Source organism: Ruegeria sp., from assembly GCF_040830605.1.
Taxonomy (GTDB): domain Bacteria; phylum Pseudomonadota; class Alphaproteobacteria; order Rhodobacterales; family Rhodobacteraceae; genus Ruegeria.
Genome location: NZ_JBFOMD010000002.1, coordinates 1 through 100,507, shown reverse-complemented (window position 1 = coordinate 100,507; position 100,507 = coordinate 1). Strand labels below are relative to the sequence as shown.

Below are 100,507 nucleotides of genomic sequence, written 5' to 3'. Positions count from 1 at the left end.
ATTAGGACTTGTTCACAGACAAGGAGAACATGGACGTGGCCGCGGAGGATGACCCGGATCCGGAAGCCGACGCCGAAGCCGAGGCCGATGCCGAGGAGGAAGAGCAGGATGAGGCCGAAGCCGAAGCGGAGGCCGATGCCGAAGCCGAAGCCGAAGCCGAAGCCGAAGCCGAAGCCGAAGCCGAAGCCGAAGCCGACCCTGCGCCCGTGGTAGAAGAGAAAATCATCGAGCGCACGGTCGAAAAGCGCGGTGGTTTTGCCCCGGCGCTGATCGGCGGCGTGATCGCGGCGGTGCTGGGTTTCATCGCCGGGCGCACCGAGGTGATTGATCCCATTCTGCCACCCAGCCTGAGAACCGGTGACGCCGCTGCCGTTGCCGAGCTTGAGGCCACACTGGCCCAACAGTCTGACACGCTTTCGAAACTCAGTGACACGGTGTCCGGGATCGAAGTTCCCGATGTTTCGGCCCTGAATACCCAGATGTCAGAACTCAGTGGCCAAATCGCACCGGTTGCGGATGACCTTGAAATGGTCAGATCCAGCGTCAGCACGCTTGCGGCGATCGTCGAACCGCTGGAAGGACGGCTGACCGAGCTGGAAAAACGCCCCGTCACAGAAGGGGCCTCACCCGAAGCAGTCGCCGCGTATGAGCAAGAACTGGACCGGCTGCGCGAGTCGCTGGTCACCCAGCGGGCCGAGGTCGAGAAGATGATCGCGGATGCCCGTGAGCTTGAGGCCAAGGCCGCAGCCAATGCTCGGGCTGCAGCCAACCGGGCCACCGCCGCACGGCTGCGCGGTCAACTCGATGCTGGCGCGCCTTATGCAGCGCTGGTGGACGAACTCAAGGCCGGTGGTGTTGAAGTGCCGGACATGCTGACCGCCCCGGCGGCCGAAGGGGTGGTGACCATGGCCGCGTTGCGCGACGGTTATGCGCCCGCCGCCCGCACCGCACTGGCCGATGCGCGCGAGGCCGACAAGGGAACCGGCCTTTTGGCCTTTGTGCAACGGCAGACCGGTGCTCGTTCGGTAACTGCGCGCGAGGGTGATGACCCCGACGCGGTTTTGTCACGCGCCGAGGCGGCCCTGACCGCTGGCGATTTGTCCAAAACCCTTGAAGAACTGAATGCGCTGCCCGAAGCGGCGCAGGCCGCGCTGGCCGATTGGGTCAGTGTTGCCCGCACCCGCCAGGCGGCCATTGCAGCCGCAGATGCGCTTGCCCAAAGCCTGAACTCGAACTGAAGGACCTGCCATGCTGTGGTCACTGCTTAAAATCCTTGTATTTGTTGCGATTATCGGCCTGCTGGCGCTGGGCGCCGGGTTCCTGATGGAGACGAGCGGCGGCGTGCAGATCACCGTCGCGGGCATCGAATACACGCTGGGGCCGCTGCAATCTGTGATCGCCTTTGTGATGCTGGTCGTTGCGGTGTGGCTGTTCTTCAAGCTGCTGACCCTGCTGATCGCGACGCTGAAATTCCTCAACGGCGACGAAACCGCGCTGTCGCGGTACTTTGACCGAGGGCGTGAGCGGCGCGGCTATCAGGCGTTGGCCGACGGGCTGATGGCGCTGGCCTCGGGCGAGGGGCGCGTGGCCATGGCCCGCGCCACCAAGGCGGAAAAGCTGCTGAACAAGCCCGAGCTGACCAACCTGCTGGTGGCGCAGGCTGCCGAGATGACTGGCGACACCGCCAAGGCCGCCGAGACCTACAAGAAGCTCGTGACCGATCAGTCCACCCGCTTTGTCGGCGTGCGTGGGATCATGAAGCAGAAACTGGCCGAAGGCGATGACGACACCGCGCGCAAGCTGGCCGAGAAGGCCCTGCAGATCAAACCGCGCCATGAAGAGACGCAGAATGTTCTGCTGAACCTGCAAACCAAGGCGCAGGACTGGGCCGGGGCACGCTCGACCCTGACTGCCAAGCTGAAATCCGGCAGTCTGCCGCGCGACGTCTATAAACGCCGCGATGCGGTTCTGGCGCTGTCCGAGGCCAAGGGCATTTTGGACGAGGATGCCAGCGTCGAACAGCAAGAGCGCGCTATTGAGGCCAACCGCCTCTCCCCCGATCTGGTGCCTGCTGCCGCCATGGCCGCGCGAGCACATATCGCCAAGGGTAAGCCGCGCAACGCCACCAAGATCCTGAAAAAGGCCTGGAATGCGCAGCCGCATCCCGATCTGGCCCATGCCTTTGCCGAGATCGTGCCGGATGAAACCCCGACCGACCGGATCAAACGGTTCACCGCACTGACGCGGATACATCCCGAGAATCCCGAAACACGCCTGATCCTGGCCGAACTCAACATTGTGGCCGAGGATTTTCCCGAAGCCCGCCGCGCGCTGGGTGATGTTGTCGAGAAACAGGCCGATGCCCGCGCCTATACGCTGATGGCGGCCATCGAGCGGGGCGAGGGGTCCTCGGACGCGGTTGTGCAGGGCTGGCTGGCCAAGGCGCTGAATGCGCCGCGCGGGCCGCAATGGGTGTGCGGCAATTGCCACGACATCCATGCGGAATGGGCGCCGGTCTGCCAGAACTGCAACAGTTTCGACACTTTGAGTTGGGAGACGCCGCAAACGCCCGAAATCGCATCCGCAACCGGTGTGCACATGCTGCCCCTGATCGTCGGCGCGCTTGAGGATCAGTCGGATGAGGACCCGGTGGCCGAGGATGTGGAAGAGATTGTCGAAGAGGCCGAAGCTATCGCCGCCGAGATAATCGAGGCCGGAGCGGAGCCGGTGGAGGCCGACGAGCGCAAATAGCGGCTCATCCGTCCGGGCGACATAGGCACCCACCAATTACTTGATGTCTTATGCGTCCTCACCTTGATACGCCCTGCTGGTCAGGAACTCCAATTCTGGTCGTGCGCGCGCTGCGTCGCGGTCAGGCCATTTTCGAAGAACGTGTCATAGTATTCGTTTTCGACGCGGTGGGTCTGCAGCCAGACGCCTGGCGCGTGAATGGCCTCGCAATGGGCCGGGAACCGCCCGTGAACCTTGTGGATATACGTGCAGATGTCGCGGGCACAGTTGATCACGTCCTGCTCGTATTCGCCGGCTTCGTCCAGGTATTTGTCTCCGAAATCGCCCTTGTAGATCCGTTCGAACAGGGCCTTGTCCTTGTAGATGCCGCCCGGCCCGAATTTGCCGGCAATGACGGCATCGACCGCGTCTGACATCGTCGGATAGTAAGGCGGGCATTTGCCCTTGATCAGGTGCTCACCGTGATGGCGCAGCCCGACCGCGTGCGCGCGTAGATGTTTCGCCGCGGCAATCGGCAAGGTGTGCCACCGCAGCAGATCCATGATGCGCCACTTCGGCGTCACATAGTCAAAGCTCAGCATCTTGCCGTACCGGTCACTGAACTTGGGATCCCCCATGATCACTGGTGGCGAAATCGCCGCGTGGATCCAACCACCCAGCCCCAGCGCCTCGGTCACCAGAAACAGGTTCTGAACCAGCAAATCCGCCTCGATCTGGGTGCGCATCTGGCCCAATGCGCCAAGCGGGATCTTTATGTCGGGGTTTAGAAAGCCGCTCTTGATCCACTTCTTCACGCCTGCCGGTTGATAGAAGTTGCGGTCATCCACAATCACCGGCCGCGCCTTGTCGGGCTGGGTCAGCAGATACATCAGCGCGTTGATGTATTGGTATGACAGGTCGACAACGGGAAAGAAGATGGTCGAGCCGGGCGTGTTCGACAGGAACCGGTTCGAATCCAGATAGGCCGGAAAATCACGCATGTCCCCGGGTACGTCGATGCGCCGATCCAGTATCCGCACCTTGGCCTGCTCGGCGCGGTCGAGCAGCACCTCGGGCGTCCAGTTGTCGGTTCCACCTTCCATCGGATCAAGTCGGCGCAGGAAATAGGTGCCGCTGTCGTTGATCATGAAGAAATGGGTGCCCTGCGCGTTGTCCGGACTGCCTGCGGTTCGCCCCTCCATGACCAGATTTGGCTTGGACATGATGGGATCGCCGCTTTCGTCGTCGAACAATGGCCGGTCCGGCATGGTCATGCCCGATGCCCCTGTGGCCGCGATCAGGATCGCCTCTTGCAACGGAGAAAGCGAAGAACGCTCGTTCTGCGATTGCCAGCTCAGCGAGCCCGCCACCACGTTCGAGCCCCGGCTGACGCGCTTGGTGCGCCGGTTCCAAAGGGTTCGGGCCAGCGGCGCGTCCAGAAAAGAGGCCAGTCCTTTCTTTGTCATCTCTTATCCCCCCGAAACCATGGACCATGGCGCAAAGGCGGTCGCGTTCTTGGGCAATACCGGGGCAAATTCGGGGAAGTGACGCAGTAACAGCGACTTCATGCCATTCCGGGCAATCCAGTCCATACCCAGCTGCGTGTAGATCTCGGGCCGGAAGTCGGTGGTCAGAAAGCGGTCCGACTGCAACCGGCGGGATGCCATCAGGATAAACACCCGAAAGGCCGTGTCCGAGAAGCCGAAACCGTCGGGCGGCGTCTCGCCCAGCAGGCCGATCACCGTATCGACCTTGTCGATGTCGCCATAGAGTTCCTTGAGGATGCGGTTGGTTTCAGGGCTCGCGGTCAGATCCTCCCACTTCGTTACCGGCGGCATGTGCAGGCCCTTGCGGAATTCGTTGTAGCGCGGCACCCGGCGGGCGCGGGTGCGCACGATATCGACAACCGAAAGGTCGATCAGCTCGCCATCGCGTTCGAGGTTTTGCAGGGATTTCGGGAAGTTGTGGAGCGTGATCGCACCTGGATGCGCAACGCCCTGTGAGTAGAGGCAATCGCGCAGGCCCAGCGTCCGCAGCTGTTCATCGGTCTGGTCGCCCTGGATCTCGAGGAACCCGCGCCGCGCCTTTTCCTTGCCGGTCTGAAAATCATAAAAGATGTAGTCATCCGGGATTAGCGGATGCATCCGGTAGACGGTGGCAAACTCCTCGGTCAGGGAGTAGCGCGCGGTGTGGTGGTCGGGCTGGGTTTCGGGAATGCCCTTGAGCGCGTGCGTGTCGGTCAGCCAGATGCCCAGCCGGGTCAGCCAGGATTTCGGCGGGCCGTACCAGTTGGTTTTCATCCCGATATCCAGCGCTTCGGTGCCCAGAACGGCGGGCGTCCACTCAACGGTGTGAATTTTGGCGATGAGGGCGGCTACAATCAGGCGCGCGGTCTGATACACGCGCTCCTCGTCCATTTTTGGGTATTCCTTCATCAGCGCATCGCAGATCACGTTATGCTCGCGCGCGAACAACGTGTGCAGAGTCGACAGGCCCAGCCACCAGCTTTCGTTGAAACCGGTCACTTCGAACCCATGGACGTTCTCGGGCAGGTAGTCCCCGTCCTTGAAGCTGTCCAGTCGGAGCTTTGGCCCTTCACGCAGTTCCATCGCCGCCTCGGAATTGACGCCGTAAACCTGCGACCCATCCCACCAGTGCGAGTTTTCGTTGGCGAACAGGAACGGATCGTTTGCGCCCTCTTTCGGAACGTTGCCCGCAATGCGCATTTCGCGTTCGGGATCGCCACCGGTTTCATTCTGCCAGTCGGGGTAGCCGTCCGGGATCGGCACAACGTCGTCCTTTTCGCCCAGCTTGCGCCGTTCATGGGCCACCCAATCGTGCACCTGAAACTGAATCCACGAGGCGGCCAGCACGTTCAGAATCTTCGCGGGAATAAACGCCTGCCGATCCATCAGCTTGCGCGCCACGGCGATTGGGTTCGGGCTACCGTCGGGCTGCACCTGTGCGGGCATGTTCCGCCCGAAAGTGGCACCCACCGCGCCCATCTGCGGGTCGGACAGGTCATTGTAGCTGCCGTCATGGGTGCGATACATCCGCTGTTCCGGCGTGGGGTCATCGGGAACCGTGCGTGCAGTGGGTACGGGTTCCTCGGGGTCCGTATCCATCAGGCTTTTCTGCCGCAGATCATGCCGCAACGCGTCCAGATTGAGCAGCTGGACCAGCAGGAACGGTATCTTGTGCCAAGGCACGCGCCGGTTGACCGCCCGCAAGATCGCACGTGCACCGGTTCCGAAAATCCGGTTCTGTATCGGCGGCGGCGGGGGCTTGAACCGCCGACCCTGCCGGTGTGCCGCCGATGCGTCATATGCCGCCTTGCGCGCGCGGTTCAGATTGCCCAGCGGCCGGAATTCCTCGGTCGTGTTCCACGGGTTGAAGCCCATGCGGTCGATCTCAAGCGCCTCGGCCAACGCCTCGGGCGTGGACAGGTCCCGTTTCGGCAGGATCAGTTCCGCGACCTTGACCGGCGGACTGACGCGTTCGTCCCACTCATGCGCGGCATCTTCGATGGGGGTCTGGCTTTCGGATACGAACCGCTGCACGAACAGGTTGAACGTCAGATCACCCGCTGCCTGCCGTGCGGCGTATTCCGCCGACAAACGGGATGGACCGGCAAACTTGCCCTGTATCCCCGGCGTGCCAAGCGCGGGTTTGAAGGTATAGCGAACCGCCTGCGGGCCCCACGCAATCGCACCTCGGCTCCAGTAGCTTTCCACCGCAACACTGTCGCATAGCCGCAGCGCAGTGCGGACGTTTTTGACCATGCGCAGGGTTTCGGAAAACCCAAGCAGAAAGCACAGCCGGACCAGGCCAAACACCCTGGAAATCCGTCCGCCTGCCAGCGCATGCGCGAACACGACGAACTGGCGGGCGTTGCGGGCGTGCGGAACCGGGAAATTTGTGGCCAGCAGGTCGTGACCGAGGCTCTCATCCTCAAAGACCCGCACCGCCAGTCCGCGCAGGTCCTTTTCCTCATCCGACTGGGTCTGCGACGATGCGTTGGAAAACCGGACCGTTGCCGGATACCGTGCGCCGGGCTGGGCGAAACCAACCTGCAAATCCACGGGCAGATCGTCGGCGAAACGCAGCTCCGCCCCTTTGAACGCGGCAATGGATTTGGTGTGAAACGCGCGATCGACGGCGCGGATACCCGCCGCGGCCTGCGATTTGAGCTGCGCGGCCATCATCATCTGGGCTAACTCTTTGGTTTCCTCAAGCTCGGCGGCCGGCGTGCCGCCCACATAGACCTCATGCCATTTCGGTAGTGTTTCAGAGCTGCCGTCCATGGTGGCCTCCATTTCACAATCCAAATCGCTCACGCACACCGGACCACACCGCCGCCAGAATCCCTTCGGGGTGCGGTGAGTAGTTGGGCAGCGCCAGACGTGTAATTCGCGCGTCAATCAATGTGGGCTTTCCGCATGCCAGCGCGGTGCGGAACGCTTCTTCAAAATCCTCCAGCCGGTCCACGGTGTGCCCCTCGGCCCCGCAGGCGCGGGCATAGGCGGCGTAATCCGGGTTGTCGAACTCGGCCAGGCCGGTCTCAAAAAATGCAGACAGCTGGTAGAGCTTGATCAGCTTGAATTCCCGGTCGTTGAAGATCACCCAGACGACCGGAATGTCGTATTGCACCGCTGTCATCAGCTCGAACCCGGTCATCAGGTAGGAACCGTCCCCGACAGCGGCCACGACCGGCCGGTGCGGTTCGGCAAGTTTCGCGCCAATCGCACCACAGACACCGATCCCCATGGGTCCATAGGTGCCGGGTTTGCGGAAATTCTGCCCTTCTTTCAGTTCTAGATAATACCCGGTCCAAGCCGCATGCGCCCCGGCATCCGTCAGAACGATCCCGCCCGGAGGCAGCATCTGAGAGATCTTCTGCACCATCTCGCCCGGATGCAGTTTCTTTTGCGGAGAGATGATGAAGCGCTCGTCGTAATCCTTGGGGCGATAGTCACGCTCCGGCACCGGGCCGACCTGCGCGTCCATACGGTCAAGAAGACCCTGCAGGGCATGTTTCGCATCGCCCAGAACCACATGATCTGCCTTGTAGAACTTGTCGAATTCACCGGCGTCGATGTTGACGTGGATCAGCGTCTTGCCGTCGAAGAGACCATCGTGAAAGTCAAACGTGGCGTGTTGGGCAAAGGAATTGCCGACGGCCAGAACCACGTCGGCATCCGAAAACAGCTCCCACGCCGCCTTGTGCCCGGAATCGCAATAAAGCCCTATGGCCAAGGAGTTCTCCTCGGCCACGATCCCTTTGCCGTCCATGGTCGTGATCAGCGGGATCTGGAACCGTTCGATGAACTCCTCGGCGATCTCGTTGGCCCCGGCCCGGATCGCGCCAAAGCCCGCCAGCATGACGATTGTCTTACCTGCTCCGATGGCCTCGGTCAGGCGTTCCGCCGCTCGGTCCAGTTCAGCCGGGTCAGGCAGCACACCGGTTTCGGGCACTTGCAAAGGCCGGAAGTTCGTCACCTCGATCTTCGGGTCGGTGATATCCTCGGCCACCGCCACATGAACCGGGCCGGGCCGCCCTTCGAAGGCGATGTTGATGGCTTTTTGCAGCGTGTCGATCAGATCATCCGGGTCGGTGACCAGAAAGTCAGCCGGTTCACCGGTGGCCGGGTCCTTTTTGGTGACCGCACGAAACATCATTCTGGAATCCGGCGTCCGCGCCAGCCCCGAGGTTTCGTTCAGCCCGCCGCGCCCCTGCCAGGCGACCGTCGAGTAGCCGCTGATCGCCAACAGAGGGTAACTGTCGGTCAACGCAACGCACATGCCCGAAATCAGGTTGAAGGCCCCAGGCCCCGCGGTGGCAAAACACACGCCCAGCTTGTCGGTAAACATGGCGTGGCCGCAGGCCATGAAAGCCGCGCCCTGTTCATTTTTCGCGATTATGGGGCTGATTTTTTCCGAGGCGTCCAGTGCCAGCATCAGCCCGGCGGCGTTTTCCCCCGCCCCGCCGTAAGCAGCGTCTACACCAATGGATTCGAGCGCGGCAACGACCGCTTCGTACACTCGCATTCAATGCACTCCAAAAAAATAAACTGAGCTTTAATTGGAGGAGCATAACAAAAAAAGGTGTTTCAGGGAACCGGGGGTCTTCCATGCCCCCGTTTCACCTTCAAATGCGGGTCCGGGATCAGGCCCGCATACGCGTGCCTTCGGGGTCGTAGACCGGCGCGCCCTGTACTTCGGCGTTGCATAGTTCACCCAAGATCTCGACCTGCACCTGCGCACCTGCCGTGGCGTGTTCGGTCGCGACATAGGCCATGGCCATCGACTTGCCCACGTAATGGGCGTAGCCGCCCGAAGTGACATAGCCGATGGCCGCGCCGTCCTTCATCACCGCCTCGTCCAGCGTCACGTCGATCTCGGTGTCGATGATCAATGTCACCAGCTTGCGGGCCGGGCCCTCGTCCTTGGCCCGTTGCGTGGCCGCCTTGCCGGTGAATTCCTTGTTCCAGTTGATGAAGGCATCCATGCCGGATTCCACCGCGTTGAAATCCGGGCGGAACTCCTGACCCCAGGCGCCCCAGGCCTTTTCCAGCCGCAGCGACATCAGCGCGCGGTTGCCGTACCAGCGGTATCCCAGATCGGCCCCGGCCTCTTCAATCGCTTCGGAAAGGCGGATCAGGTATTGCGGGCGGCAGTAGATTTCATAACCCAGTTCGCCCGAAAAGCTGATCCGGTTCAGGATCACCGGCACACCACCCACATTGGTTTGGCGGGTGTCGCGGAATTTGAACGCCTCTGCGCTGACATCGTCACGGGTGATGCGCTGCAACAGCCCGCGGGAGTTCGGGCCCGCGATGCCGATACCGTGCCAGTCACCAGTCTGGTTCTGGTGGCTGACACCCTCGGGCAGGGCCTTGGCAAAGAACCGGCTGTGGGCGTCCTGCATCGCGCCTGAGCCGAACAGCATGAAATGTTCCTCCCCCAAACAGGCGACAGTCAGATCGCCATACAGACGGCCCTTTTCCGTCAGCATCGGCGTCAGCGTGATCCGGCCCGGTTTCGGGATGTAGCCGGCCATGGTCTTGTCCAGCCACCCGCGCGCGCCGGGGCCTTTGATCTCATGCTTGGCAAAGTTGGCAAGCTCGATACCACCCACTGCCTCGCGCACCGCTTTGCATTCACGCGCCACATAATCAAACGAACGATTGCGCTCGAATGTCGGGTCCTCCCACGCATCCGATGGCTCATCGGCGAACCACAGCACGTGTTCCAGACCAAAGGATTGCCCCATCCGCGCGCCCTTGGCGGTCAGCCGGTCATAGAGCGCGGTGGTTTGTTGCTTGCGCCCCTTGGGCAGGGTCTCGTTGGGGAAGGTCATCACGAAACGGCGTTCGTAATTCTCGGTTGATTTAACCGTGCCCCAGTCGGGTGACGCCCAGTTGCCGAACCGCGCCACATCCATGGCCCAGACGTCGATCGAAGGCTCGCCGTCGATCATCCACTCGGCCATGGTCAGCCCAACACCGCCGCCCTGACAGAAACCCGCCATGACGCCCACGGCGCACCAGTAATTCGTCATCCCCGGAACCGGGCCGATCATCGGGTTGCCATCGGGGCCAAAGGTGAAGGGCCCGTTGATCGCATCCTTGATGCCCGCATTGGCCAGCGCGGGTACACGTTCAAAAGCCATTTCGAGCCGGTCCGCGATGTTGTCCAGATTGGGTTGCAGCAATTCATGGCCGAAATCCATCGGCGTGCCCTCCACTTTCCACGGTGTGCCGATCGGTTCATAGGTGCCCAGCAGCATCCCGTCGCGTTCCTGCCGGAAATAGATATTAGCCTCGTAATCGATGCCGCAGGGCAGGCGGCGGCCTGCATTGGCGATCTCGTCGATGCGCTCGGTGATCAAATAGTGATGCTCCATCGGCTGTACGGGGATGTTCAGCCCGCCCATGTGACCGACTTCCCGCGCCCAGAGGCCGCCGCAGTTCACGACGATCTCGGCATTGATCACGCCGCGTGGCGTGGTGACATCCCAGCTTCCGTCCGGGCGCTGGGTGGTCGCGGTGGCTGGTGTGTGGGTGAAATACTGAGCCCCATAATGGCGAGCAGCTTTGGCAAAGGCGTAAGTCGTGCCCGACGGGTCCAGATCGCCATCCTGATCGTCCCATAAAGCGGCGTAGTAGTGTTTCGGGTCAATCAGCGGGTGGCGCTCGGCCACCTCCTTGGGGCTGATCCATTCCTGATGTAGACCCATGTACCGCGCCTTGGAGCGTTCGCGTTTCAGATAATCGTACCAGGTCTTGTTGGACGCCAGATAGAACCCGCCGGTCATGTGCAGGCCGACGGATTGACCGGAAAGCTCCTCGATCTCCTTGTAGAGGGAGATGGTATAGCTCTGCAGGCGCGAGATGTTGGGGTCCGAGCTGATCGTGTGGATCTGCCCCGCCGCGTGCCACGAGCTGCCGGATGTCAGCTCATCACGCTCCAACAGCACCACATCGGTCCAGCCGAATTTGGCCAGATGAAACAGGATCGAACAGCCGACCACGCCGCCGCCAATGACCACGACCTTCGCATGGGAAGGCAGCGTTTTGTTGCGGGTGCTGTCGTCTTTCTGAATGTTGAGCGTCGATTGCGCGAGATTGTCGGACATGTGGCCTCCTCTTGATCTTGTTTGGACGTTCAGTACCAGGCGTCCGGAATTTCCTCTTTGCGACGGGCCACATAGGCCGCCAACTCTTCCTTTTTGGCTGGGTCGATAGGCGGCGCCTCATACTGTTCCAACATCCCGTTCCAGCGCTCATACGCGCGGCGGCGCATGTCCCTTGAGCCGCCTTCCTCCCAGCTTTCGACATTCTCGCTGTCGCTGAGTGCCGGCTCGTAAAACGCGGTCTGGTAGTTGCGCATCGTGTGCGCGCTGCCCAGGAAATGCCCGCCGGGCGCAACCTCGGCATAGGCGTCGTTGGCAAAGGCCTCATCACTGATGTCCAACCCTTGATCCAGAACCTTCTGGTAGGCGCCCAACCGGTCCGCATCCATGATCAGCTTCTCGAATCCGGCGCACAGCCCGCCCTCAAGCCAGCCTGCCGATTGCAGCACGAAATTGGCCCCGGCCAGCATGGTCGAGTGCATGGAGTCAGCGCTTTCATACGCGGCCTGCGCGTCCTCGATTTTCGAGGCCGTCAGCGATCCGCCACAGCGCAACGGCAGGCCCAAGCGGCGGGCCAGCTGTCCGACGACATAGTTCGACATCACCGGTTCCGGCATCCCGAAGGTCGGCGCGCCGGATTTCAGCGACATCGAGGACAGGAAGTTGCCCAGCACAAAAGGTGCGCCGGGGCGCACGATCTGGGCAAAGGCGCAGCACATCATCGCCTCGGCGATCGCCTGCGCGACCGAGGCCGCGGTCGAAACCGGTCCCATGGCGCCGCTCAGGATAAAGGGCGATACGATGATCCCCTGCCCACGCCCGCAATAGACCCGAATCGCCTCAGTCACCACCTTGTCCACCAACAGCGGAGAGTTGGTGTTGACGTTGCCCATGATTACGCAATTTTGCTCTAGCACCTCGCGCCCATGCAGGATCTCGGCCATGTCGACACTGTCCTGCGCGCGGCTCATCTCGGTGATGGCGCCCAGATGCGGTTTGTCGCTGAGCGTCATGTGGGCAAACACCATGTCCAGATGGCGTTTGGAAACCGGAATGTCGGTGGGTTCCGCGATCACCAACCCGGTGTGATGCAGGTTGGGATGCATATAGGCAAGTTTGACCAACTTTTCGAAGTCGTCAAAGAGCGCATAGCGCCGACCGCCCTCGAGATCGCGCACGAACGGAGCGCCATAGACCGGGGCAAAGACCTGATTGGTGCCACCGATCACGACGGACCGGTCCGGGTTGCGGGCAACCTGGGTGAATTGCGTGGGCGCCTTGGCGCAGAGGTCGCGGATCCACTGCGCATCGGCCCGGATCAGATCGCCGTTCTCGCCACCCGGAGTGATTCCCGCCTGGAGCCAGATATCCAGCGCCACCGGGTCATCGCGGAACGCAATGCCGACATCCTCAAGAAACCAGTCCACCTGCGCTTCGATCTTTTGCAGCTCTTCTTCGTTTAGCGGGTCGAAAAAGGGCAGCTTGCGCCGGACATTGGGCGACGCGGGCACAGCCGCAGAGGCGGTTTGACGAGCGCGGGATGCTCGGGCGCGTCGGGCCATGTCTCATGTCTCCAGTTGGATCGGATACCTGAAAATAGCGGCGAGAAGCGCGCTTTTGACCCGGAAAAATATCAATCGTTTGGATAGACACAGACTATGGCACGGGCATTTGCAGAGGAACTGCAAAGACTGCTGGTCAGTCAGCGAAGCGTGTGATCATCACGTAGTTGCCGGTTGCCCCACCCAACCGGGTCGGTCTGATTGAGCAACAGGGTTTTGCTGTGCGGATGGTGGGTGATGAGAGACTCGAACTCCCGACATCTTCGGTGTAAACGAAGCGCTCTACCAACTGAGCTAATCACCCCTGTTGCGGGATGTAGCCAAGCCTGCGCTGCCTTGCAAGGGGGGTAGGCGGATTCCGAGTGCGAAAATGCGCCGGACCTAATCCCTGATGTTTTTGAGCACCGCCAGCAGCTGCGCCACCTCATGCTCGGTGTTGTAATGACACAGTGAGATTCGGATGCAGTCACTCAGGCCCAAAGGGTCCAGCACGTTGCCGCTGTAGTGATCCGCCTTGCGGGTATGGGTGCGGATGCCCTGTTCGTTGAGCTGGGTTACCACGTCGGCCGAGGCCATGCCGTCGACGGTGATCGAGACCAGCCCCTCGCGCGCGGGGTTGTCGGCGCCGGACAGGATCGTCACATGCTCCATATCCCGCAGCCCGGGCAGGTTGCCGGTGCCGTTGATCATGGCATCCGTCAGATGCGTCTCGTAGGCGTGGATGGCGCGGCCCGCGGCCTCGATCCGGGCACGGCGGTCGGTGGCATCGGAGACCTCGCCCCCCAGCCAGTCAAAATAGGCGATCACGTCGGACATGGTGGCATAGGAACCGGTGTCGCGGGTACCGAATTCCCAGCCGGTGGCCGGGGCATCGATCAGCATGTCATGCGGCAGCGCCGTCAGCCGGTCCGAGATCCACGCCACACCGTATCCGTGGCGCGAGAATACCTTGTAGGGCGAGATCGCATAGCCGTCGACGCCGTAGCTGTCGAGATCGAGCTGGCCGTGGGCGGCATGTTGGATGCCGTCGACGATGATGAAACAATTGGGCGCGACCTCGCGGATCGTCTGCGCGATGGCGGCCACGTCCATGCCCATGCCGGTCACGGGCGAGGCGTGCAGGATGGTGGCGACCGTGGTGTCCGGCGTCACATAAGCGCGGTAGTCCTCGGCGCTGACGGTGCCGGTCTCGTTGCTGTGCGGCACGTTCACGTAATCAAGCCCGGCAATCCCGGCCCAACGCCGCGCGGCGCTGCGGCTGGCGGGGTGTTCGATCGAACTGCCCACCACTTTGGTCCCCTTGGGCGCGTTCACGCAGGCGGTGCGGATCATGCGGAACAGCAGCTCGGTACCGCTTTCGCCGACAAAGAACTGCCCGAATGAGGCGTTCATGAAGGTGGCCAGATCGGACTTGGCGGTGTTGATGATATCGACCAGAGCGTGGCTGGCGGTGTTGTCGCGCCCCTGATTGTCGGGGATAGCGGCGAACTTGGCCGAAGTCTCGGCCACCGATTTCAATGTCAGCGCGCCGCCTGCGTTCTCGAAAAAGATACGCGGGCCATGGAACGGGCAGGCATCCACATGGGCAAAGCGGTCGCGGATGGCCTCGATCAGGCCGGGAGTTTCGTGCAGCATATTCTTATGGTCCTGTCAGAGCGTCCGGGCTTGGGTGGCCATGGCCATCGGTTGGCAGCATTGGCCAGCACGGCGGCACATGGCAAGATCGTTTGCGACACCAAAAGACACAGTGGCGTCAATGACAAAGACCTACCCTCCGGCCAGCTTTTGCCACCAGTCCTTGGGCTTCAGCCGCTGGGCTCGGCTGCTTCGCGTATCCAACCACAGCGCCAGCTTGCGGAAGCGTGAAAGCGCCAGTCTCAGCCACCATCGGTCGCGCCAGCCCGAGAAATCGCGGTTGAACGGGCAGACCCGCATGCAGATCGCGCAATCCGATTGCAGCTTGGCCCAATAGCCAAAACAGGCTTGCGCGTCCGAGGTCCATTTTCGTACGCCCTTGATCGCCGAGACATCCGTGGGCTCGCTGACCTCCTTGGGCCCAAAAGGCAGTGCCTTGACCGGGCAGGCATCGGCGCATTGGGTGCAGATGTTGCAGAATTCCTCGATTCCCAGCCGCCGGGGCGCGTCGTGATCCAGCGGCAGGTTGGTGAAGATCTTGGAAAACCGCAGACGCGGGCCGTATTCGGGCGTGATGACCATCTGATTGCGGGCATATTCCCCCAGCCCGGCCTTGACAGCATAGGGAATGACCAGACCGGTATCGTTCATCGACGGCACCGCCTCGTATCCTAGATTGCGGATATAGGCGGCGAGCTGGATGACGATAGCGGCCTCATGCGAGTATTCCCGCCCGGTCGCCGCCCCGGCCAAAGCCGAAGGGTAGGTGGCCACCAGCTCCTGATCCATCTGGTGACCCAGCACGATGACGCTGGTCAGGCCCTCGGGCAGCGCGTTTTCAACCTCGGAAAAGTCGCGCACATCGACACGCGCCGAATAGAGCCAGCGTTCGTCCATCTCGGTAATGCCCACCAGATTGGCGCCGAAGAACTTGGCCAGCCGCTTGATCTCGGCGCTCATGCGGGCGGGGTCGTCCACCTCGATATGCGCCTCGGCCACAGGGGTGTCGTATGCGATTGGTGCCTGAAACCCTTCGCGCCGCCCCTCGTCAGCGCTGCGATTGGTGATGATGTCCGAAATCAGCCAACTGGCGTTGCGCAGGGCAAAGTCCTTTTGCTTGAACCCGTCGCCCTTGCGGTATCTGGCCTGCATCCGGTAGCTGGCAAAAAACGCATCCGTCTGCTTGTTGCGTACAGATTCGTCCCAGAAGGCGCGGGTGAACATGTCGTTGCGCTGGGAAAAGGGCTCGAACTCTTCAGTCACCTCGATCCCCGCCGCGGCATCGCTGTCACCGAAGCGGTCGCGCCAGTCCTGCCGCTGCGCATCGCTGACGCCCGTGTTGGATGGCCAGGTCATTCTGCGGTGTCCTCCCGGGTTACACTGAACAGAAATGCGGAGTGTCATTCAACCAGGTTGTCCTGCCCGGTTACTGGCTATTTCCGTTCACCGGAGGACAAGGATGAAACGGAGACCCTTCAATCCCGTTGATAAAGCACCAAAAACCACCGCACTGCTCGGGATCAGAATAAAATGGCTCGGCCCAAGTGGCGACCCCGGCAGGATTCGAACCTGCAACCTGCCCCTTAGGAGGGGGCTGCTCTATCCAGTTGAGCCACGGGGCCGCGTGCGACTTTCTCTACCCACCTTTTCCCGGCTTGTCATCGGCTTTGCTGAGCAGTTGAACCAATTGCCGTGTTCGCGCTAGCATCGGGCAAATCAAAAACGGCGCAGGTACCCAGGTGACTACAGATACAAAACGGCCCCTTACCCTTCGCGACGTCTCGGAAGCGTCCGGCGTTTCGGAAATGACCGTCAGCCGGGTGCTGCGAAACCGGGGCGACGTGTCGGATGCCACGCGCACCCGAGTTCTTGCGGCGGCGAAAGAGCTGGGATACGTGCCCAACAAGATCGCCGGCGCGCTGGCGTCGAACCGGGTCAACCTGGTGGCGGTGATCATCCCGTCGTTGTCGAACATGGTGTTCCCCGAGGTGCTGACCGGCGTCAATCAGGTGCTTGAGGATACCGAGCTGCAGCCGGTGGTCGGCGTCACCGATTACCTGCCCGAGAAAGAAGAAAAGGTGCTCTACGAGATGCTCTCGTGGCGGCCTTCGGGCGTGATCATCGCGGGGCTGGAGCATACGGACGCGGCGCGAGCGATGCTGGATTCGGCGGGTATTCCGGTGGTCGAGATCATGGACACCGATGGCAAGCCGGTCGACGCGATGGTGGGTATCTCGCACCGCCGCGCCGGGCGCGAGATGGCGCAGGCGATCTTGAAAGCCGGTTATCGCCATATCGGTTTCATGGGGACCAAGATGCCGCTGGATCACCGGGCACGGAAGCGGTTCGAGGGGTTCACCGAGGTGCTGGGCAAGAACGGGGTCGAGATCGAGGACCGGGCGTTCTATTCCGGCGGTTCGGCGCTGGCCAAGGGCCGTGAGATGACGCAAGAGATGCTGGAACGCTCCCCCGAGCTGGATTTCCTGTATTATTCCAACGACATGATCGGGGCGGGCGGATTGCTGTATCTGCTGGATCAGGGGATCGACGTGCCGGGCCAAATCGGGCTGGCGGGGTTCAACAATGTCGAACTGTTGCAGGGTCTACCTCGCAAGCTGGCCACGATGGATGCCTGCCGTCTGGAAATCGGGCGCAAGGCGGCCGAGATCATCGCCGCGCGACTTGAAAACCCCGAGGCAGAGATCGACACCCGCGTCACCCTCACCCCCAAGATCAGCTATGGCGAAACGCTGAAACGGCGCTAGGGGTGACTCTCCCACGGCTCGACAACCGCGCGGCGCGGGCGCTGTTTCTGGACCGGCATGGGTTGGCGGAGCAACCCGCAGGCCCGGCCAAGGGCGCGCACCTGTTGGGGCTGATCGAGCGGCTGGGGTTCGTTCAGCTCGACAGCATCAACACGGTCGCGCGCGCGCATGACATGATCCTCTATGCGCGGCGGCCCACCTATCGTGCCGGGAACCTCAAGCGGCTCTATGAACGCGACCAGGCGTTGTTCGAACACTGGACGCATGATGCCGCCGTCATTCCGATGGCCTTCTACCCTCACTGGCATCTGCGGTTTCAGCGCGATGCCGCGCTGTTACGCGCTCGTTGGAAGAACTGGCGCCGCGACGGGTTCGAGAAGCAGTTCGAAACCGTGTTGCAGCATATCCGCGATCACGGTGCGGTCTGTTCATCGGATGTGGGCAAGGATGAGAAAAAGGGCTCGGGCGGCTGGTGGGACTGGCACCCGTCCAAGACCGCACTGGAATACCTATGGCGGTCAGGAGCACTGGCGGTGGTTGGTCGCGAAGGGTTTCAGAAACGCTATGACCTGACCGAGCGGGTGATTGAGGCCGGGCTGTGCCCCGGTGCGTTGCCCTGTGATGCCGAGGCCACGGTGGAATGGTTGTGCAACGCGGCGCTGGATCGGTTGGGCTTTGCCACGTCCGGAGAACTGGCGGCGTTCTGGGACACGGTCAGCCCCGCCGAGGCCAAGGCGTGGTGCGCGCAGGCCGAAGCGCGGGGAGTGATTGAGCCGGTCGAGATCGAATGCGTGGGCGGCGTCCTGCGTAAGGTCTTTGCGCGGCCGGATGTCTTGGAACAGGCGGCCAGCGCGCCGCCGCCGCCGGGCCGTATCCGCGTGCTCAGCCCGTTCGACCCGGCTTTGCGCGACCGCAACCGGGCCGAGCGGCTGTTCGGGTTTCACTACCGGATTGAGGTTTTCGTGCCCGAGCCCAAGCGGGTCTATGGCTATTATGTTTTTCCATTGCTTGAAGGGGACCGGCTGGTCGGGCGGATCGACATGAAAGCTCATCGTGACTGCGGCGAGCTGCGTATCCGCGCACTCTGGCCTGAGCGGCGGATGAAATGGTCGAAGGCGCGCGCGCAGCGGCTGGAGGCAGAGTTGGACCGGGTGCGGCGGTTCACGGGTATGGAGAAGGTGGTATTTGCCCCGGATTGGCTGCGGGAGCCCAAGTAGCCTGGATTCGGGTCAAGGCCGTGAATGGCCTGCGTCCACAAACCCACGCTCTTCGACCAGCCGTTTCAGCTGCGCCAGCGAGGTTTCGACCGGCTGCCCGGACGTATCCAGTTGCGCCAACGCCTTGCCATAAAGCGCCTCTCGGCTGGTCAGGATCGACTTGAGCTGCTCCATCGCTTCGGGGTTTCCGGCCATCGGGCGTTCGTCGCCCTGCGCGCGGACCCGCTCCATATGCTCGACCGGCGTGGCGCGCAGCCAGATGGTGTGGAAATGGCTGAGCAGGGTGTTGTAGGTCTCGGGCTCAGCCACGATGCCGCCCGCGACCGCCAACACCATGGACTCGTGGGTCGCGATCACCCGGCTCACCGCCTGCGCTTCGAGCTTGCGGTAACCTTCCTGACCATAAAGCGCCATGACCTCGCTGACAGGCATTCCGGCCTGCTCCTCGATCCAGTGGTTCAACTCGACGAAGGGCAGGCCCAGCGCCCTCCCCAGCATCGCGCCCAGAGTGGACTTGCCGGCACCTCGCAGGCCCACGAGGCAGATCCGTTGCGCCCGCAGCACCTCATCCGGCTCAGGGCTGAGCGCGCGCAGTACCATCTGCTGCACATCCGCATTGGCCAGACGGTACATGTCCGCCACCCGCAGTGCGTCCGAGTTCCAAGGGTCATCCTCGCCCACCAGCCATTCGATCCGGTGGTCCAGCGCGATGGCGACACGCTGCAACAGACCGATCGAGATATTCCCCTCACCCGCCTCAAGCTGCGCTAGATAGCGTGGCGAGACACCGGACATCTCGGACAGCACCCGGCGCGGAATGCCGCGCCGCTGACGCGCCTCGCGCACCCGCTCGCCCACCCGCGCGATCAGGGTCATGACCGCGGCTTCGGCTCGGTCTGAACTATCCTGCGAGGTGCTTTCGCCGCGAAAGTTGGTGACTTCGGTCATATTGCCCGTGAGATTTGTGCAAAATAATGCTCAATTCTACGACGGCAGAGCGAAGGGCGCAATGCGTTACCGGGCGTCCGGCAGTATCGTGCACCGGATTTCGGTCGGAGTGATCGGTCAATAAGTTTCGACGTGGTAGCGCCCGTCCTCGCGCATTTTGTCGCGCAGTTCCGACCAGTTCAAACCGATCCCCCGGGCAATGTCTTTGAGCGCCTCTTCGACCCCCTGCTCCATCGCCTTGAGCCCGCAGATATAGATATGGCCATTTGGATCCTGCAGCAGGTTTTCCACGGTCTCCGCCTCCTCGCGCAGCCGATCCTGCACGTATCGCTTGGGTTCGCCTGTCTGCCGGGAAAAGGCGAAATGCTTGGTCATGAAACTGTCCGGCACTTTGCCCAGCGGTCCGAAATAGGGCAGCTCCTCGGGCCTACGCGCACCGAAAACCAGCGTCAGCGAGTCCCTCAGCGCCGGGTTTTCGCGCTGCCGGCGCATGGTGAAGGCGCGGAACGGGGCCGAGCCGGTGCCGGTGCAGATCATCAACAGATGCGCATTAGGGTCTGATGGCAGCAGAAACGTCGCGCCAAAGGGCCCGGTCAGCTGCACCGTGTCGCCGGGCTTCAGATCGCAGACATAGTTCGAGCACAGGCCTTGCGGCTCACGCTTCACTGTCAGGGACAGGTTGTTGAAATTGGGCCGCTCACCATCGCGGGGGCTGGAGACCGAATAGAGCCGGGGCAGGTGCGGGTTGCCGTCCGCATCCATGCCGGGTGGCAGGATGCCAACGCTCTGCCCCTCAAGCACCGGAAAAGGCAATGCACCGAGGTCGAGGATGATGTGGCGCACATCGCTGTCGCTGTCCTCGGCAGTCAGGCGGAAATTGCCAGTGACCTTCGCCTCGGCGGGTTTGCCCAGCGTGTAGAGGTTGACCGTCGGTTTCGACGCCGATGCGGGCGCCTTGGCCTTGCCGCCTGCGCCCTTGTGCGCCTCGGCCAGAAGTGCTGCGATGCTGTCATCCAGCGCTTCGAGCCCGGCGTCATCCCCGGGCATATCCTCTTGCTCGGGCAACTCCATCCACTCGTATTGCTCGTCCAGCGAATAGGGCTCGGCCACCACCCGCCAGTTGTCGATGGAGCCCGTCGGGCAGACCGGGATACAATCCATGCAATAATTGCACTTGGATGCGTCCACCACGACGTTCATGTCGTCATGCTCGATGGCCTCTTCGGGGCAGGTCATCTCACAGGTGTAGCAACGAATGCAGATTTCTGGGTCGATCAGGTGCTGCTTGAGCGGCTGGTTCATGAACTCTCGCGTTTCTTGGTCAGGATCACGTCGGGCAGCACCAGCGTGTCGATCAGAGCTTTATACAGCCCGACACAATCTGAACAGCCGACACAGGGGCCGTGCAATGCGGATACTTCACCGGCCAGCGCCTCAAGGCGCGGCGTTTCGGCTTTGGATCTGTCGATCTGCATTGCGGGTCATCCCCTTCTGAACAAGCCGGGCGTTAGCCAACAGGACAAAACATGAGTCGGTCAATCCACTTTGCGCTCACAAAATGTTTCCGTGCCTGTTGCCCGGCCTGCGGTTTCGTCAGGCCATGTGCAGCTTCACGTATTCGAAATCGCCCGGCTTGTTGTCGATGCCCACCTTGGGTGGCGCGATCCAACTGGCGTATTTGCCGGGCTCGAAGCAGGGCTGCATCAGCGACTGGATGAAATCCCCGTCGGCCTTGGTGGGCAGCCAGTCCTTGACCTTGGCCTCCCACTCTTCTTTCCGGAGGATATTGCCGTTCGGATCGACACTAACAGTGGCAAAAACGCCGATCTTGCGATGGAACCCCTCATGCGGCAGTTCCATCCGGTAGTCGACGCCGAGCTTTTCGATGATCTTGTTCCAGCGTCCGACACCGCCTGCCGCATCCTTAACGTAGTCATCGCGCAGCCGCATGTTGATGGCGGTCAGGGCGGGCACATCCTCGGCCACGATGCCGCCATCCTTGATGGTGCGGACGACATAGCTGTCGCCTTCAAGCTTGTGATCGTCCTTCAGCCGCAACTCCATGAACCGGCCCTTGATCCCGGCGTTGAAGGCGTTGGCCGCGTTGGTCGACACTTCTGAGCCGAACAGGTCCAGCGACAGGGTGTAATGCAGGTTCAGCTTTTTCTGGATCGTGGGCAGGTCGATCACCCCCAGATCGCGCACCTTGTCGATGTCATAAGGGTCGTCGATCCCGGCCTTGTTCATCGCTTCGCAAGTGGCCTGAATGGTGCGGCCCACGCCGGTTTCACCGACAAACATGTGGTGCGCCTCTTCGGTCAGCATGAAGCGGCAGGTGCGCGACAGCGGGTCGAACCCGGACTGCGCGAGGCTTTCAAGCTGCATCTTGCCGTCGCGGTCGGTGAAATAAGTGAACATGAAGAAGGACAGCCAATCCGGCGTTTCCTCGTTGAACGCGCCCAGCATGCGCGGCGCCTCCTCGGACCCGGATGAGCGGACCAACAGTTCATTCGCCTCTTCCCGCCCGTCGCGGCCGAAATACTTTTGCAGCAGATAGACCATGGCCCAGAGGTGCCGCCCCTCTTCGACATTCACCTGAAACAGGTTGCGCATGTCGTAAAGCGATGGCGCGGTGAGGCCCAGGAACCGCTGCTGTTCAACCGAGCCCGGTTCGGTATCGCCCTGAATAACGATCAGCCGCTTGAGCATGTTGCGGTACTCGCCCGGCACCTCCTGCCAGGCGGGTTCGCCGTAATGCTCACCACATGGGATACGCCGGTCCTCGACCTGCGGGGCCAGAAGCACGCCCCAGCGGTATTCCGGCATCTTCACATAGTCGAACTTGGCCCAGCCCTTGGGGTCGACCGAAACAGCCGTCCGCAGGTAAACCATGCTTTCCTGAAAGTTCTGCGGGATCAGGTCATTCCACCAGTTGATATAGCCCGGATGCCACTTCTCCAGCGCTTTCAGGACCTTTTTGTCCTGACTTAGACCCACATTGTTAGGGATCTGAGTGTCGTAGCTTACATTGATCAGGTCGAGCATCTCATTCCTTCCCCGCGGCTGATGGGGCGAAACCCCATCCTACCGCCTTACACACGTTCCATGTCGTATTTCCCGCGCACACCGCTGCCGTAGCGTTGCAACGCGCCCTCTTCGCCCATCGCGTTGGGGCGCTGAAAGATCCAGTTCTGCCAGGCGGTCAGGCGGCCAAAGATACGGGTTTCCATCGTCTCAGGGCCCACAAAGCGCAGGTTCGCCTCCATCCCCGTCATCGCGTCGGGCGAGAAACTGGCGCGCTCTTCGAGGAAGATGCGCACCTCATCCTCCCAGTCGATATCGTCAAAGGCATAGGTGATCAGCCCGAGCTCCTCGGCCTCATCCGCCTCGATGGCCTCGCCGATGTGGTCCCGCAGCTTGTCGGCCTCACCCGTATCCGCCCAGAACCGGGTGGCGAGGCGGCTCAGATCGTTGCTCATCGGATAGGCGCCGAAATTGGCCTCGCTCAGGGTGATGGCGGCGAGCGGGCGGTTGTCGCCCTCAAACTCCTCCAGCATCATATAGGACCGGTCCGCGGCCCAGAGCAGTTCAGCCAGAACGCCCGCGTAGCACGACCCATGCTCGACCAGCGCTACAAGACTGCGCGAGGTCATGTCGATACGTTTCAGCACCCGTTTCCAGTAGTGCAGGATCTCGTTCGCCAGCCAGTGATCGCGGTTGTCGAGCAGCAGTTTCTCATGGGCCAGCACGCGCCCGGGATCGCCCTGGGTGTGGAACACGATCAGCCCTGTTTCACGCTCGTTCAGGCGCAAATGCAGGATGGCGTCATCCAGTTCCCGCGCCAGTCGCAGCATCCAGCTGTCCGCGCCCTGTGCCTGCAAGGTTTCCGTATCCGCTGGGGCGTCTTCATCGGGGCCCTTGATAGTGACTGTCGCGCGACCGCCGTCGCGGTCGATCCCAACCTCTACGGTGGAATAGATGACGGACCCATCTTCGCCAAAGCTGCGGGTCAGGGGCGTCAATTCGATCCCTTGCAACTTCGAAGGCTTAGCCGAGGTATCGGCAAAGGCGCGGGCGCGCTCCTGCACCACCTCGTCGAATTTCGAATTGGGCGCGATCTCATCGACCAGCTTCCAGTCCACTGCGCGCTGGCCGCGTACACCTTCCTCGACCGAACAGAACACATCCGCCAGATCGCGCCGCACCTTGCGTTTGTCAGTGACCCGGGTCAGCCCACCAGTGCCGGGCAGCACGGCCAGTAAAGGCACCTCGGGCAGGGCCACCGAGGACGTACTGTCATTGGTCAGAATGATATGGTTGCAGGCGAGTGCCAGCTCATACCCGCCACCTGCGCAAGAGCCCTTGATGGCGGCGATGTATTTCTGGCCGGAATCCGCCTCGGCCGCCTCATAGGTATTGCGGGTCTCGTTGGTGAACTTGCAGAAATTCACCTTGTGCGCGTGGCTTGCGCCGCCAAGCATCCGGATATTGGCCCCGGCGCAAAACACCCGATCCTTGGCCGATTGCACCACCACCACCTTGACTTCGGGGTGCTCGAACCGCATCCGCTGGACCACATCCGCCAGCTCGATATCGACACCAAGGTCATAGGAGTTCAGCTTCAGCTCATAGCCCGGAAACAGCCCGCCCTTTTCCTCCACATCCATGAAGAGATTAGCGATCTCGCCATCATACTCGACCCGCCAGTGACGGTATTTCGAGGGGTCGGTCTGAAAGTCGATGCGTTGAGGCATTCCGGACTCCGCGGGTTGACGTTGAGAGGCATTTTAGTGCGCAACTACAGGGGCGGCAAGGCGGATTACGCAAAATAATGCACACACACTTTCGCTTTCTTTCAACATGTTGCAAACATTAATCAAAAATGTGCCATTCACATGGCGTCAAAGTATGCACTATGATGCACCATCGGCGAGTCGCCGTTCCAGAGCGCCCAACTGCGCCAACAAATCGCTCAGCGAAACGCTCATCACCTCATCCTCTGCCCCGCACGCAGCCAGACATTCCCGCGTCAGCTCGCACAGGCGCCTCGCAGCGCGTGGGCGCTGCATCCGCTCTTTGAGCCGGGCGTTGGCAAACTGGATCACCGCCCGCACAAGATGCCGCTCAGCCGAGTTCGGTGGCAGGCTCATCCAGACCGGTTCCCACGCTTCATGCGCCTCCCAGAAAAAGCCCTGATCGAAAAACACCCACCCGGCTTGCCAGGCATCGGAAGCGGCCAGTGCGCGGACGCTCATGCCGGGCTGGGCGGTGCCGCGGAGGGCATCGAAAGCATGATCGGGATGCCGGGGCGTTTGCCCGGGCGTGTAGGCGTGAGGAGGCAGAAGAACACCCATGGATTAGGCCGGGATGACCTCGGCGGCCTCGATCCGCTGCAGCCGGGCGCAATAGTCGGCCACCGCATCCAGCGTGGCCTCGGGCGCCTCAACATGCGGAGCATGCTGACAGTCGAGAATGACCGTATCGACCGGGCAATAGGTGCGGGTTTCGATCTCTTCAATCTGGGCGAGCGTGCCGTATTGATCGCCCCGCCCCTGAATGGTGAGAACCGGCACGCGCAGGTAGTCGATCACCTCGGCCACGTTCCAGTCTTTGAAACCGGGATCGAGCCAGACGTCGCTCCAGCCGCGAAAGGCGTTCTCGGGGTTACGGTGGTATCTGGCCAGCTTCTCCCGCATATCGGTGGTCTCGAAGGCGTCGCGCGCCCGTGCGATCTCGGCCAGCCCCATCTCTTCGGTGAAGAAATGCGGCGCCATCAGGATCAGGCCGCGTACCCGGTGATCCTCGACGCTACCCGCATAGATCGCCGCAATGGTGGCTCCGTCGGAATGGCCGAACAGGATGCAGCGCTCGATCCCGGCCTGAGCCAGAACATGCGGCAGCACATCCAGCGCCTCGCGGGTCTGGAAATCCAGCGGGCGGGGCAGGGTCGCGGAGTCGGACTGGCCATAGCCCTGCCGGGAATAGACCAGCACGCCCAGCCCGGTGCGGGCGGAGAGTTTTTCCGGAAAATCCCGCCAGAGCGCGACACAGCCCAGCCCCTCATGCAGCAACACGATCGTTGGGGCCTGTGAGGGCGGAGGGCCATGGCAGGCATATTCCAGTGCCACCTCGTTCACGTCGAGCGGGTGCACCGGGGTCAGACTCCAGTCGATCATTGCGCTCCCTCCCGCAGCTTGAAGCGCTGGATCTTGCCGGTGGCGGTCTTGGGCAGGTCTTCGACGAAATCGATCCAGCGCGGGTATTTCCACTTGCCGACCTTGTCCTTGACGAACTCTCTCAGTTCATCGGCCAGCCCGTCCGCCTCATCCTGTTTCAGCACGATATAGGCCCGGGGTTTTTCCAGCCCGTCGCCATCGCGGTTGGCGACCACCGCTGCCTCAAGCACCGCCGGGTGTGAGACCAGCGCCTGTTCGACCTCAAAGGGCGAGACCCAGATGCCCGAGACCTTGAACATGTCGTCCGTGCGCCCGCAATAGACATAGCGACCGTCTTCGGTCTGTTCGTATTTGTCGCCGGTACGGGTCCATTCGCCTTCGAACGTAGCGCGGCTTTTGTCGCGTTTGTTCCAATACCCATCCGCTGCCGAGGCGCCGCGCACCAGCATCTCACCCAAGCTGCCGGTATCCACATCGGCGCCGTGCTCATCGACCAGCCGCACCTCGTAACCCGGAACCGGGCGGCCCGAGGTGCCATAGGCCACATCGTCAGGCGCGTTCGAAAGGAAGATGTGCAGCATCTCGGTCGAGCCGACACCGTCCAGGATATCCACGCCCCACAATCGCTGCCACGACCGTCCGATCTCTTCCGGCAGCGCCTCGCCCGCCGAGATGCAGCGGCGCAGGGGCACATCCGGCACGCCCTGCTGTTCGAGTTGAGCAACGGTGGCGGCGTAGAGCGTCGGCACCCCGCAGAACACAGTGGGTTTTTCGGTGGCGATGATGTCGATGGCAGCGCCCGGAGTGGGCCTGCCGTTGAACAGGATCGCCTCGGCGCCGACCGACATGGGAAAGGTCATGGCGTTGCCGAGTCCATAGGCAAAGAACAGTTTGGCGGCAGAGAACACCACGTCGTCGGGCTGGATCTGCAACACCTGCGCGCCGTAGGTATCTGCGGTGGCCTTGAGACTACCGTGCACATGGCGCACGCCCTTGGGCTGCCCGGTGGAGCCCGAGGAATAGAGCCAGAAGGCCACGTCATCTTCTGAGGTGTCGACAGCCTCGGCGGGGGTCGCGTCGGTCATGAAGACGTCAAAGCTCTGCGTGCCGTCCGCGGCGCTGCCGATCACCACGATGCGGGTCAGATGCTGTGAGGCTTCGGCGGCGGGCTGCACTACCGGCCAGAGCTCTTCGGACACGAACAGGCAGGTGGCGCGGCTGTCGTTCAGGATCACCTCGTAGACCGGTGCGGCGAGCAGGGTGTTGATCGGCACCGGCACCACGCCCGCCTTGAGGCAGCCCCAGAAGATCTGCGGAAACTCGATCTGGTCCAGCACCAGCATGGCCGCGCGCGCCTCTCTTTGCACTCCGGCGCGGGTCAGGGCGTCGGCGACGCACGCAGAGGTTTCGGCAAGCTCGCGATAGGTCAGCACCCGTTTCCGCCCGGCGGCTTCGCGGAACGCACGCCGGTGGCCGCGTCCCTCGCCCACATGCCGGTCCACGAAATAATGCGCGGCGTTTCCGCTCATCCTGTCACCTCCCCGCGTGATTGGCCGGGGGCAGCGCGCAGGCGGCCCGAAGGCCATCCCGCGCGCGCCTCTCCCCTGCGGCGCACATAATGCATTTCAGGCTCATTTATGCAAGATATTGCTAATCACGAAAGCATTATCATGCAACTTACTGCATAAAACGGACCCTGAAGCGGAACCGGCAGGTCTCAGCCTGGCAGCAGGAACAGCGTAATGGCCGGAAAGGCGACAAGGATGATGACCCTGATGATGTCCGAGGCCACGAAGAACAGCACGGCCTTGTAGGTCTCGATCATGCGGGTCGAGCGGTCCATGGCGTTGATGATGAACAGGTTCATGCCAACCGGTGGTGTGATCAGCCCGACCTCGACCACAATCAGGACGAGGATGCCGAACCAGATGGCAACATGCTCGGCCTCGATGCGGTTGGCCATGCCGCGGGTGACGCGGATGCCCAGTTCCTTCATCTGCTCGCGGGTGAGTTCGGTGCCGGTGGCGATGGCCTCTTGGATCGAGGCCAGCATCTCGGCCCCCATGCCTTCGGGAACGCCGCTGTTCAGCACGTCCATCGCCGCCTCGGCCTGCATGGCGGTCAGTGAGATCAGGTTGAAATCCATCGCCGAGATCACCGGAAAGAAGATCGGGATGGTCAGCAGGATCATCGAAAGGCTGTCCATCAGGCAGCCAAAGATGAGGTAGAAACACAGGATCAGCGCCAGCACCACCCACGGCGAAAAGCCCTGGCTGACGACATAGTTCGATAGTTCCTGCGGTACCTGGGTCAGGGCGAGGAAGCCGTTGTAGAAACCGGCACCCAGCACGATGAAAAAGATCATCGCGGTTGAGCGCGCGGTGACGATGAAACTGTCCGCCAGCGTGGCGCGGGTCAGGCCGCCGTTGAAAAAGGCGATGACGCCAGTGCCGAACGCGCCCACCGCTGCGCCTTCGGTAGGGGTGAACCAGCCCAGATAGATTCCGCCCACCACAAGGCTGAAGACCAACAGCACCGGCCAGACCTGCAGCAGCGCGGCGAAGCGTTCCGCGTAAGGTACCGGGGGCCGCGTGCCGGCGCTTTCGGGATAGAGGCGGACATAGATCGAGATCGCGATGACATAACCCACCGCCGCCAGAATGCCGGGGATGAAGGCGGCGAGGAACAATTTGGCGATGTTCTGCTCGGTCAGGATCGCGTAGATCACCAGCACAACCGAGGGCGGGATCAGGATACCGAGCGTGCCGCCCGCCGCCAGTGTCGCGGTCGAAAACCCGCCTGCATATCCGTATTGCTTCAGTTCGGGCAGTGCCACACGGCCCATGGTGGCCGCAGTCGCCAGTGAGGAGCCGCATATCGCCCCGAACCCGGCGCAGGCCCCGATCGAGGCCATGGCCACGCCGCCACGTTTGTGGCCCAGCCAGCCCTCTGCGGCCTTGAACAGCGCGTTCGACATGCCGCCCAGCGTCGCGAAATGCCCCATCAAAAGGAACATCGGCACGATGGTCAGCGAATAGCTGGAAAAGGTCGTATAAGTCTCGTTCTTGAGCCGCGCAAAGGCGACCTGCGTGCCGTCCGTCACCCATACGAGGCCGACAAGCCCGACAAGGAACATCGCCAGCCCGATAGGCACCCTCAGAAAGATCAGGGCCATCAGGGCGGGAAAGGACGCAATCCCGATCTCAAGCGCGGTCAATGGCCTGCCTCCATGCCGTCCCAAACCAGGATGCGGCCAGTAAAGAACTCATAGATTCGGACCCCGGCCATGTAGAGGCCCACGACGGCCGCCGCGAGCGAGGCCACAAAGCTTAGCGCGTAGGCCCACCAGATGGGGAATTGCAGCAGAAAGGTGGTCTCGCCGTATTGCCGCTTGCTGATCATGCCATCGAACAGCTTCCATGCGATCAGGATGAGGACGGCGGCAAAGACGATCTCGATCACCATGCGCAGGAAGCGGTTCACGCCCTTGGGAAAGCTGTTGGTCAGGATATCGACCGAGGCATGCCCGGCAGTGATCTGACAGAGCGGCAGAAAGCAGAAGATGGCAAAGGCCACCCCGGCCTCGACCAGTTCAAAGTCACCGTTGACCGGCCCGACGCCCATGCTGATGGCCCAGCGGGAAAAGCCGGGGGCTATACTCTCCATGAAGTCGCTGTGAAAGACCCCGTTCAGCAGGCGGCCCAGAATGGACACGCAAGTCAGCAGGATCAGGGCGCTCAGGACGATCCCGCCGATGATGGCCAGCGTTCTGGCCAACCCCATCATCAGTTTATGCATCGGTCCTCAATCCGTTCCCCGGGGTCTTTATTGGGGTCATGGCAGAGGCCCGCCATGACCCGGTGCAGTTATTGCGAGTATTCCTCGATCAGTGCGCGTGCCTCTTCCAGAAGGGCCTGACCGTCCTTGCCCTTGGCGTTCATGTCGGCGACCCACTCGTCGTAGATCGGCTGCGCCAGCGCGCGCCATTCCTCGACACCTGCTTCGTCGATGGTGATGATGTTGTTGCCCAGATCCTCGGCCACCACGCGGGCCGGGCCGTCGGCATCGGCCTGCGTGCCACCGGCAAAGACCGAGAATTCCAGCCCCGAATTGTCATCGACCACCTTTTTCAGGTCGTCCGGCAGGCTGTCATACTTGGCCTTGTTCATCGCCAGCACGAAAGTCAGCGTGTAAAGCGCGCGGCCTTCGAACTCGGTATGGTTCTCGACCAACTCGGGTACTTTCAGCGCCGTCGTCACCTCCCACGGGATGGTGGTGCCGTCGATGACACCCTTAGACAGGCCCTCGGGCACCGCCGGCACCGGCATGCCGACCGGGGTCGCGCCTAGCTTGGTCAGCAGCGCGTTGACCGAGCGCGAGCCGCCGCGGATCTTCATGCCCTGCAGGTCCTGGGGGCTTTCCACCGGGTCGGCGGTATGGATCATGCCAGGGCCGTGCACCCAGGTGCCAAGGATGTGGACGTCCTTGAACTCATCATCCTTCATGTGTTTTTCGAACATCTCCCAATAGGCGCGGCTGACCGCGCGGGCGTCGGTCATCATGAAGGGCAGTTCGAACACCTCGGTGCTGGGAAAACGTCCCGGCGTATAGCCCACCACGGTCCAGACCACATCGGCCACGCCGTCGATGGCCTGATCGATCAGTTCCGGTGGCTTGCCGCCCAGCTGCATCGAGGGGTAGCGCTCGACCTTGATCCGCCCATCCGAGTCCTTTTCCACATTGTCCGCCCAGACATCCAGCACCAGCTTCGGCACATTGGCCTGCGCCGGCAGGAACTGGTGGAGTTTCAGCGTGACCTCCTGCGCCAGCGCCGATCCGGCGCTAAACCCCGTGGCCAGCGCGGCAACCGCCGCGCCGCCGATCACGCCCAGAAGCGTTCTGCGATAGGTCATGTCATCCTCCCTTTGACCCCTCATTTCCGGCAATATAATGCCAATTGCATGCAGCTTTGCAATATATTGCTCATATCTTCGTGTCAGGCGCCCACCCGGCCCTCCAACCCGGTGCTGCCATACAGCCATTCGACCGCATCGTACCATTGCGCGGGGGTTCTGGCGCTCATGATCGCGTTCCTGAGCGCCGCATGGGCCCCGTCGGGATGATAGATATGGTCTCCGATCTCCCGAGACTGCAACTGAACCCGTGCGGTACGCAAGCGGCGTTTTTCCTGAAAGGTCCGAAGGATAGTCTCGATGTCGCCGCTGTCGCGGAACAAATCTGACAGGCAGACCGCATCCTCCATCGCCATGCAGGCGCCTTGGGCGAAATATTGCAGCATCGGATGGGCCGCATCCCCCAGCAGCGCCACCCGCCCATCGATCCAGCGCATCACCGGGTCGCGGTCGCAGAGCACCCAGAGCTTCCAGTCCTTGCCCTTGTCGATCAACTGCCGGGCGACGGGGCTGACATGTTCGAACCCGCGACGCACCTCGTCATGGCCAACGGGCTGGCCAGCCACCGGTTCGGGCGCGTCGTTGTGATAGGTCACTACGAGGTTGAAGCTTTTCCAGCCTGACAGTGGATAGTGCACGATATGGCATTTCGGTCCGGCCCAGAGGGTGGCGGCGTTCCAGCGCAAGTCCTCGGGCATATCCTCGACCGGGATCACCGAGCGGTAGGTTGTATGGCCCGAGACGCGCGGCGGATCATCGTTCAGCATCTGCCTGCGCACCCGCGACCAGAGCCCATCCGCGCCGATCAGCGCGGCACCATCGACCCGCGAGCCATCCTGCAGGATCACGGTGACCTGTGTGCCGTCCTGCGCGTAGTTGTGAACTGCGCTGTTGGTGCGCAGGTCTATCAGCGGGTGGTCGCGGCAGGCTTTCAGAAAGATCCCATGCAGCTCGCCTCGATGCACCACCGCATAAGGGTTGCCCATGCGCGTGCGGAAGGCGTCGCCCAGCGGGATACGAGTGATTTCTTCACCGCTCAGCGCATCCATCAGACGCAGGTTGTCGATATAAACAGCCATCCCCCGCGCGGCATCGCCGACACCCAGATAGTCAAAGGCATGAAAGGCGTTGGGGCCCAGCTGGATGCCTGCTCCGATCTCTCCGAACTCAGCCGCCTTCTCCAACACCAGCACCTGCTGTCCTTGTCGGGCAAGACCAATGGCGGTGGCGAGACCTCCGATCCCGCCGCCCGCGATCAGGATGCGGTCGGCGCTCATGGGTTACTCGGGCGCCGTCAGGGTCAGCTGGATGGGGTCGAGCCCCTCGACCGCGCCGGTGATGACATCGCTCGGTTCCACCGGACCAACTCCGGCGGGCGTGCCGGTCATAATCAGATCGCCGGGGCGCAGGTGGTAGAAGCCGGACAGGTGGCTGACGATCTCGTCGATTTTCCAGATCAGCTCCGACAGCGTCGCGTCCTGTTTGACCTCACCACTCACCTCCAGATGAATGCGCTTGTCGTCTTCGGGCGACCAATCCCCGGCCTTGGTCAACGGAGCAAAGACGGCGGCGTTTTCGACGTCCTTGCCCAGGTCCCAGGGGCGCTGCTTGTTGCGCTCGCGAATCTGCAGATCGCGCCGAGTCATGTCCAGCGCGCAGCCATAAGCGTAAACGGCCCCCCACGCTTCGTCCCGGCTGGCCTTGAACACCGGCTTGCCGATGGCCAGCGCCAGTTCCATCTCATAGTGGAAGTTCTCCGTGCCGGGCGGATAAGGCACCTCGGCCCCGGTCAGTATCGCGTTGGCGGCGGATTTGGTGAAGTAGAACGGCGCCTCACGATCCACCTCGTGCCCCATCTCGGCGGCATGGGCGGCATAGTTCCGGCCCACGCAGAAGATCCGGCTGATGGGATAGGTCGCGTCCTCGCCCCTGACCGGAATGCCGGGGATCGGGGGGAGGGTGAACAGGCTGTCGCTCATCGCGGGCGCTCCTCGTAATAGCCCAGCTTGTCCTGCAGTGGGCGGTCGTGAATGCGGATCAGAAAAGCCTCTGTGCCCGCGCTGTGAGAAATGTCCGCAAAGACCGGCGCCGTGAACGTGTCCTTCGGCCCCCATTGGATCACCTTGCCGTTTACAACTGTCTCACCCTCGCCCCGCACCACGTGGAAGGCAAAAGAGGACGAACGCAATGGTGGTGCGTGGGTCTGCCCAGCTTGCAGCATCATCGCGGTAAAGCCCAGCGCGGGCAGCACATCCTCGCCGGTTTCCGGGTTGATGTAATCCAGCTCAGCCACACCCTCACCATAGATCGTCACCTGGCGCAACGCGGCTTCTGTCCGGGTCCATGGATAGCGCAACATCGGATAGCGGCGGGGGCGCTGACCGGGCCGTCGGGTGGGCGCGAGACCCGCCGCCCGGTATTCGACCTGACTTGCGTCGGGACGGTTGCGCTGCGCCTGCAGCTCACCCTCGATGGCATAAGAGCCTTCGAGATACACAAACAGCGGCAGGTCCAGCGCATCGAGCCAGATGACCGGTTCATCCCCGTCATGGCCGTGATCGTGCCACTCGCCGCACGGGGTCAGAACCAGATCGCCCTCTTCCATCGGCAGCCGCTCACCATCGACCACGGTATAGCCGCCCGTCCCTTCGACAACAATCCGCACGGCGGATGGCGTATGACGATGAGCAGGCGCGCTTTCGCCCGGCAAGAGCAACTGTATCCCCAGATAGATGGTCGAGGTCGTCTGCATCGCCCCGACCCCGCGACCCGGGTCCGACAGCACCAGAACCCGGCGTTCGGCCTTTTCCACCGGCGTCAGCTCACCTGCACGCAGCAGCAGCGGGCGGAGCGCGCCATAGGTCCAATGGCCGGGCCGCGTCACTGGCTGCGGCGCGCCGTGCGGCAGCACGTTTCGCATCATCGGCCAGAGCGGTGCCACCCCGGCGCGGTCCATTTCGTCGCGATAATCCTGCGGCAAGTCCTCCAGCGTTCCGAGTTCTTCGCTCATGCCCCCTCCCAAACACTCCCTCCGGTTTGACCATCTTAGGTGCCGAAACCGCTTAGGCAAGCAGGGGAAAACACTGCGAGACAGCGGGTTAGAGAATCGGTTCCCCGCAAGGGAAAAATTCCCTTCGGCCTCATTGCAGGCGGTACGCGCTGCTTTCCGCCGACAACCAAAGATTGTATCGGCGCGTTTTTGCGCAGTATTCGTGGCAAATGCCCCTTTCACAATTTGATACTTGCGTTAACCGGCCTGCTGCTCGCCAAATGGCATCGGGGGCGCGTCCGCATTCACGGTATTCGGGTTGCCTCGGCATTTGATGGGGCTGCACAACGTGACACGTGGGATAATCATATCTCAGTCAGAACAACGTCGTTTTTCCGGCCAGGGCGGAAAGCGCCCTTCAGTTTTGCGTGCTGCGGCAGGCACCTCATCCGGCCCTCGAGTTGGCCCGGGGCTCAATCGCACTAGAGTAATCAGGTGTGGGTGTGGCAAAAAAAGTGCTACGGATCGTCGTCACAAGCGAACCGATGCGTCACGTCCCGACAATCGCAAGTTCCCCGTCCGTGTATCCCGTTCACCGAGGTTGGGACGCGGGCAAGAAAACCTACTTGCAAAATGTATCTTTGTGACCGAATTGAACATCGCTGATCGCAATCGTATCAGCGCAAGGACGCTTCAGGGCGCACCGATCAGAGAGCCGTCCCCCTGGTTTTCTCTGGTCTGCAATCGGGTCGAATTAACGGCTCCGCACGCACTCTGAAGTTGAGGTCGGCACGCCGGAAAGTACCCCGGAAGACCGATCACAGGCCAGGCAAAATGACTTTTTCCGGCCTGGTCATCCCGCCGGAGAGAACCCCCTCCTCTCCGGCGGGGCTAACACTACCCAAAACTGAACACGATCAGATGAAATCGTCGGTCTCACGATCCGTTCGGGCCTGATCCAGTACCCATTCGCGCACGCTGACCGCGTCTTCGGACAGCACCCGGGTCTTCGACCAGACCAGGTAGAACCCCTTTCCGGTCCGCCAGGCCCATTCCTTTCGCGCCGCCAGCTGTCCCTTGGCGATCAGGCTGCACACGACGTGGTGCCAGCCGAATGAGAATCCTTCCCCATTCATTGCCGCCTGCAGCACCAGCGCATAGTCGTTCAGTTTGAGGCCGGCGGAGACTTCGGAATTGGTGATCCCGTGATGTTCGAACCACTGGCGCCAACTGGGGCGGGCGCGAATGGGTTCCTCAAGATGGATCAGGCGTTCGTGCAGCAGATTGGGAACCGAGCGTAGATTGCGCGCGCTGTGCATGACCTGCGGGCTGGCGACGGGATAAATCACCTCATTCGCGATCAGGGCCGCGTCATAGCCGGGCCAGTTGCCATCGCCCAGACGAATGGCAAGGCTGATGTTTTCTTCGTCCAGATCCGGCTCACGATCGCTGATCTGCATGCGCAGGTCGATATCGGGGTGTTTCTGACGCAGATCATGAACTCGCGGCATCATCCAGTAATAGGAGAACGCCGTCGAAGAGTTGAGCGTGACATGCCGATCCTTCGGTGTGTGCCTGATCTCGGCGGCACAATGTTCGATATCGTTGAGCGCGCGCGAAGCCGTTGCAAACAGTCTCTGCCCCGCCTCGGTCAGGGTTACGCTGCGATGACGCCGGACGAAGAGATGCACGCCGAGCGCCGACTCAAGCTGCTTGATCGCCGCGCTGACCGAGGGTTGCTGGATGCTCAATTCTTCCGCCGCGCGGGTGAAGGATTTCGACCGGGCCGCCGCCTCGAAAATGATCAGGTTGCGCGGTGAGTGCAGCAGTTTCCAGATATCTCGCATAGGCGATATCTATCCAAACCAACGATCTGGCGGCAAGAGTGTCTGGGTGGGAATCTGGACTACGCCGAGAGTGCCAAGGCAGCCTCAGCCGCCTTGGCTTCTTGCATCATTGGATCGGCACGAATTCGATGCGGCGGTTGCGGCGTTTGCCGTCAGCGGTGTCGTTGGACGTAACGGGTCGGGTCTCGCCATAGCCGACGGTTACCAGCCGCTCGCGTGCGATGCCCTGTCCAACCAGATAGTCGTTTACCGCTTGTGCCCGACGCTCGCTGAGCGCCCGGTTTGCCGCGTCCGAGCCGTCGCTGTCCGTGTGCCCGCCAATCTCGATCCGCAGGCTCGGGCAGCGCCGCACGATGTCGTGCAGATTGGTCAGCAGCGGGATCGAATCCTGACTCAGCCGGGCACTGCCAGAGCGGAAATAGATGTTGCCGGTGCGCGAAAGAATCTCCATCCGGCCTTCGCATGCTTCGCGATCCAGATCGCCCTTGGTCTCAAGCGCTGCGGCCCCCGGGGTTGCAGCCACCAGTTCCAGCTGCGGCGGCGTGCCGGGCTGGGCGCGGTCGAAGACGAGCCCAAAGCTGACGAACCCAAACGGCAGAATATCGACCGAGGCCGCCTCTTCCAGTTTGCCCCGGCCTTCTTCCAGGCCGAAGTCCGGCAAAGCGATGGCGATGGGCGCGGCGTTGGCCACGGCCACACGGTCATTGTCCACCAATGTGATCGCCACCTTGGCCGTGCGCTCCTGCGTCAGCCCGTGCAGCTCCAACCGATAGGGCAAGTCGATGATCTTGTGCCGGGACACGTGCAGATCGGTCAACTGATCCGCGGGCAATTGCGCGGTGATGACCGCCTCGGGGAACTTGAACGTCTCAAAGAACAGGAACCGCATCCGCACGTTGCGCAGGTCGATCTTGGTATCCACCGAATCCATCTGAACCCGGATCTCGGCGGCGCCGGACTCATTGATCACACCGGAGAAGGTGGCAAAACCGCTCAGTTCGGCGACCGAGTTCTTCTTGACTGATAGGAACTGCAACTCGGATGATTCGGCGTCCAGCTTCCAGCCATGCTCAAACGGGTCGGCACTCTGTGCCCAGGCACTCGCTCCCAGCAGCGCCATACCCATTGCGATGGCTGATCCCAAAAAAGTCGTCCTGAACATCTGCGTGGCCTCCCGTTATTTCGCTTAAATTCGGAGTATGTCAGGTCTTGGCCACAAGAAAGCCAAAAATGCGGTGTTTTCCTGATGACATGTACGTCATATACGCTGGCGCATCTGTTACCGTGATCACAGACATGCGTCTTGTGGTTTCGTACAAAGTGTCGCTACGAGATGCCGGCGTATGTGTCGGATCAAGGATCGGGGTTAAAGACAAGCAGTGAACCGTTTGCATCGAATTCTAACGGTGATGTTGGCACTGGTATGGGGCGAGATGGTCCTGGCGGAACCGCGGATCGCATTGGTGATCGGCAATTCGGCCTATGGGTCGGTGACGGCGCTGGACAACCCCTCGAACGATGCCCGCCTGATCTCGCGCAGGCTGAACGAACTGGGCTTTGAGGTCACGGAACTGACCGACAGCGATCAGGTCGCGATGAAACGTGCGATTGCGCAGTTCGGCCGTGATCTGAGGGCGGCGGGGTCAGAGGCGGCGGGGCTCTTCTATTATGCCGGACATGGTGTGCAGTCATTCGGCTCAAACTACCTGCTGCCCGTCGATATCTCACTGTCCGATCCGGCCGATCTGGATCTGCTGGCCGTCGAGGCACGCTCGGTGCTGCATCAGATGGCGTCCGCCAAGAACAAGACCAATATCGTCATTCTGGACGCGTGCCGGAACAACCCGTTCGAGGATCTGGCCGACATGGACGACAATGGTCTGGCCGAGATGAAGGCGCCCACCGGCACATTTTTGGCCTACGCGACCGATCCAGGCGGTGTCGCGCTGGATGGTGAGGCTGGCAACAGCCCCTTCACGCTCAGCCTGGCCGAACACATCACGGTGCCCGGCCTACCCATCGAACAGTTGTTCAAGAAGGTGCGGGTGGACGTTCTGAACACCACACGGGGCCAGCAAACGCCGTGGGACACATCCTCGCTGACGCGGGATTTCTCGTTTGCGCCGCAACAGACGCCGATTCAGGACTTCGAAACCGAGACCTCGGCGTGGCAAACCGTGTCCGAGGCCCGCGATGCGGTGCAGATCATGCTGTTCCTGCGGGCCTATCCCGACAGCGAGTTCGCTCCGGCGGCGCGTGATCTGCTGCAGGTGGTGATGGCCGAATCCTTTGGCAGTGCACCCTCCGTCAGCCCCGAGTCGCAACCCGCCGAGGTCGCGCAAAAGCCGAAGATCACCGATGAGGAACGGTTGATGTTCGATCTGGCGGCCGATGATGACACGCTGCACGCCTACCAGACCTATTTGCAGGCCTATCCGCAGGGTGCATTCTCCGACCAAGCGACCGAGCGTGTGGCTGTACTGGAACAAGCCGCCAAAACGATCACCCGCAAGGCCGAGGCGCAGCCTGCCGCCCCAGGTAGCGATGAAGTCGTAACACTGAATTCCCGCCTGACCTTCGGCAACACCCATGTGCGGGGTAAGACGATCAGCGATCTGATCAAAGGGTCGCCGCAATCCCCGCCGATCGAAGGGCTGCCTGAGGCGCTGTGGAAAGACCAACAGTGCTCAAACTGTCACCAATGGACCCCCGATACATTGTGCACGCAGGCCAATACCTATGTGGACCACCCGGCAGCGGGCAACATCGCCAAGGAACACCCCTATGGCGGCGGGCTTAAGCTGAACCTGCGGCGCTGGGCGATGGGTGGGTGCCAGTCCTGACGGGCAGTCAACGCGCGGCGGTCGAGACGAAGAAGTAGACCCATTCGCCCTTGAAATCCGGATTGGCCGCGCGCGCCGCCGTGACCTGGGCTGTCAGGTATTCCAGATACGGCGCGGCGGGCTCGATCAGGGGCCTAAGGCCGTCGTAAAGCGGTTCCGAGGCGGCAAAGGCCACCGCGATCTCCTGCCCGTAAGGCGGCCCGATGGTGATGTAGAGACCCGGATCGCCGGGCTGTTCGGCCCCCACTTTCAGTGCTGATTTCGCGGGCGTCAGGTCCAGCGCTACGCTGTCATTGGGGCTGAGATGGATCACCTGCCCATCGGCGTCGAAATAATCGACATAAACATAGGCGTCGTAATCCGGCGCGGTCAGGTCCAGGATCAGCTGTTGACCTCTGGTGTAGCGAAACTCGCGCGCATGCACGTCCTCGCCCAGAAGCAGCGGGTTGGTGATTTGGTCGGTGGATTGCGGCAGCCCGACACCCGCGATGCCGCTGAGCGCGCCGCATTGCGGGCGCGGCAGCACCAGCAGGTTGTCGGCCACGGTGATGTTCGCCCCCATCTGCGCCTGCAGCGCGGCCAGCACCGGTGCGCGCAGGCCGGTTTCCGGGATGTGGCCGACCAGTTCCAGCGTGTTGTCCTCGGGCCGGAACTGCACCTGCAGGCGCGAGCAGGGGACCTGATCCAGAAGTCCTTCAATACCATCGCGCAGCTCGGCGGCGGCCTGTCCGGCATCTTCGGGCGCCATGAAGCTTTGAAACGCGGCCAACGAGACCGGGTCGATGGGGCCGTCGCCGGTGTCAAAGGCCAGCGCCGCCTTGGCGCGGGTGACCTCCGGCTCGGCGGTGGTCAGGGCAACCGGCTGCGCCTGCGCAGGTGCGATGGCATCCGCTGGCGGCGGAGCCGGGTCGATGCGGTTGGCACGCTCGGCCGCAGCGGTGGTGTCCACGGCGGCAGCGACCGGAGCCGCGACCGTCAGGCTGACGGCCGTCACTTGAGCGGCGACGGCCAGTTGCGGGCGTTGTTCCACGGCTGCCAGCCGATCCGCAGGCTGTTCCGCAGCCACCAGGGAGACGGCGGATAACGGAGCCGCGTTGGCGGGTTCCGGCCGCTGCTCCACGGCGGCCAAAACGGCGGCGGGTTGTTTGGCAGGCGCCAGATTGACAGCGTTTAACTCAGCCTGCTCCGTCCGCTCTCCAGCTGGGTTGGCAGCCGCCAGTTCGGCCCCAGTCTCCGGCACGGCAGCCATCGCTTGTACCGCCGGGGTCAGCGGTTGCGCCTGCGACTGCGGGATCGCGCCCTGATCCAGCCGCGCCCCGCTGGCGTCAGCGCTTTGGGTCGCCTCACTTTGCGGCTCGGCCTCGGCGGCCTGTGAGCGTTCGACCTGGTAGGCCGACAGTTGCATCTGCGTCTCGGGCACCGGCTGTTCCGTAACCGGTTGCGGCTCGACCGCCCAGAGCAGGACCGCGGCCAACCCGGTATGCGCCGCGACCGAACTGGCCAGCCCCACGCCCCATATGAGAGGTGCACGGCTCACCGCACCGGACCGGGCGGGGTGACGACCAGCACCACCTCGCGCGCGCCCAAGGCCTCGAACCTGGTGACCAGCGGCAGCACCTCGCGCAGGGTGGCCTCTCGATGGGCGTTGATCCTTACCAGCAGGTCGGGCTGCGCGGTCAGCATGTCTCCGACGCGGGCGACGGCGTCTTCGACGGACAGTGCAATCCCGTCCAGCGCCAGTTCGCCAGTGGCGCCGACCGAGAGCGTCACGCCGCCTGCGGGCATGTCGGCGCCGGTGGCGGCGGTGGGTGGGGTCACGTCAAAGGGGGCGGTGGCGTCCATCCGGCCGATCAGCATGAAGAAGACCAGAAGAAAGAACACGACGTCGATCAGGGCGATGATGGTCTCGTGCCGGGTGCGTTCGGTCGGTCGGGTGATCCTCATGGCCCGGCCTCCAGCCGCACCACGCGCATTTGCTGCACGCCCGCGCCGGTGACCAGATCCATGACCGAGACCAGCGCCTGCATCTTGGCGCCGCCGGTGGGCAGGATGATCACCTGTGCGCTGGGATCACTCGCCAGCCGGTCGCGCAGCAGTGCCTGCAACGCCTCGGGCGTCTGCCCGCGCCCGCGCACCGTGGGCACGCCGTCCGCGCCCAGTCGGATCAGTAGTGCGCCGCCCGACGGGGCCGAGGCCGTCTGCGCCGGGGCAGGGCGGTCGGATTGCGACACGGCAGGGATCATGTCGAGGTTCAGATAGGTCGAGGTGACCATGAAGAAGACCAGCAGGATCAGCATCACGTCGATCATCGGCACCAGCGAGATCGGCGCGCGAGCCGGGCGGCGGCGGGTCAGGCTCAGGTCGCTGGCCATGAAGGTGCCTCCCTACTGCGCGCCGCGCTCCTCGATCAGCATCAGACGGCCCACGGCGTTCTCAATCGCCTGCGCCCCAGCTTCGGCACGGCCCGCCAGCAGCGCGGCGCCGACGGCGGCGGGGATCGCGACCAGCAGACCGGCGGCGGTTGTCAGCAGCGCCTGCCAGATCCCGCCCGCAAGAACGGATGCATTGGCCGAGCCCTGCGCCAGTTCCAGTTCCTGAAACGACTGGATCATGCCGGTGACAGTGCCCAGAAGGCCCAGCAGGGGCGAGATCATCGCGATCAGCTCCAGCACGCGGATCCAGGTGTTCATGGCGGCGAACTCTTCATTGCCGCGCCGTGTCAGCTCAGCCATCAGCGCCGGGCCTTTGAATCCGTCGATCAGCGCCTGCATGGCATAGGCGCAGACCCGGTCGGCAGGCGCCTTGCCGTTTGCCACCGCCGCCTGCGCCGGGGCACGCTCACCCTCGGCCCATTGCGCCAGCGCTCCGTCGCGCAGGGCACCGCCCGAACGCGCAGGCCACAGCTGGATGGCCTTGACCACGATCAGCGTCAGCGACAGCAGGGACAGCACGGCCAGAACCGCGATGATCGGCCCGCCAGTGCCCAGATTCTCGAACCCAGGCATGGCTTATTTGGCCAGCGTTGCGGGGGTTTTGCTGGACAGGGCCAGCACCGGGAAGCAATCCATCGGCTCGGCGTTCTGCGGTTTGCAGGCGGGCAGGTCGTGCAGCAGTATCTCCGAGATGTCGCCGCAGCCGATTTCCGGTATTTCGAACAGTTTCAGTACCGTGCGCTGGACCGGCAGGGGTGCGGCGTCGATCGAGAGCAACCGGTCGATCACCCCGTTGCCGTCCAGAATCGCCAGAGACATCTCGAACTGCTCAAAGCTGTTGTCCGTCTGGTTGCGGAACAGAAAGAAGGCGCGGCAGCCGCCCGCATCAGCGGCCTCGAACTTGTTCAACTCGATAGACAGCTTGCCGTCTTCGGCCAGCGCACCGGTTGCCAGCGCTGCCGCCAGCGCTGCACCGCTTAGAATTTTTCCGATCATCCGATCCTCCCCTGATCGCTGTCCCGTTATGCCTTGAGTGCCTCGTTGACCTGCCGCAGCGCTCTGGACACCGTGGCGCGGATGCGGGTGGGGGCAAAACCGTTCTGGTCCACCTCCATGAAGAAATTGGAGTTCATGACCGCCATATGGTCGCGGATCTGCTTGCGCGCGGCGGCGCTGAGTTTCTTGCGTTCGGAGGGGTTGTCGGTCTTGCCCAGTTGGTCCAGCAGCGTGTCGAGTTTTGTGTCGAGCTGTTTCAGCGGCTGCGCCAGCCGGGCGATGCGGGCCGGAGCCTGCGCCAGTTCCGGCGTGTCCTTGGCGGCTGCACGCATCCCTTCGATCAGGGATCGGATGTCCTGCGCGGCCGTCTTGCGGGCTGCGGCCCAATCCTTGCGCACCCGGTCCAGCGAAGGCGCGGGCGTTTCCGGTTTCGGTTCTGGCGCAGGGGGCGCATCGGCCAACGCCGCGATCTGTTGGGTCAGCGAGGTCAACGCCTGATCAGCAGCGCCCAGGTCACCCGACTTGACCTGCGCCGAGATCGCCTTGGCCGCGCCCGCGGCCAGCTTTTGCGCCTCGGGGCCAACTTTGGCGGCGCGCATCACCACTTCTTTCAACCGTTGCAGCGCCTGCGCCTTGGCCTCTTTGTCTGCACCCGGCGCAGGGGATTCCGGGGCAGGTGCGGTTTCGGTCCGGGGTTGATCCTCGTCCGGGTCGGCGTCCTCTTCCAGAACCGAACCATCGGCGCCCACGACCTGAACCTTGGCGCTGATCGAGCTGGACTTGAGATAATTCCGGATCTGCTTGGCGAGATTGGGCAGTTCGCTTTCACAGACCAGTTTGACCACATTGCCGTCGGCGCTGAGCGTGCCATAGGCCAGTTTCGGTGTCGTGCCTTGCTTTTTGGCGTCTTTGCCAAGGGCCGCAGGTGCTTTGCGGCGGTCGATCAGCAGGATGTCGTCCTTCTTGGCGCCGGGGCAAAAGGCGAAATTCAGGCTCTGCTTCTTTGCAAGGTTAATAAGCTGCCGTAATGCGGCGCCTTCGACCGGCTGTGTCGCCATTGCGGACCGTCCCGTGTCAAATCTGTATTATGGGTTTGACTTTGAACAGACTATAAGGCTGATTATTCGTCAAGGCAGGAGGTCACCGTTCCTGATCGGCTTGTGTACATGTGTGAAGTAAATCATACCGATCATGACGGACTTGGGGTAAGATACGGGTATTGAGACCAAGTTAGCCGACTAAAAATAACGATATTCCGTCGGGGAGAATATGGACCTATCTGACTATTTAGAGCCGCGGGAAGAGTCGCCCCCGAGTGGCGAGAACCTGGAGTACGATCCGGCGTTCACCGATCTTGAGCTGGCCGCCCAGCCCGGCGAGGAAAAGCAGATGGGCGATCAGGTCGTCGCTGCCGAGGAACAGGACTGGGGCGATGTCCGCGACAAGGCGCTGGCGGTGATGGAACGCAGTCACGAGCTTCGCGCAGCGGTGTTTCTGGCCGAGGCGGTTTTGCACTCCAAGGGTTTGCCTGAGTTTGCCGCAAGTACGGGATATGTGCGCGGTGTGCTGGAGCAGCATTGGGAGACCTGTCATCCCGAGCTGGATGAGGATGACGGCGACGCAACCATGCGGATCAATGCCGTGCAGGGGCTGGCCTCGACCGACCGGGTCGTACGGGCGCTGCGGCGCACGGCGCTTTCCGACAGCCGCATGTTTGGGCGGCTCACCCTGCGCCATGTGGAAGTGACCGAAGGCCGCGCGAACATGCCTGCCGATCTTGAGGATGTGCCTGACGCAAACGCGGTGGGTGCGGCGTTTCAGGACACCGACGAAGAGGTTCTGACCGCTAATCTGGATGCGGCAAGGGCCGCATTGGACGATGTGGCGGCCATTGATGCGGTGTTTTCCGAACACACCCCGGGCGAAGGCCCGGATCTGGAACCGCTGCGCGACTCGCTGAAACAAATTCAGCGTGTCCTCGCGAAACATGCCGGGGGCGAAGCGCCGGCAGATGACGATGTGGGGGATGTGACCCCTGTGGCGGCGCCGGCAGGCGGCGGCATGGCCGCGGCTGCGCCTTCCGGTGGCGGAGCGGTGAATTCACCGGCGGACGTGACCATGATGCTGGACCGCATCATGGACTATTATGCAAGGCAGGAGCCTTCCAGCCCGGTTCCGATCCTGCTGGATCGTGCCAAACGCCTTGTGAATGCCGATTTCCTGACGATTATCGAGGATATGGCAAAGGACGGTCTGGACGAGGTACGCCGCATTGGCGGCATTCAGGCCAAGGACGAATACGAATACTGACCCGTGCCGGGTAGCCCCAGCGCACAGGTTCGACAGCAACACTGATGAATGAATCAAGGAGCATCAGATGGCCGACAGTTCACAGAAATTCATTGCCCGGAACAGGGCTCCGAGGGTTCAGATTGAATACGACGTGGAACTTTACGGTGCCGAAAAGAAAGTTCAGTTGCCGTTCGTGATGGGCGTGATGAGCGATCTGGCCGGCAAATCCGAGGTGGAACAGCCTGCGGTTGCCGACCGCAAGTTCCTGGAAATCGATGTCGACAACTTTGACGACCGGATGAAATCGATGGCGCCGCGCGCCGCGTTTACCGTGCCCAACACCCTGACGGGCGAGGGCAATCTGGCGGTCGATATCACGTTCGAGAGCATGGACGATTTCAGCCCCGCTGCAATCGCCCGCAAGGTCGAGCCGCTGCGCGAACTTCTGGACGCGCGCACGCAGCTTGCCAACCTGATGACATATATGGACGGTAAAACCGGCGCTGAGGACCTGATCTCGAAGATCATTCAGGACCCGTCGCTGCTGAAGACACTGGCGGCACAGCCCAAACCGGGTGGTGAAGACGCCGCTGAGGAGGAGTAAAAGATGGCCGACGAAGAAGCCCAAGTAGAAGCCGCCGAAGGCGCGGAAGCATTTGGTTCATCCGAGTTCGAGGCGCTGCTGCAGAAAGAGTTCCGGCCCAAGTCGGATCAGGCCAAGACGGCCGTGGAAAGCGCGGTCAAGACGCTCGCCGAACAGGCGCTGGCGAACACCGCACTGATCTCTGACGACGCGCTGCGCTCGATCGAAAGCATCATCGCCGAGATCGACCAGAAGCTCACCGAACAGGTCAACCACATTCTGCACCATGCCGATTTCCAGCAGATGGAAAGCGCATGGCGTGGTCTGCACTATCTGGTGAACAACACCGAAACCGACGAGATGCTCAAGATCCGGGTTTTCAACTGTTCCAAAAAGGACATGCACAAGACCCTGCGCAAGTTCAAAGGCACCGCCTGGGATCAGTCGCCGATCTTCAAGAAACTCTACGAAGAGGAATTCGGTCAGTTTGGTGGCGAGCCCTATGGCACGCTGGTGGCAGATTACCATTTCGACCACAGCCCGCAGGATATCGAACTGCTGGGCGAGATGTCCAAGATCGCTGCCGCTGCGCATGCGCCGCTGATCACGGGCGCCAAGCCAAGCCTGTTCCAGATGGACAGCTGGGCCGAACTGGCCAACCCGCGCGATCTGACCAAGATCTTCCAGACGCCGGAATATGCCGCCTGGCGGTCGCTGCGTGAAAGCGAAGACTCCAAATATGTCGGTCTGGCGATGCCGCGCTTTCTGGGCCGTCTGCCCTACGGCGCCAAGACCGAACCGGTCGAGGAGTTCGCCTTTGAGGAGGACACCGACGGATCGGACGCCAGCAAATACGGCTGGGTCAACGCGGCCTATGGCATGGCGGTGAACATCAACCGTTCGTTCAAGGAATACGGCTGGTGCTCGCGCATTCGCGGTGTGGAAAGCGGCGGCACGGTGCAGAATCTGCCCGCGCACACTTTCCCGACTGACGATGGCGGCGTGGACATGAAGTGCCCGACCGAGATCGCAATCTCGGACCGGCGTGAGGCGGAGCTGGCCAAGAACGGCATGATGCCTCTGATTCACCGCAAGAACAGCGACTCGGCGACCTTCATCGGCGCACAATCGCTGCACAAACCTGCGGAATATGACGATCCGGACGCGACCGCCAACGCCAATCTGGCGGCGCGTCTACCGTATCTGTTCGCCACCTGCCGGTTCGCGCATTACCTGAAATGCATGGTCCGGGACAAAGTCGGTTCGTTCAAGAGCCGCCAAGACATGCAGATGTGGCTGCAGGATTGGATTAATCAGTATGTCGACTTCAATGCCGACATTTCAGCCGAGGCGGAAAAGGCGCGCAAACCGCTGGCCTCGGCAGAGGTGGTGGTAGAGGACGTCGAGGGTAACCCGGGTTATTATACCTCGAAGTTCTTCCTGCGCCCGCATTACCAGCTTGAGGGACTTTCCGTCTCGCTGCGGCTGGTATCGAAACTGCCATCTGAAAAAGGCGCGTAAACCGGGTTTGCGCAGCCCGGTAGGCGGCTGCGCAACATTTAACGAAGTATTGTGTCTCCGAAGCTAGAAGGAACGGAAAATGGAAAACGTATTTATCAAGATTGATCAGATCCCCGGTGAAGCACGGGAAAAGCAGCATAAGGACTGGATCGCGGTCAAGTCGATCGAATGGAACGTTGAGAGGACGCTCGACATGTCCGACCTGGGCACCACCCAGCGCGGCTATGCCAACGCCAATTTCGGCAAGATCTCCTGCACCACCGAACTCAGCAAGGCCTCGGCCAAGCTGATGACCTATGTTGCCTCGGGCAAGCCGACCAAGGAACTGATCATTCACATGTGCCGGGCCGGCGACGATGAGAAGAAGGGCATGGAGCCCTATCTGATCTGGACCCTGCGCCATGCGATCATCGACAGCTATTCGGTGTCGGGCGGTGAAGAGCAGATTCCTGAGGAAAGCTGGACCATCGCCTATCGCGGCATCGAGATCAAATACCGTATTGCCGATTTCAACACCGGCGCGCTGAGCGACTGCAACGCGTTCCTGTGGAACCTGGAAACCGGCGACGTCAGCTGATCGCTGCTACATCGCAGGCCCTGGCGGCAAGTGCCGCCGGGCCTTTTTTGTCCCCGTACCGGGGGCATTCATCCTGACTGCGTGAGGGTTTCATGACGCCGGAAGAACATCTCAAATCGGGCGATCTGGCGGCGACGCTCTCGGCGTTGCAGGACAAGGTCCGCGCCAATCCTGCAGACCCGAAACTAAGAATTTTCCTGTTCCAGCTGCTCTGTGTGATGGGCGACTGGAACCGTGCCATCACGCAGCTGAAACTCAGCGCCGAGATGGACGAAGAGGCCATGATGATGGCCAAAACTTATCGTGAGGCGATTATCTGCGAGGTCTACCGCGAAAAGGTGTTCGCGGGTGACAAGACGGCGTTGATCTTCGGCGAGCCGCAGGAGTGGTTGGCGCATCTGATCGAAGCGCAGAAACTGCTGGCCGGCGGCCACGCGCAAGAGGCGGCGGATCTGCGCGCCAAGGCGTTTGAGGCGGCCCCGGCGACCTCTGGCACGGTCAATGGCGAGGCGTTTGAGTGGATCGCCGACGCCGACATGCGGCTGGGTCCGGTGCTGGAGGTGATCGTGAACGGGCGCTATTTCTGGCTGCCCTTCGCTCAGATTGCCAAGCTTGACATCGAGGAACCCTCCGATCTACGCGATGCGGTCTGGACCGCCGGAACATTGACCGTGGCCAATGGCGGCGAGGTGGCGGCGCTGATCCCCACCCGTTATCCGGCCACCGTGGCGCAGGGCAACGATGCCGCCAAACTGGCGCGGGCGACCGAATGGGTCGATGGCGGGGCCGAGACCTATACCGGCATCGGTCAGCGCTTGCTCGCCACAGACAAGTCGGACATCGCCCTGATGGATATACGAGAGCTGGTGCTGGACGTGTCGGCCGAGGCCGATGAGACCGAAGGGGCCGGGGAAACGGCTGGAGATGGCTGAGAAGACACTCGCGGAACGGCTGCAACCCTCGCTTCTGGACCGGCTCACCGATAACGCGCCGGGCGAGCGGAAAGAGGGGCGCGATGCGCGGGTGATCGATGTCGGACGGCTGCGCGAGATCATCCAGCGCGATCTGTCGACGCTGCTGAACACCACCGACCATTCCGACCTGATCGACGACGAAATCTATCCGCATGCGGCGCTGTCGGTGCTGAACTATGGCGTCCGCGAGACCTCGGGCGCGTTCTCGACCCTGGATCAGGCGCGCAAGATCCAGCGTTCGATCGCGGCGGCGGTCGAGACGTTCGAACCGCGTCTGGTCGAAGGGTCGGTATCGGTGGATTTACGCTCTGAAGAGCGGGCCGGCGAGATGCATGTGGAGTTCGACATTCGCGCGGTCATGTGGGCGCAGCCGATGCCGCTGGAACTGTATCTGCGCAGCAAGGTGGACGTGACCACCGGCGAGGTTGAGATTGAACGGAGTTGAGGCTGAATGGCGAAACCGCTGAACGGAACGGGCAAAGCCGCTTGCAAGCGGCTTAAGCGGTTTTCAAACCGCTTCAAGGCGTTTGCAAACGCCTTGGTTCCGGTCTCAGACCGCGTTGCCGGACGGTAGAGGCGTGCGATGGATACACGGCTGCTGAAGCATTACGAGACCGAACTGGCCTTTCTGCGCGAGATGGGCGCCGAGTTCGCCGGTGCCTATCCCAAGATCGCCTCGCGGTTGGGCATGGAGGGGATCGAAGTTCTCGACCCCTACGTCGAGCGCCTGCTGGAAGGCAGCGCCTTTCTGGCCTCGCGCGTACAGCTCGAGCTTGAGATGCAGTTTCCGGTCTTCACTTCGAACCTGCTGGAAATCGTCTATCCCCACTACCTGGCACCGACGCCGTCGATGATGGTGGCCTCGTTCGAGCCGGATGTGACCAACGCGGCGCTGAAAGAGGGTTATCTGATCCCACGCGGCTCGCCCCTGCGCTCGCGACTGGTCGAGGGGGAGCAGACGCCGTGTGAATTCCGCACCGCCGCCGATGTGACCATGTGGCCGGTCGAGATAGCGGAGGCCGAGTATATCGACGGGCGTGGTGAACTGGTCGCTGCCGGCGTGGCCCGCGATACCGAGGCGCGGGCCGGTATCCGTCTGCGGTTGCGGCGCACCGACAATGAGCCGATGGCCGAGCTTGAGATGGACAGCCTGGTTCTGCACATGGATGCGCAAAGCGGCAAGGCCTGGTCGCTGCACGAGCTGATCTGCACCCGGTGCGAGGGGCTGACGGGCCGCTCGACCGACCGCCGCGCGGATTGGGCCGTGCGCTTGACCGAAGGCGCGGCGCGGCCAAAGGGGTTTGAGCGCGAAGAAGCGCTGCTGCCCACGCCGCGACAGTCATTCGATGGCTACCGGCTGTTGCAGGAATACTTCGCCATGCCCGAACGCTACCTGTTCGTGGAGGTGAGCGGGCTGCAACCGGCGCTGAAAAAGGCGACGGGCACCGATGTGGACATCTATATCCTGCTGCGCGAGGGCATGCGCGACATCGGTCCGGCGGTCACTCCAGCGGCCTTCACCTTGAACGCCGTACCCGCGATCAACCTGTTTCACCGACGCTGCGACCGGGTGCATGTGACACCCAAGGATACCGAGCATCACATCGTGCCCAGCCGCACGGCGGGCCTGGATTTCGAGATCTTCGCGATCGAAAGCGTCACCGGTATTCGCGGGGACGAGGGTGGCGATATCCAGTTTCGCCCCTTCTACTGCGCCACCGACCTGACGGCGGCGGGGGACAATCATCCCGCTTATTACACTATCCACCGCCGCATGCGGCAACGGAATGAGAAAGAGCGGCTGCGCGGGGTGCGGACATCGTATCTGGGTTCCGAAGTGTACCTTACATTGGTCGACCGCACCCAGGCGCCATATCCGGCGGAGCTGGATCAGTTGGCGGTTCAGGCGCTGTGTTCCAACCGTGATCTGCCACTGTTGCTGGCGACCGGCGCGGACAACGTGTTCCATCTGCCCGAAAGCGGGCCGGTCAAGACCGTGCGCACGCCGGTTTCGCCCACGCGGCCCCACGCCAATCTGGCGCAGGGCGATGCGGCGTGGAAGCTGATTAGCCATCTGAGCCTCAACTACCTGTCCATCGCGGGCAACGGCCCCGACGGTGGCGCCAGCGCGCTGCGCGAGCTGCTGGGTATTTATGCGCCGGTGGGCAACCGGGTGACCGAAAAGCAGCTTGAAGGGCTGATCTCGGTCAGCAGCCGCCCAATCGTGCGGCGGATGAGCGACGAGGTGCTGTCGACTGCGGTGCGGGGCCTCGAGATCACGCTGGGCTTTGATGAGAGCTTTTTCGAGGGCACGAGCGTCTATGTGATGGGCGCGGTGCTTGAGCGGTTCATGCGAAAATACACAACGATAAACAGTTTCACCGAAACGGTGCTGACAACGGAAAGACGGGGGGAAATTGCCAGATGGAGACCGGCGGCCGGCCTCGGCCGGATCATCTGAGTCTGCTTGCCGCGCTGGCGGCTGACCCTGAAAAACACCACGTTTTTCAGGCTTTGCGCGTGATCGAGGCGCATTATGCCGACGCGCCCCGGCTGGGCGAGTCGCGTCGTCCGCGCGAAGACAAGGTGCGCATGGGGCAGGATGTCAGCCTGGCCTTCCCGCCCAGCACTCTCACCCGGTTCGATCCCGCGACCAAGGACCGGCCTGCGCGGATGAGCAATCTGTTCTTCGGCTTTTTCGGCCCGCACGGCCCGCTACCGTTGCATCTGACCGAGTTCGCCCGCGACCGGCTGCGCAACCACCGCGACCCGACCTTTGTGGCGTTTGCAGATATGCTGACCCACCGGCTGATGAGCTTGCTCTATCGGGCATGGTCGGCCTCGCGCCCGGCACCCAGTTTCGACCGAGGCGACGATCCATTTGCGCAGAAAGTGGCCGCTCTTGCAGGCTTTAAAGGCAAGGGGATGCGCGAGCGCGACGCCATGCCCGACATGGCGCGGCACTATTTCACCGGCCATCTGGCCTCGGGCCCCAAGACGGTCGAGGGGCTGGTGGCGATCCTGTCCTCGTTCTTCCATGTGCCGGTCGAACTGCAGCAATTCGTCGGCTCCTGGCTGGAGCTGGAGCCCGAGGATACCTGGCAGCTGGGCCGCATGGCGGGCCTTGGTCGGTCGACCAATATCGGCAGCCGTGTCTGGTCACGTTCGGCCAAGTTCCGCATCCGGATCGGGCCGCTGTCGATTGAGGACTACGAACGCCTGCTGCCCGGCGGTGCGTCGCAGCAGCGGCTTGAGGACATCGTGCGCACCTATGTGGGCGACGCGCTGGATTGGGAGGTCAATCTGGTGCTTGCCGGTGACGAGGTGCCGCGCGCCAGTCTGGGCGGAACGACGCGGCTGGGGCACACGAGCTGGGTCAAGACCCGTGACGAGCCCGAGGTGGACAGGCCGGATGCCGAGGATCTGATCCTCTATCCCGGTTTTCTCCAACAGAATTTCGAGGCCGACCAACCGGCCCATAGCGAGAGGTATTGAAGATGACGGAAATCAGTCGCGTGGCGCTGTTCGGCAAGCTGAACAAGCTGGGATATCAGGCCATCGAAGGGGCCACCGTGTTCTGCAAGATGCGCGGGAACCCCTATGTCGAGGTGCAGCATTGGCTGCACCAGATCCTGAACGGGCAGGACAGTGACATCCACCGTATCATCCAGCATTACGATCTGGACCCGGGCAAGATCGCATCCGAACTGACCCGCTCGCTGGATATGCTGCCGCGCGGGGCGTCCTCGATTTCGGATCTTTCCGATCATCTGATGGACTCAATGGAGCGGGGCTGGGTCTGGGGCTCGCTTCTCTATTCCGACAGCAAGGTGCGGACCGGGTATCTGATCTTGGGCATGCTCAAGACGCCCGCCCTGCGCAACATCCTGAACTCAATGTCGCCCGAGTTGGGCACTGTCGGCGCCGATGATCTGGCCGACAAGTTTGCCGAGATCACCGATGGCTCGCCCGAGGATCGTTTGGGCGCTCAGGACGGCTCGCAAGTCGGAGGCGGCGCCGAACCGGGTGAGGCCAGCGGGGCGATGGCTCCGGGTGCCATGGGCAAGGGCGAGGCGCTGGAACAGTTCTGCACCGACCTGACCGAACAGGCCCGCAACGGTGAGATCGACCCGATTGTGGGCCGGGACGAGGAAATCCGCCAGATCGTCGATGTGCTGATGCGGCGGCGGCAGAACAACCCGATCCTGACCGGTGAGGCTGGGGTGGGTAAAACCGCTGTGGTCGAGGGGTTTGCGCTGCGGATCGCACGCGGCGACGTTCCGCCGGCGCTCAAGGACGTGCGCCTTTTGGTGCTGGATGTGGGTCTGTTGCAGGCCGGGGCGTCGATGAAGGGCGAGTTCGAGAACCGGCTGCGGCAGGTGATCGACGAGGTTCAGGCCAGCCCGACGCCCATCGTGATGTTTGTTGATGAGACCCACACGCTGGTGGGGGCCGGTGGGGCCGCCGGCACCGGCGACGCCGCCAACCTGCTGAAACCGGCACTGGCACGCGGCACGCTGCGGACCATCGGCGCCACCACATGGGCCGAATACAAGAAGTACATCGAGAAAGACCCCGCCCTGACCCGCCGGTTCCAGGTGGTGCAGGTCGATGAGCCGGACATTCCCAAGGCGATCCTGATGATGCGCGGGATTGCCTCGATGCTGGAAAAGCACCACCGCGTGCAGGTCCTGGACGAGGGCATCGAGGCGGCGGTGACGCTGTCGGCCCGCTATATCCCGGCGCGGCAGCTGCCGGATAAATCGGTGAGCCTGATGGATACTGCCTGCGCTCGGGTAGCCGTGTCGCAGCACGCGGTGCCTGCCGAGGTGGATGACAGCCAGCGCCGGATCGAGGCGCTGACCACCGAGCTTGAGATCATCGACCGTGATGAGACCGCCGGTTACGACGTGGGCGACCGCCGCGATGCGGTCAGCACCGCCAAGACTGAGGAAGAAGAACGCCTGAATGGCCTTAACGAGCGGTGGGAGCGGGAAAAGGCCGTCGTGGAATCCATCCTCGACCTGCGCGCCAAGCTGCGCGAGGGCGGCGCGCCGGTGGATGTTCCGCTGGCCGAGGGTGAGGACATCGAAAGCCCGCTGAGCGAAGAGGACCGCGCCACGCTATTCGAAGAGCTCAAGGCCAAGAATGCCGAACTGGAAGAGGTGCAGGGCGACAGCCCGCTGATCCTGCCCATCGTCGATCATCAGGCGGTGGCCAGCGTTGTCGGCGATTGGACCGGTATCCCGGTGGGCCGCATGGTCAAGGACGAGATCGAAACGATCCTGAACCTTGAGGAGCGGCTGGCGCAGCGGGTGATCGGTCAGGATCACGCGATGAAGATGATCGCCAAGCGCATCCAGACCAGCCGGGCGGGGCTCGACAACCCCAGCAAACCCATCGGGGTGTTCATGCTGGCGGGCACCAGCGGCGTCGGCAAGACCGAGACCGCGCTGGCGCTGGCCGAGGTGCTCTATGGCGGCGAACAGAACGTCATCACCATCAACATGTCCGAATATCAGGAAGCTCACACCGTCAGCAGCCTGAAAGGCGCGCCTCCGGGCTATGTCGGATATGGCGAGGGCGGCGTGCTGACCGAGGCGGTGCGGCGCAAGCCTTATTCAGTGGTGCTGCTGGATGAGGTCGAAAAGGCGCACCCGGATGTGCACGAGATTTTCTTCCAGGTCTTCGACAAGGGTGTGATGGAGGACGGCGAGGGACGCGTGATCGACTTCAAGAACACGCTGATCCTGCTGACCTCGAATGTGGGCACCGAGATGATCATGGACCTGTGCGCCGATCCAGATCTGATGCCCGATCCCGAAGGCATCGCCAAGGCCATCCGCGAGCCACTGCTCAAGGTGTTCCCGCCGGCGCTGCTGGGGCGTCTGGTGACGATCCCTTATTACCCGCTCAGCCCGAACATGATCGCCGAGATCACCAAGCTGCAGCTGGGCCGCATCCAGAAGCGGGTGCAGGAGGCGCACGGCGTGCCGTTCGAATACACGGACGGTGTCGTGGATGAGATCGTCAACCGCTGTCAGGAGCTGGAAAGCGGTGGCCGGATGATCGACGCCATCGTCACCAATACGATGCTGCCCGATATCTCGGCCGAGTTCCTGCGGCGGATGATGGAAGGCAAAGAAATTTCCAAGGTTGTGATCGACGTTACAGACGGAGAGTTCACTTATGGGTTTGACTAGTGATGTACCCGCCGGCCTGTTGCCGGAAAGGGGGCCGGCGCATCACTGTTGCAGGTTTTTTGGTTAGTCAGTGAAGGGAATGCGCGGCCCCTGCGCCGCCTGTTCCGCTGAGATTGCGTAAAGAGGGCCGGGGAACCGATCCTCTTTCATGCCGGGATGGCCGGAATATGACGCGCCGACCGCCCATTGGACGGAACGCATTGGATTTGCGGAGGAAAATCTTATGGCCAAGAAAACAGTTACCCCACACAAGTTTTATGTTGTCGACCTGATCCGGTCGAAACCCAAGCTGGAATATATCGAACTGCCGAAATATCGGGTCGATGTTCAGCTTGAGGTGACCACAACCGGCAAACTCAAAAAACCCGACCCGGTTCCTTCGACCAAGCTCAAGCGGCTCGAAGAAGCCGGTATGAGCGAGCTTGAGCGCTATGAAAAGGTCATCACCGAAGAGGCGGTGAAGCTGGACGCCAAGGTGGCCAAGCTGATGGCCACCCCTGGCGACAAGGCTCAGGCCGACGCCGAGAAGATGATCCAGGCCACCAACCAGATGATCAAAAACGCCATGGCTTCGGCCGAGGGCGCGGCGCGAAAGGCGATCGAAGAGCGGCTGAAGAAAGAGGCCAAGGGCGACAAGCTGCTGACCGAAGCGCGCGTCAAGACCACGATCAAGGTCACCATGGGCGCGATCAAAATCGGCGCCTCGGTGGCCAAACTGGTGGCGACGTCGGGCGCCGACGTGACCTCGTACAAGACCATCGTCGTGCAGGTGGTCAAGCTGGGTATGGAGATCAACCAGCAGCTCAAGAACGAGGCCAAGCTGCGCAAGGATCTTTATACCGGCATTCAGGCCTATATCACCCTGCGCGGCACGGTGCTGATGCAGGCGGCGGAACGGCAGGGTATCACCGACACCAGCGGCATTTCGGTGAAAAAGCCCATCGAGGCGATCAAGAAGCTGACCGCCAAGGCGGTTGGCATGGGTGAAGAGGTGACGAAGGGCCGTGATCCCAAGAAAATCGCCACTGACCTGCTGGACGCGACGGTCAAGGGGATCAACGCCAAGGTGAACGATGCCGAAAAGGCCCGCAAGGCCTATCGCGAGCACACGACCAAGACCCGCCACAAGGTGGACAGCTTGGGCTCGGCGGCGGACAAGCTGATGAAAAAGGCCCGGGGCTCGAAAACGCTTAAGGAAGGTGTCAAGCTGGGTGCGGAATGTATGAACATCAAGCGGGCCGCATCGGATATGGCCGCCAAGCTGGAGGACCGCGAAAAGTACCTGGAGGAGATGCAGGCGCTGATGGAAGGCAATGGCATGAAGGTGGACGATTCAACCACCATCGAAAAGCTCAAGGCGCTGGACAAAAAGACCATTGCGACCGAGGGCGCGGGTCTGATCGGGATGATCAAGGGCGTGAAGACCCTGGTCGACAATATTAGCGAAGCGGTCGCATAAGGGCCGCGGAACAAAGAGGTGTCAGGCCGGACGGCGATCTGTCGGGCAGCCCGGATGAAACCAATGAACGAAGGGGAATTTTTTAATGGCTACGCAATACAAAACGATTTTTCTGGGCGCAGGCGGTGGTGTCAGCGTGGAATCGGCGGATATCGCCAAGGTGGCCTCGGAGCTGGGAACCTATCTAAAAAAGAACGGCTGGCAGGCGCAGGGGATCAAGCTGCCGGGCCTTTCCAGCGCGGGAACGACCATCAAGAAGGCGGCGGCCGTGCTGGCCAAGTCCAAGAACAGCTCGCAGATAAAGGATCTAGGATTTACCCCTGATCTGAAAGTAGTCGCCGGGATCGACACCAGCGGTCATTTGTCCGCAACGATCACCGGGCTGCTGCCCCCGTCCAAGGAAGGTGCAGCACCTGTCAATTTCGACAAGACGATCGTGATCCGCAAGGATTGGACCAAGCTCGAGGCGGAGCTGGCCTCGGAAGAGAATGTCGTGGTCAACATGACCAAGAAGAACATGTCGATCATCGAAGATGCGCTGGCCAAGCTGGTCAAAAAGCATGACGGTGATATGAAAAAGGTCACCAAGGACAAGGTCTATGCCGCGCTTCTGGCCAAGTTCAAGGGCGGGGACGACGTCATCAACCGCGCCGCAGAAAAGCAGGCCAAGAAATTCAAGACCACCGCGGTGGATACCGATCAGGCCGATTTCGGCAACATCACCACCGGAACGGTGGTACTGGCCGCCCATGGCAGCCGGGTCAAGGAAAGCGGCATTACGCTCGGCACCAAGCTGGGCAAGAAGACGCCCGAGCAGATCGTTGCCCTGCTGACCGAGCAGACCGACAAGAAAAAGAACCTGTCCAAGGATTTCAAGGGCACCGTGCTGTTGTCTGGCTGTTTCACTGCCGCGGGCGGCATTGCGCCTCCGGGGTCGAATTACGACTATGATACGTTCGCGGGTAAGGTCTGGCGGCTGCTCAAGGCCAAGGGGATCAAATGCAAGGTCTCCGGCATGCCTGGACAGGCGAGAACCGGCGATGACGGCAACAAGTCCTCGGTCAAGCCCACCGAGCAGGACGAATACGATGCACTGAAGAAGGAGTTCAAAGAGCTTCAGGCCAAGCTCAAGAAGCAGGACAAGAAGCTCAAGTCCAAGGACCCAAAAACGGTCAAAGAGGCCAATGCCGCAATCAAGAAGCTGGCACCGAAGCTCAAGCAGGTGCGCGCCGACAAGGAAAGCAAGGTCATGAAAGAACTGATCATGAACTACGGGCTGGATCCGGTGCGCTGACCTTTGAAACCATGCCGGGACCCCACTAAGGGGTCCCGGCGCATCAAGACTGACAAGACAGCGGGAGTGACTGGAAAACATGTCCGACACCGAGGCCGTTCTCACACTGCGCGACCGCGCCCGCGAGTTCATCGAGCGGCGCTCGGTCACCAATGCCATTCTCGGCGTGATCATCTTCAACGCCGTCACCCTGGGGCTGTCCACCTCGCAAACGGTGCAGGAGCATGTCGGCGAGGCGCTCGGGGTGCTCGACCGGGTGGTACTGGGCATCTTCGTGGTCGAGCTGCTGATCAAGTTCTACGCCTACGGCCTGCGCTTCTTCTCGAACGCCTGGAACATCTTCGACCTGGTGGTGGTCGGGCTCGGACTGCTGCCGGACCGCGGCGGGCTGTCGGCGCTTCGGGGGCTGCGGGTCATCCGGGCAATGCGGCTCTTGTCCGTCATCCCGCAGATGCGGGCGGTGGTGCAGGCATTGCTGGACGCGCTACCGGGCATGGGCGCGGTGATCATCATGATCTCGATCGTGTTCTATGTCTTCGGCGTGATGGCGACGCTGATGTACGGGCCCACGTTCGACGAATGGTTCGGCACGCTGGGCCGGTCGCTTTATTCGCTGTTCCAGATCATGACGCTGGAGAGCTGGTCGATGGGCATCGTGCGCCCGGTGATGGAGGTGCATCCCTGGGCCTGGGCCTTCTTCGTGCCGTTCATCGTGATCACCGCCTTTTCGGTGCTGAACCTGTTCATCGGTCTGCTGGTGAACACCATGCAGACAGCGGTGGAGGCAGATGCCGAGGCCGAGTTCACTCAGCTGCGCGACCTGGTGCGCAGCGAGACTGACATCGTGGACGCGCATGTGCTGGAACTGCACGAGGAGTTGCGCGCCCTGCGCCGCGAAGTGGCCGTCCTGAAAGGCGAAGGGAATGGCTGACAGTTCGCAGAAATTCATTGCCCGCAACCGCGCGCCACGGGTTCAGATCGAATATGATGTCGAGCTGTACGGCGCGCAGAAGAAGGTGCAGTTGCCCTTCGTGATGGGGGTGATGAGCGATCTGTCCGGCAAGTCCACGGCCGAGTCACCTTCGGTCGCGGACCGCAAGTTCCTTGAGATCGATGTGGACAATTTCGATGAGCGGATGAAGGCGATGGCCCCGCGCGTGGCCTTTACCGTGCCAAACACGCTGACAGGCGAGGGCAACCTGTCCGTCGATCTGACCTTCGAGAAGATGGCCGATTTCAATCCCGCCGCCATCGCCGCCAAGGTCGAACCCCTGCGCGGATTGCTTGAGGCGCGGACCCAGCTTTCCAATCTGATGACCTACATGGACGGCAAGGCCGGGGCCGAGGCGCTGATCGAAAAGATCCTGGCGGACCCTGCGCTGCTGGGAGCGCTGTCGAGTGGTGCGGTTGATACGGCTGACCACAGTGCCGCCCTGGACGCCCTGTGCGAAGCCGCCCCCGAGGACGCCCCGGAAGACACCTCAGTTGCGGACGCGCTGTCATCCTTGCCGGAGGTGGAAGAAGTCGAGGCGGCGGACACTGCCGGCGACGTTCTGTCCGGCCTCGCGGATGCGGCGCCGGAAGACGCTCCTGAGGACACGTCGGTTGCGGATGCGCTATCTTCGCTGCCGGATGCGGAGGAGGTTGAGGAAGAAGACACAGCAAGCGACGTCCTGTCCGATCTGGCGGGCGCGGCTCCGGAGGATGCCCCCGAAGATACCTCGGTCGAGCATGCCCTATCGTCCCTGCCCGAAGCGGAAGAGGCAGCACAGGCAGATGACACTGGCGACGTCCTGTCCGGCCTCGCGGATGCGGCCCCCCAAAAGATGCCCGAGGATACGTCGGTAACCGACGCTCTGTCTTCCCTCCCGGAAGCTGAGGAAGCCGAGGTAGCGGATACGACCGGTGACGTTCTGACGGGTCTCGCCGACACCGCTCCCGAGGATGAACCTGAGGATACGTCTGTCGCAGATGCTCTGTCGACTTTGCCTGAGGCTGAAGAGTCAGAGGAAGAGGACGCATCGGGCGACATTCTGACCGGTCTCGCCGACGCGGCCCCGGAAGACGAGGCTGAGGACACGTCCGTCGCGGACGCATTGTCTTCCCTGCCCGACGCAGAGGATGTGCCTGAGGACGACGATGCAGAGGACGTACTGACCGGCCTGGCAGATGCCGTACCGGACGAGGCGGCGGAGGAGACGGCCGTTGATGACGCGCTGTCCTCTTTGCCGGATGTCGAGGACGAGGATGCGCCCGATACCACCGGTGATGTTCTGACCGGTCTCGCGGATGCAGCACCGGAAGAGGCTGAGGACGAGGATGCGGTTGGCGACGCCCTGTCCTCGCTTCCAGAAGCGGATGAGGCGGAAGAGGATGATACAACTGGCGACGTTCTGAGCGGCCTTGCCGACGCAGCCCCTGAGGAGGTGCAAGAAGACAGTTCGGTCAGTGATGCGCTGTCCTCCCTGCCCGAAGCCGTTGAAACCGACGAACCCGATGTCTCCGATGACGTGCTGACCGGGCTTGCAGATGCCGAACCGGAAGACCTGCCCGAGGATAGCGCAGTAGATGATGCGCTTTCGTCCCTGCCGGAGGCCGAAGAGGTCGAAGCGCTTGATGAGACGCCGGAGGTGCTCGACGCCCTTGCCGATGCGGCGCCAGCCGAGGCGGAAGAGGACGATACGCTGGACGATCTGCTTGGTGAGTTGGCCGAGGCAGCGCCCGAAGATGAGGGAGAAGATACGGCCGCGGATGACGCGCTAGCCTCACTGCCGGAAGTTGACGAGACCGATGAGGAAGATCAGTCCGACGATATTCTGGGTGACCTTGCGGATGCAGAGCCGGTTGAAGTCGAGGACGATTCAGTAACCGATGCTCTATCCAGCTTGCCCGAAGCCGAAGAGGTCGAAGCGGTCGATGAAGCGCCAGAGGTGCTCGACGCCCTCGCAGATGCGGCGCCTGCCGAGGCGGAAGAGGACGATACGCTGGACGATCTGCTCGGCGAGTTGGCCGAGGCTGCGCCTGAAGATGAGGGAGAAGATACGGCTGCGGATGAGGCGCTGGCCTCACTGCCGCAAGTTGACGAGACCGAAGAGGAGGATCAGTCCGGCGATATTCTGGGTGACCTTGCTGAGGCAGAACCGGTTGAGGTCGAAGACGACTCCGTATCCGATGCGCTGTCCAGCCTGCCGGAGGCCGAAGAGGTCGAAGCGGATGATGAGACGCCGGAGGTGCTCGATGCCCTTGCCGATGCGGCGCCCGCCGAGGCGGAAGAGGACGACACTCTGGATGATCTGCTTGGCGAGCTGGCCGAGGCTGCGCCCGAAGACGAGGCAGAAGATACAACTGCGGATGAGGCTTTGGCGTCTTTACCCGAAGTCGAGGACGTCGAGGAGGACGATGCATCTGACGATATTCTCGGCGATCTGGCGGACGTTGAGCTGGACGAGACTGAAGATACGACTGCAGACGACGCCCTTGCCTCGCTGCCTGAGGCGGCGGAGGACGAAGGTGAGGATGATCTTGATGCAATGCTGGCGGATTTGGGCGAAGACGAGGCCGAGCCCGACAGTGATGCAACAGATGAGCTGGATATGCTGCTTGAGGATTCGAGCTCGGATGAGAGCGAAACCGGGGATGACTTGGATGCCTTGCTGACGGCGGATGATGCGGACGACGATGACGGTGATCTGGATGATTTGTCAGCGGATCTCGATTCTGCGGATACCGGTGAGGATGCTGCCTCCGAGGACACAGACGACCTGGACGACATGCTGGCTGACCTCGGTGAAACGGAGGCGTCGGACGAGGCTGGAGATGATCTGGACGGGTTGTTGGACGACCTCGGAAGTACGGAGGAAACTGAGGAAGAAGACGAAACCGACGAAGGCGACCTGGACGACCTTCTGGGTGATTTGGATACAGCCGATGAGTCGACGGAAAGTGACCTAGATGACCTTTTGGGTGACCTGGATACGGCGGATGAACCTGAGGATGCTGAGAGCGATCTGGACGATCTGCTCGATGATCTGGATGCCACGGGTGATGACGATGACGTTCTGGCGGCAGAGGCGGATGAACCCGAGGATGCCGGAGACGATCTCGATGCCTTGTTAGGGGATCTTGAGGGCGCCGACGACGGAACCGAAGAAGAAGCCGGCGAGGATCTCGACGATCTGTTGGCTGACCTTGATACCGAGGAGGAGGCCGGAGAAGTGGCTGACTCTGACGGCGATCTGGATGACCTGTTGGGTGATCCGGATACCACTGACGACGACGCGGACACCGATCTGGACGATTTGATTGCCGATATGGACAGTCCTGAGGAAGAGGATGATCTGGACGCGCTGCTGGGCGATCTGGAAGGGCTGGGTGAGGAGGTCGAGACTGCCGAGGAACCGGCGGATGATGCCGATCTTGATGCGCTGCTGGCTGATCTCGGTGAAGAGGATGATGAGGGCGGTGATGATGACCTCGATGCCTTGCTGGCCGATCTGGGCGAGGACGAGGATGAAAGCGATGCGCTGGGCGATCTCGATGATCTGCTGGCCGATCTTGATGCCGCTGATGTCGGTGACGCGGATGAGGGCGCGGAAGATGCGGGAGAAGATGGCGATCTTGATGCGTTGCTCGCCGATCTCGGGGAAGAGGATGGCGATGGTGGCGATGACGATCTCGACGCGCTTCTGGCCGATCTGGAAAGCGATGAACCGGCGGATCTGGACGATCTGCTGAGCGATTTGGGAGATGAGGACGATGACGGCGGCGATCTGGACGCGCTGCTGGCCGATCTCGACGAGGATACGGATGCAGCCGCCCCGGCCGCGGCGGAAGGGGCCGAGATGAGCGATGAACCCGCGCTGGCCTTTGGCCAGATGAGCGCCGACCGGCCCGAGCCTGAAAGGCTACAGCGCAAGCGGTTCCGCATCGCGATCTTCGGCGATTTCTCGGGCCGCTCGGCCAAGGGACAGATCGAACCCGGCGACGCGCTGGCCGCGCGCAAGCCGATCCTGCTGGACCCGGACACAGTCGAGGACGTGATCGAGAGCTTTGCCACCACGCTGGTGCTGCCCATCGGCAAGGACGGCGCGGGGATCGAGGTCAAGCTGGGCGAATTGGACGATCTTCATCCGGACGAGCTTTTTGAGAAGGTCGAGTTGTTCGAAGGTCTGGCAGGCCTCAAGAGCCAGTTGAGCGCCGGGGCGACTGCCGAGAACGCCTCGAAACAGCTGATTGCCTGGGGCGAGGAATTCGGGCGCGCGGTGGTGCCGCCTCGGCGCAGTTCGGGCGGCAACACGGTGCGCGCTGACCTCAAGCTGAGCGATTTCCAGAAGCTGATCGGCGATACCGGCGGTGCGCTGGCGCAGGCTTCGCAGGTGGACGATCTGCTGAAACGGGTGGTCGGGCCGCATATCAAGCAGCTTCCCAGCCTCGACGTGACCGCGATGCAGGGTGCTGTAGACGAAGCGTTGAGCGCGGCGATGCGGCTGGTGCTGCATCACCCCGAGTTCCAGTCGGTCGAAGGGCAATGGCGCAGCCTCGACCTGATCGCGCGCAGTGTCGAAACGGACGATACGCTGGATGTGATGCTCTATGACGTGTCGGCCGAGGAGATCGCCACCGATCTGGCCGCTGAAGAGGATCTGGCCAAGACCGGGCTGGTGCGCCTGCTGACCGAGGAACCGCTGGATGAGGAAAACGGGCGTGGCGGTTATTCGGCGCTGATCGGGCTGTATACGTTCGAGGAAACGCCTCCACATGCCGAGATTCTGGGCCGGATCGGACGGGTCGCGGCGCATGTGGATGCGCCGTTCTTCAGCGCCATCACGCCTGCCTATCTGGAAACCAAGAAGGAAGACCGCCACGCGTTGGTGGCCCAAGCCTGGGATACACTGCGCACGATGCCCGAGGCAGGGCATCTTGGACTGGCCTCGCCCCGGTTCCTGCTGCGTCGGCCGTATGGTGCCAAGACCGAGCCGATCTATGAGTTCGAGTTCGAGGAGTTTACCGAGACCGAGGGCCTCAAGGGCATGCTCTGGGCCAATCCGGCGGTGCTGGTGACGATCCTGTTGGCGCGGTCGTTCAAGCAGAACGGCAAGGCGATGAACCTGGGCTCGGTTATGTCTTTGGGCGGGATGCCCTATCATTATGTCAATGACCGCTATGGCGACCAGGTGGCGCTGCCGTGTACCGAACGCAACATCACCATGGACAAGCACGAGCACTCGGTCCAGCGCGGCTATATGCCGGTTCTGTCGGTCAAGGGGCGGGACGAAATCCGGCTGGGGTCGTTCAATTCGGTCGCCGGGCGAGAGATTCTGGGGCCGTGGAGCGGGGTGCCGGTGCCCGAGCCATCGCCGCCCGATGTGCCGGTTGCGGCCCCGGATGATGACGATGTGTCGGACGATGATATGGATTTCGACACCGATATGGACACCGATCTCGATTCCGAACTGGACGATCTGGCCGCAGGGTTGGATACAGATGTCGGGGACGATGACGATGTAAATCTGGATGATCTTCTTGCCGGTTTCTCGGATGATGATGACGAGGACGCAGAAGATGACGAAGAAATGGATGAGGAACTTGCCGCGCTGCTGGCGGATCTCTGATCCGGCGGCGGGCTTGAAGTAGAAGGTGGAGAGGATACGGAATGGCTGCGGATAAAATGCACGAAAAGTCGCCGATCTGGATGACCGGCAGCTATTCGGTGAAGAAAGAGGATATGGTGATCCGGCGGGCCATCGTCAAAGAGGGGATGGGCGAGCTAACCGAGATGTCGGTCGAGTTCTTGTCGCAGAACACCAAGCTCAAGCTTGAGGATTTGCTGGGCCAGACCCTGACTGTCCACCTGAGTACGGCCGAGGATAACGAACGTAAGTTCACCGGCACCATCATTTCCGTCGAAAAACTGGCGTTGCGCGATGGCTATGTGCATCTGCTGGCCGAACTGCGCCCCTGGATGTGGCTGCTGACCCGCACCCGCAACAGCCGCATTTTCCAGGACCTGTCCGCGGTGCAGATCATCGATAAAGTTCTGGGCGATGCCGGGTTTTCCGACTACAAGAAGCGGCTGAGCGGGACCTACGCCGCCCGCGAATACTGCGTGCAGTACCGTGAGACCGATTTCGACTTCATCAGCCGCCTGATGCAGGAAGAAGGCATCTATTACTACTTCAACCACGCGGATTCAGGCCCCAAGAACGAAGAGTTGGTGATCTCGGACGGGCGCGGCAGCCACGACAAGCTGCCTGAGGAGTCCAAGCTGACCTTTTACGCCGGTGACGACTCCAAGCAGAAGCTGGACGACCACGTCTCGGAATGGGGTTCGGGTGAGTCGCTGACGTCTTCGATGATGTCATTGCGCGATTTCGACTTTGAAAAACCCACAGCTGAGACCGAGGTGCGGGAAAAGACCACGCTGAAACCCAAGCACAAGCACAAGTCTCTCGAGGTCTATGACTATCCCCGCCATTACCGGGCAGATACCGCGTTGGGCAAGAAACGCGCGCAGGTTCTGATGGAGGCCGAAGAGACCCGGTTCCAGATGCTGCGCGGCAAGGGCACCGTGCGCACGTTGCAGACCGGCGGGGTGTTCTCGCTGGAGGGTCGGGACGAATTCAAGGGGCAGGAGTATCTGATCACAAGCTGCACCTACTATCTGCAGACGACCTCGGGCTTTTCCTTTGTCAAGAAAGAGACCGATCTGGACGTGGGCGCGCTGGATTTTCCGGAAGAGAACAAGGACCTGTTCCTGGCCGAGTTCTTCGTCTGCCCGTCCAAGACGCAGTTCCGCTCGCCACTGACTACGCAGTGGCCGGAAATCTCGGGCCTGCACACTGCGATCGTGACCGGTAAGTCGGGAGAGGAAATCTGGACCGACAAGCATGGCCGTATCAAGGTGCAGTTCCACTGGGACCGGGAAGGCAAGAAGGACGAGAACACAACCTGCTGGGTGCGTGTGGTCACGCCCTGGTCGGGCAAGCAATGGGGCATGGTCAGCATCCCGCGCATCGGGCAGGAGGTGGTGATCCAGTTCGAGGAGGGCGATCCTGACCGGCCGATCTGCACCGGCATGCTCTACAACGCCGAAACCATGCCACCCTACGAGTTGCCCGCGAACCAGACACAGTCCGGAATCAAGACCAATTCGTCCAAGGGCGGCGGTGGCTTCAACGAGCTGATGTTCGAGGACAAGAAAGACGAGGAACTGGTACGGTTCCAGGCGCAGAAAGATCATGAGCGGCTGGTCAAGGACCGGGTGGTGGAAACCATCGGTCTGGATGCTTCGGCGGTGAAGGTCACGGCGGGGGACGAAAAAAGCTATACTCTGAACGTCAAACAGAACGTCACCGAGACGATTCAGGACGGCGACCACACATTCACCATCTCAACCGGCAGTCAGACGGTTGCCATCAAGACAGACCAGACCGAGACCATCGAGGGCAAGTCGGACCGCACCGTGACCGGCAACAACACCGAGACCATCAAACAGGGTAACCAGGTGGAATCGGTCGATACCGGCAACAAGACAACCACGGTCAAGATGGGCAACATCACCGTCAAGGCCAGCGCCGGCAAGATCACGATGGAGGCGATGCAGTCCATCGAACTCAAGGTGGGGCCGTCCTCGGTCAAGCTCGACCCGTCCGGGGTGACGATCAAAGGCCTGCAGATCAATGTTCAGGGCACCGCCATGGCAGAAGTCAAAAGCCCGCTGACCACGGTAAGCGGCGATGGGCTTCTGACGCTCAAGGGCGGCATGACGATGATCAACTGAGGGGCCTGAAGCATGAGCAAACGATTTGAGAACATGACGAAGATCCCGCAGGAGCCGGCAGCGCGGCTGTTGTCGGAGGCCAACACCAAGCTGGCCACCAAGCTGGAGGCGCCCGCCAGCGCGATGCCCGACGCGGTTCTGGCCGAATTGGACGAAAAGGGTGAAATCGTCGATATGCTGCGCTTGATGTCAGTGCTGCTGCCATCTCGGGAACGGGTGTGGTGGGCCTGTCTTGCCGCGCGCGATTTCATTGGTCCCGCACCTGAAAACAACACGGCGGCGCTGGCCGCAGCCGAGGCCTGGGTGTTCAAACCATCGGATGAAAACCGCGAAAAGGCGTCGATTGCCATCGATCAGGCGGATATGGATGACGAAACCGCAAAATGTGCCATGAGCGCGCTTTACGCCGATGGCAAGCTGGGCGTAGGTGATCTGGAACACCAGCCCGCGCCGCCCGGCGCATCGGAGGTTATGGCTTTTGCGGTGAATATCATTGCATTGGGCGAGCATGAAGGCGATTTTGAGGGCTATGCGCAGATGCTGATCGACCGCGCAGTGAATATCGCCCGGGGCGGCAATGGCAGTGCGGTGGCCGAAGCCGCCGCCGAGGGCTGAGAAGACAGGAGGAATCGCCGTCTATGACGGTCAACTTGAAATTCCAATCCACCGGCGTTGTTCCGGGCGACGGGCGCCCGGTAGCGATGCAGGGGGGCTCCCTGACTGTTGGGCGCGGCCCGGCCAACGACCTCGTATTGCCTGATCCCGACCGGACGCTCAGCAAGAACCACTTCGTGATCGAGGATCACAACGGCAACGTGGTGATCGTGGATCTGTCGACCAACGGCACTTTCCTGAACTATTCGAAAATCCCGTTGGGGCGCACGCCCACGCCGCTCAACAACGGCGACGTGCTGATCGCAGGCGGATACGAGATGGTGGTCGAGATCGGCGCCGATCTTCCCACATTCGAGGAGATGATTCCGCAGCCCGCCCAGCAGGGCAGTGTTTCGCACGGGCAGGCACAGAATGCGCCTGACCCGCTGGCGCTGTTGGACGACGCGGCGCCGGGTGGGGATTTCCTCGATGACCTTTTGGGCGGAGATGCACCCAAAGGCCCCGGCCAGATCGACATTCCGGACCCGATGGACGAATTGTTGCCGCCCATGGAAGACGACGATCCGTTCTTTGCCAAGCCCAATGACGGGCGTGAGGGCGAAGGCGCCAGCGATCCGATGCACAACCCGTCGGTGAGCGATGCCTTTGCAGCACCTTCGGGTAGCGGCGGTGCCGTGATCCCCGAGGATTGGGATGACGATCTGCTCGCACCCGGTGGCGGGGATGAGAGTGATCCGTTTGCCGCGCCAGAGCCACCTGCGGCCGAAACGGTCTCACCGCCACCAGTCAAGCCGACGCCTGGCGGTCAGGTGGAAGCTCCGCCGCCAGAACCGACCCCAGAGCCTGCGGAGGCGCCGAAATCTGACGCGCCGGCTCCGGCTACTGCGGGCGGCGACCAATCAGCGGCGCGCGCGCTGCTTGAGGCGCTGGAGGTTGATGATCTGCGCATCGAAGATGCCGATCTGCCCGCCACGATGGGCCGGATGGGCCGAGTACTGCGCGCCATGATCACCGGTCTGCGCGAGATCCTGATGACGCGCACCTCGATTAAGTCAGAGTTTCGCATCGACCAGACCATGATCAGCGCGGGCGGGAACAACCCATTGAAATTCTCGATCAGCCCGGAACAGGCCATCGAGGCGCTGATGAAGCCCCGGGTCAAGGGATATCTGGGGGCCGAAGAGGCAACCGAACAGGCGCTCAAGGACATCAAGGCGCACGAAGTGGCAATGGTCACCGGCATGGAAGCGGCTTTGAAAGGCGTGCTGGCGCGGCTCGACCCCGAGGTATTGGCGGGCAAGATCGAAGGCTCGGGCAAGCTCGGTTCGCTCTTCAAGGGCAAGAAAGCGCAGTATTGGGAAGTCTACGAAAAGATGTACGCGGAAATCTCGGATCAGGCGGAAAACGATTTTCATGACCTGTTCAGCCGGGAATTCGCGCGCGCGTACAAGGAACAGCTGGAAAAGCTGAAATAAAGTCCCCGACGGGGCGCGGATAAGAAGGGAGGACAGCTATTGTCCTGGGACAGCAAGGTGCTTTGGACCGAAGGGTTGTTTCTGCAGCCCCATCACTTCCAGCAGGCCGACCGGTATTCCGAGGCGCTGGTTGCGGGGCTTGCCCGGCGGGTGACGCCCTATGCCTGGGGTGTCAGCGCACTTGAGATAGACGATGAGGTCCTGAAGGTCGGGCAGTTCGCACTGAAATCCTGCGCTGGGCTGACACCGGACGGGCAGGTGTTCCGGGTGCCGCAATCGGACGATCATCCGCCCGCGATGGAAGTGCCCGAGACGATCAAGGATTGCGTGGTCTATCTGACCGTGCCGCAGCGGCGGCAGGGTGCCTCCGAGGTGGATTTGTCGGGCGCCGAACAATCGGTCAGCCGTCTGCGCCCCGCCGAGTTGGAAATCACCGATGTGATGAGCCAGCAGAAAAAACCGGTGACAATGGGTGTGGGCAAGCTGCGCCTGCAATTCGCGCTTGAGGTGGACGATCTGGCCGACAAGCTGGCCATTCCGATCGCCCGCATCATCGAGGTGCGCCCGGACAAGGAAATCATTCTGGACCGGGGCTTTATCCCTTCGGCACTGGATGTGCGGGCCGCACCGGCGCTGGCCGGGTTCATGAACGAACTTGAGGGGATGCTGTCGCATCGGATGCAGGCGTTGGCCGGGCGGTTGAGTGAAGGTGGTCCCGCCAAGGGCGCGGCGGAGATTTCGGACTTCCTGCTGTTGATGGTGATCAACCGCAATCTGCCGGTGGTCCGCCACTTCGCCAATATCGAGAATGTGCATCCCGAACATGCCTACCGGGTCTGCGCCTCTCTCGCGGGCGAGCTGGCAACCTTCATGAGCACCGAGAAAGAGGCGCCGCAATTCCCTGCCTATCAGCATGACGGTCTGACAACGTCATTCGCCCCGGTGATCCGCACGCTGCGGCAATACCTCAGCTCGGTTCTGGAACAGACGGCTGTCTCGATCCCGCTGGAGGCGCGCAAATACGGCATCAGCGTTGGCGTAATCGCGGATCGCAAGCTGATCGGCAATGCAGGGTTCGTCCTGGCCGTCAGCGCCGATATCCCGGCCGAAGACGTGCGGCGCCATTTCGCGGGGCAGACCAAGACCGGCCCGGTTGAGGAAATCCGCCAGCTGGTGAACTCGGCCCTGCCTGGGATCACGCTGCGCCCGCTGCCCGTGGCGCCCCGGCAGATCCCATATCACGCCGGTGTGGTCTATTTCGAACTCGACGCCGACAGTCCATATTGGGGCAAGATGACCACGTCGGGCGGGATCGCAGTGCATGTCTCGGGGCAGTATCCGGGGCTGAAGATGGAGCTTTGGGCGATCCGCAATCAGTGAGGCGCGCCCGAAAGTGATCGAAAGCTGCGTTGAAACAATTTGATAGGGCACTCCGTGTAGGTCACACTGTGACACGGATGCTCTGAAGGAACAGGTGCCTGGCCATGTCCGACAATGATCCTTTCGCCGAACCGGACGATACCGACAAGACGGTGATCCGACCCAATCCGGGCGGCCGCCGTTCTGCGGGCGCAGCACAGCAGGCGCCTGCCCCGGGCTATCCCGATCCGGCCTTTGCACCCGGCGCACCACAGCAGCAACCCTATGCTCCGCAACCGGCCCCCGGCGGTGACGCCGCCTATGGCGTGCCGTCGGCCCAACAGACCGCGCCACAGGGGCAATCCTCGTCCGAGGGTGACGCGGTGGTGATGACCGGGATGAACCGGCTGAATGCCTGCGCCACGCCACTGTTCTCGCTGATCAGCCGTATCCGAAACCGCGCCCAGCACATGGATCCCGACAAGCTGCGCCAAAGCGTGGTGGCCGAGGTGCGCGCCTTTGAAAACTCGGCCTTGCAGACGGGCATTCCGGCCCAGACCGTCAAGGTGGCGCGTTATGCGTTGTGTGCGACGCTGGACGATGTGGTGCTGAACACGCCGTGGGGCGGACAGTCGAGCTGGTCCATGCAATCGCTGGTCGGCACGTTCCACCGCGAGACGGTGGGCGGCGACCGCTTTTATGACCTTCTGGCGCGGCTTGAGAAGGAGCCGGGCAACAATATCGAGTTGCTGGAATTCGTCTACATGTGCCTGTCGCTGGGGTTCGAGGGGCGGCTGCGTGTCGAACAGGGCGGCGCCGACAAGCACCTGCAGATCCGTCTGGGTCTGGCACGGATCATCCGGGGTCAACGCGGCGCGGTCGAGCGCGACTTGGCACCTCATTGGGAAGGGCTGGACAAACCCTATCGAGCGCTCAGCGCCTGGCGTCCGGTCTGGATCGCTCTGGGCGTGACCGCCTTGCTGGTGGTGATGGAATTCACTGGCTTGTCTTACGCGCTATCGACCAAGACCGAGAATCTGGTGGGCCAGCTTTCGGTGATTGACGCCGGACCGGTTGCCGAGTTGCAGCGCCGCGCACCGCCGCCGCCTCCGCCGCCGCAGCAGCCCGAACAGGCGCAGGTCGAGAAGGTGGTCGAGTTCCTGCAGCCCGAGATTGACGAGGGACTGGTCGAGGTGTTCCAGAAAGGCAACACGCTGATCATCCGGCTCAAGGGGTCCGGCATGTTCGGCTCGGGCTCGGACAAGTTGCAGGACAAGTTCCTGGAACCGGTGCGCCGTGTCGCCGTGGCTCTGAATGACGAGCCCGGCTCGGTGATCATTGCAGGGCATTCCGACAACGTGCCGATCCGCTCGGCGCGTTTCCCATCCAATCTGGCGCTGTCGCTGGCGCGGGCGAAATCGGTGATGAAACAGATGGCCGGGTCGATGAGCGATCCCTCACGGCTGACCGCCGAGGGCCGCGCCGACAGTGAGCCCATCGCAGATAACTCGACCCGCGAAGGCCGCGCCGCCAACCGCCGTATCGAAGTCTTGCTGGTTCAGGAGCAGAGCTGATGTTTTTACGCCGCTTCGTCTTTCCGCTCTTCCGCTCGATCTATTTCGTGCTGTTCTTCACCGCTGCGGTGCTGTCCGGGTGCCTGTTCTACTTCGGCCCGCTGATCGGGTCGGATGAATGGCGCCCTCTGGAAAGCCTGTCCTCGCGCCTGATCTGGTGTGGCGGCATCTTCACCTTCTTCCTGTTGATCATGCTGATAGTCTTCATCGTTCGCCGCCGGCGCGAGAAGAAGCTGACCGAGGAGATCACTGAATCCGTCGACGATGGCGGCGACATGATCGACAGCGAGATTACCGAGCTGCGCGATAAGCTCAAAACCGCGATGGCCGCGCTGCGCAAATCCAAGAACGGGCGGCGGCACCTGAATGAGCTGCCATGGTATGTGATGATCGGCCCGCCCGGCGCGGGCAAGACCACCGCCATCGTCAATTCCGGCCTGAACTTCCCGCTGGCTGGAGAGTTGGGCAAATCCGCCGTCGGTGGCGTGGGGGGCACCCGCAACTGCGACTGGTGGTTTACCGAAAACGCCGTGCTGATCGACACCGCCGGGCGTTACACCACACAGGAAAGCGATGCCGAGGTCGATAACGCCGCCTGGATCGGCTTCCTGAGCCTGCTCAAGAAATACCGCAAGCGGCAGCCGATCAACGGCGCGATGATCGCCATCTCGCTCTCGGATCTGTCATTGCAGGACGAGATCACTCAGAAAGAGCACGCCAAGGCCGTGCGCCGCCGTCTGGAAGAGCTGCGCGAGAAGTTGGGCGTGCGGTTCCCGGTCTATATCCTGTTCACCAAGGCGGATCTGATCGCGGGCTTTGCCGAATTCCACGACAATCTGGGCAAAGAGGATCGCGAACAGGTCTGGGGCTTTACCCTCCCGCTGGACAAGGCCAAGGCGGAACAGTCGCCGGTGGCTTCCTTCGATGAGGAGTTCGCGCATCTGCTGGGCCGTCTGAACTCGCAATCGCTGGAACGGATGCAGACCGAGACCGATCCGCAGCGCCGGGCGCTGATCGCCGGGTTTCCGGTGCAGGTGGCATCCGTCCGCAAGGTCGCGCGTGAATTCCTGACCGAGGTGTTTCAGGAGAGCCGGTTCCAGCACCGCCACATGCTGCGTGGGGTCTATTTCACATCCGGCACGCAAGAGGGCACACCAATTGACCGTCTGATGCTGGGTATGGCGCGCACCTTCGGGATCGGGCGTCAGGCCATCGGCACGGGCCAGGGTTCTGGCCGGTCCTATTTCCTGACCCGTCTGTTCGAGCAGGTGATTTTCCGCGAGGCCGGTCTGGTCAGTGCCGACGACAAGGTCGAGCGGCGCTACAAGATCACCAAATGGGCCTCGATTGCCGCCACGGTCGTGGCGGCGGCAACCGTTGGTGCGCTGCTGGTGCGCAGTTTTCTGGGTAATTCCGACCTGATCTCCGAGGCGCAGGATGGCGTGTCGGCCTATCAGGCCGCGGCTGCCACCCTGCCGCCCAGCCCGGTAGGGGATACCGATCTGGTGCCGGTGGTGCAAGCGCTGAATAACCTGCGCGACCTGCCTGCCAACCCGGCGCTGAACGACCCCGACCCCGAGCGGCGCCTGACTTATGGCCTCTATCAGGGCGAAATCATCGGCACCCAGGCCGCACAGACCTACCGCGCCGCGCTGAATCAGCGCTTCCTGCCGCGCCTGCTGTTGCGCCTGGAAGAGCAGATGAGCGCCAATATCAACAACTCGGACGTGCTCTATGAGGCACTCAAGGTCTATCTGATGCTGGGCCTGCAAGGGCCTATGAACAAGGATCTGGTCAAGGAATGGATGAATATCGACTGGACGGTGTCGTTCCAGGGGCCGTCCCGCGAACAGTTCCGCGCCGATCTGAACGACCATCTGAACGCGCTGCTGGATCAGCCCATGCAAGAGGTTGCCCTAAACGGCCCGATGGTCGAGCGGATTCAGGGGATCCTGTCCGAACTGCCGCTGGCGCAACGGGTCTATAACGGCATCATCTCAAGCCCCGCCGCAACGGCCCTGCCCGAGTGGCGCCTGACCGAGGTCGGTGGCCCGGCGGTGACCCGGGTTCTGGTACGTTCGTCCGGCAAACCTCTCAATCAGGGGATCGAAGGGATCTTCACCTACAAGGGCTTCAACGATGTCTTCCTGGGGGAGGCCGTGGGCGTCGCCAAACGGGTGCAACGCGAAAGCTGGGTGCTGGGCCCGCGCGGTGAGGCCGAGCAGACCGAGTTGGCGCTTGCCGCGCTCAGCCGCGATGTGCTGGACCTCTACTACAATGACTATATCGCCCGCTATGACTCGATGCTGGGGGATGTCGACATCATTCCGATGGAGTCGCTTAGCCATGCGGTTGAGGTGACGAATGTGCTGTCCGGGCCGACCTCTCCCATCGTCAACATTCTGACCGCAATTTCGGACGAGACCAAGCTGACCGAAGACCGGTCGCTGATCGGAGGCAATGAAGAGCTGAACCAAGGTCTGTCGACCGTGGCGGGGATCGAGTTGCAGACCAATACCTCGGTCCAGACCCGCATCCTGCTTGAGGCGCTGGCCGCGACGGCCACCGCGCAGGGCGGCCCGCCGCCCGCGCCGCCGGGCACCTATGTCGAGGAGCGGTTCGACTGGCTGCATCAGCTTGTGGACCGGCCCGAGGGCCAGCCGTCGCAGCTCGACAATCTGATGGGCTCGCTGACCGAGGTCTATCAGGAGCTGAACAAGATGTCGTTCAGCGGTGTGTCTGGGGGCGAGACCGGGCAAGCTCTGCAGCGCTTCCAGCAGGAGGCCGCGCGCATTCCAGGGCCGATGGAACGTTGGTCGACGCAAATCATCACCGGCTCGTCCGGCATCACCAGCGACAGCACTCGCGCCTCGATCAACGCGCTGTGGCAGGCCAATGTGCTGCCGTTCTGCACGCAGGCGCTGGACAATCGCTACCCGTTCAACCGCCGCGCGCGGGCGGATGTGGCCATGGCCGATTTCGCGCGGCTGTTCGGGCCGACCGGGCTGATCGACACGTTCTTCAACGACCATCTGGTCAAGCATGTGGACATCCGCACGCGACCCTGGTCGTGGAAGACCGGTGTGAACCAGACTGATCTGGGCATCAGCCCGGCGGTGCTGCAGCAGTTGCAATATGCCGCCGAGATCAAGGAGGCGTTCTTTGCCACCGGGCCGCAGCCCTCGATCCAGTTCCAGATCATGCCCGAGGCACTGGATCCCAAGGCTAAGGCCGTAAAGCTGGAAATCGACGGCCAGACGCTGGATTTCGCACATCGGGGCGGGCTGCCCTCGCCGATGGCGATCACTTGGCCCGGACAGATCGGGCTGGCGCGGGTCAGCTTCACGCCCACCAAGAAGACCATCGAGAACATCCTGTCCAAGGACGGCCCCTGGGCCTGGTTCCGCCTGCTGGACGCGGCCGAGGTGCGGCGTACCAACGTGTCGGATCGCAAAAAGGTGATCTTCAATATCGGTGGGCGGATCGCAATCTTCCAGCTGCAGTCGGGTTCAGTGATCAACCCGTTCGCACTGCCGGCGCTGCAAAAGTTTTCCTGCCCGAAGTCGTTCTAATGGGGCAAGCAGGCTTTGGCGCGTTCGGCAAGATGCCCTCGGTCGGGGATTTCTTCCGGCTAGGGGTAAGCCCAGCCTTTGTCCAGCCCTGGGATGAATGGATTCAGCGGTCGATGCTGGACGCGGCTGAGGCGCTGGGCACGGCATGGGACAGCCACTACATGTCGACGCCGATCTGGCGGTTTTGCCTGTCACCGGGTCTGGCCGGGCCGCAAAAGATGCTGGGTGTGCTTATGCCGTCGGTCGACCGGGTTGGGCGGCGGTTTCCGCTGACGCTGGCGGCGCCCCTGACCACCGAGGGGTCCGCCCTGCTGACCCATTTCCGCGAGACCGAGCTATATTCCCGGCTCGAAGATCTGGCACTGGCGTCGCTTGAGGATGACATGACTCGCGACCGGCTGACCGAAGCGCTAGAGGACTTGCCCGTCCCGCAGCATCGTCCGGCGGCGGCTGTACGCTCGAACAGTGGCACCATGGTGCTGACCCAGGGCGAGGGGATGGGCGACGTCTTGCCCGACCTTGCGGCGGGGCTGATGGCCGGGTCCTACCGTGCGCCCAGCATATGGAGCATGGAAATCGGCGGCGTGCCACGCCTGATGGTTTGCGAAGGTTTACCGGCGGGACCAAACGTGCAAGGCTTGTTCAACCTACACGCCGCAATCTGGACCGAGGCCAGGCCCATATGAATTCAAGCCATCGGGTACGTTACAGCGCCCGCACTCATGTCGGACTGAAGCGCAAGGTCAACGAGGATGCGGTGCTTGCCCTGCCTGATGAAAGCCTTTGGCTCGTCGCGGACGGGATGGGCGGACATGCCGCTGGCGACTATGCCAGCCGGCTGGTGGCGGATATGGCGGCCTCGATCCCGCCGGGCATGGCGCCCGCCGACCGGCTGAGCGCGCTGCGCGACGCGATCCAGCGGGCACATGGGGTGATCCGTGTCGAGGCCGAAGCGCGCGGCGGCAACACCATCGGCACCACTGTGGCCTGCCTGCTACTGGCCAATAGCCATTTCGTCGGACTTTGGGCCGGGGACAGCCGCATCTACCTGCTGCGGGATGGTGAAATCCAGATGCTGACCACCGACCATTCCTTTGTGGCCGATCTGGTCTTGGCCGGTGAGATGACTTGGGATGAGGCGGAACAGCATCCTCAATCCAACGCCATCACCCGCGCCGTCGGCGTCGGTGATGTGCTGGACCTGGACAAGATCCGGGGCGAGTTGCAGCCCGGTGACCGGTTCCTGATCTGCTCGGACGGCCTTAGCAAATACGCGACATTCGGCATGCTGCAAAAAGCGCTGTCGGAAATGCCGATCGAGACGGTCGCCGACAGGTTGATCCAGATCGCCTTGGACGGTGGCGGAGCAGACAATGTGACCGTTGTGGTCGTGGACATTCTCTGATTACGGCATGGCCCTTGCCGAAACAAATTGGCGGGGCCGCCGGTAGGGGCGGCCCCCTGCCGTTTCGGTCCTACTGACCCGGGTTCACAGCATCCCAAAGCGCCTGATTGCGAAAGCTTGTTCCGGCATTGGCGCTGCCGCTGGACAGGCAGCCGCCGTTGGTGTGAATGCCGACGGCGACATCGGCGTCCGCCTCGTCAATGACCGGACTGCCCGAATTGCCGCCCTGCGTGTCCACGGCGTAACGGAGCATGGCAAGGGATGGGCTGGCCGGACCATGCTCGGTCACGCTGCCCGCGTCGGTCTGATTGGTCTGGTTGGTTGCATCCCGGGGCGGCGGATTGCCATGCGTGGGGGCGGGGCCATCCACGCCAAAGCCGGTGACGCGCACTTCTTGCGGATCGGATGTGTTGGACAGGGAAAAGGCTGCCCCCTGCGCGTCATGCGGCAGAAGACCGGTTTGCGTATTTGGAAACACCTGCAGCGTTGCCCAGTCGTTGCCGATCCCTGTGTTCTGAAACACGATCGACGCCTGATCTATGTTGTACTGGTCTTCTGAAAGTGGTGAAACGGGCGTCCCGTCCGGCAGTGACGCCGGCACCTGAAATTGCAAAAGCTGGGTGCTGCTGGCGATGCAATGACCGGCGGTCAGAATCTGCCCGTTATCGACCAGCCATCCGGTGCATCCGACAGGCATGAGACGGCCAACGCGGATGTCATCGGTTGCCTCGCGATTGTCTTCGGTTCCGCAAACGGTCTCGGGCAACAGGTCGTCAGGCAGGGCCGATTGCGGCAACTCATCAACAACCATGTAATTGCCTAATGTGCCGCCGAAATAGTCAATCAACTCTGCCGGTGCGGTCGGTCCGGCGGATTCAAGGGTCGGATCCTGCGGCGGAAGACCAACAACGACCTTGCCGATCTGCGCGGTTGCGTCCGGATTATCACCGGGGGCAAAGGTTATGGTCAGTTGATCGCCGTTGAAGATGACGGTCAGGCCCTGGGATTGATCAAGATGCTCCTGCGAAAAATCCTGCTGGGTCTCGTTCGATCTGACCGAGAGTTTTCCCGCTTCTCCCAGATTGTACCCGGTAAACTGAAGCTGCAGCCATCTGGCACCGGGAATGGAGAACTCGGTGTCGCCCTCCTTCAACTCAGTGAACACGTCCAGCATACGTTCGGGCGCGGTTTCGGCGGGCACTTCGGCGCGTGCGGCTGGGGCGGGCTGAGCGGAAAGGTACGCAGGCCCCATGGCCAGCAATGCGCTCAGCAAACAGACTCGGATTGGCGTAATGCGAAACATCGGAAGCTCCTTAACAATTCAAAAATAAAACATCGCGATGATAGCACAGATCGGCCCCTGACGCTTCTGCGCCTGGTTAGGGTCTGATTTCTGCGTTTGTGTTTGCCGGGTCGAGACCAAAGCTATTGAAGGCGCGGCATGTGCCACGCCTTTGAAAATGCGTTTTCGACCGGTGGTATCTACTGCTTCAGGGTCGTCAGGATCCGGCTGTCCAGCGACAGAATCTGCGTGGCGGCGTTGCGGTCCTGGTCGCGCAACGCCTCGGCATATCCGGCGGCGGATTCAGTGGTCGGACGCATCTGGGTGAACAGAGGCAGATCGGAATGCAGCACGATCACCTTGCTCTTGCCCAGCGTGCTTTCGTCTACCCGAAAGGCCAGCCCGCCGTGTTCACTGCTTTCGGGGATCGAATAGGCCACTCGGATCGACATAGGACCGGTGTTGCCGTTACGGATATTGGCAATGTCATTGTCGGGGCGGCTCACGTTGGGCAGCAGGTGAAACACATTGCCCGACACATCCAGAACCGCGACCGAAAGATACCCGGCCTGCACATTGTCTGGCAACTCAACATCGATCACCGGGTTCTCGCCCACCAGGAAATCACCGCTCGGGTTCGGGGCATTGTCCCGATCGCCATTACGGAAAGCGATGTCGATATCGCTGGGCGGCGCGACGGGCAGAAAGTTCTCGATCAGACATACCGCCGGGTTCAACACCGCCACTTGGTCCAGCTCGACCGGACGGGTGCCGCCGAGGGCGGTGAGCGCCGCGTTGAGGCCGGTGAGGCTGTCCTGCACGGCCACCGTACCGTCGACCTGAATGGCAGCGCCGGGGCCGTAGCCGGTGGTCGGCGGGTCGATCAGGCTCAGCGCGCCGCAATCGGCCATGCTGTCCAGGATCGTCTGCACGTCGTCCACGGCCAGGAAAAGCGGCACCAGCTCGATCTCGGCAGTGCCCTGCAATCCGCCCGGCAGTCCGGCCTCATACAGCCGACTGATCGTTTCGTGCAGGGCCTTGTCGGTCGTGCGTCCGGTAAGCCGCGCCTCGTTACCTGTGACCGACAGGCGCCATTCTTCAAGGTCGATGGCTACATCGACGACATTCTCAACGTCTGCGCCCCAGCTGTCGGCGATATCGCCCGAGGCAAGGGTCAGTTCCACTTCGCCCTGGTGATCGGCCACATGCGCCGCCAGCGCATCCCGCGCGGTTTCGGACGGAACATAGCCAACGATGCGGGGCGGTAGCCCCTCCCGCTTATCTGCAACAAGCGTATAGGGCTGCACGACCGGGTAGGACGAACCCAAAAGGCCGTCGAATACGCCACCGACATAACCGCCAACCCCTGCACCTGCCAGAACCACCACCAGAAGCCCGGCCACCAAACCGCCACGCGATTTGCCCTGCGCTGGCGGGTCGCTTATTGGCCGCATGGGTTGCGGTGGCGCCGATGGTTTGGGCGTGGCGATCTCAGTCTCGGGCTCCTTCGCACGGGGCATGATGACGGTGGCATCGTCCAGATCATCGGGCGTGTCGGCCTTGGCCGCCGCCTCACCACCGCCCAGCCGCGCAGAGGAAAGTGCCCGCAGCACTTCGCCCGCGCTCTGATAGCGGTCGTCCGGACTGGGTGCGGTCATCCTGTCGAGGATTGATTTCAGCGGCTCGGGCACCCCTTCGGTATCGAGCGGCTTTTTCTTGCTCTCGACCACTTCCAGCAGATTGGCCCCGGCCTGCGCCTTTTCACCCCTGAAATTGGCAAGCAGCAACGCCCCCAGCGAGTAGATATCGGTGCGCTTGTCGGTCTTGCCGGAAAGCTGTTCGGGCGCGGCATAGGCGTACTTGCCCGCAAATTCGCCACCCACGATGGTCTCGGCACCCGGATTGGTGTCCTTGGCGATGCCGAAGTCGATGATGACCGCCTGCGCCGGATCGTCGTCGCGCAGGATGATATTGTCCGGGCTCAGGTCGCGGTGCACGATGTTGCGCGCATGCGCCGCCTCAAGCCCTTCGCTGACCCGCTTGCAGACGGTCAGCAGATCTTGGGCCGACATCGGCCCTTCCTTGAGCTTCTGGTCGAGGCCCGGCCCATCGACATAATCCATCACCAGATAGACATGGCCGTCGGCGGTGCGGTTGTTTTCGGAATACCGCACAACCGCATCATGGCGGATGTCGCGGATTTCCTCTTCGCGGGTCAGCAGGACGAGATAGTCGTCATTGCTCGAAAACTCGGCCTTGAGTACTTTCAGCGCCGCAAGCCGCCCCGAAATCTCGGAGCGGGCGCGATATACATCCGACGTGCCGCCGCGCCCCAGGATGGCTTCGATCCGGTAAGTGTTGTTTACCAGATCACCTGGTTGGAACAGGTCACCGGCGCGGGATTCGGTCATGCGGCCCTCAAGTACTTGTGTGTGGCAACACCGACCGGTTAGCCGAGTGCCTGGAATTCAACCCTGCGGTTTTCATCTGCGCGCGGGTTGTCCGCGTTATAAGGCTCACTCTCGCCTACGCCAATGGCTTCCAGCCTCTGATCTGCAATCCCGCAGTCGCTGACCAGATGCCGCTTGACCTCTTTGGCGCGCAGCAAAGACAGGTTCTGGTTGTAGTCGGCCGGGCCCGAGCTGTCGGTGTGGCCAATGATCTGGAACACCGAGACGTCCACCGACTGCATCGCCTGACACAGGGCGGCCAGTTTCGGTTTCTGATCTTCACGCAGCGCGGCGGATGCAAAGTCGAACTGGACCTGGATATTGACCTGATCTTCCCTCGCGACGGCCTGATATTCGGTCGGCGTGGCGGCCACGGTGGTCGAGCTGTCCTGGGCCGCGGTGGATTGTTGATCAGACGGGACAATCACCAGTCCGCGGGTCTTTTGTTTATTGAATGCGTCGGTGATCTCGTCCGCGCTCAACGGCGTATCCTGAGCCAAAGCCATTTGTGCTGTGCAGGCGATCGCGAAGGCCGAGGCACAGATACGCGTAAGTGTTTTCGAATTAGACATTTCCTCAAATCCTTCTTGTCTTTGGCCTATAGAGTATCCAAGCGAAATTGGTGCTACAATGAAGAATGTCACATTCAGGGTGTTCAATTTGCCGTCACCCGCGTGACATCGCGGCGGACCACCCCTAGGGTGAGGCCCAAAGACTTACGGCAACATGGGTTTACCGGAATATCATGCGTCTCGTTTCTGCGATCATCCTTGCGGTGGCCATCATTCTGGCACCAGTTCTGTGGTATGTTTTTCCACTGATCGTGCCCCTCGAAGAGAACTTCGAAGGCCCCGCCATCGATTCCGGCGCCCGTATCGAGATTGAGATGCTCAGCCAGCAGATGGACGATGTGCGCACGCGTCTTGAGCAATTGTCCCTTGAGGTGTCGCGGGTGCAGTCCGGTGCTGGCGCGGTTGCGCTTCAGCCAGACGGGGACGCCGCTGATTCATTCGGTTTCGACAGCAGCAGTCCGAACGAGATCATCGACGCTTATGCGCAGGTGGTGCTGATCGCCAACCGCAAGAAGGTCAATCGTCAGTTGCGGCTGGCCAGTTCCTCCTTCCTGAGAGAAACCTTTGGCCTGCCGCGCGAAGACCTGACCGACAAGTGCCAGTCGATGACCAATGAGCGTCTGGAATCCAAATTGGTGCTGGAACAGGTGGGCCCGGTGCGGGTGCGCATGCTGCAACCTGCGGTCGATTCGCTGCGCACTGTGTTCGAGAACATCCGAAAGACCGATCCGGACCTCTACGACCGGATCAACACAGCCGGGTCGCTATGTGTCCGCTTCATTCGCGGCTCGACCACATCGGCCTCGGCCCACGCCTATGGGTTGGCCGTGGACCTGAACATCGACGGCGTTCTGGATACGCTGGGTGATGGCAAGACCCAGCTCGGTCTGACCATCCTGGCCGATTTCTTCCGGGAAGAGGGCTGGGTCTGGGGCGCAGCCTGGGGGCGCGAGGACTCGATGCATTTCGAAGTCAGCCGCGACAAGGTCGAAGAATGGGTGGCCGCAGGGATACTTTAGAAATCCTGCGTTTGAAGGTTCCGGCGCCACCCGTCAAGTTTCACCTGCCAGCGGTCTGATTGGTGCTGCTCGCTGCGCAATGAGGCATGAGCCCCGATCAAGCCAGCTTGCTCTAGTTGAGAATATCCACCACAGCCCCGATGAGATTCAGCACCTGATGCGTTTCGCGACTGACCTCATAGACATAGTCGCCCGCCCGAACGTAGTAGCCATTTCGCCTGAGCCCCCAGCGCCAGGGATCATCTATCAGGTCGTATCCGTCATAGATGTAATCTCCCACGCCATACCGCTTGACCTGACCGGGCGGGACACAGGGGACGGCCTTTTTCGCCAGCCCGGGTGGGCAGTGAGCCTTGCCGGACCCAGCCACAGCAGGAAGCTGAACCGGCTGGGTCTTGTGGATCTTGATCTTGTTCTGGCCTCGGCCTTTTCCGTTATTTGCCCAGGCCGCTGATGCGGAGGTAAGCGACACAATCGCAACGGCAATGATGAAGGGTCTCATGTCGCAATCCGGTGAAATGCAGGTCATCGTCGAGTTCGGGTGATAACTATAGGATTCGCGGCCACGGATGAGAAACACGTGGGCGGGAACCTGCCCAGCCGCCCAAACACGTCTGTAGCCCCACCGCTCCGGAAGGCGGCATACCCGCCTGCCGACAGAACGCTATCCCGTTTGAACTACACCGCCGGTATCGACCCTGTCTGCCTGCCGAAATTTCTCAGCTTTTTATCAGCCCTTTATTGCCGTCTGAGCCCAAATACTCACGGGTTACGATCAGCAAGACGCAGGCTCCCCGGCAAGGCTCCGCTCATCCCGGACGATTGGCTGGATTCCGCCGAATCCGAGGGTCTGCTTGACTCGAATCGGGGGCAAGGAAACAGTTAAGGCAAACGTTCTGGATTGTTTCTCAAGTTTTTTCGGCGCCTCCCCCCGCCGTCAGGACGTCAGCGAACTAAGACAAACTGAACTGATTTTCCGATCTCTCCGGTCGGGTGCTTTCTGGTCTGCACTGACTGGGGGGATGCGCTGTTTCGTGCATTCAAACCGAGGAGCATTTGGTCATGGCCGTTTCCGTTTCCTATCCCGGGGTTTACATACAAGAGGTTCCAAGCGGGGCGCGCGCGATTGCGGGGGTTCCCACTGCCATCGGCGCCTTTGTGGGCTACACCGCGCGGGGGCCGGTGGATGAGGCCCGCCAGATCTTCAGCTATGCAGATTTCGAGCGGCTATTCGGCGGGCTCCACGTGGACAGCGACCTGTCTTATGCGGTGCAGCACTTCTTTCTGAACGGTGGTGGCACCTGCTGGATCGTGCGGGTGGCCGAGAATGCCGCCGCAGCGACCGTCTCGATGGAAACCACCGGCGGGGCGGTGACGCTGACCGCCGAAGCCTCGAGCGAGGGGGTCTGGGGTAATGCCCTGCTGCTGGCGGTGGATTACGACACCGCCGATCCGGTCAACAGTTTCAACCTGACGGTGGACGAGATTGGTGAGCGCAATGGCCGTCTGGTCTCGGTCCGCAGCGAGACTCACCGCAACCTGTCGATGAACGACCGCGCCGCGACCTATGCGGTGGACACGGTGAACGCCGCCTCGGATCTGGTCGAGCTGACCGATGCCAATCTCGCCGGCACTCTGGCTGGCACTTCGACCAGTTCGGTGACGCTGGCCGATGGCGATGTTGCCGCGCTGACCGAGGATACCCGGCGGCTGAACGTTTCGGTGGATGGCGGCCCCTCGACCGAGATCCGCCTGTTCGATGGCGCCAACGATCTGGCCACAGTTGAGGATCTGCGCCAGCGAATCGAGGATCGGGTAAATGCAATCGATGGGGTAACCGGGTTCACCTGCACCAACAATGCAGGCGTCCTGACCGGCACGTCCGGCGATCCGGGCCGCCGCTCGTCCGTGGTGTTCCGCAACGCCGCCTCGCAGAACGCGGCCGCCGTGCTGGGCCTCGGCGTGGTCAATGGCGGGCGCGAGATTGCCGGCGCGCGGGAAACCCGCCCGGCGGCCTCGGGCACGACCGGGGACCGCATCCCGGACTTCTCGGCGGTTGCCATCGCGCTGAACGATCCCGTCACGGTCAACCTTGTCGCACTGGACGCGGCGGGGGCAGTTTCCGGAGCGGTCATCCACACGCTGACCCATCAACTGAACCCGGTCCCGGCCTCGATGGGCGAGGCTCGGGCGCAGATACAGGCGGGACTGGCGGCCAGCCCCGAAGCGGCGTTCTCGGGCGCAACGGTCGACATCGTGGATGACACATTCGTGGTGCGTCCGGGAACAAGCGTGCCCGGTCTGGCCTTTACCTTTGCCGGGGCAGGTGCGGACGCGCTGGGGTTGACTGGCGGGGCGGCCGCACCCGATGACACGCTCTTTGCCAACATCGCCGCCTATCAGCCCGGCGTGGGCCAAAGCTCGGCGGCGCAGGTCACGGGGCTGTTGGGCAGCGATGGCATCCCGCCCACCGCAGGCACGTTCTATACCGGCAGCCGCGCGGCCAAGACGGGGATGTACGCGCTGGAGGATGCCGACCTCTTCAACATCTTCGCCATTCCGGGCATCCCGGATGTGGCCGTTCTGGCCGAGGCCATCGCCTATTGCGAGGAACGCCGGGCGATGATCATCGTCGATATCGACCCCAATGTGAATACGCTGGACGAGGCGCGCGACTGGGTGAATGACGGCGCCAATTCCTCGCTGAAGAGCACCAACTCGGCGGCTTACTTTCCGCGCATCCGGCTGGCCGATCCGCTCCAGAACGGGCGGCTGCGGTCCTTCCCGAACTCAGGCCTTTTGGCCGGGCTATGGGCGCGGACCGACGGTGCGCGCGGGGTGTGGAAGGCGCCCGCCGGAATCGACGCGGGCCTCAATGGCGTGCAGGCGCTGGACTATGTGCTGTCGGACCCGGAAAACGGCGTGCTGAACCCGTTGGGTCTGAACTGCCTGCGCACCTTCCCGGTCTTCGGCACGGTGAGCTGGGGCGCCCGCACTCTGGTTGGCGCGGATGCGCGGACCAGCGAATGGAAGTATATCCCCGTTCGCCGCACGGCGCTGTTCATCGAGGAGAGCCTCTATCGCGGCACCCAGTTTGCGGTGTTCGAGCCCAATGACGAACCGCTCTGGGCACAGATCCGGCTGGCGGTGGGGTCGTTCATGAATAACCTGTTCCGTCAGGGTGCGTTCCAGGGGGCCAAACCCTCGGACGCCTATTTTGTGCGCTGCGATTCCACCACGACGACACAGGCCGATATCGACTTGGGAATCGTCAACATTCACGTGGGCTTTGCACCGCTGAAGCCAGCGGAATTCGTCGTCATCTCGATCCAGCAGATTGCTGGTCAGAGCCCGGCTTAATGAGAGGGGGGAACAGATATGGCTGAATTCAGCGTCAACACGCAACGGTTCGATCCCTACAAGAACTTCAAGTTCCGAGTTCGCTGGGACGGGCGTTTCGTTGCGGGTATTTCCAAGGTCGGGGCGCTCAAGCGCACGACCGAGGTGGTCGAGCACCGGGTCGGCGGCGATCCCTCGACAGGCCGCAAGTCGCCGGGCCGCTCAAAATACGAGGCGATCATGCTGGAACGCGGCGTGACCCACGACCCAGAGTTTGAGGCCTGGGCTAACAAGGTCTGGTCCTTTGGCGCCGGGCTGGGGGCAGAAAGCTCACTGGCCGATTTCCGCAAGGACATCATCATCGAGATGTATAACGAGGCGGGCCAGCTGGCGATTGCCTATCAGGTGTTCCGCTGCTGGGTCTCGGAATATCAGGCCCTGCCGGATCTCGACGCCAACGCCAACGCCGTCGCGATCCAGTCCATCAAGCTCGAGAACGAAGGCTGGGTGCGCGACCCGGACGTTCAGGAACCCACCGAACCGACCCTCTAACCTGGATTTTCGGGCGCAGGGCGGTGTGAGAGAGGCGTGAGATGCAGGACCGTTTGACCGCAACCGGCCTTCTGGCCGCATGGGAGGCAGGCGCCAACCGGCAACCGCTGGACCGGGCACTGGCGATCCTGTGGGCGGCGGGTGCTGGGGGCGATGATCCCGCCGATCTGCCGCTGGCCGAGCGTGACCGGCGGCTCCTGTCGGTGCGGCGTCACACCTTCGGGCCGATCCTGCCCGCGCGCGCCACCTGTCACGAATGCGGCGCCGAGATGGAGACCGAGATCGACACGCGGCTGCTGGTCGAGGCGCTGCCGGAGCCCGGCGAAGACGATTTGCGTCCGATCACCAGCCGCGATCTGGCGGCGGTTGCGGATCTGCCCGCCGATGAAATCTCTGCGGCTCTCTGTGCACGGCTTGCCCCGGGGGTCGAAGCGTCCGAAGCGCTGGGCGCGCGGATCGAGGCCGAAGCCGAAGCCGCCGAGTTGCGCACTGCGATAACATGTGCCGAATGCGGCGCGCGTTGGACCGAAACGCTGGACGTGGCCGCGCATGTCTGGGCCGGGGTCGAACACGCAGCGCTGGTGCTGCTGACCGAAGTGGCCGAGTTGGCCGCGCGCTATGGCTGGCCCGAGCCGGACATTCTGGCGCTCAGCCCCGCGCGGCGACGGGCCTATCTGACATTGGCGAGGTCGGGATGAGCGGTGTGCTGCACTCCCTCGTGCGCCGCGCCACCGGGCAGGCCACCGCCGGGCTGCGCCCGCGCTTGTCATCCCGGTTCGAGACCATGGGCGAGCCCGGTTTCGTCGAGACTCATACCGAGATCTCGGCTGCGCCCCCGGCTCCCGAACCCCAGCCGCCAGCAGCGGCGGAGACTCCGGCCGCAACAACCCCTCCGCAGGTGCGACCCGAACCCGTTCCTCCACCGGCGCTGATGCCCCGTACCGAGGAGCCGTCCCAGGTGCCCGTCGTCCCTCCTTCGCCAACAGTGGAGCCCGAGCAGGCGATGCCGCCACCCGAGCCGCCCAGGTCCAAACCCGCGCCATTCACACCGCTGCTCACGGAAATGACGGTGGCCGAACCCGAGCCGTTGGCACCGATCCCGCCCGTCCGACCCAACCGTCAGCCTTTGCCAGAATCGTCACCACCACCGAACCCGCAAACGGCCACCACTCAAGCCCCTCCCGAACCCCTGTTGCCACCGGCTCCCACGCAGGATCTGCCGGACGGGCTGGCAAAGGTTGCCTTGCCTGACAAACCTACCGCGCCCGCTCGCGAACCCCAGCCGCCCGAGCCGGAAATCACCATCCATATCGGGCGGCTGGACGTGCGATCGCCTCAGCCGCAAACCCCGGCGCAGCCCGCACGCGCACCGGCGCGCCCGCTCCCTTCGCTCTCTGACTACCTGCGCGGAGGGCGGTCATGAGCAACGTTCTGGCCATAGCCGCCGTCACGCAGTTGCTGCGCGATCTGATCAACGACACGCTGATCAACGGCGATGTCAGCCAGGTCATCGGCTCGGATTTTGTCGTTACAGCTCTGCCGCCCGACCGGGTGGTAACGGATGAGGGCGACCAGCCGACCGGCATCAACGTGTTTCTCTACGGCATCTCCCCCAACGTGGCCTATCGCAACGCCGATCTGCCCACCCGCACCGGCGCCGGAGAACTAACCCAACGCCCTACGCTGGCGCTGGACTTGCATTACATCCTGACCGTGGTCTCGGGTGAGCCGCTGCATGCCGAGATCCTGCTGGGCTATGCCGCGCAACTGTTCCACGAAAACGCCATTCTGGGGCGCGAGACCATCCGGGCCGCCCTTGAGGCGGCGGTGATCGACGACATCCTGCCGCCCGAGGAGTTCGACCCGGTCCGCGCCTCGGAACTGGCCGATCAGGTCGAGTTGCTCAAGATCACCCCGCGCACGATCTCGCTGGATGACATGTCCAAACTGTGGACGGCGTTTCAGGCGAGCTACCGCACTACCGTGGCCTATGACGTGTCGCTGGTGCTGATCCAGCGTGAACACGCCTTGCGGCCCACCCTGCCGGTTCTGTCGCGCGGCGGGCTGCCCGACCCGGCGACCGGCCGCGATCCCGGGGTGCTGGTGCGGCCTTCGGTCCTGCCGCCGGTTCCGACCGTAACGGCGGCGTTGCCCGACGATGGCCATCCGGTGATGCGGCTGGGCGGGCGGCTGATTCTGTCGGGGTTCTCGCTGGACGGCGGCCCAGGCGCCGAGATCAGCGTGCGTTTTGCCGAGCCCGGAACCGGCACGGTTCTGTCCCTTGCACCGGAGTTGCCCGCAGCCCCCGACCAGCTGACCGTGACGCTGCCCGATGGCACTCCGCTGGTTGCCGGGAACCCGGCTGCAGGTACAGCTCTGGACCCTTCGCAATGGCGCGTGGGGCCGTATTCCATCGACGTATTGGTGCGTGGGTCCGACGGGCGCGAGCAGGCCTCGAACGCGCTGCCGCTGGCGCTGGCCCCGGCCAGCACGCCTTCGGCGGTAGCGGCCCCCCCGGATGTGGACATCACCATGACCTGCGCGCCGCCGATCCGCCCCGGTCAGAGCCTCGCGATCCTCGCCGGAACCAGGATGCAGGTGCTGGATAGCCCGGCCGCGCCAGCCAGCGACGCGACGGCCACCTTCGACGGTTTGACTTCGGGCGCCGAGGTACCAGTGCGCCTGCGCGTCGACGGCATCGACAGCCCAGTGATCGACCTGACCACCACGCCACCCAGCCTAGAAACGGTGACGATCCCATGACCGCCGGTATGAACAGAACCGCCGATATGGCCCTGGCCCTGATCCGCGAGGGGCTGGATACCACGCTGTCTCAGGTTAGTGCCAGGCTGGCCGCGCTGGCGGCGGATGAAGCCTTGCCCGCTTTCGAGCCGCCAGAGACCTCGGCCTTTCCAGTGCTGGCGCGCGTGTTCCACCTGTCAGTACTCGAACAGGAAGTGCTCGCGCTGGCGGCGGGGCATGATCTGGATGATGGCATCGCGGCGATGGCGCAGGTGAACGGCAATGGCGCCCTGACCCCGGCGCTGCTGGAACGGCTGATCGGCGCCGCGATCTGGGACATCCTGTGTCCAGAGGCGCCGTTGCGCCGGTGGCGGCTGATCGAGATGGCTGAGGCCGGACCCGTGCGCGCCCGTACCCTACGGCTGGACGAGCGTATCCTTCAGGCGCTGCTTGGCACCCATTATCTGGACGCCCGGTTGGACGGGCTTGTCCGGCTGTGTCCCGCCAGTACCACGCCACCGGGGCAGGAGCCGGAACTGGCCCGCGCCATTGCCGCCATATGGCGCGATCCCACACGAATGCCGCTAATCCAGCTTGGTGGCCGCACCCGTCCGTCGCGACGGCAGGTGGTGATCTGCGCGGCGCAACGGCTGAGCGTCCAACTGTTCCGCCTGAATGCCGCCGATATTCCCACCGACTGGACCCAGCGGCAGGCGCTGGCAGTGCTGCTGGACCGGGAACTGGCGCTCTCGGGAGCCGCCGCTTTGATCGAGGCTGAACCCAACACAGGCCCCGCCGCCGCCACATTGGCCGATCTGCTGTCCGGCCCGGTGATCCTGTCCGCAGAAGACCCGCCCGACGTGGACCGCAGTCCGCGCGTGCGGCTGGAGCTCGACCCACCGGAGTTTGCTGAACGGCAGGATATCTGGCGCCAACAGCTCGGTTCGCGCGCCGAGGCGCTGGGGCCTGCGCTGGACCGGCTGGCCGGGCAATTCGCGCTGGACCCGCCCGCCATCGAGGCTGCCGCCAGTCTCGCCACCGAGCCGGGTGCGGATCTGGCCACCACGCTATGGCGCGCGGCGCGAGAACAGGGGCGGCGGGCGCTGGATGGTCTGGCCGAGCGGATCGAAAGCCGGGCGGCCTGGGACGATCTGGTTCTGCCTCCATCGCAGATGGCGGTGCTGCACGATCTGGCGGGCCATCTTCGCGATGCCTGGCGGGTGAACAACCAGTGGGGCTGGGCGGCGCGCAACCCGCGTGGCCTTGGCGCGGCCGCGCTCTTTGCCGGGCCATCGGGCACGGGTAAGACGCTGGCCGCCGAGGTGCTCGCGGGTGCGCTGGAGCTGGACCTCTACCGCATCGACCTCAGCCAGGTGGTCAGCAAGTACATCGGCGAGACGGAAAAGAACCTCTCGCGCATCTTCTCGGCGGCCGAGGATGGTGGCGCCATCCTGCTGTTTGACGAGGCCGACGCCCTGTTCGGCAAACGCAGCGAGGTCAAGGACAGTCATGATCGCTATGCCAATGTCGAGGTCAGCTATCTGCTGCAGAGGATGGAGGCCTATCGCGGCCTCGCCGTTCTAACCACCAATCAGAAATCCGCGCTCGATACCGCGTTCCTGCGACGGCTGCGCTATGTGGTCAACTTTCCCTTCCCCGATGCCGCCGCCCGCGCCGAGATTTGGACCCGCGTGTTCCCGCCCGAAACGCCCCGCGAAGGTCTGGACTTCTCAACGCTCTCGCGGCTTGGCCTGTCGGGCGGCTCGATCCGGTCGATCGCGCTCAACGCCTCGTATCTGGCCGCCTCGGGGCCGGAGCCGGTGCAGATGCACCACATCAAACGGGCGGCGCAGCGTGAGTATTCCAAGCTCGAAAAACCATTTTCGACCAACGAACAGGGGGTGTTCGCATGACCCGGATCAGGCTGCGCATTGACCAAGTGACCAGCGACGGCCCGGTTCCGTCCCGCGCCGAGCTGGAGGCGGCGCTGCATCGCGAGCTTTCGCGCCATGTGGCCTCGGGCGGGGTGCAGGCGCTGGGACAGAGCAGTCAGCGCCCGACCGTGCAGGCCGATCTGCCGAGGGGCGGCTCAATGGCACGCCGGATCGCGGCGGCAACAGTAGGGGCGGTGAAAAAATGATGGGGCAAAGCGTCGTGACCGGGAAAAGGAGGCTAAGACATGGCTGAACGCGCCCATACCACCGATGTGGCACCGGCAAAGCCAGCGACCACGCCGGTCACGACCGGTCTGCTTCAGCGGGCCTGCAGCTGCGGCGGTACACCCGGACCCTCGGGCCAGTGCTCTGCTTGTGCATCCGAAGAGAAGCTCGGGGGACAGACGAGGCTGACCATCGGCCCGCCGAACGATGCGTTCGAGCGAGAGGCGGATCGCGTCGCCGACCGTGTGACCTCGGGCCGGGATGCGGGCGCGATTTCAACTCTTGGGCGCGGCGGATTGCAGCGGCAGATGGGCGGCGAAGAGGAAGAAGAGATGCAGCTTCAGCGCCAGTCCGAGGAGGAGGAAGAGTTGCAACTGCAACGCCAGGAAGAAGAGGAGGAAGTGCAGGCCAAACCTGCCGGGCCTGGTGCCCGCTCAGCCCGTGCGGCGGGGTTTGCCGGGCGCCTTTCGACCGAGCGGGCGGGCGGTCGACCGCTCGATGCAGCAACCCGCAGCGCGTTCGAGCCGCGTTTCGGGCTCGATCTGTCACATGTGCGGCTGCATGACGGGGCTGGGGCGCAAAGGCTTAGCCGTGACATCGGCGCGCGGGCCTTTACCCATCGCAACGATATCTATTTCGCTCCGGACCAGTTCAGCCCCAATACCGCCCAAGGTCGCCGTCTGCTGGCGCATGAGATCACTCATACATTCCAGCAGGGCGGCGACACGGTGCGCCGCAAGGTCAGCGGAAAGTCCAAATGCCCTGCCAGTGTCCACAAGGCGCCGAAGAAACCGCTGGATGCGCTGGCAACGCTGGACAAGCGCGCTGCCCATTTGGCGCAGGGAACCGCCAATGTCTTTGAGTTGCAGGCGCTGCTGCATGGGGACCCGACCCTGCGGACGGGTTCGGTGGTCAAGGCCTATGAGGAGCGGTTCGGGACCGCACCCAAAAAAGGGAAACGCTGGAAAAGCCGGTTTCGCAAGAAGACCTTCAAGAAGGAAGTGGACGCCGTCATCCACGAGATGGCGCGGGTTTCGACGAATTACGAGCGGATCGCCAAGTGGTTCGGCGGCAATGTGCGCTATCGGTGCCCGGGGACCAAAAGCTACGCGATCCCCGGATGTGCTGCCGGGCCCTGTGGCAGTTCATATGCCGAATCCTGCCCCGGTAGCCGTCACATGGGGATTTGCCCGAACTTCTGGACCATGCCCAGCGACGACGCGCGCGCCGCGACGCTGGTTCACGAGGCGGTGCATGCCCGGCTGAAATACAGCGGTCATTCCACACGTACACTGAACCGCCGCATTCGGAACCCCGAGTGTTACGAGGCTGTGGTGTCAGACATCTACGGCCTAAACCTGACCACCTTCACCTGCCCGAAAGTATGAGGACCGCCGCCCAAAATTCTGACCCCTAGGAGATTGCAGACCGTCATGAAAAGCACCCGAACCCATGTTCAGAACGAGCGCTCGGCAAGCATTGCTCCGAACCTCTCCGGGCGTGTGCCCGGTGGCGTGACCCTGGGTCCGGTCAACGATCCGCACGAACAGCAGGCGGATCAGGCGGCAGAGCGGATCGCGTGCGGGGGCATGGCGGCAGGCACGGCATTTGCGGCGCCACCTTCACCGAGGGCGACCGTGCAGGCCAGTACCGCAAACGCCCGCAATCCGGCGCATGAGAGGGCCGCGCCAGCGGCCGCCGCAGCGGTCTCGCAGGGCGGGCGGTCGCTGAATGCGGGTGAGCGTGCTTATTTTGAGCCGCGTTTCGGGCGCGATCTAAGTCACGTGCGCCTACATCAGGGCGCACGCGCCGCCCGGGCGGCACGGGATATCGGTGCGCGAGCTTTCACGCTGGGCAACCATGTCGGCTTTGCCGCCGGGCAATATGATCCGCACTCACACCGGGGCCGTCACCTGATCGCGCATGAGCTGGCGCACACGCTGCAGCGGCCCGACCCGGCGCGTATGATCCGTCGGGTCCCAGACGGATTCGGACTGGATGACGAACATCCGGGCCGCCGCAACGACCCGTTCGCGCCGCCCTCGCAGCGGATGCGCGACCCGCGCGGTCCTGGCCCGCATTCCACCCTGACTTACATGCAGTCGCGCGAGCTCAGCCGGTGTATCGAGATCATGGGCAACGATCCATGGGGCCGTGCGTCCTGCGCCAACACGGTGCTGGGCACGCCGATACCCGATTGGCTGTCGGTTCCGGGCGTGTCCTCGCCAGTACCCTCGGCGTCGCGTCCGCGTGCGGGCGGTGGGGCCACGATGAACATCGGTCCGGTCATGCTGACCATCCTTCCCGATACAAATTCATCCGACCCAAGCATGCGGAACAAGGCCGAAACCACCATTACACCTGATCAGATCCCCACGGGGTCCAATCTGGTGTCCTGGGTCTCCCATGGCGGCAGCGTCACCTCGTTCACAGTGCATCCGGCGGCGTTCCGGCTGACGATCCAGACCACTTACGGGCCTGGCGTGACGGCGGCTTCAGTGTCGGGCTACGGGCGGGGGACAACGGCGCGGGATCAGGCGACGGGGTCGACCTCGCTGGGATTCCACGAAGGCGAACATGGGCGCGACTTCATCACCTTCCTGCGCAACAATCCCTATCCCAGGTTCCGGGGCCAGAACGGACAATCCGTCGCCGTCTTCTCGGCGCGGGCCACGCAGTTCCAGAACGCGTTGCAGCGATACATAAAGCGCATGAGCCGCGCCTCGGCGCTGGCTACCGACTGCGTTGGGACCACCGTAGACCAGTTCAACGCCGCCAATGGCAGTGCCACCACCACCTGCGTGGCGCAGCCGGGCGATCCGACACCGTGAGGCGACCATGACCGGATTTCCAGGCTCACCCAAACTCATCCGCGCCGGGCTGGTGCTGATCTCGTCCGAGACAGGCGCGGTCGAGCGTATCATCACCCTGCAATACACGCCCGAGACCCTGTCGCGGCAGATCGAGGCGCAGGCGATGCCGGATCAGGGCAACCGGGCGCAGCCCCTGCGCCTGCGGGCGCCTGCGGTCGAGACCATCACGATGGACGCGGTGATCGACGCCACCGATCAGCTCGAATTTCCCGACCGCAACCAGAATACGGTGGAACACGGTATCTTCCCGGCGCTGTCCGCGCTCGAGACCATGCTGCATCCCACCACTGCGCAGCTCAACCGGCAGAACACCCAAGCCGGAGCGGGATCGTTCGAGATCGCTCCCGCCGAAACCCCGTTGGCCCTGCTGGTCTGGAGCGCCAGCCGGATCATGCCGGTGCTGCTGAAGTCGCTGCAGATCACCGAGGAGTTCTTTGACCCCAACCTCAACCCGATCCGGGCCAAGGTGTCGCTGTCGCTGCGCAGCCTCTCGGTGGACGATCTGGGTTTCAACCATCGCGGTTCGGGCCTGTTCATGGCCTATCTGCAGGCCAAGGAGCAGTTGGCCACCAAGGCCACGCCCGGATCGCTTGACGCGCTGGGCGCAGGAGGTGCGCTATGACCAATCCGATACAGGCGATGCTTGAGGCCGGGATTGTCGAGGCTACGGATTTTCCGCCCGAAAGCCGCTATCACGGCATTCCCACCCGTACTTTCATCGCTCCTGACGGCCGCGCCATCCCCTATCTCGTGCGCCGGTTCGCGCCGCCGCCCGAGAGCTTCGCCACACTGGGGTTCCGTACTGTGGCCGAGGGCGACCGGCTTGATCGGATTGCTGCCGAAACCATCGGCAATCCGCAGGGCTTCTGGCTGCTGTGCGACGCCAACCGTGCGATCTGGCCCGAAGAGCTGGAACAGACCGGATTCCCCCTGCGCCTGACCCTGCCCGAAGGCGTGCCCGGGCCTGAGGACGAGGGATGATCCAGGGCGTCGACATATCGCTGCTCTTCGGCCCCAGCGTGCCGATCCCCGCCCCGCGTGAGGTGATCGAGGCGCTTGAGACCGTGCGGGTCGAGGAGAATTCGGGCGAGACCCAGTCGGGATTCGAGCTGATCTTTTCGGTCGACAAGGACTCGCCGCTGAACACGATCTTCCTGCTGTCCGGCGGCTCGGCCTTGCCGATCCTGCGGGTGGCGCTGGTGGCGACCATCGGCGGACAGGCGACGTCGTTGATCAACGGGGTGGTGACCAAGACCGATCTGCAACCCGGTTCGGGCGGCGATCCGGCGCGGCTGTCGGTCAAGGGCAAGGACCTGACGGCGGCGATGGAGGTGATCGACTTCTCGGGCCTGATCCCGTACCCGGCCATGCCGCCCGAGGCGCGGGTGGCGCTGATCCTGGCCAAATACGCCTGGCTGGGCATCATCCCGCAGGTGATCCCCAGCCTCGAAGGTCCGCCGTTGCCGACCGAGGTGATCCCGCGCCATCAGGACACTGATTTGGCCTATATTCGGGCCTTGGCGCGCGAGGCGGGATATACGTTTTTCATGAAGCCGGGCCCGGCGCCTGCCACATCCTTTGCCTATTGGGGGCCGGATATCCGCATGGGCGACGTGCAGCCCGCGCTGACGGTGGACAGCGGGTCCTCGGACAATTGCGAGAGCCTGAATTTCAGCTTCGACAAGGAAGAGTCCGAGATCCCCATCGTCTATATCCACAATGCGCTGACCAAGGCGCCGATTCCGGTGCCGATCCCCGGGCAGATCCCGTTCATGCCGCCGTTGGGGGCGGTGCCGCCGATCCCGCCCAAGATCACCCGGCTGCGCGATACCGCTAGGCTCAACCCGATCCAGGCGCTGGCCCGCGGCTTTGCCCGGGCGGCGCAGACGCAGAACGCGGTCAGCGGCTCGGGCTCGCTGGACGTGCTGCGCTATGGCCGGGTGCTGCGGGCGCGGTCCTTGGTGGGCGTGCGCGGGGCGGGGCAGCCATTTGACGGCGTGCACTATGTCGACACGGTCGGTCACGAGCTGTCGCGCGGCCAGTATAAACAGAGCTTTACCCTCAAAAGGAGCGGGCTGCTGCCAGCCCGTGCGTCGATACCGGCATGACGGAACGCTATCTGGGCAAATATCGCGGAACGGTGGTCAACAATGTGGACCCGATGTTGACCGGGCGCATTCAAGCCATCGTGCCGGATGTCAGCCAGGTGGCGCTGACAAGCTGGTGTATGCCGTGTTTCCCTATGGCCGGACCCGCAGCCGGGGCGATCAGTGTACCCCCGATCGGCGCCGGGGTCTGGGTCGAGTTCGAACGCGGAGACCCCGACTTTCCGATCTGGACCGGGTGTTTTTACGGCTCGGCGGCCGAGGTTCCGGCGCTGCACCAGCTCACTCCGCCTGCGGTCAGCGCGGTGACGATCCAGACGCTTTTGCAGAACGGCATCACGGTGACCGACCTGCCGGGACCGACCGGAGGGATCGTTCTGAAGACCGCCGCCGGCGCGTCGCTGATCGTCAATGACACCGGCATCTACATCCAGAACGGGCGCGGCGCCTCGATCATCATGACCGGCCCGACGGTGACCGTGAACAACGGCGCCCTGACGGTGATTTAGGGAGGAACGGATATGAGCGGCCCCATCCTGCATCTCGGCGCAACCGTCACCTGCTCGCACGGCGGGCAGGCGTTGCCGGTATCGCCTTCGGCCCGGGTGTTGGTCGGCGGTCAGCCCGCGGTGGCGCAGACCTCACCCTGGACCGTGGGGGGGTGCGGGTTCGTGCCGCCGGGCGGCAACGGGCCGTGCGTGACCGCCAACTATGTGGTCGCGGCGACGCGAGTGCTGATCGACGGGGCGCCTGCGGTGCTGATGTCCTCGACCTCGATCTGTTCGCCCACCGGCACGCCGCTGATCCCGGTGCAGGCGCAGACGCGGGTGGTTGGGATGTAGGCGATGCAGGTTGATTTCCCATATCACTTCGACGGGCGCGACCGGACAGCCGAGACTACCGAGGCCGACCATATCCGCGACCTGATCGAACAGATCCTGTTCACCAATCCAGGCGAGCGGGTGAACCGCCCCGAATTCGGCGCTGGTATCTACCAACTGCTCTTTGCCCCGGTCAGCGCCGAGCAGGTGGCGACCACCGAGTTCATGATCCGTGGGGCGTTGCAACAGCACCTGGGCCGACGGATCGAGGTGCAGGACATCTCGGCCCGGGCCCATGATGCCACGATCACCATCACCATTGCCTACCGAAACCTGACCACAGGCGCGACAGACAAGGCCAGCTTTACGATGGGAGAGGGCGCATGATCTATCACTGCTGCGATCCCCGAAGACGCGAGCGTGTGTTGCAGGCCATCGCCGACGGCATGGCGATCAACGGCATCGACTTCCTTGAAGTTCTTGACCGCGAGACGCCCGCTGACACGCCCGCGCAGCGCACGCTGCTGCTGCGCTTCCTCGACACCGCGCCCGCGCTGACGCTGGAGAATTTCGAACTGACCGGCGGCGAGCGCATCACCAATGTCGAACTGGACTGGGTCACCCGTGCCGATGCGCCGGATGCCACACTGGCCGAGCCCGGCCTGATCGCCTGGCTGGCAGGCCTGCCCGATCCCGATCAGGTGCTGGTGCTGCGCACCTCGTCCAGCGGCGATCACGCTAAGTACCGACTGCGACTGGTGGCGAGCCCCGGCGACCTCTCGCCCCCCGCAGGCATCGACCGGGTGCTGTCCGAGGTCGTGTTCTCGTTCAAGGTCGAATGTCCCACCGATTTCGACTGCGCGCCCAAGGTCATCTGCCCCGAAGAGCCGCCCGAACAACCCGCGCTCAGCTATCTGGCCAAGGATTACACCAGCTTCCGCCGCCTGATGCTGGGACGGATGGCGCAGATCATGCCCGACTGGCGCGAACGCAGCCCCGCCGATTTGGGTATCACGCTGGTCGAGGCGCTGGCCTATACCGCCGACCGGCTGTCCTATGCGCAGGATGCCGTGGCGACCGAGGCCTATCTGGCCACCGCTCGCCGCCGTTCTTCCGTGCGCCGCCACGTGCGGCTGGTGGATTACCGCATGCACGATGGCGCCAATGCGCGGGTTTGGGTGCATCTGGATACCGATGATGACGTGACACTGCCCGCACGGACACGGGTGCTGACCCGGCTGATCGGTTATGACCCGGTGATTGCTCTTGCCAGCGATGAGGAACGCGATGCGCTGAACCTATCGCCGCTGGTCTTCGAGACGCTGCACGAAAAAGATCTGTTCACCGCCCATAACGCGATGAATTTCTACGAATGGTCCGATGCAGAATGCTGCCTGCCCAAGGGCGCCACGCGCGCCACGCTGGCTGGCGACTTCCCCGATTTGGCCGTCGGTGACATCCTGATCTTCGAGGAACGGTTGGGCCCGCGCACTGGACGCGCCGCCGATGCCGACCCCTCGGCCCGCCATGCGGTGCGCCTAACGGCGGTGCAGGCAGGGCTGACCGATGACCTCGAAGGCGCGCCGATCACCGAAATCCGCTGGGCCGAGGAGGATGCGCTGCCCTTCCCGGTCTGCATCTCCAGCGAGCTGGACGAGGCGGCGGGCGGCGGTCTGCAGCGCGAGGTCTCGCACGTGCTGGGCAATGTGGTGCTGGCCGATCACGGCATGACCATCGCGGATGAGGATCTGGGCGCCGTGCCCGCGCCCCATCTGCAACTGGTGGCAGATGCCTCGCACGACCCCTGCGACCGGCCCGAGCCGCGCAACGTGCCGCCGCGCTACCGGCCCCGGCTGAGTGAGGGGCCGGTGTCGCAGATCGCCGCCTTCGATGCGGACGCGCCCTCGGCCTTTGCCGCCACCGATCTGCCGCCAGCGGCGCGGCGACCGGCGGTCTGGCTGGCTTCGGGCACGCCGCCCGCAACCGAGGATTGGCAGGCGCAACCCGATCTTCTCCAATCTCTGCCCGAGCAGACCCATTTCGTGGTCGAGACCGAGGCCGACGCCTCGGCCCATCTGCGCTTTGGCGACAACCAGAATGGCCGCCGTCCAGTGGCGGGCACGCCTTTTGCAGCGAGCTACAGGGTCGGCAATGGGCGGGTGGGCAATGTGGGCTCGGACGCGCTGAGCCACGTGATCACCGGAGTCAGCCAGATCACCGCTGTGCGTAACCCAATCCCGGCCACTGGCGGAGTGGACCCGGAAACCATGGAAGAGGCGCGGCAGGCGGCGCCCTACGCTTATCGCCGTCAAGAACGCGCGGTGACGCCTGAGGACTATGCCGAGATGGCTCGCCGTCACCGCGACGTGCAACGCGCCGTGGCGACCTTCCGCTGGAACGGGCACGGGCATACCGTCTTTGTCACCGTCGACCGTTTCGGCAACCGCCCGATCACGCCCGAGTTTGAGGCCGAACTGCGCGAAGAACTGAACGCCCTGCGCATGGCCGGTTATGATCTTGAAGTAGACGGTCCGCGTTTCGTGCCGCTGGAGATCGGGCTTTTCATCTGCGCTCATCCCGACCATTTCCGTGTGCAGGTGCGGCAGGCGGTGTTGCGGGCGCTTTCTGCCACGCGCAACCCCGAAGGCTCGACGGGGTTCTTCCACCCCGACAACTTCACCTTCGGCACGCCGGTCTACCTGTCGGCGATCTATGCGCATGTCATGGCGGTCGAGGGCGTCGCCTCGGTCAAGGCGCAGCATTTCCGGCGGCGGGGCTCGAGCCGCACGCAGGCGCTGGATGATGGCGAGCTGACCTTCGGACGGCTGGAGATCGCGCAGCTTGAGAACGATCCGAACTTCCCCGAGCGCGGCGCACTGGAGATTGAGATGGGAGGCGGGAAATGACGGACGGACCTATCCGTGTCGGCCACCTCGACGAAGGCGCCACTGCCGATATCTGCGGCTGTTGCGAGGGCACGTCGCTGTCGACGGTGCGCGACACCGCCAACCGGCCCAACCTGTCGGCCATCGCCTTTCGCGCAGGCGATCATGCGCGGTTCAAGGCGTCGATGCTCACCGGACTGGCCTCGGCCGCGCACCCGGCGCTGGCCCGGCTGCGCACGCGGGCCGATGACGATTTTTCGATTGCGCTGATCGACGCCTGGGCCTCAGCCTGCGATGTTCTGACTTTCTATCAGGAGCGTCTGGCGAACGAGGCCTATATGGGCACTGCGGCAGAGCGGCTGTCGATTGAGGAGCTCGCCCGGCTAATCGGATACCGCTTGCATCCCGGGGCGGCGGCAGAGACCGATCTGGTGATCCTGATGGAGGACCCGCCGGGCGCCGAGCCGGACGTGGCCGAGTTGGAAGTGCCGCCCGGCACCCGTGTACAGTCTCAACCCGGTCCGGGCGAAGAGGCACAGGTGTTCGAGACGCTCGAACCGCTGGACACCCGTGTCGCCTGGAATGCCCTGCGCCCGCAGCTGAGCCGTAATATTCTGCCCACGAACAGTGCGACCGAGGCCTGGCTTGCCGGCACACCCAATCTGACCGTCGGGGACGCCATAGTCTTTATCGACCGCGAGCGCTGGGACCAGGATTTCAGCGGTTTCGACGTGGAATCGGGTCGCTGGAACCTGCGCCATGTCCTATCGGTGGAGCCGGCAGAGGACGGCACACGCACGAGGATCACCTGGGCGGGCGGGCTGAGCAACATACCGCCTGCAAGCTCGGCCACCGATCCGGCTTTGCGGCTTTATCACCTGCGCGAACGGGCCTCGTTCTTTGGCTTCAACGCGCCGCATCCGGTGGTGCTGACCTTCAATCAGCGTGCAGCGTTCGGGTTTGACGGTCAGAGCCCACCCTCCAACTCGCCTTCGCCGATAAGTGGAACCGACACCGATCCGGGTGATTGGGTGTTCGAGTTCGAAGCCTCGGACCGCATCCATCTGGACAATGTCTATAAGAGCTTTGTTGAGGACAGCTGGATCGTCATTCGTCGCGCGGCTGGTGCCAACCAGATCTATCGCATCGAGACCGCGCTTGAAGATTCGCGGGCGGCTTACGCGATCAGCGGCAAGGCTTCGCGCCTGCTGCTGGACACTTCGCATCGGTCGGATCTGTTCGAGGGCGACGACTACCGCGGCAGCGCGATCTACGGCGCCAGCGCAGAGCTGGCCTTTACCGACGTGCCGCTTGAGCAATGGGTGGCGGGTCATCAGATCGACCTGGATACCAGTGCTCAGGATCTGCCAGAGGGGCGCAGGTTTATCTTCCGCGGCAAGCGCGCGCATCTGGAGTTCCGGGGGCTGAACGGCACGCTCGAGCCCGACGAAGGCCCGGATCGCACAATCACCCGGGGGCAGGTGCTGGTGTTGTTGGACAAGCCGGTACCGCTGGGCTCAACCAGCCTGTTCCGGGTGCAGGACTCGGCTGGTTTCGCCGGCACAATGACCGAGTTGCCAAGCCAGTTCCGTGTGGTTCGAGCGCCGGAAGAAGCCGAGGTGGTGGCGGTTCCCGCCGTGCTGGACAGCGTCACCGCGCTGAGCGCACGTCGGTCGCGGCTGGAGTTGGCCGAGCCGCTCGGTGCGGCGTTCGACCGTCACAGCCTGGCTATACACGCCAACATCGCCCGCGCCGCCCACGGCGAGGGGGTGACGGAAATCCTGGGTCATGGCGATCCGTCGGTGCCGTTCCAGAAATTCCTGCTGAAACAGGCGCCGGTCACGCATCGGTTGGCGCCCACCGAAAGCGGGGTGGAGAGCACGCTGAGCGTGCGCATCGACGGGGTCGAGTGGGAGGAGGTATCCGATCTCTATCAGCGCGGCCCGGGCGCGCGGGTCTACAAGACCTCGCTGACCGATGCGGGCGAGACGGTGGTCGAGTTCGGCGACGGCATCTCGGGCGCGCGGCCACCTGCCGGGCGCGACAATATCGTGGCCGAACATTCGCGCGGGTTGGGTGCTGCCGGAAACCTGCGGACGGGGCAGCTGAGCCTGCCGCTCGACCGGCCTCTGGGTCTGAAAGAGGTGGAAAACCCCGTTCCGGCAACCGGCGGCGCTGATGCGGAGGCCCCCGAGGACGCCCGCCGCAACGCGCCGATCTACACGCTGACCCTGGGCCGGGTGGTGTCGCTGACCGATTACCGCGATTTCGCGCTGGGCTTTCCCGGCATTGCCAAGGCCGAGGCGCGCTGGGTCTGGCAGGGGCAGGAGCGGCGCAT

General features: G+C 62.8%; 76 protein-coding genes, 2 tRNA genes and 2 pseudogenes. 44 read left to right on the top strand and 36 right to left on the bottom strand.

The features are described 5' to 3' along the window. Positions 1–35: 35 nt before the first annotated feature. Positions 36–1,238 carry a COG4223 family protein gene (locus tag AB3N21_RS04070; RefSeq protein WP_367934002.1) on the top strand — a complete coding sequence of 401 codons (1,203 nt, stop codon included), beginning with the start codon at positions 36–38 and terminating at the stop codon, positions 1,236–1,238. A 10-nt stretch (positions 1,239–1,248) separates the two neighbouring features. Further along, positions 1,249–2,751, top strand: coding sequence for a heme biosynthesis protein HemY (locus AB3N21_RS04065; protein ID WP_367934001.1), 1,503 nt, complete (start codon positions 1,249–1,251; stop codon positions 2,749–2,751). Between the two features lie 80 nt (positions 2,752–2,831). Here the strand turns inward: AB3N21_RS04065 and AB3N21_RS04060 are convergent, their stop codons facing one another. From AB3N21_RS04060 to AB3N21_RS04020, 9 genes are all read right to left on the bottom strand, one after another. Beyond that, entirely contained in the window at positions 2,832–4,196 is a 1,365-nt protein-coding gene (locus AB3N21_RS04060; protein ID WP_367934000.1) for a hypothetical protein, read from the bottom strand. A 3-nt stretch (positions 4,197–4,199) separates the two neighbouring features. Further along, positions 4,200–7,034 carry a peroxidase family protein gene (locus AB3N21_RS04055; RefSeq protein WP_367933999.1) on the bottom strand — a complete coding sequence of 945 codons (2,835 nt, stop codon included), beginning with the start codon at positions 7,032–7,034 and terminating at the stop codon, positions 4,200–4,202. A 13-nt stretch (positions 7,035–7,047) separates the two neighbouring features. Continuing rightward, a complete protein-coding gene (locus AB3N21_RS04050; RefSeq protein ID WP_367933998.1) occupies positions 7,048–8,778 on the bottom strand; it encodes a thiamine pyrophosphate-binding protein in 1,731 nt (576 codons plus the stop codon). A 118-nt stretch (positions 8,779–8,896) separates the two neighbouring features. Beyond that, on the bottom strand, positions 8,897–11,368 hold the full coding sequence (locus AB3N21_RS04045; RefSeq protein ID WP_367933997.1) for an FAD-dependent oxidoreductase: 2,472 nt from the start codon (positions 11,366–11,368) through the stop codon (positions 8,897–8,899). 29 nt (positions 11,369–11,397) lie between these two features. Further along, positions 11,398–12,927, bottom strand: coding sequence for a trimethylamine methyltransferase family protein (locus AB3N21_RS04040; RefSeq protein ID WP_367933996.1), 1,530 nt, complete (start codon positions 12,925–12,927; stop codon positions 11,398–11,400). A 228-nt stretch (positions 12,928–13,155) separates the two neighbouring features. Continuing rightward, a tRNA-Val gene (locus tag AB3N21_RS04035) sits at positions 13,156–13,231 on the bottom strand. A 77-nt stretch (positions 13,232–13,308) separates the two neighbouring features. Beyond that, positions 13,309–14,562, bottom strand: coding sequence for an aminotransferase class V-fold PLP-dependent enzyme (locus AB3N21_RS04030; protein ID WP_367933995.1), 1,254 nt, complete (start codon positions 14,560–14,562; stop codon positions 13,309–13,311). Positions 14,563–14,694: 132 nt separating this feature from the next. Continuing rightward, positions 14,695–15,918: a reductive dehalogenase domain-containing protein gene (locus tag AB3N21_RS04025; RefSeq protein WP_367933994.1), complete on the bottom strand. Its 1,224-nt coding sequence runs from the start codon at positions 15,916–15,918 to the stop codon at positions 14,695–14,697. Between the two features lie 189 nt (positions 15,919–16,107). Then, positions 16,108–16,184 (bottom strand) — tRNA-Arg (locus tag AB3N21_RS04020). A 117-nt stretch (positions 16,185–16,301) separates the two neighbouring features. On the opposite strand from AB3N21_RS04020, the gene AB3N21_RS04015 reads away from it, so the two are divergent. Both AB3N21_RS04015 and AB3N21_RS04010 read left to right on the top strand, forming a co-directional pair. Next, positions 16,302–17,327: a LacI family DNA-binding transcriptional regulator gene (locus AB3N21_RS04015; protein WP_367933993.1), complete on the top strand. Its 1,026-nt coding sequence runs from the start codon at positions 16,302–16,304 to the stop codon at positions 17,325–17,327. A gap of 2 nt (positions 17,328–17,329) precedes the next feature. After that, on the top strand, positions 17,330–18,544 hold the full coding sequence (locus tag AB3N21_RS04010) for a winged helix-turn-helix domain-containing protein (protein WP_367933992.1): 1,215 nt from the start codon (positions 17,330–17,332) through the stop codon (positions 18,542–18,544). Between the two features lie 12 nt (positions 18,545–18,556). On the opposite strand, the gene AB3N21_RS04005 is transcribed toward AB3N21_RS04010, so the two are convergent. From AB3N21_RS04005 to AB3N21_RS03930, 16 genes are all read right to left on the bottom strand, one after another. Then, positions 18,557–19,492, bottom strand: a complete 936-nt coding sequence (locus tag AB3N21_RS04005) for a helix-turn-helix transcriptional regulator (protein ID WP_367933991.1) — start codon at positions 19,490–19,492, stop codon at positions 18,557–18,559. 117 nt (positions 19,493–19,609) lie between these two features. Next, positions 19,610–20,794, bottom strand: a complete 1,185-nt coding sequence (boxA, locus tag AB3N21_RS04000) for a benzoyl-CoA 2,3-epoxidase subunit BoxA (protein WP_367933990.1) — start codon at positions 20,792–20,794, stop codon at positions 19,610–19,612. Continuing rightward, positions 20,791–20,967, bottom strand: a complete 177-nt coding sequence (locus AB3N21_RS03995; protein ID WP_367933989.1) for a hypothetical protein — start codon at positions 20,965–20,967, stop codon at positions 20,791–20,793. The genes boxA and AB3N21_RS03995 overlap by 4 nt, the downstream gene beginning before the upstream one ends. 118 nt (positions 20,968–21,085) lie before the next feature. Further along, on the bottom strand, positions 21,086–22,537 hold the full coding sequence (gene boxB / locus AB3N21_RS03990) for a benzoyl-CoA 2,3-epoxidase subunit BoxB (RefSeq protein WP_367933988.1): 1,452 nt from the start codon (positions 22,535–22,537) through the stop codon (positions 21,086–21,088). 47 nt (positions 22,538–22,584) lie between these two features. Beyond that, positions 22,585–24,246 (bottom strand): 2,3-epoxybenzoyl-CoA dihydrolase, encoded by a 1,662-nt coding sequence (gene boxC, locus AB3N21_RS03985; protein WP_367933987.1) that lies wholly within the window; start codon positions 24,244–24,246, stop codon positions 22,585–22,587. Positions 24,247–24,405: 159 nt separating this feature from the next. Beyond that, positions 24,406–24,747: a DUF309 domain-containing protein gene (locus AB3N21_RS03980; protein WP_367933986.1), complete on the bottom strand. Its 342-nt coding sequence runs from the start codon at positions 24,745–24,747 to the stop codon at positions 24,406–24,408. 102 nt (positions 24,748–24,849) lie between these two features. Continuing rightward, the gene (locus tag AB3N21_RS03975) at positions 24,850–25,668 is read right to left on the bottom strand and encodes an alpha/beta fold hydrolase (protein ID WP_367933985.1); all 819 of its coding nucleotides are present in this window, start codon (positions 25,666–25,668) and stop codon (positions 24,850–24,852) included. Further along, positions 25,665–27,197 carry a benzoate-CoA ligase family protein gene (locus AB3N21_RS03970; protein ID WP_367933984.1) on the bottom strand — a complete coding sequence of 511 codons (1,533 nt, stop codon included), beginning with the start codon at positions 27,195–27,197 and terminating at the stop codon, positions 25,665–25,667. Before AB3N21_RS03970 ends, AB3N21_RS03975 begins: the two co-directional genes overlap by 4 nt. A gap of 188 nt (positions 27,198–27,385) precedes the next feature. Beyond that, positions 27,386–28,885, bottom strand: coding sequence for a TRAP transporter large permease (locus tag AB3N21_RS03965; protein ID WP_367933983.1), 1,500 nt, complete (start codon positions 28,883–28,885; stop codon positions 27,386–27,388). Continuing rightward, positions 28,882–29,466 carry a TRAP transporter small permease gene (locus tag AB3N21_RS03960; protein WP_367933982.1) on the bottom strand — a complete coding sequence of 195 codons (585 nt, stop codon included), beginning with the start codon at positions 29,464–29,466 and terminating at the stop codon, positions 28,882–28,884. The genes AB3N21_RS03965 and AB3N21_RS03960 overlap by 4 nt, the downstream gene beginning before the upstream one ends. Before the next feature lie 68 nt (positions 29,467–29,534). Further along, a complete protein-coding gene (locus tag AB3N21_RS03955; RefSeq protein WP_367933981.1) occupies positions 29,535–30,581 on the bottom strand; it encodes a TRAP transporter substrate-binding protein in 1,047 nt (348 codons plus the stop codon). An 83-nt stretch (positions 30,582–30,664) separates the two neighbouring features. Further along, the gene (locus AB3N21_RS03950) at positions 30,665–31,858 is read right to left on the bottom strand and encodes a 3-hydroxybenzoate 6-monooxygenase (RefSeq protein WP_367933980.1); all 1,194 of its coding nucleotides are present in this window, start codon (positions 31,856–31,858) and stop codon (positions 30,665–30,667) included. Between the two features lie 3 nt (positions 31,859–31,861). Then, positions 31,862–32,560, bottom strand: coding sequence for a fumarylacetoacetate hydrolase family protein (locus AB3N21_RS03945; protein WP_367933979.1), 699 nt, complete (start codon positions 32,558–32,560; stop codon positions 31,862–31,864). Beyond that, positions 32,557–33,591 carry a cupin domain-containing protein gene (locus AB3N21_RS03940; protein ID WP_367933978.1) on the bottom strand — a complete coding sequence of 345 codons (1,035 nt, stop codon included), beginning with the start codon at positions 33,589–33,591 and terminating at the stop codon, positions 32,557–32,559. Before AB3N21_RS03940 ends, AB3N21_RS03945 begins: the two co-directional genes overlap by 4 nt. An 896-nt stretch (positions 33,592–34,487) precedes the next feature. After that, the gene (locus AB3N21_RS03935) at positions 34,488–35,417 is read right to left on the bottom strand and encodes a LysR substrate-binding domain-containing protein (RefSeq protein WP_367933977.1); all 930 of its coding nucleotides are present in this window, start codon (positions 35,415–35,417) and stop codon (positions 34,488–34,490) included. 106 nt (positions 35,418–35,523) lie between these two features. After that, a complete protein-coding gene (locus AB3N21_RS03930; RefSeq protein WP_367933976.1) occupies positions 35,524–36,579 on the bottom strand; it encodes an OmpA family protein in 1,056 nt (351 codons plus the stop codon). Positions 36,580–36,826: 247 nt separating this feature from the next. Here AB3N21_RS03930 and AB3N21_RS03925 point away from each other — a divergent pair, with 247 nt between their 5' ends. Continuing rightward, positions 36,827–38,260 (top strand): caspase domain-containing protein, encoded by a 1,434-nt coding sequence (locus AB3N21_RS03925; RefSeq protein WP_367933975.1) that lies wholly within the window; start codon positions 36,827–36,829, stop codon positions 38,258–38,260. Positions 38,261–38,267: 7 nt separating this feature from the next. On the opposite strand, the gene AB3N21_RS03920 is transcribed toward AB3N21_RS03925, so the two are convergent. Genes AB3N21_RS03920 through AB3N21_RS03895 form a run of 6 tightly spaced genes read right to left on the bottom strand, consistent with a single transcriptional unit; the run spans position 38,268 to position 42,746 of the window. Then, positions 38,268–39,797, bottom strand: a complete 1,530-nt coding sequence (locus AB3N21_RS03920; RefSeq protein ID WP_367933974.1) for a DUF4384 domain-containing protein — start codon at positions 39,795–39,797, stop codon at positions 38,268–38,270. After that, positions 39,794–40,204 carry an ExbD/TolR family protein gene (locus AB3N21_RS03915; RefSeq protein WP_367933973.1) on the bottom strand — a complete coding sequence of 137 codons (411 nt, stop codon included), beginning with the start codon at positions 40,202–40,204 and terminating at the stop codon, positions 39,794–39,796. Before AB3N21_RS03915 ends, AB3N21_RS03920 begins: the two co-directional genes overlap by 4 nt. Next, complete coding sequence (locus AB3N21_RS03910) at positions 40,201–40,632, bottom strand: ExbD/TolR family protein (RefSeq protein ID WP_367933972.1); 432 nt, start codon at positions 40,630–40,632, stop codon at positions 40,201–40,203. Before AB3N21_RS03910 ends, AB3N21_RS03915 begins: the two co-directional genes overlap by 4 nt. 12 nt (positions 40,633–40,644) lie before the next feature. Beyond that, positions 40,645–41,265: a MotA/TolQ/ExbB proton channel family protein gene (locus AB3N21_RS03905; protein WP_367933971.1), complete on the bottom strand. Its 621-nt coding sequence runs from the start codon at positions 41,263–41,265 to the stop codon at positions 40,645–40,647. A gap of 3 nt (positions 41,266–41,268) precedes the next feature. Further along, positions 41,269–41,688, bottom strand: a complete 420-nt coding sequence (locus tag AB3N21_RS03900) for a hypothetical protein (protein WP_367933970.1) — start codon at positions 41,686–41,688, stop codon at positions 41,269–41,271. A gap of 26 nt (positions 41,689–41,714) precedes the next feature. Beyond that, positions 41,715–42,746: a hypothetical protein gene (locus AB3N21_RS03895; RefSeq protein WP_367933969.1), complete on the bottom strand. Its 1,032-nt coding sequence runs from the start codon at positions 42,744–42,746 to the stop codon at positions 41,715–41,717. Between the two features lie 211 nt (positions 42,747–42,957). Here AB3N21_RS03895 and tssA point away from each other — a divergent pair, with 211 nt between their 5' ends. From tssA to AB3N21_RS03785, 22 genes and pseudogenes are all read left to right on the top strand, one after another. Continuing rightward, entirely contained in the window at positions 42,958–43,998 is a 1,041-nt protein-coding gene (tssA, locus tag AB3N21_RS03890; protein ID WP_367933968.1) for a type VI secretion system protein TssA, read from the top strand. A gap of 67 nt (positions 43,999–44,065) precedes the next feature. Next, positions 44,066–44,584 (top strand): type VI secretion system contractile sheath small subunit, encoded by a 519-nt coding sequence (gene tssB, locus AB3N21_RS03885; RefSeq protein WP_171175058.1) that lies wholly within the window; start codon positions 44,066–44,068, stop codon positions 44,582–44,584. Between the two features lie 3 nt (positions 44,585–44,587). Beyond that, entirely contained in the window at positions 44,588–46,084 is a 1,497-nt protein-coding gene (tssC, locus tag AB3N21_RS03880; RefSeq protein ID WP_171175056.1) for a type VI secretion system contractile sheath large subunit, read from the top strand. 79 nt (positions 46,085–46,163) lie between these two features. After that, positions 46,164–46,661 carry a type VI secretion system tube protein Hcp gene (locus tag AB3N21_RS03875; RefSeq protein ID WP_171175054.1) on the top strand — a complete coding sequence of 166 codons (498 nt, stop codon included), beginning with the start codon at positions 46,164–46,166 and terminating at the stop codon, positions 46,659–46,661. Positions 46,662–46,753: 92 nt separating this feature from the next. Next, entirely contained in the window at positions 46,754–47,593 is an 840-nt protein-coding gene (locus tag AB3N21_RS03870; RefSeq protein ID WP_367933967.1) for a type VI secretion system accessory protein TagJ, read from the top strand. Next, positions 47,586–48,080 carry a type VI secretion system baseplate subunit TssE gene (gene tssE / locus AB3N21_RS03865; protein WP_367933966.1) on the top strand — a complete coding sequence of 165 codons (495 nt, stop codon included), beginning with the start codon at positions 47,586–47,588 and terminating at the stop codon, positions 48,078–48,080. The genes AB3N21_RS03870 and tssE overlap by 8 nt, the downstream gene beginning before the upstream one ends. Positions 48,081–48,218: 138 nt before the next feature. Further along, positions 48,219–50,096: a type VI secretion system baseplate subunit TssF gene (tssF, locus tag AB3N21_RS03860; protein ID WP_367933965.1), complete on the top strand. Its 1,878-nt coding sequence runs from the start codon at positions 48,219–48,221 to the stop codon at positions 50,094–50,096. Continuing rightward, positions 50,060–51,130 carry a type VI secretion system baseplate subunit TssG gene (gene tssG, locus AB3N21_RS03855; RefSeq protein WP_367933964.1) on the top strand — a complete coding sequence of 357 codons (1,071 nt, stop codon included), beginning with the start codon at positions 50,060–50,062 and terminating at the stop codon, positions 51,128–51,130. Before tssF ends, tssG begins: the two co-directional genes overlap by 37 nt. Positions 51,131–51,132: 2 nt before the next feature. Then, positions 51,133–53,838: a type VI secretion system ATPase TssH gene (gene tssH, locus AB3N21_RS03850; protein WP_367933963.1), complete on the top strand. Its 2,706-nt coding sequence runs from the start codon at positions 51,133–51,135 to the stop codon at positions 53,836–53,838. Positions 53,839–54,061: 223 nt separating this feature from the next. After that, positions 54,062–55,297, top strand: coding sequence for a hypothetical protein (locus AB3N21_RS03845; protein ID WP_171175042.1), 1,236 nt, complete (start codon positions 54,062–54,064; stop codon positions 55,295–55,297). 85 nt (positions 55,298–55,382) lie between these two features. Further along, positions 55,383–56,591: a hypothetical protein gene (locus AB3N21_RS03840; RefSeq protein ID WP_367933962.1), complete on the top strand. Its 1,209-nt coding sequence runs from the start codon at positions 55,383–55,385 to the stop codon at positions 56,589–56,591. 79 nt (positions 56,592–56,670) lie between these two features. Next, on the top strand, positions 56,671–57,522 hold the full coding sequence (locus tag AB3N21_RS03835; RefSeq protein WP_367933961.1) for an ion transporter: 852 nt from the start codon (positions 56,671–56,673) through the stop codon (positions 57,520–57,522). Further along, positions 57,515–57,991, top strand: a pseudogene (tssB, locus tag AB3N21_RS03830) (type VI secretion system contractile sheath small subunit); the annotation flags it as partial. The gene AB3N21_RS03835 and the pseudogene tssB (AB3N21_RS03830), both read left to right, overlap by 8 nt. Positions 57,992–58,417: 426 nt before the next feature. Further along, positions 58,418–63,202, top strand: coding sequence for a type VI secretion system contractile sheath large subunit (locus tag AB3N21_RS03825; RefSeq protein WP_367934003.1), 4,785 nt, complete (start codon positions 58,418–58,420; stop codon positions 63,200–63,202). 41 nt (positions 63,203–63,243) lie between these two features. After that, complete coding sequence (locus AB3N21_RS03820) at positions 63,244–65,370, top strand: type VI secretion system Vgr family protein (RefSeq protein WP_367933960.1); 2,127 nt, start codon at positions 63,244–63,246, stop codon at positions 65,368–65,370. 12 nt (positions 65,371–65,382) lie between these two features. Then, a complete protein-coding gene (locus AB3N21_RS03815; protein ID WP_171175034.1) occupies positions 65,383–65,985 on the top strand; it encodes a hypothetical protein in 603 nt (200 codons plus the stop codon). Between the two features lie 23 nt (positions 65,986–66,008). Next, positions 66,009–67,460 carry a type VI secretion system-associated FHA domain protein TagH gene (gene tagH / locus AB3N21_RS03810; RefSeq protein WP_367933959.1) on the top strand — a complete coding sequence of 484 codons (1,452 nt, stop codon included), beginning with the start codon at positions 66,009–66,011 and terminating at the stop codon, positions 67,458–67,460. A gap of 39 nt (positions 67,461–67,499) precedes the next feature. Next, positions 67,500–68,840 carry a type VI secretion system baseplate subunit TssK gene (tssK, locus tag AB3N21_RS03805; protein ID WP_367933958.1) on the top strand — a complete coding sequence of 447 codons (1,341 nt, stop codon included), beginning with the start codon at positions 67,500–67,502 and terminating at the stop codon, positions 68,838–68,840. Positions 68,841–68,944: 104 nt separating this feature from the next. Beyond that, entirely contained in the window at positions 68,945–70,393 is a 1,449-nt protein-coding gene (tssL, locus tag AB3N21_RS03800; protein WP_367933957.1) for a type VI secretion system protein TssL, long form, read from the top strand. Next, a complete protein-coding gene (gene tssM, locus AB3N21_RS03795) occupies positions 70,393–73,965 on the top strand; it encodes a type VI secretion system membrane subunit TssM (protein ID WP_367933956.1) in 3,573 nt (1,190 codons plus the stop codon). Before tssL ends, tssM begins: the two co-directional genes overlap by 1 nt. Next, positions 73,965–74,651, top strand: coding sequence for a type VI secretion system-associated protein TagF (gene tagF, locus AB3N21_RS03790; protein WP_367933955.1), 687 nt, complete (start codon positions 73,965–73,967; stop codon positions 74,649–74,651). The genes tssM and tagF overlap by 1 nt, the downstream gene beginning before the upstream one ends. Then, on the top strand, positions 74,648–75,370 hold the full coding sequence (locus AB3N21_RS03785; protein WP_171175023.1) for a PP2C family serine/threonine-protein phosphatase: 723 nt from the start codon (positions 74,648–74,650) through the stop codon (positions 75,368–75,370). Before tagF ends, AB3N21_RS03785 begins: the two co-directional genes overlap by 4 nt. A 70-nt stretch (positions 75,371–75,440) precedes the next feature. On the opposite strand, the gene AB3N21_RS03780 is transcribed toward AB3N21_RS03785, so the two are convergent. The 3 genes from AB3N21_RS03780 to AB3N21_RS03770 form a co-directional block, all read right to left on the bottom strand. Continuing rightward, a complete protein-coding gene (locus AB3N21_RS03780) occupies positions 75,441–76,673 on the bottom strand; it encodes a serine protease (protein ID WP_367933954.1) in 1,233 nt (410 codons plus the stop codon). Positions 76,674–76,852: 179 nt separating this feature from the next. After that, entirely contained in the window at positions 76,853–79,063 is a 2,211-nt protein-coding gene (locus tag AB3N21_RS03775; protein ID WP_367933953.1) for a protein kinase, read from the bottom strand. A 38-nt stretch (positions 79,064–79,101) separates the two neighbouring features. Continuing rightward, the gene (locus AB3N21_RS03770) at positions 79,102–79,761 is read right to left on the bottom strand and encodes an OmpA family protein (protein ID WP_367933952.1); all 660 of its coding nucleotides are present in this window, start codon (positions 79,759–79,761) and stop codon (positions 79,102–79,104) included. An 86-nt stretch (positions 79,762–79,847) separates the two neighbouring features. Here AB3N21_RS03770 and AB3N21_RS03765 point away from each other — a divergent pair, with 86 nt between their 5' ends. Further along, positions 79,848–80,693 (top strand): M15 family metallopeptidase, encoded by an 846-nt coding sequence (locus AB3N21_RS03765; protein WP_367933951.1) that lies wholly within the window; start codon positions 79,848–79,850, stop codon positions 80,691–80,693. 112 nt (positions 80,694–80,805) lie between these two features. On the opposite strand, the gene AB3N21_RS03760 is transcribed toward AB3N21_RS03765, so the two are convergent. Further along, on the bottom strand, positions 80,806–81,195 hold the full coding sequence (locus AB3N21_RS03760) for a hypothetical protein (RefSeq protein ID WP_367933950.1): 390 nt from the start codon (positions 81,193–81,195) through the stop codon (positions 80,806–80,808). Between the two features lie 560 nt (positions 81,196–81,755). Here AB3N21_RS03760 and AB3N21_RS03755 point away from each other — a divergent pair. Genes AB3N21_RS03755 through AB3N21_RS03745 form a run of 3 tightly spaced genes read left to right on the top strand, consistent with a single transcriptional unit; the run spans position 81,756 to position 85,282 of the window. After that, complete coding sequence (locus AB3N21_RS03755; protein ID WP_367933949.1) at positions 81,756–84,053, top strand: phage tail sheath family protein; 2,298 nt, start codon at positions 81,756–81,758, stop codon at positions 84,051–84,053. 18 nt (positions 84,054–84,071) lie between these two features. After that, positions 84,072–84,584 (top strand): phage tail protein, encoded by a 513-nt coding sequence (locus AB3N21_RS03750; RefSeq protein ID WP_171175014.1) that lies wholly within the window; start codon positions 84,072–84,074, stop codon positions 84,582–84,584. Between the two features lie 41 nt (positions 84,585–84,625). After that, positions 84,626–85,282, top strand: a complete 657-nt coding sequence (locus tag AB3N21_RS03745) for a hypothetical protein (RefSeq protein ID WP_367933948.1) — start codon at positions 84,626–84,628, stop codon at positions 85,280–85,282. Between the two features lie 112 nt (positions 85,283–85,394). On the opposite strand, the gene AB3N21_RS03740 is transcribed toward AB3N21_RS03745, so the two are convergent. Further along, the gene (locus tag AB3N21_RS03740) at positions 85,395–85,700 is read right to left on the bottom strand and encodes a hypothetical protein (RefSeq protein WP_367933947.1); all 306 of its coding nucleotides are present in this window, start codon (positions 85,698–85,700) and stop codon (positions 85,395–85,397) included. A gap of 303 nt (positions 85,701–86,003) precedes the next feature. Between AB3N21_RS03740 and AB3N21_RS03735 the strand changes: the two genes are divergently transcribed. The 13 genes and pseudogenes from AB3N21_RS03735 to AB3N21_RS03675 form a co-directional block, all read left to right on the top strand. Continuing rightward, positions 86,004–87,347: a Pvc16 family protein gene (locus tag AB3N21_RS03735; protein ID WP_367933946.1), complete on the top strand. Its 1,344-nt coding sequence runs from the start codon at positions 86,004–86,006 to the stop codon at positions 87,345–87,347. Further along, a complete protein-coding gene (locus AB3N21_RS03730) occupies positions 87,344–89,239 on the top strand; it encodes an ATP-binding protein (protein WP_367933945.1) in 1,896 nt (631 codons plus the stop codon). The genes AB3N21_RS03735 and AB3N21_RS03730 overlap by 4 nt, the downstream gene beginning before the upstream one ends. Further along, on the top strand, positions 89,236–89,466 hold the full coding sequence (locus AB3N21_RS03725) for a hypothetical protein (RefSeq protein WP_367933944.1): 231 nt from the start codon (positions 89,236–89,238) through the stop codon (positions 89,464–89,466). The genes AB3N21_RS03730 and AB3N21_RS03725 overlap by 4 nt, the downstream gene beginning before the upstream one ends. Before the next feature lie 39 nt (positions 89,467–89,505). After that, entirely contained in the window at positions 89,506–90,873 is a 1,368-nt protein-coding gene (locus tag AB3N21_RS03720; protein ID WP_367933943.1) for a DUF4157 domain-containing protein, read from the top strand. Between the two features lie 45 nt (positions 90,874–90,918). Beyond that, positions 90,919–92,316: a DUF4157 domain-containing protein gene (locus AB3N21_RS03715; protein ID WP_367933942.1), complete on the top strand. Its 1,398-nt coding sequence runs from the start codon at positions 90,919–90,921 to the stop codon at positions 92,314–92,316. A gap of 7 nt (positions 92,317–92,323) precedes the next feature. Beyond that, positions 92,324–92,980, top strand: coding sequence for a hypothetical protein (locus AB3N21_RS03710; RefSeq protein ID WP_367933941.1), 657 nt, complete (start codon positions 92,324–92,326; stop codon positions 92,978–92,980). After that, positions 92,977–93,339 (top strand): LysM domain-containing protein, encoded by a 363-nt coding sequence (locus tag AB3N21_RS03705; RefSeq protein ID WP_367933940.1) that lies wholly within the window; start codon positions 92,977–92,979, stop codon positions 93,337–93,339. The genes AB3N21_RS03710 and AB3N21_RS03705 overlap by 4 nt, the downstream gene beginning before the upstream one ends. Continuing rightward, a complete protein-coding gene (locus AB3N21_RS03700) occupies positions 93,336–94,466 on the top strand; it encodes a hypothetical protein (protein WP_367933939.1) in 1,131 nt (376 codons plus the stop codon). The genes AB3N21_RS03705 and AB3N21_RS03700 overlap by 4 nt, the downstream gene beginning before the upstream one ends. Beyond that, positions 94,463–94,972: a phage baseplate assembly protein V gene (locus AB3N21_RS03695; RefSeq protein WP_367933938.1), complete on the top strand. Its 510-nt coding sequence runs from the start codon at positions 94,463–94,465 to the stop codon at positions 94,970–94,972. Before AB3N21_RS03700 ends, AB3N21_RS03695 begins: the two co-directional genes overlap by 4 nt. Before the next feature lie 12 nt (positions 94,973–94,984). After that, a complete protein-coding gene (locus AB3N21_RS03690) occupies positions 94,985–95,305 on the top strand; it encodes a hypothetical protein (protein ID WP_367933937.1) in 321 nt (106 codons plus the stop codon). 3 nt (positions 95,306–95,308) lie between these two features. After that, complete coding sequence (locus tag AB3N21_RS03685; RefSeq protein ID WP_367933936.1) at positions 95,309–95,671, top strand: GPW/gp25 family protein; 363 nt, start codon at positions 95,309–95,311, stop codon at positions 95,669–95,671. Next, positions 95,668–98,190 (top strand): putative baseplate assembly protein, encoded by a 2,523-nt coding sequence (locus AB3N21_RS03680; protein WP_367933935.1) that lies wholly within the window; start codon positions 95,668–95,670, stop codon positions 98,188–98,190. The genes AB3N21_RS03685 and AB3N21_RS03680 overlap by 4 nt, the downstream gene beginning before the upstream one ends. After that, positions 98,187–100,507 (top strand): annotated as a pseudogene (locus AB3N21_RS03675) (hypothetical protein); the annotation flags it as partial. The gene AB3N21_RS03680 and the pseudogene AB3N21_RS03675, both read left to right, overlap by 4 nt.

Excerpts from the sequence above, each read along its gene's own strand:
- boxA (WP_367933990.1), bottom strand. The coding sequence starts at position 20,794 with ATGAACCAGCCGCTCAAGCAGCACCTGATCGACCCAGAAATCTGCATT.
- AB3N21_RS03945 (WP_367933979.1), bottom strand. The coding sequence starts at position 32,560 with ATGAGCGACAGCCTGTTCACCCTCCCCCCGATCCCCGGCATTCCGGTC.
- boxC (WP_367933987.1), bottom strand. The coding sequence starts at position 24,246 with ATGCCTCAACGCATCGACTTTCAGACCGACCCCTCGAAATACCGTCAC.
- AB3N21_RS03725 (WP_367933944.1), top strand. The coding sequence starts at position 89,236 with ATGACCCGGATCAGGCTGCGCATTGACCAAGTGACCAGCGACGGCCCG.
- AB3N21_RS03755 (WP_367933949.1), top strand. The coding sequence starts at position 81,756 with ATGGCCGTTTCCGTTTCCTATCCCGGGGTTTACATACAAGAGGTTCCA.
- AB3N21_RS03970 (WP_367933984.1), bottom strand. The coding sequence starts at position 27,197 with ATGAGCGGAAACGCCGCGCATTATTTCGTGGACCGGCATGTGGGCGAG.
- AB3N21_RS03730 (WP_367933945.1), top strand. The coding sequence starts at position 87,344 with ATGACCGCCGGTATGAACAGAACCGCCGATATGGCCCTGGCCCTGATC.
- AB3N21_RS03975 (WP_367933985.1), bottom strand. The coding sequence starts at position 25,668 with ATGATCGACTGGAGTCTGACCCCGGTGCACCCGCTCGACGTGAACGAG.
- tssH (WP_367933963.1), top strand. The coding sequence starts at position 51,133 with ATGACGGAAATCAGTCGCGTGGCGCTGTTCGGCAAGCTGAACAAGCTG.
- AB3N21_RS03835 (WP_367933961.1), top strand. The coding sequence starts at position 56,671 with ATGTCCGACACCGAGGCCGTTCTCACACTGCGCGACCGCGCCCGCGAG.
- AB3N21_RS03905 (WP_367933971.1), bottom strand. The coding sequence starts at position 41,265 with ATGCCTGGGTTCGAGAATCTGGGCACTGGCGGGCCGATCATCGCGGTT.
- AB3N21_RS03925 (WP_367933975.1), top strand. The coding sequence starts at position 36,827 with ATGTTGGCACTGGTATGGGGCGAGATGGTCCTGGCGGAACCGCGGATC.
- AB3N21_RS03765 (WP_367933951.1), top strand. The coding sequence starts at position 79,848 with ATGCGTCTCGTTTCTGCGATCATCCTTGCGGTGGCCATCATTCTGGCA.
- AB3N21_RS04030 (WP_367933995.1), bottom strand. The coding sequence starts at position 14,562 with ATGCTGCACGAAACTCCCGGCCTGATCGAGGCCATCCGCGACCGCTTT.
- AB3N21_RS03955 (WP_367933981.1), bottom strand. The coding sequence starts at position 30,581 with ATGACCTATCGCAGAACGCTTCTGGGCGTGATCGGCGGCGCGGCGGTT.
- AB3N21_RS04050 (WP_367933998.1), bottom strand. The coding sequence starts at position 8,778 with ATGCGAGTGTACGAAGCGGTCGTTGCCGCGCTCGAATCCATTGGTGTA.
- AB3N21_RS03895 (WP_367933969.1), bottom strand. The coding sequence starts at position 42,746 with ATGGCGACACAGCCGGTCGAAGGCGCCGCATTACGGCAGCTTATTAAC.
- AB3N21_RS03980 (WP_367933986.1), bottom strand. The coding sequence starts at position 24,747 with ATGAGCGTCCGCGCACTGGCCGCTTCCGATGCCTGGCAAGCCGGGTGG.
- AB3N21_RS03775 (WP_367933953.1), bottom strand. The coding sequence starts at position 79,063 with ATGACCGAATCCCGCGCCGGTGACCTGTTCCAACCAGGTGATCTGGTA.
- AB3N21_RS03910 (WP_367933972.1), bottom strand. The coding sequence starts at position 40,632 with ATGGCCAGCGACCTGAGCCTGACCCGCCGCCGCCCGGCTCGCGCGCCG.
- AB3N21_RS04040 (WP_367933996.1), bottom strand. The coding sequence starts at position 12,927 with ATGGCCCGACGCGCCCGAGCATCCCGCGCTCGTCAAACCGCCTCTGCG.
- AB3N21_RS03680 (WP_367933935.1), top strand. The coding sequence starts at position 95,668 with ATGATCTATCACTGCTGCGATCCCCGAAGACGCGAGCGTGTGTTGCAG.
- AB3N21_RS03940 (WP_367933978.1), bottom strand. The coding sequence starts at position 33,591 with ATGAGCGAAGAACTCGGAACGCTGGAGGACTTGCCGCAGGATTATCGC.
- AB3N21_RS04060 (WP_367934000.1), bottom strand. The coding sequence starts at position 4,196 with ATGACAAAGAAAGGACTGGCCTCTTTTCTGGACGCGCCGCTGGCCCGA.
- tssL (WP_367933957.1), top strand. The coding sequence starts at position 68,945 with ATGTCCGACAATGATCCTTTCGCCGAACCGGACGATACCGACAAGACG.
- AB3N21_RS03715 (WP_367933942.1), top strand. The coding sequence starts at position 90,919 with ATGAAAAGCACCCGAACCCATGTTCAGAACGAGCGCTCGGCAAGCATT.
- tssE (WP_367933966.1), top strand. The coding sequence starts at position 47,586 with ATGGCTGAGAAGACACTCGCGGAACGGCTGCAACCCTCGCTTCTGGAC.
- AB3N21_RS03760 (WP_367933950.1), bottom strand. The coding sequence starts at position 81,195 with ATGAGACCCTTCATCATTGCCGTTGCGATTGTGTCGCTTACCTCCGCA.
- AB3N21_RS03705 (WP_367933940.1), top strand. The coding sequence starts at position 92,977 with ATGACCAATCCGATACAGGCGATGCTTGAGGCCGGGATTGTCGAGGCT.
- boxB (WP_367933988.1), bottom strand. The coding sequence starts at position 22,537 with ATGCTCGACCTGATCAATGTAAGCTACGACACTCAGATCCCTAACAAT.
- AB3N21_RS04065 (WP_367934001.1), top strand. The coding sequence starts at position 1,249 with ATGCTGTGGTCACTGCTTAAAATCCTTGTATTTGTTGCGATTATCGGC.
- AB3N21_RS03820 (WP_367933960.1), top strand. The coding sequence starts at position 63,244 with ATGGCTGCGGATAAAATGCACGAAAAGTCGCCGATCTGGATGACCGGC.
- AB3N21_RS03695 (WP_367933938.1), top strand. The coding sequence starts at position 94,463 with ATGACGGAACGCTATCTGGGCAAATATCGCGGAACGGTGGTCAACAAT.
- AB3N21_RS03930 (WP_367933976.1), bottom strand. The coding sequence starts at position 36,579 with ATGTTCAGGACGACTTTTTTGGGATCAGCCATCGCAATGGGTATGGCG.
- tssA (WP_367933968.1), top strand. The coding sequence starts at position 42,958 with ATGGACCTATCTGACTATTTAGAGCCGCGGGAAGAGTCGCCCCCGAGT.
- AB3N21_RS03785 (WP_171175023.1), top strand. The coding sequence starts at position 74,648 with ATGAATTCAAGCCATCGGGTACGTTACAGCGCCCGCACTCATGTCGGA.
- AB3N21_RS03690 (WP_367933937.1), top strand. The coding sequence starts at position 94,985 with ATGAGCGGCCCCATCCTGCATCTCGGCGCAACCGTCACCTGCTCGCAC.
- AB3N21_RS03870 (WP_367933967.1), top strand. The coding sequence starts at position 46,754 with ATGACGCCGGAAGAACATCTCAAATCGGGCGATCTGGCGGCGACGCTC.
- tssB (WP_171175058.1), top strand. The coding sequence starts at position 44,066 with ATGGCCGACAGTTCACAGAAATTCATTGCCCGGAACAGGGCTCCGAGG.
- AB3N21_RS03825 (WP_367934003.1), top strand. The coding sequence starts at position 58,418 with ATGCCCGAGGATACGTCGGTAACCGACGCTCTGTCTTCCCTCCCGGAA.
- tssM (WP_367933956.1), top strand. The coding sequence starts at position 70,393 with ATGTTTTTACGCCGCTTCGTCTTTCCGCTCTTCCGCTCGATCTATTTC.
- AB3N21_RS03960 (WP_367933982.1), bottom strand. The coding sequence starts at position 29,466 with ATGCATAAACTGATGATGGGGTTGGCCAGAACGCTGGCCATCATCGGC.
- AB3N21_RS03900 (WP_367933970.1), bottom strand. The coding sequence starts at position 41,688 with ATGATCGGAAAAATTCTAAGCGGTGCAGCGCTGGCGGCAGCGCTGGCA.
- AB3N21_RS04055 (WP_367933999.1), bottom strand. The coding sequence starts at position 7,034 with ATGGACGGCAGCTCTGAAACACTACCGAAATGGCATGAGGTCTATGTG.
- tssG (WP_367933964.1), top strand. The coding sequence starts at position 50,060 with ATGGAGACCGGCGGCCGGCCTCGGCCGGATCATCTGAGTCTGCTTGCC.
- AB3N21_RS03685 (WP_367933936.1), top strand. The coding sequence starts at position 95,309 with ATGCAGGTTGATTTCCCATATCACTTCGACGGGCGCGACCGGACAGCC.
- AB3N21_RS03840 (WP_367933962.1), top strand. The coding sequence starts at position 55,383 with ATGGCTACGCAATACAAAACGATTTTTCTGGGCGCAGGCGGTGGTGTC.
- AB3N21_RS03780 (WP_367933954.1), bottom strand. The coding sequence starts at position 76,673 with ATGTTTCGCATTACGCCAATCCGAGTCTGTTTGCTGAGCGCATTGCTG.
- tagF (WP_367933955.1), top strand. The coding sequence starts at position 73,965 with ATGGGGCAAGCAGGCTTTGGCGCGTTCGGCAAGATGCCCTCGGTCGGG.
- AB3N21_RS03935 (WP_367933977.1), bottom strand. The coding sequence starts at position 35,417 with ATGCGAGATATCTGGAAACTGCTGCACTCACCGCGCAACCTGATCATT.
- AB3N21_RS03700 (WP_367933939.1), top strand. The coding sequence starts at position 93,336 with ATGATCCAGGGCGTCGACATATCGCTGCTCTTCGGCCCCAGCGTGCCG.
- tagH (WP_367933959.1), top strand. The coding sequence starts at position 66,009 with ATGACGGTCAACTTGAAATTCCAATCCACCGGCGTTGTTCCGGGCGAC.
- AB3N21_RS03750 (WP_171175014.1), top strand. The coding sequence starts at position 84,072 with ATGGCTGAATTCAGCGTCAACACGCAACGGTTCGATCCCTACAAGAAC.
- AB3N21_RS04045 (WP_367933997.1), bottom strand. The coding sequence starts at position 11,368 with ATGTCCGACAATCTCGCGCAATCGACGCTCAACATTCAGAAAGACGAC.
- AB3N21_RS04025 (WP_367933994.1), bottom strand. The coding sequence starts at position 15,918 with ATGACCTGGCCATCCAACACGGGCGTCAGCGATGCGCAGCGGCAGGAC.
- AB3N21_RS03815 (WP_171175034.1), top strand. The coding sequence starts at position 65,383 with ATGAGCAAACGATTTGAGAACATGACGAAGATCCCGCAGGAGCCGGCA.
- AB3N21_RS03745 (WP_367933948.1), top strand. The coding sequence starts at position 84,626 with ATGCAGGACCGTTTGACCGCAACCGGCCTTCTGGCCGCATGGGAGGCA.
- AB3N21_RS03720 (WP_367933943.1), top strand. The coding sequence starts at position 89,506 with ATGGCTGAACGCGCCCATACCACCGATGTGGCACCGGCAAAGCCAGCG.
- AB3N21_RS03845 (WP_171175042.1), top strand. The coding sequence starts at position 54,062 with ATGGCCAAGAAAACAGTTACCCCACACAAGTTTTATGTTGTCGACCTG.
- AB3N21_RS03735 (WP_367933946.1), top strand. The coding sequence starts at position 86,004 with ATGAGCAACGTTCTGGCCATAGCCGCCGTCACGCAGTTGCTGCGCGAT.
- tssC (WP_171175056.1), top strand. The coding sequence starts at position 44,588 with ATGGCCGACGAAGAAGCCCAAGTAGAAGCCGCCGAAGGCGCGGAAGCA.
- AB3N21_RS04005 (WP_367933991.1), bottom strand. The coding sequence starts at position 19,492 with ATGACCGAAGTCACCAACTTTCGCGGCGAAAGCACCTCGCAGGATAGT.
- AB3N21_RS03875 (WP_171175054.1), top strand. The coding sequence starts at position 46,164 with ATGGAAAACGTATTTATCAAGATTGATCAGATCCCCGGTGAAGCACGG.
- AB3N21_RS03995 (WP_367933989.1), bottom strand. The coding sequence starts at position 20,967 with ATGCAGATCGACAGATCCAAAGCCGAAACGCCGCGCCTTGAGGCGCTG.
- AB3N21_RS03950 (WP_367933980.1), bottom strand. The coding sequence starts at position 31,858 with ATGAGCGCCGACCGCATCCTGATCGCGGGCGGCGGGATCGGAGGTCTC.
- AB3N21_RS03710 (WP_367933941.1), top strand. The coding sequence starts at position 92,324 with ATGACCGGATTTCCAGGCTCACCCAAACTCATCCGCGCCGGGCTGGTG.
- tssF (WP_367933965.1), top strand. The coding sequence starts at position 48,219 with ATGGATACACGGCTGCTGAAGCATTACGAGACCGAACTGGCCTTTCTG.
- AB3N21_RS03915 (WP_367933973.1), bottom strand. The coding sequence starts at position 40,204 with ATGAGGATCACCCGACCGACCGAACGCACCCGGCACGAGACCATCATC.